The sequence below is a fragment of the Mycobacterium kiyosense genome (genome assembly GCA_021654635.1).
In the GTDB taxonomy this organism is placed as follows: domain Bacteria; phylum Actinomycetota; class Actinomycetes; order Mycobacteriales; family Mycobacteriaceae; genus Mycobacterium; species Mycobacterium kiyosense.
The window spans coordinates 1-115,343 of record AP025179.1; the positions used below are offsets into that span (position 1 = coordinate 1).

The 115,343-nt window shown below is 66.0% G+C and carries 96 protein-coding genes, 3 tRNA genes and 16 pseudogenes (1 of these 115 running past the window's edge); 62 read left to right on the top strand and 53 right to left on the bottom strand.

The genetic code is table 11. The features are described 5' to 3' along the window. Window positions 1–100 precede the first annotated feature (100 nt). The 9 genes and pseudogenes from dnaA to L6444_RS00045 all read left to right on the top strand — a co-directional run bounded on the left by dnaA (window position 101) and on the right by L6444_RS00045 (window position 11,827). On the top strand, window positions 101–1,582 hold the full coding sequence (gene dnaA, locus L6444_RS00005; RefSeq protein WP_236979282.1) for a chromosomal replication initiator protein DnaA: 1,482 nt from the start codon (window positions 101–103) through the stop codon (window positions 1,580–1,582). A 561-nt stretch (window positions 1,583–2,143) separates the two neighbouring features. After that, window positions 2,144–3,340, top strand: a complete 1,197-nt coding sequence (dnaN, locus tag L6444_RS00010; protein WP_236979291.1) for a DNA polymerase III subunit beta — start codon at window positions 2,144–2,146, stop codon at window positions 3,338–3,340. A 16-nt stretch (window positions 3,341–3,356) separates the two neighbouring features. Beyond that, window positions 3,357–4,516 (top strand): annotated as a pseudogene (gene recF / locus L6444_RS00015) (DNA replication/repair protein RecF). Further along, the gene (locus L6444_RS00020; RefSeq protein ID WP_236979293.1) at window positions 4,513–5,061 is read left to right on the top strand and encodes a DUF721 family protein; all 549 of its coding nucleotides are present in this window, start codon (window positions 4,513–4,515) and stop codon (window positions 5,059–5,061) included. Before recF ends, L6444_RS00020 begins: the two are co-directional and overlap by 4 nt. Before the next feature lie 245 nt (window positions 5,062–5,306). After that, window positions 5,307–7,340 (top strand): DNA topoisomerase (ATP-hydrolyzing) subunit B, encoded by a 2,034-nt coding sequence (gyrB, locus tag L6444_RS00025; RefSeq protein WP_236984528.1) that lies wholly within the window; start codon window positions 5,307–5,309, stop codon window positions 7,338–7,340. A 34-nt stretch (window positions 7,341–7,374) separates the two neighbouring features. Beyond that, window positions 7,375–10,479, top strand: a complete 3,105-nt coding sequence (gene gyrA, locus L6444_RS00030; protein ID WP_236979295.1) for an intein-containing DNA gyrase subunit A — start codon at window positions 7,375–7,377, stop codon at window positions 10,477–10,479. A 71-nt stretch (window positions 10,480–10,550) separates the two neighbouring features. Continuing rightward, window positions 10,551–11,400, top strand: a pseudogene (locus L6444_RS00035) (DUF3566 domain-containing protein). A gap of 132 nt (window positions 11,401–11,532) precedes the next feature. After that, window positions 11,533–11,606: transfer RNA gene (locus L6444_RS00040), tRNA-Ile, on the top strand. 148 nt (window positions 11,607–11,754) lie between these two features. Further along, window positions 11,755–11,827 (top strand) — tRNA-Ala (locus tag L6444_RS00045). Window positions 11,828–12,561: 734 nt separating this feature from the next. On the opposite strand, the gene L6444_RS30330 is transcribed toward L6444_RS00045, so the two are convergent. From L6444_RS30330 to cwsA, 5 genes and pseudogenes are all read right to left on the bottom strand, one after another. Continuing rightward, window positions 12,562–12,690 (bottom strand): hypothetical protein, encoded by a 129-nt coding sequence (locus tag L6444_RS30330; protein WP_264916110.1) that lies wholly within the window; start codon window positions 12,688–12,690, stop codon window positions 12,562–12,564. Window positions 12,691–12,702: 12 nt separating this feature from the next. Next, a pseudogene (locus L6444_RS30955) lies at window positions 12,703–14,046 on the bottom strand (PE domain-containing protein); the annotation flags it as partial. A gap of 507 nt (window positions 14,047–14,553) precedes the next feature. Then, window positions 14,554–15,390, bottom strand: coding sequence for an SDR family oxidoreductase (locus L6444_RS00060; RefSeq protein ID WP_236984530.1), 837 nt, complete (start codon window positions 15,388–15,390; stop codon window positions 14,554–14,556). Between the two features lie 94 nt (window positions 15,391–15,484). Next, the gene (locus L6444_RS00065) at window positions 15,485–15,835 is read right to left on the bottom strand and encodes a VOC family protein (RefSeq protein WP_236979297.1); all 351 of its coding nucleotides are present in this window, start codon (window positions 15,833–15,835) and stop codon (window positions 15,485–15,487) included. 239 nt (window positions 15,836–16,074) lie between these two features. Then, on the bottom strand, window positions 16,075–16,500 hold the full coding sequence (cwsA, locus tag L6444_RS00070) for a cell wall synthesis protein CwsA (RefSeq protein WP_236979299.1): 426 nt from the start codon (window positions 16,498–16,500) through the stop codon (window positions 16,075–16,077). A 137-nt stretch (window positions 16,501–16,637) separates the two neighbouring features. On the opposite strand from cwsA, the gene L6444_RS00075 reads away from it, so the two are divergent. Continuing rightward, a complete protein-coding gene (locus tag L6444_RS00075) occupies window positions 16,638–17,186 on the top strand; it encodes a peptidylprolyl isomerase (protein WP_236984532.1) in 549 nt (182 codons plus the stop codon). Window positions 17,187–17,196: 10 nt separating this feature from the next. On the opposite strand, the gene L6444_RS00080 is transcribed toward L6444_RS00075, so the two are convergent. After that, window positions 17,197–17,616 (bottom strand): PH domain-containing protein, encoded by a 420-nt coding sequence (locus tag L6444_RS00080; protein ID WP_236979301.1) that lies wholly within the window; start codon window positions 17,614–17,616, stop codon window positions 17,197–17,199. A 167-nt stretch (window positions 17,617–17,783) separates the two neighbouring features. After that, the gene (crgA, locus tag L6444_RS00085) at window positions 17,784–18,065 is read right to left on the bottom strand and encodes a cell division protein CrgA (RefSeq protein ID WP_236979303.1); all 282 of its coding nucleotides are present in this window, start codon (window positions 18,063–18,065) and stop codon (window positions 17,784–17,786) included. Window positions 18,066–18,209: 144 nt separating this feature from the next. Here crgA and L6444_RS00090 point away from each other — a divergent pair, with 144 nt between their 5' ends. Together L6444_RS00090 and L6444_RS00095 are read left to right on the top strand one after the other, a co-directional pair. Beyond that, window positions 18,210–18,977, top strand: a complete 768-nt coding sequence (locus L6444_RS00090) for a DUF881 domain-containing protein (protein WP_236979305.1) — start codon at window positions 18,210–18,212, stop codon at window positions 18,975–18,977. A gap of 36 nt (window positions 18,978–19,013) precedes the next feature. After that, entirely contained in the window at window positions 19,014–19,712 is a 699-nt protein-coding gene (locus tag L6444_RS00095) for an aminodeoxychorismate/anthranilate synthase component II (protein ID WP_236979307.1), read from the top strand. Here the strand turns inward: L6444_RS00095 and pknB are convergent. The 8 genes from pknB to L6444_RS00135 form a co-directional block, all read right to left on the bottom strand. Further along, entirely contained in the window at window positions 19,690–21,567 is a 1,878-nt protein-coding gene (gene pknB / locus L6444_RS00100; protein WP_236979309.1) for a Stk1 family PASTA domain-containing Ser/Thr kinase, read from the bottom strand. The two genes, L6444_RS00095 and pknB, sit on opposite strands and share 23 nt — an antisense overlap. Continuing rightward, complete coding sequence (locus L6444_RS00105) at window positions 21,564–22,817, bottom strand: serine/threonine-protein kinase (RefSeq protein WP_236979311.1); 1,254 nt, start codon at window positions 22,815–22,817, stop codon at window positions 21,564–21,566. Before L6444_RS00105 ends, pknB begins: the two co-directional genes overlap by 4 nt. Before the next feature lie 58 nt (window positions 22,818–22,875). Further along, window positions 22,876–24,354: a D,D-transpeptidase PbpA gene (gene pbpA, locus L6444_RS00110; protein WP_236979313.1), complete on the bottom strand. Its 1,479-nt coding sequence runs from the start codon at window positions 24,352–24,354 to the stop codon at window positions 22,876–22,878. Further along, the gene (locus L6444_RS00115; protein ID WP_236979315.1) at window positions 24,351–25,766 is read right to left on the bottom strand and encodes an FtsW/RodA/SpoVE family cell cycle protein; all 1,416 of its coding nucleotides are present in this window, start codon (window positions 25,764–25,766) and stop codon (window positions 24,351–24,353) included. Before L6444_RS00115 ends, pbpA begins: the two co-directional genes overlap by 4 nt. Further along, window positions 25,763–27,280, bottom strand: coding sequence for a PP2C family protein-serine/threonine phosphatase (locus tag L6444_RS00120; RefSeq protein WP_236979321.1), 1,518 nt, complete (start codon window positions 27,278–27,280; stop codon window positions 25,763–25,765). Before L6444_RS00120 ends, L6444_RS00115 begins: the two co-directional genes overlap by 4 nt. Beyond that, window positions 27,277–27,414, bottom strand: coding sequence for a hypothetical protein (locus L6444_RS00125; protein ID WP_236979323.1), 138 nt, complete (start codon window positions 27,412–27,414; stop codon window positions 27,277–27,279). Before L6444_RS00125 ends, L6444_RS00120 begins: the two co-directional genes overlap by 4 nt. Further along, complete coding sequence (locus L6444_RS00130; protein WP_236979325.1) at window positions 27,411–27,878, bottom strand: FHA domain-containing protein FhaB/FipA; 468 nt, start codon at window positions 27,876–27,878, stop codon at window positions 27,411–27,413. Before L6444_RS00130 ends, L6444_RS00125 begins: the two co-directional genes overlap by 4 nt. 96 nt (window positions 27,879–27,974) lie before the next feature. Next, window positions 27,975–29,609 carry a DUF3662 and FHA domain-containing protein gene (locus L6444_RS00135; protein ID WP_236979327.1) on the bottom strand — a complete coding sequence of 545 codons (1,635 nt, stop codon included), beginning with the start codon at window positions 29,607–29,609 and terminating at the stop codon, window positions 27,975–27,977. Between the two features lie 248 nt (window positions 29,610–29,857). Between L6444_RS00135 and L6444_RS00140 the strand changes: the two genes are divergently transcribed. From L6444_RS00140 to L6444_RS30340, 4 genes and pseudogenes are all read left to right on the top strand, one after another. Continuing rightward, window positions 29,858–29,940, top strand: a tRNA-Leu gene (locus tag L6444_RS00140). A 394-nt stretch (window positions 29,941–30,334) separates the two neighbouring features. Then, entirely contained in the window at window positions 30,335–31,645 is a 1,311-nt protein-coding gene (locus L6444_RS00145; protein ID WP_370653054.1) for an ammonium transporter, read from the top strand. 25 nt (window positions 31,646–31,670) lie between these two features. Continuing rightward, a complete protein-coding gene (locus L6444_RS00150) occupies window positions 31,671–31,937 on the top strand; it encodes a YdeI/OmpD-associated family protein (protein ID WP_236979329.1) in 267 nt (88 codons plus the stop codon). Between the two features lie 192 nt (window positions 31,938–32,129). Next, window positions 32,130–33,633 (top strand): annotated as a pseudogene (locus tag L6444_RS30340) (PPE domain-containing protein). A 9-nt stretch (window positions 33,634–33,642) separates the two neighbouring features. Here the strand turns inward: L6444_RS30340 and L6444_RS00165 are convergent. The 4 genes from L6444_RS00165 to L6444_RS00180 form a co-directional block, all read right to left on the bottom strand. Beyond that, entirely contained in the window at window positions 33,643–33,984 is a 342-nt protein-coding gene (locus tag L6444_RS00165; protein WP_236979333.1) for a GNAT family N-acetyltransferase, read from the bottom strand. Further along, complete coding sequence (locus L6444_RS00170; RefSeq protein WP_236979342.1) at window positions 33,981–34,967, bottom strand: pirin family protein; 987 nt, start codon at window positions 34,965–34,967, stop codon at window positions 33,981–33,983. The genes L6444_RS00165 and L6444_RS00170 overlap by 4 nt, the downstream gene beginning before the upstream one ends. A 26-nt stretch (window positions 34,968–34,993) precedes the next feature. After that, complete coding sequence (locus L6444_RS00175; RefSeq protein ID WP_236979344.1) at window positions 34,994–36,376, bottom strand: acyl-CoA dehydrogenase family protein; 1,383 nt, start codon at window positions 36,374–36,376, stop codon at window positions 34,994–34,996. A gap of 94 nt (window positions 36,377–36,470) precedes the next feature. Next, window positions 36,471–36,887: a WhiB family transcriptional regulator gene (locus tag L6444_RS00180; RefSeq protein WP_236979346.1), complete on the bottom strand. Its 417-nt coding sequence runs from the start codon at window positions 36,885–36,887 to the stop codon at window positions 36,471–36,473. 142 nt (window positions 36,888–37,029) lie between these two features. Between L6444_RS00180 and L6444_RS00185 the strand changes: the two genes are divergently transcribed. From L6444_RS00185 to L6444_RS00210, 6 genes are read left to right on the top strand one after another with little or no spacing between them, the layout of a single operon-like run. Next, window positions 37,030–37,803 (top strand): helix-turn-helix domain-containing protein, encoded by a 774-nt coding sequence (locus tag L6444_RS00185; protein WP_236979348.1) that lies wholly within the window; start codon window positions 37,030–37,032, stop codon window positions 37,801–37,803. Further along, entirely contained in the window at window positions 37,800–38,606 is an 807-nt protein-coding gene (locus L6444_RS00190; protein WP_236979350.1) for a C40 family peptidase, read from the top strand. The genes L6444_RS00185 and L6444_RS00190 overlap by 4 nt, the downstream gene beginning before the upstream one ends. A 48-nt stretch (window positions 38,607–38,654) precedes the next feature. Then, complete coding sequence (locus L6444_RS00195; RefSeq protein WP_236979352.1) at window positions 38,655–39,017, top strand: DUF4226 domain-containing protein; 363 nt, start codon at window positions 38,655–38,657, stop codon at window positions 39,015–39,017. 38 nt (window positions 39,018–39,055) lie between these two features. Continuing rightward, window positions 39,056–40,543, top strand: coding sequence for a DUF4226 domain-containing protein (locus tag L6444_RS00200; protein ID WP_236979354.1), 1,488 nt, complete (start codon window positions 39,056–39,058; stop codon window positions 40,541–40,543). A 60-nt stretch (window positions 40,544–40,603) separates the two neighbouring features. Continuing rightward, window positions 40,604–40,921, top strand: coding sequence for an ESX-1 secretion-associated protein (locus tag L6444_RS00205; protein WP_236979356.1), 318 nt, complete (start codon window positions 40,604–40,606; stop codon window positions 40,919–40,921). 10 nt (window positions 40,922–40,931) lie between these two features. After that, window positions 40,932–41,243, top strand: a complete 312-nt coding sequence (locus tag L6444_RS00210) for a DUF2694 family protein (protein ID WP_236979358.1) — start codon at window positions 40,932–40,934, stop codon at window positions 41,241–41,243. On the opposite strand, the gene L6444_RS00215 is transcribed toward L6444_RS00210, so the two are convergent. Further along, the gene (locus L6444_RS00215) at window positions 41,240–41,383 is read right to left on the bottom strand and encodes a hypothetical protein (protein ID WP_236979360.1); all 144 of its coding nucleotides are present in this window, start codon (window positions 41,381–41,383) and stop codon (window positions 41,240–41,242) included. The two genes, L6444_RS00210 and L6444_RS00215, sit on opposite strands and share 4 nt — an antisense overlap. Before the next feature lie 91 nt (window positions 41,384–41,474). Between L6444_RS00215 and L6444_RS00220 the strand changes: the two genes are divergently transcribed. The 7 genes and pseudogenes from L6444_RS00220 (at window position 41,475) to L6444_RS00250 (ending at window position 50,242) form a co-directional block, all read left to right on the top strand. Further along, complete coding sequence (locus tag L6444_RS00220) at window positions 41,475–42,659, top strand: DUF5631 domain-containing protein (RefSeq protein WP_236979368.1); 1,185 nt, start codon at window positions 41,475–41,477, stop codon at window positions 42,657–42,659. Between the two features lie 46 nt (window positions 42,660–42,705). After that, window positions 42,706–43,044 (top strand): DUF2710 family protein, encoded by a 339-nt coding sequence (locus L6444_RS00225; protein WP_236984536.1) that lies wholly within the window; start codon window positions 42,706–42,708, stop codon window positions 43,042–43,044. 21 nt (window positions 43,045–43,065) lie between these two features. Then, window positions 43,066–44,556 (top strand): annotated as a pseudogene (gene eccB, locus L6444_RS00230) (type VII secretion protein EccB); the annotation flags it as partial. 127 nt (window positions 44,557–44,683) lie between these two features. Further along, a complete protein-coding gene (gene eccCa, locus L6444_RS00235) occupies window positions 44,684–48,646 on the top strand; it encodes a type VII secretion protein EccCa (RefSeq protein ID WP_459561266.1) in 3,963 nt (1,320 codons plus the stop codon). A 92-nt stretch (window positions 48,647–48,738) separates the two neighbouring features. Then, window positions 48,739–49,044, top strand: coding sequence for a PE family protein (locus L6444_RS00240; RefSeq protein ID WP_236979370.1), 306 nt, complete (start codon window positions 48,739–48,741; stop codon window positions 49,042–49,044). Between the two features lie 8 nt (window positions 49,045–49,052). Next, on the top strand, window positions 49,053–50,006 hold the full coding sequence (locus L6444_RS00245) for a PPE domain-containing protein (RefSeq protein WP_236979372.1): 954 nt from the start codon (window positions 49,053–49,055) through the stop codon (window positions 50,004–50,006). Between the two features lie 86 nt (window positions 50,007–50,092). Further along, a complete protein-coding gene (locus L6444_RS00250) occupies window positions 50,093–50,242 on the top strand; it encodes a hypothetical protein (protein ID WP_236979374.1) in 150 nt (49 codons plus the stop codon). A 70-nt stretch (window positions 50,243–50,312) separates the two neighbouring features. On the opposite strand, the gene L6444_RS00255 is transcribed toward L6444_RS00250, so the two are convergent. Continuing rightward, window positions 50,313–51,089 (bottom strand): TIGR03084 family metal-binding protein, encoded by a 777-nt coding sequence (locus L6444_RS00255; protein WP_236979376.1) that lies wholly within the window; start codon window positions 51,087–51,089, stop codon window positions 50,313–50,315. Window positions 51,090–51,099: 10 nt separating this feature from the next. Continuing rightward, on the bottom strand, window positions 51,100–52,425 hold the full coding sequence (locus L6444_RS00260) for an MFS transporter (protein ID WP_236984537.1): 1,326 nt from the start codon (window positions 52,423–52,425) through the stop codon (window positions 51,100–51,102). A gap of 100 nt (window positions 52,426–52,525) precedes the next feature. Between L6444_RS00260 and L6444_RS00265 the strand changes: the two genes are divergently transcribed. Then, entirely contained in the window at window positions 52,526–53,134 is a 609-nt protein-coding gene (locus L6444_RS00265; RefSeq protein ID WP_236984538.1) for a YqgE/AlgH family protein, read from the top strand. A 35-nt stretch (window positions 53,135–53,169) separates the two neighbouring features. On the opposite strand, the gene L6444_RS00270 is transcribed toward L6444_RS00265, so the two are convergent. Both L6444_RS00270 and L6444_RS00275 read right to left on the bottom strand, forming a co-directional pair. Further along, window positions 53,170–53,520 (bottom strand): hypothetical protein, encoded by a 351-nt coding sequence (locus tag L6444_RS00270; RefSeq protein ID WP_236984539.1) that lies wholly within the window; start codon window positions 53,518–53,520, stop codon window positions 53,170–53,172. A 243-nt stretch (window positions 53,521–53,763) separates the two neighbouring features. Beyond that, a pseudogene (locus L6444_RS00275) lies at window positions 53,764–54,672 on the bottom strand (LpqN/LpqT family lipoprotein); the annotation flags it as partial. Window positions 54,673–54,859: 187 nt separating this feature from the next. Between L6444_RS00275 and leuS the strand changes: the two are divergent. After that, on the top strand, window positions 54,860–57,739 hold the full coding sequence (gene leuS / locus L6444_RS00280; protein ID WP_370653133.1) for a leucine--tRNA ligase: 2,880 nt from the start codon (window positions 54,860–54,862) through the stop codon (window positions 57,737–57,739). Window positions 57,740–58,035: 296 nt separating this feature from the next. Here leuS and L6444_RS00285 read toward each other — a convergent pair whose 3' ends face one another. The 10 genes and pseudogenes from L6444_RS00285 to L6444_RS00330 all read right to left on the bottom strand — a co-directional run bounded on the left by L6444_RS00285 (window position 58,036) and on the right by L6444_RS00330 (window position 67,241). Beyond that, window positions 58,036–58,701 (bottom strand): SDR family oxidoreductase, encoded by a 666-nt coding sequence (locus L6444_RS00285; RefSeq protein WP_236979386.1) that lies wholly within the window; start codon window positions 58,699–58,701, stop codon window positions 58,036–58,038. A gap of 40 nt (window positions 58,702–58,741) precedes the next feature. Continuing rightward, complete coding sequence (locus L6444_RS00290; RefSeq protein WP_236979388.1) at window positions 58,742–59,257, bottom strand: MarR family winged helix-turn-helix transcriptional regulator; 516 nt, start codon at window positions 59,255–59,257, stop codon at window positions 58,742–58,744. A gap of 67 nt (window positions 59,258–59,324) precedes the next feature. After that, the gene (locus tag L6444_RS00295; protein ID WP_236979390.1) at window positions 59,325–60,074 is read right to left on the bottom strand and encodes an amino acid ABC transporter ATP-binding protein; all 750 of its coding nucleotides are present in this window, start codon (window positions 60,072–60,074) and stop codon (window positions 59,325–59,327) included. Further along, window positions 60,071–61,882 carry an ABC transporter substrate-binding protein/permease gene (locus L6444_RS00300; protein ID WP_236979392.1) on the bottom strand — a complete coding sequence of 604 codons (1,812 nt, stop codon included), beginning with the start codon at window positions 61,880–61,882 and terminating at the stop codon, window positions 60,071–60,073. Before L6444_RS00300 ends, L6444_RS00295 begins: the two co-directional genes overlap by 4 nt. Before the next feature lie 33 nt (window positions 61,883–61,915). Continuing rightward, window positions 61,916–62,641 carry a GntR family transcriptional regulator gene (locus tag L6444_RS00305; protein WP_236979393.1) on the bottom strand — a complete coding sequence of 242 codons (726 nt, stop codon included), beginning with the start codon at window positions 62,639–62,641 and terminating at the stop codon, window positions 61,916–61,918. Between the two features lie 98 nt (window positions 62,642–62,739). Continuing rightward, window positions 62,740–63,540 (bottom strand): LLM class F420-dependent oxidoreductase, encoded by an 801-nt coding sequence (locus L6444_RS00310; protein WP_236979395.1) that lies wholly within the window; start codon window positions 63,538–63,540, stop codon window positions 62,740–62,742. A gap of 17 nt (window positions 63,541–63,557) precedes the next feature. After that, window positions 63,558–64,462: pseudogene (locus L6444_RS00315) on the bottom strand (alpha/beta fold hydrolase). 42 nt (window positions 64,463–64,504) lie between these two features. After that, window positions 64,505–65,611: an inositol-3-phosphate synthase gene (locus tag L6444_RS00320; RefSeq protein WP_236979397.1), complete on the bottom strand. Its 1,107-nt coding sequence runs from the start codon at window positions 65,609–65,611 to the stop codon at window positions 64,505–64,507. A 76-nt stretch (window positions 65,612–65,687) separates the two neighbouring features. Then, window positions 65,688–66,230 (bottom strand): PadR family transcriptional regulator, encoded by a 543-nt coding sequence (locus L6444_RS00325; RefSeq protein WP_236979399.1) that lies wholly within the window; start codon window positions 66,228–66,230, stop codon window positions 65,688–65,690. Window positions 66,231–66,392: 162 nt separating this feature from the next. Beyond that, window positions 66,393–67,241 carry a DUF1707 SHOCT-like domain-containing protein gene (locus tag L6444_RS00330; RefSeq protein ID WP_236979401.1) on the bottom strand — a complete coding sequence of 283 codons (849 nt, stop codon included), beginning with the start codon at window positions 67,239–67,241 and terminating at the stop codon, window positions 66,393–66,395. Between the two features lie 99 nt (window positions 67,242–67,340). On the opposite strand from L6444_RS00330, the gene L6444_RS00335 reads away from it, so the two are divergent. The 9 genes and pseudogenes from L6444_RS00335 to dnaB all read left to right on the top strand — a co-directional run. After that, window positions 67,341–67,745, top strand: coding sequence for a DUF5318 family protein (locus L6444_RS00335; protein ID WP_236979403.1), 405 nt, complete (start codon window positions 67,341–67,343; stop codon window positions 67,743–67,745). Next, window positions 67,738–70,303: pseudogene (locus tag L6444_RS00340) on the top strand (transglycosylase domain-containing protein). The gene L6444_RS00335 and the pseudogene L6444_RS00340 overlap by 8 nt, the downstream one beginning before the upstream one ends. Further along, a pseudogene (locus L6444_RS00345) lies at window positions 70,300–71,933 on the top strand (glycosyltransferase family 87 protein). Before L6444_RS00340 ends, L6444_RS00345 begins: the two co-directional pseudogenes overlap by 4 nt. Next, window positions 71,933–72,572 (top strand): annotated as a pseudogene (locus tag L6444_RS00350) (DJ-1/PfpI family protein). Before L6444_RS00345 ends, L6444_RS00350 begins: the two co-directional pseudogenes overlap by 1 nt. A gap of 111 nt (window positions 72,573–72,683) precedes the next feature. Next, the gene (gene rpsF / locus L6444_RS00355; RefSeq protein WP_236979405.1) at window positions 72,684–72,974 is read left to right on the top strand and encodes a 30S ribosomal protein S6; all 291 of its coding nucleotides are present in this window, start codon (window positions 72,684–72,686) and stop codon (window positions 72,972–72,974) included. Window positions 72,975–73,043: 69 nt separating this feature from the next. Next, a complete protein-coding gene (locus tag L6444_RS00360) occupies window positions 73,044–73,700 on the top strand; it encodes a single-stranded DNA-binding protein (protein WP_459561267.1) in 657 nt (218 codons plus the stop codon). Further along, the gene (gene rpsR / locus L6444_RS00365; RefSeq protein ID WP_236979407.1) at window positions 73,603–73,857 is read left to right on the top strand and encodes a 30S ribosomal protein S18; all 255 of its coding nucleotides are present in this window, start codon (window positions 73,603–73,605) and stop codon (window positions 73,855–73,857) included. The genes L6444_RS00360 and rpsR overlap by 98 nt, the downstream gene beginning before the upstream one ends. A 29-nt stretch (window positions 73,858–73,886) precedes the next feature. After that, window positions 73,887–74,345 carry a 50S ribosomal protein L9 gene (rplI, locus tag L6444_RS00370; protein WP_236979409.1) on the top strand — a complete coding sequence of 153 codons (459 nt, stop codon included), beginning with the start codon at window positions 73,887–73,889 and terminating at the stop codon, window positions 74,343–74,345. Window positions 74,346–74,876: 531 nt separating this feature from the next. Continuing rightward, window positions 74,877–76,209, top strand: a pseudogene (gene dnaB / locus L6444_RS00375) (replicative DNA helicase); the annotation flags it as partial. Between the two features lie 362 nt (window positions 76,210–76,571). Here the strand turns inward: dnaB and L6444_RS00380 are convergent. After that, complete coding sequence (locus L6444_RS00380; RefSeq protein WP_236979410.1) at window positions 76,572–76,829, bottom strand: hypothetical protein; 258 nt, start codon at window positions 76,827–76,829, stop codon at window positions 76,572–76,574. Between the two features lie 632 nt (window positions 76,830–77,461). Between L6444_RS00380 and L6444_RS00385 the strand changes: the two are divergent. Continuing rightward, a pseudogene (locus L6444_RS00385) lies at window positions 77,462–77,629 on the top strand (haloalkane dehalogenase); the annotation flags it as partial. A 37-nt stretch (window positions 77,630–77,666) separates the two neighbouring features. On the opposite strand, the gene L6444_RS00390 reads toward L6444_RS00385, so the two are convergent. Beyond that, a complete protein-coding gene (locus L6444_RS00390; protein WP_236979412.1) occupies window positions 77,667–78,395 on the bottom strand; it encodes a hypothetical protein in 729 nt (242 codons plus the stop codon). 338 nt (window positions 78,396–78,733) lie between these two features. Between L6444_RS00390 and L6444_RS00395 the strand changes: the two genes are divergently transcribed. The 9 genes and pseudogenes from L6444_RS00395 to L6444_RS00435 all read left to right on the top strand — a co-directional run bounded on the left by L6444_RS00395 (window position 78,734) and on the right by L6444_RS00435 (window position 84,887). Beyond that, window positions 78,734–79,561: a hypothetical protein gene (locus L6444_RS00395; protein ID WP_236979414.1), complete on the top strand. Its 828-nt coding sequence runs from the start codon at window positions 78,734–78,736 to the stop codon at window positions 79,559–79,561. 58 nt (window positions 79,562–79,619) lie between these two features. After that, window positions 79,620–80,054: a cytochrome c oxidase subunit 3 family protein gene (locus L6444_RS00400; protein ID WP_236979416.1), complete on the top strand. Its 435-nt coding sequence runs from the start codon at window positions 79,620–79,622 to the stop codon at window positions 80,052–80,054. Then, window positions 79,997–80,236: a cytochrome c oxidase subunit 3 gene (locus tag L6444_RS00405; RefSeq protein WP_236979418.1), complete on the top strand. Its 240-nt coding sequence runs from the start codon at window positions 79,997–79,999 to the stop codon at window positions 80,234–80,236. Before L6444_RS00400 ends, L6444_RS00405 begins: the two co-directional genes overlap by 58 nt. Before the next feature lie 86 nt (window positions 80,237–80,322). Beyond that, a complete protein-coding gene (locus L6444_RS00410) occupies window positions 80,323–80,550 on the top strand; it encodes a cytochrome C oxidase subunit IV family protein (RefSeq protein WP_255731130.1) in 228 nt (75 codons plus the stop codon). 171 nt (window positions 80,551–80,721) lie between these two features. Then, window positions 80,722–81,345 carry a TetR/AcrR family transcriptional regulator gene (locus L6444_RS00415; RefSeq protein WP_236979428.1) on the top strand — a complete coding sequence of 208 codons (624 nt, stop codon included), beginning with the start codon at window positions 80,722–80,724 and terminating at the stop codon, window positions 81,343–81,345. Window positions 81,346–81,485: 140 nt separating this feature from the next. Next, complete coding sequence (locus tag L6444_RS00420) at window positions 81,486–81,734, top strand: hypothetical protein (RefSeq protein WP_236979430.1); 249 nt, start codon at window positions 81,486–81,488, stop codon at window positions 81,732–81,734. A 60-nt stretch (window positions 81,735–81,794) separates the two neighbouring features. Beyond that, a pseudogene (istA, locus tag L6444_RS00425) lies at window positions 81,795–83,455 on the top strand (IS21 family transposase); the annotation flags it as partial. Window positions 83,456–83,465: 10 nt separating this feature from the next. After that, entirely contained in the window at window positions 83,466–84,356 is an 891-nt protein-coding gene (gene istB, locus L6444_RS00430) for an IS21-like element helper ATPase IstB (protein WP_082275278.1), read from the top strand. A 39-nt stretch (window positions 84,357–84,395) separates the two neighbouring features. After that, on the top strand, window positions 84,396–84,887 hold the full coding sequence (locus L6444_RS00435; RefSeq protein ID WP_236979432.1) for a hypothetical protein: 492 nt from the start codon (window positions 84,396–84,398) through the stop codon (window positions 84,885–84,887). 33 nt (window positions 84,888–84,920) lie between these two features. Here the strand turns inward: L6444_RS00435 and L6444_RS00440 are convergent, their stop codons facing one another. The 5 genes from L6444_RS00440 to L6444_RS00460 form a co-directional block, all read right to left on the bottom strand. Next, window positions 84,921–86,375 carry an aldehyde dehydrogenase family protein gene (locus L6444_RS00440; protein ID WP_236979434.1) on the bottom strand — a complete coding sequence of 485 codons (1,455 nt, stop codon included), beginning with the start codon at window positions 86,373–86,375 and terminating at the stop codon, window positions 84,921–84,923. After that, on the bottom strand, window positions 86,363–88,075 hold the full coding sequence (locus L6444_RS00445) for an AMP-dependent synthetase/ligase (RefSeq protein WP_236979436.1): 1,713 nt from the start codon (window positions 88,073–88,075) through the stop codon (window positions 86,363–86,365). Before L6444_RS00445 ends, L6444_RS00440 begins: the two co-directional genes overlap by 13 nt. Before the next feature lie 11 nt (window positions 88,076–88,086). Next, window positions 88,087–89,382, bottom strand: a complete 1,296-nt coding sequence (locus L6444_RS00450; RefSeq protein WP_236979438.1) for a cytochrome P450 — start codon at window positions 89,380–89,382, stop codon at window positions 88,087–88,089. Further along, window positions 89,379–89,993: a PadR family transcriptional regulator gene (locus L6444_RS00455; RefSeq protein WP_236979439.1), complete on the bottom strand. Its 615-nt coding sequence runs from the start codon at window positions 89,991–89,993 to the stop codon at window positions 89,379–89,381. The genes L6444_RS00450 and L6444_RS00455 overlap by 4 nt, the downstream gene beginning before the upstream one ends. A gap of 157 nt (window positions 89,994–90,150) precedes the next feature. Further along, window positions 90,151–91,815: a PEP-utilizing enzyme gene (locus L6444_RS00460; RefSeq protein WP_236979441.1), complete on the bottom strand. Its 1,665-nt coding sequence runs from the start codon at window positions 91,813–91,815 to the stop codon at window positions 90,151–90,153. A gap of 279 nt (window positions 91,816–92,094) precedes the next feature. Between L6444_RS00460 and L6444_RS00465 the strand changes: the two genes are divergently transcribed. Together L6444_RS00465 and L6444_RS00470 are read left to right on the top strand one after the other, a co-directional pair. After that, the gene (locus tag L6444_RS00465) at window positions 92,095–93,072 is read left to right on the top strand and encodes a hypothetical protein (RefSeq protein ID WP_236979443.1); all 978 of its coding nucleotides are present in this window, start codon (window positions 92,095–92,097) and stop codon (window positions 93,070–93,072) included. Window positions 93,073–93,324: 252 nt separating this feature from the next. Next, window positions 93,325–94,302, top strand: coding sequence for a DUF7065 domain-containing protein (locus L6444_RS00470; RefSeq protein WP_236979444.1), 978 nt, complete (start codon window positions 93,325–93,327; stop codon window positions 94,300–94,302). On the opposite strand, the gene L6444_RS00475 is transcribed toward L6444_RS00470, so the two are convergent. Beyond that, a complete protein-coding gene (locus L6444_RS00475) occupies window positions 94,299–95,312 on the bottom strand; it encodes a DUF7064 domain-containing protein (protein WP_236979446.1) in 1,014 nt (337 codons plus the stop codon). The two genes, L6444_RS00470 and L6444_RS00475, sit on opposite strands and share 4 nt — an antisense overlap. Continuing rightward, a complete protein-coding gene (locus tag L6444_RS00480) occupies window positions 95,309–98,062 on the bottom strand; it encodes a PEP/pyruvate-binding domain-containing protein (protein ID WP_236979448.1) in 2,754 nt (917 codons plus the stop codon). Before L6444_RS00480 ends, L6444_RS00475 begins: the two co-directional genes overlap by 4 nt. A 124-nt stretch (window positions 98,063–98,186) precedes the next feature. Between L6444_RS00480 and L6444_RS00485 the strand changes: the two genes are divergently transcribed. The 3 genes from L6444_RS00485 to L6444_RS00495 all read left to right on the top strand — a co-directional run bounded on the left by L6444_RS00485 (window position 98,187) and on the right by L6444_RS00495 (window position 100,323). Further along, window positions 98,187–99,170, top strand: coding sequence for a protoporphyrinogen/coproporphyrinogen oxidase (locus tag L6444_RS00485; RefSeq protein WP_236979450.1), 984 nt, complete (start codon window positions 98,187–98,189; stop codon window positions 99,168–99,170). 49 nt (window positions 99,171–99,219) lie between these two features. Continuing rightward, on the top strand, window positions 99,220–99,492 hold the full coding sequence (locus L6444_RS00490) for a hypothetical protein (protein ID WP_236979452.1): 273 nt from the start codon (window positions 99,220–99,222) through the stop codon (window positions 99,490–99,492). A gap of 144 nt (window positions 99,493–99,636) precedes the next feature. Next, entirely contained in the window at window positions 99,637–100,323 is a 687-nt protein-coding gene (locus L6444_RS00495) for a TetR/AcrR family transcriptional regulator (protein WP_236979454.1), read from the top strand. A gap of 268 nt (window positions 100,324–100,591) precedes the next feature. Here the strand turns inward: L6444_RS00495 and L6444_RS00500 are convergent, their stop codons facing one another. Continuing rightward, window positions 100,592–100,774, bottom strand: a complete 183-nt coding sequence (locus L6444_RS00500; RefSeq protein ID WP_236979456.1) for a hypothetical protein — start codon at window positions 100,772–100,774, stop codon at window positions 100,592–100,594. A 352-nt stretch (window positions 100,775–101,126) separates the two neighbouring features. Next, window positions 101,127–101,738, bottom strand: coding sequence for a hypothetical protein (locus L6444_RS00505; protein WP_236979458.1), 612 nt, complete (start codon window positions 101,736–101,738; stop codon window positions 101,127–101,129). A 176-nt stretch (window positions 101,739–101,914) separates the two neighbouring features. Between L6444_RS00505 and L6444_RS00510 the strand changes: the two genes are divergently transcribed. Next, window positions 101,915–103,078, top strand: a complete 1,164-nt coding sequence (locus L6444_RS00510; protein WP_236979460.1) for an LLM class flavin-dependent oxidoreductase — start codon at window positions 101,915–101,917, stop codon at window positions 103,076–103,078. Window positions 103,079–103,134: 56 nt separating this feature from the next. After that, complete coding sequence (locus tag L6444_RS00515) at window positions 103,135–104,301, top strand: LLM class flavin-dependent oxidoreductase (RefSeq protein ID WP_236979461.1); 1,167 nt, start codon at window positions 103,135–103,137, stop codon at window positions 104,299–104,301. A 183-nt stretch (window positions 104,302–104,484) separates the two neighbouring features. On the opposite strand, the gene L6444_RS00520 is transcribed toward L6444_RS00515, so the two are convergent. Continuing rightward, window positions 104,485–105,543 (bottom strand): DUF7064 domain-containing protein, encoded by a 1,059-nt coding sequence (locus L6444_RS00520; protein WP_236979463.1) that lies wholly within the window; start codon window positions 105,541–105,543, stop codon window positions 104,485–104,487. Between the two features lie 74 nt (window positions 105,544–105,617). Here L6444_RS00520 and L6444_RS00525 point away from each other — a divergent pair, with 74 nt between their 5' ends. Then, window positions 105,618–107,270 (top strand): PEP-utilizing enzyme, encoded by a 1,653-nt coding sequence (locus tag L6444_RS00525; RefSeq protein WP_236979464.1) that lies wholly within the window; start codon window positions 105,618–105,620, stop codon window positions 107,268–107,270. Window positions 107,271–107,315: 45 nt separating this feature from the next. On the opposite strand, the gene L6444_RS00530 is transcribed toward L6444_RS00525, so the two are convergent. Beyond that, window positions 107,316–108,929 (bottom strand): phytoene desaturase family protein, encoded by a 1,614-nt coding sequence (locus L6444_RS00530; protein WP_236979467.1) that lies wholly within the window; start codon window positions 108,927–108,929, stop codon window positions 107,316–107,318. Between the two features lie 192 nt (window positions 108,930–109,121). Here L6444_RS00530 and L6444_RS00535 point away from each other — a divergent pair, with 192 nt between their 5' ends. Continuing rightward, window positions 109,122–109,910 (top strand): TetR/AcrR family transcriptional regulator, encoded by a 789-nt coding sequence (locus L6444_RS00535; protein ID WP_236979469.1) that lies wholly within the window; start codon window positions 109,122–109,124, stop codon window positions 109,908–109,910. A gap of 80 nt (window positions 109,911–109,990) precedes the next feature. After that, window positions 109,991–110,977 carry an amidohydrolase family protein gene (locus tag L6444_RS00540; RefSeq protein WP_236979471.1) on the top strand — a complete coding sequence of 329 codons (987 nt, stop codon included), beginning with the start codon at window positions 109,991–109,993 and terminating at the stop codon, window positions 110,975–110,977. Window positions 110,978–111,008: 31 nt separating this feature from the next. Here the strand turns inward: L6444_RS00540 and L6444_RS00545 are convergent, their stop codons facing one another. Next, window positions 111,009–111,635: a nitroreductase family protein gene (locus L6444_RS00545; RefSeq protein ID WP_236979484.1), complete on the bottom strand. Its 627-nt coding sequence runs from the start codon at window positions 111,633–111,635 to the stop codon at window positions 111,009–111,011. Between the two features lie 337 nt (window positions 111,636–111,972). Here L6444_RS00545 and L6444_RS30345 point away from each other — a divergent pair. After that, window positions 111,973–112,757 (top strand): annotated as a pseudogene (locus L6444_RS30345) (TetR/AcrR family transcriptional regulator). A 49-nt stretch (window positions 112,758–112,806) separates the two neighbouring features. On the opposite strand, the gene L6444_RS00560 reads toward L6444_RS30345, so the two are convergent. The 4 genes and pseudogenes from L6444_RS00560 to rnhA form a co-directional block, all read right to left on the bottom strand. Next, window positions 112,807–113,505, bottom strand: a complete 699-nt coding sequence (locus L6444_RS00560) for an HXXEE domain-containing protein (RefSeq protein WP_236979485.1) — start codon at window positions 113,503–113,505, stop codon at window positions 112,807–112,809. 177 nt (window positions 113,506–113,682) lie between these two features. Continuing rightward, complete coding sequence (locus L6444_RS30350; RefSeq protein WP_370653056.1) at window positions 113,683–114,099, bottom strand: PIN domain-containing protein; 417 nt, start codon at window positions 114,097–114,099, stop codon at window positions 113,683–113,685. Window positions 114,100–114,164: 65 nt separating this feature from the next. Further along, window positions 114,165–114,317 (bottom strand): annotated as a pseudogene (locus L6444_RS00570) (type II toxin-antitoxin system VapB family antitoxin); the annotation flags it as partial. Window positions 114,318–114,430: 113 nt separating this feature from the next. After that, the gene (gene rnhA, locus L6444_RS00575) at window positions 114,431–114,892 is read right to left on the bottom strand and encodes a ribonuclease HI (RefSeq protein ID WP_236979492.1); all 462 of its coding nucleotides are present in this window, start codon (window positions 114,890–114,892) and stop codon (window positions 114,431–114,433) included. 153 nt (window positions 114,893–115,045) lie between these two features. Here rnhA and L6444_RS00580 point away from each other — a divergent pair. Continuing rightward, window positions 115,046–115,270 (top strand): annotated as a pseudogene (locus L6444_RS00580) (cytochrome P450); the annotation flags it as partial. Here L6444_RS00580 and L6444_RS00585 read toward each other — a convergent pair. Next, window positions 115,251–115,343 carry the final stretch of a fatty acyl-AMP ligase gene (locus L6444_RS00585; RefSeq protein WP_236979499.1) on the bottom strand. The gene runs 1,752 nt beyond the window's last position, so the window shows 93 of its 1,845 coding nt (coding positions 1,753–1,845); its start codon lies beyond the right edge, outside the window; it ends in the stop codon at window positions 115,251–115,253. The pseudogene L6444_RS00580 and the gene L6444_RS00585 sit on opposite strands and share 20 nt — an antisense overlap.

Below are 115,343 nucleotides of genomic sequence, written 5' to 3' on the forward strand. Positions count from 1 at the left end.
ATGTTATCGACCGTCCTTCCACATCTGTGGATAACCATGTGGACAGGTGTTACTCACCACCTCAAGATGTACCTCGACCGTCGAACCAGGAGATGCGTCGTTGACTGATGACCCCGGTTCCGGATTCGCCACGGTGTGGAATGCGGTCGTCACCGAACTCAACGGTGACTCCGGCAACGGGTCCACTCCGGCCACTCCCCTGACACCTCAGCAAAAGGCTTGGCTCAAGCTGGTTCAGCCCCTGACCATCGTCGAGGGGTTTGCGCTGCTGTCGGTGCCCAGCGTGTTCGTCCAGAACGAGATCGAGCGCCACCTGCGCAACCCGATCACCGAAGCGCTCAGTCGGCGGCTGCAACAGCAGATTCAACTCGGCGTTCGGATCGCCCCGCCGCCGGCCGACGACGAGGTGCCCGCCCAGCCTGATGCCGCGGCGGCCGAGGACGATCCGGAACCGACCGACGACGACCCGAACGGTACCGCCGAGGGCACCCAAACCTGGCCGACGTACTTCACCGACCGCCCGCACACCACCGACAACTCGGCGTCCGGCGGCACCAGCCTCAACCGGCGCTACACGTTCGACACCTTTGTCATCGGCTCCTCCAACCGGTTCGCGCACGCAGCGACCCTGGCCATCGCCGAGGCACCCGCCCGTGCCTACAACCCGCTGTTCATCTGGGGCGAGTCGGGTTTGGGGAAAACCCATCTGCTGCATGCGGCCGGAAACTACGCGCAACGACTGTTCCCCGGCATGCGGGTCAAGTACGTCTCCACCGAGGAATTCACCAACGACTTCATCAACTCGCTGCGCGACGACCGCAAGGTGTCGTTCAAACGCAGCTACCGGGATGTCGACGTGCTGCTGGTCGACGACATCCAGTTCATCGAGGGCAAGGACGGCATCCAGGAAGAGTTCTTCCACACCTTCAACACACTGCACAACGCCAACAAGCAGATCGTCATCTCGTCCGACCGTCCCCCCAAGCAGCTGGCCACCCTCGAAGACCGGCTGCGGACGCGATTCGAGTGGGGCCTGATCACCGATGTGCAGCCACCGGACCTGGAGACCCGGATCGCGATCCTGCGCAAGAAAGCACAAGTCGAACGGTTGGCCGTGCCCGACGATGTGCTCGAGCTGATTGCAAGCAGCATCGAACGCAATATCCGTGAACTCGAAGGCGCCCTGATCCGGGTCACCGCGTTCGCCTCGTTGAACAAGACACCGATCGACAAGGCCCTGGCCGAAATCGTGCTGCGCGACCTGATCGCCGATGCCAGCGGCATGCAAATCAGTGCGGCGACCATCATGGCGGCCACCGCCGAGTACTTCGACACCACGGTCGAGGAACTGCGCGGCCCCGGCAAAGCCCGGCCCTTGGCGCAGTCCCGGCAGATCGCGATGTACCTGTGCCGTGAGCTCACCGACTTGTCGCTGCCCAAGATCGGCCAGGCCTTCGGCCGCGACCACACCACGGTGATGTACGCGGAGAAGAAGATTCGCGGCGAAATGGCTCAACGCCGTGAGATCTTCGACAACGTCAAGGAACTCACCACTCGGATCCGGCAGCGTTCCAAGCGCTGAATCGGGCTCGACCGCGGGCCAGCGGCCGTGCAGGCAGCGGTTCCCGCGCAATTTTTTCCCAAAAACTTCTCTACCTCGAGTCACACCAGCAACACCGACGTGGTGTGGGTAGACCTGTGCACAACCTACTCAAACTGCGGTGCACTACTGCGCTGCCGGTGCACACCGGTGATTCATCCCCACTGCTCCACCGCGGATTACACAACTCCGGTCGCCGTCATCCACACCCGCCCCGGCCCGCTAGCTGCGGTTAGACGCGGCTGTCCCCAGATTGCACATCCCCTATTACTGATATTGAAATATCTTCCTCGATTCTCTTTTGAAGTAGTGGCTTGGGGACATCCCGTCGCGGTGGCCTCGCCGACCCCTCTGCGGGCGGGTCTGTCGGGGTTGTCGATTAGCTTTCAAGTTGGCTCGAGAAGCTCTACGGTTGTTCTTCGACTGCTGTTGCGGCCGTCGCGGCGGATGGGTCCGCCGGCGGCGCTCGCCACGGCGAGTCCCCACCGCCGGCGGGGGAGCCGGCCCTGAATTTCGAGTTTCACTGTTAGGTGAAGGGACGCAATGGACGCGGCTACAACACGGGCGGTCACCGATCTGAGGTTTCGTCTGGTTCGGGAGTCCTTTGCCGAGGCGGTGTCGTGGGTGGCCAAGAGCCTGCCGTCGCGACCCACCGTGCCGGTGCTTTCCGGGGTTCTGCTGACCGGCTCCGACGACGGGCTGACGATCTCCGGATTCGACTACGAGGTGTCCTCCGAGGTTCAGGTTCCGGCTGAGATAGCTTCTCCGGGAAGCGTTTTGGTGTCAGGGAAATTGTTGTCCGACATCACCCGGGCGTTGCCGAACAAGCCGGTGGACTTTTACGTCGACGGTAACCGGGTGGCGCTGACCTGCGGTAGTGCCCGATTCTCACTGCCGACGATGGCGGTGGAGGATTACCCGACGCTGCCGGCGCTGCCCGACGAGACCGGGACGCTGCCCGCCGAACTGTTCGCCGAGGCGATCGGCCAGGTCGCAATCGCCGCCGGGCGTGACGACACACTGCCCATGCTGACCGGCATTCGCGTCGAGATCTCCGGGGAGACGGTGGTTTTGGCCGCCACCGACCGGTTTCGGCTGGCGGTGCGGGAGCTGACCTGGACGGCGCTGTCCCCCGACATCGAAGCCTCGGTTCTGGTGCCGGCCAAGACGCTGGCCGAGGCGGCCAAAGCCGGTACGGACGGCTCGGACGTGCGGCTGTCGCTGGGGTCGGGATCGGGCGTCGGCAAAGACGGCCTGCTGGGCATCAGCGGCAACGGCAAGCGCAGCACTACCCGGTTGCTGGATGCCGAATTCCCGAAGTTCCGCCAGCTGCTGCCGGCCGAACACACGGCGGTGGCCACCATCAACGTGGCCGAACTAACCGAGGCGATCAAACTGGTCGCGCTGGTGGCCGATCGTGGCGCGCAGATCCGGATGGAATTCTCCGACGGCATGCTGCGGCTGTCGGCCGGCGCCGACGACGTCGGCCGCGCCGAGGAGGACCTGGCCGTCGACTATGCCGGCGAGCCGTTGACGATCGCATTCAACCCGAACTATCTGACCGACGGTCTGGGGTCACTGCATTCCGAGCGGGTGTCGTTCGGGTTCACCACGCCGGGCAAGCCGGCACTGTTGCGCCCGGCTTCGGCCGATGACGAGGTGCCCACCGGCAACGGGCCGTTCCCCGCCGTCGCCACGGATTACGTGTACCTGTTGATGCCGGTGCGGCTGCCCGGCTGATCGCTGCAACGCGCACGTGTACGTCCGGCATCTGGGCTTGCGTGATTTCCGGTCGTGGCAGCAGGTGGACCTCGACCTGAGCCCGGGCCGCACCGTCTTCGTCGGGCGCAATGGGTACGGCAAGACGAATCTGCTTGAAGCGCTGTGGTATTCGACCACCTTGTCGTCACATCGGGTCGGCACCGACGCGCCCTTGATCAGGGTCGGCGCCGACCGTGCCGTGGTGTCGACCATCGTGGTGAACGAGGGCAGGGGAATGTGCCGTCGACCTTGAGATCGCTGCCGGCCGGGCCAACAAGGCCAGACTCAACCGGTCGCCGGTACGCAGCACCCGCGAGATCGTCGGGGTGCTGCGGGCAGTGTTGTTCGCCCCGGAGGACCTGTCGCTGGTGCGCGGCGACCCCGCCGACCGGCGCCGGTATCTGGACGAATTGGCCACGGTGCGGCGTCCGTTGCTGGCCGGTGTGCGCGCCGACTACGACAAAGTGTTACGGCAGCGCACCGCGTTGCTGAAGTCGTTGTCGGGGGGCCCGATTTCGCGGTGACCGCGGTGCGCTGGACACGCTGGAGGTGTGGGACAGCAGACTGGCCGAGCATGGCGCGCAGTTGATGTCGGCACGGATCGCGCTGGCCGACGAGCTGGCCCCGCAGGTGCAGAAGGCCTACGAGCTGCTGGCTCCCGAATCACGTTCTGCTGCAATCACTTACCGTGCGAGCATCGATTCGGTGGTGCCTGATGCCGCGGGGGTGGCAGATCCGCAGACTCTGGAAGTGGCGTTGTTGACGGCGCTGGCTGCACGTCGGGACGCCGAGTTGGAGCGCGGGGTGTGTCTGGTCGGACCGCACCGCGACGATCTGGAGTTGCGGCTGGGCGATCAACCCGCCAAGGGGTTCGCCAGTCACGGCGAATCATGGTCGTTCGCGGTGGCGCTGCGGCTGGCGGCCTACGAGTTGTTGCGGGCCGAGGGCAGCGACCCGGTGCTGTTGCTCGACGACGTGTTCGCCGAGCTCGACGTCAAACGCCGGTCGGCGCTGGCGGCGGTCGCCGAATCCGCCGAGCAGGTGTTGGTGACCGCGGCGGTGCCCGAAGACATTCCCGACGGCTGGGACGCCAAGCAGATGTACGTCGAATTGCGCGACGGCGAGACCGGTTCGGTGTCGGAGGTGGTGTGGTGAGTGCAGAGCCGGACGAGCAAGACGCGGTAAACCAGCGCGGCATCGACCTGGTGCGGCGAACTCTCGAGGAAGCGCGGGCCGCGGCCCGTGAACGCGGCCAGGACGCGGGACTGGGACGTGCGTCGCCGTTGGCGCCGCGGCGCCGGGTCGCCGGATCGCGGCGGCGATGGTCGGGGCCGGGTCCGGACGCTCGCGACCCGCAGCCATTGGGGCGGTTGGCTCGGGATCTGGCCAAGCAGCGCGGGTGGACATCGCAGGTCGCCGAGGGCGCGGTGTTCGGTCAGTGGAATACGGTGGTCGGTCACCAGATCGCCGATCATGCGACCCCGACCGCTTTGAACGACGGGGTGCTCAGTGTGACGGCGGAGTCGACGGCCTGGGCCACCCAGTTGCGGCTGATGCAGAGTCAGCTGTTGGCCAAGATCGCGGCGGCGGTCGGCAACGGGGTGGTGACGTCGCTGAAAATCACCGGCCCGGCCCGGCCGTCGTGGCGTAAAGGACAGAAGTATTCCGGGGGTCGGGGGCCGCGCGACACCTATGGATAGCGGGCGCCCAACCGGCGTGACGAGGGCACTCCTGACGCCGCCTCAGAGCCGCCAGAAATTCACAGACCCGCATCTGGAACGTCGGGACGCATCCCCAGCGAAGAAATTGAGCGCACGGCGCAATCAGATGGGTGGAAACGCACCCACAAAATCGGTCCTGACGGTGGTTCACGGTAGACTGACATGATGCGACCGCTGCGGTGACGGAACCGCTCGCATGCAACCCCAAGGAGAGCATTCCGACCGTGGCTGCCCAGAAGAAGAAGGCGCAAGACGAATACGGCGCGTCGGCGATCACCGTTCTCGAAGGCCTCGAGGCCGTCCGCAAACGCCCAGGCATGTACATCGGGTCCACCGGCGAGCGAGGTCTGCACCACCTCGTGTGGGAAGTGGTGGACAACTCGGTGGACGAGGCGATGGCCGGTTACGCCACCCAGGTGGACGTGAAACTGCGCGACGATGGCAGCGTCGAGGTCGCCGACAACGGCCGCGGTATCCCGGTGGCCATGCACGCTACCGGAGCGCCCACCGTCGACGTCGTCATGACCCAGCTACACGCCGGCGGCAAGTTCGGCGGCGAGAACAGCGGCTACAACGTCAGCGGTGGTCTGCACGGCGTCGGTGTGTCGGTGGTCAACGCGCTGTCCACCCGCCTGGAAGTCGACATCAAACGCGACGGCTACGAATGGTCGCAGCACTACGACCGCGCCGTGCCGGGCACCCTCAAACAGGGTGAGGCCACCCGTAAGACCGGCACCACGATCCGGTTCTGGGCTGACCCCGACATCTTCGAGACCACCGAGTACGACTTCGAGACCGTTGCGCGCCGGCTGCAGGAGATGGCCTTCCTGAATAAGGGCCTGACCATCAACCTCACCGACGAACGCGTCACCCAGGAAGAGGTGGTCGACGAGGTCGTCAGCGACACCGCCGAAGCACCCAAGTCGGCCGAAGAGAAGAAAGCGGAATCGGCTGGGCCACAAAAGGTCAAGCACCGCACCTTCCACTACCCCGGCGGCCTGATCGACTTCGTCAAACACATCAACCGGACCAAGAGCCCGATCCAGCAGAGCGTCATCGCTTTCGAGGGCAAAGGTGAGGGCCACGAAGTCGAGATCGCGATGCAGTGGAACAGCGGCTACTCCGAATCGGTGCACACCTTCGCCAACACCATCAACACCCATGAGGGCGGCACCCACGAAGAGGGCTTCCGCAGCGCGCTGACCTCGGTGGTGAACAAATACGCCAAAGACAAGAAGCTGCTCAAAGACAAGGACCCCAACCTCACCGGCGACGACATCCGCGAAGGCCTGGCCGCGGTCATCTCGGTGAAGGTGGCCGAGCCGCAGTTCGAGGGCCAGACCAAGACCAAGCTGGGCAACACCGAGGTCAAATCGTTCGTCCAGAAGGTCTGCAACGAACAGTTGACACACTGGTTCGAGGCCAACCCGTCGGAAGCGAAAACCGTTGTCAACAAGGCGGTTTCGTCTGCACAGGCCCGGATCGCGGCGCGCAAGGCCCGAGAACTGGTGCGCCGCAAGAGCGCAACCGATCTGGGTGGTCTGCCCGGCAAGCTCGCCGACTGCCGCTCGACGGATCCGCGCAAGTCCGAACTGTATGTGGTGGAGGGCGACTCGGCCGGCGGCTCGGCCAAGAGCGGCCGCGACTCGATGTTCCAGGCGATCCTGCCGCTGCGCGGCAAGATCATCAACGTCGAGAAGGCCCGCATCGACCGGGTGCTGAAGAACACCGAAGTTCAGGCCATCATCACCGCGTTGGGCACCGGCATCCACGACGAGTTCGATCTGACCAAGCTGCGCTACCACAAGATCGTGCTGATGGCCGACGCCGACGTTGACGGCCAACACATTTCGACGCTGCTGCTGACCTTGCTGTTCCGGTTCATGCGCCCGCTGATCGAGAACGGGCACGTGTTCCTGGCCCAGCCGCCGCTGTACAAGTTGAAGTGGCAGCGCAGCGACCCCGAATTCGCCTACTCCGACCGCGAGCGTGACGGTCTGCTGGAGGCCGGGCTGAAGTCCGGCAAGAAGATCAACAAAGAAGATGGGATTCAGCGCTACAAGGGTCTGGGCGAGATGGACGCCAAGGAGCTGTGGGAAACCACCATGGACCCCAGCGTGCGGGTGTTGCGCCAGGTCACCCTCGACGACGCCGCGGCGGCCGACGAACTGTTCTCCATCCTGATGGGCGAGGACGTGGATGCGCGTCGCAGCTTCATCACCCGCAATGCCAAGGACGTCCGTTTCCTGGACGTCTAAAACCGGTTGGCGTTCAACGACAAACGAGGACCACATGACAGACACCACGCTGCCGCCGGGTGGCGAAGCCGGCGACCGCATCGAACCGGTCGACATTCAGCAGGAGATGCAGCGCAGCTACATCGACTACGCGATGAGCGTGATCGTAGGCCGCGCCCTGCCGGAGGTGCGCGACGGCCTCAAACCGGTGCACCGCCGGGTGCTGTATGCGATGTACGACTCGGGATTCCGCCCGGACCGCAGCCACGCCAAGTCGGCGCGTTCGGTGGCCGAGACGATGGGCAACTACCACCCGCACGGTGACGCGTCGATCTACGACACCCTGGTGCGCATGGCGCAGCCGTGGTCGCTGCGCTACCCACTGGTCGACGGGCAGGGCAACTTCGGTTCGCCGGGCAATGATCCGCCGGCGGCGATGAGGTACTGCGTCACCGGAGATACGATGGTCTGGCTGCCCGAGGGCCGCGCTATCCGAATCTGCGATGTAGTCCCGGGCGCTAAACCCAATAGTGACAACGTCATCGAGTTGAAGGTGCTCGATCGGCACGGAAACCCCGTGATTGCAGATCGGTTGTTTCACTCGGGTCAACATCCGACATTCCGGGTGCGCACGCAGGGCGGGCACGAAGTCACCGGAACCGCGAATCACCCGCTGCTATGCCTGGTCGATCTTCGCGGTGTGCCGACACTGCTGTGGAAGCTGATCGAGGAGATTCGACCCGGCGACTACGTGGTGCTGAGCTCCGAGCGTGGGGGCCATGCACGTTTCGCTCGGGCGAAAACCCGCGTAGTCCCCACTGTCGAGGAGGTGCCTGGCCTCGCCGAATTCCTCCGGAACTACGCGGACGATCCCGATGCGTCCGCTATCGCAACCGATCTCACCGACGGTCGCTTCTACTACACCAAAGTCGCCTCTGTCACCGAAGCCGGCTCCCAACCGGTGTACAGCCTCCGCGTCGACACGCAGGACCACGCTTTCATCACCAACGGATTCGTCAGCCATAACACCGAGGCCAGGCTCACCCCGCTGGCCATGGAGATGCTGCGTGAAATCGACGAGGAGACAGTCGATTTCATCCCCAACTACGACGGCCGGGTGCAAGAGCCGACCGTGCTGCCCAGCCGGTTCCCCAACCTGCTCGCCAACGGATCCGGCGGCATCGCGGTCGGCATGGCCACCAACATCCCGCCGCACAACCTGCGCGAGCTGGCCGAGGCGGTGTTCTGGTGCCTGGACAACCACGACGCCGACGAAGAGGCGACGCTGGAAGCGGTCATGGAACGGGTCAAGGGCCCCGACTTCCCCACCTCCGGTCTGATCGTCGGATCCCAGGGCATCTCCGATGCCTACAAGACCGGCCGCGGTTCCATCCGGATGCGCGGAGTCGTTGAGGTAGAAGAAGATTCGCGCGGCCGCACCTCGCTGGTGATCACCGAGCTGCCGTATCAGGTCAACCACGACAACTTCATCACCTCGATCGCCGAACAGGTCCGCGACGGCCGGTTGGCCGGCATCTCCAACATCGAGGACCAGTCCAGCGACCGGGTCGGTCTGCGCATCGTCGTCGAACTCAAGCGCGACGCGGTGGCCAAGGTGGTGCTGAACAACCTGTACAAGCACACCCAGCTGCAGACCAGCTTCGGTGCCAACATGCTGTCCATCGTCGACGGGGTGCCACGCACGCTGCGGCTGGACCAGATGATCCGCTACTACGTCGAACACCAACTCGACGTGATCATCCGGCGCACCACCTATCGGTTGCGAAAAGCCAACGAGCGGGCCCACATTCTGCGCGGCCTGGTCAAAGCGCTCGACGCGCTCGACGAGGTGATCGCGCTGATCCGCGCCTCGCAGACCGTCGACATCGCCCGCCAAGGCCTGATCGAATTGCTCGACATCGACGAGATCCAGGCACAGGCGATCCTGGACATGCAGCTGCGCCGCCTGGCAGCCCTGGAGCGGCAGCGCATCGTCGACGACCTGGCCAAGATCGAAGCCGAAATCGCTGACCTGGAAGACATTCTCGCCAAACCCGAGCGACAGCGCGGCATCGTTCGCGACGAACTCGGCGAGATCGTCGAAAAGCACGGCGACGACCGTCGCACCCGGATCATCGCCGCCGACGGCGACGTCAGCGACGAAGACCTGATCGCCCGCGAGGACGTCGTGGTCACCATCACCGAGACCGGCTACGCCAAACGCACCAAGACCGACCTGTACCGCAGCCAAAAGCGCGGCGGCAAAGGCGTGCAGGGCGCCGGGCTCAAACAGGACGACATCGTGCGGCACTTCTTCGTCTGCTCGACCCACGACTGGATCCTGTTCTTCACCACCCAAGGCCGGGTGTACCGGGCCAAGGCCTACGAACTGCCCGAGGCCTCCCGCACCGCGCGCGGCCAGCATGTGGCGAACCTGCTGGCGTTCCAGCCCGAGGAGCGCATCGCGCAGGTGATCCAGATCAAGAGTTACGAGGACGCGCCGTATCTGGTGCTGGCCACCCAGAACGGGCTGGTGAAGAAATCCAAGCTGACCGATTTCGACTCCAACCGCTCGGGCGGAATTGTCGCCATCAATCTGCGCGGCGAAGACGAACTGGTGGGTGCCGTGCTGTGCTCGGCCGAGGAAGACCTGCTGCTGGTGTCGGCTAACGGCCAGTCCATCAGGTTCTCGGCCACCGACGAGGCGCTGCGGCCGATGGGCCGCGCCACTTCCGGGGTGCAGGGCATGCGGTTCAACGCCGACGACCGGCTGCTGTCGCTGAACGTGGTGCGGGAAGGCACCTATCTGTTGGTGGCCACCTCCGGTGGATATGCCAAGCGCACCGGGATCGAGGAGTATCCGGTACAGGGCCGCGGCGGCAAGGGTGTGCTCACCGTCATGTACGACCGCCGGCGCGGCCGGCTGGTCGGCGCGTTGATCGTCGACGACGACAGTGAGCTCTACGCGATCACCTCCGGTGGTGGGGTGATCCGGACCGCGGCGCGTCAGGTTCGCAAAGCGGGTCGGCAGACCAAGGGTGTTCGCCTGATGAACCTCGGCGAAGGCGACACCTTGCTGGCGATCGCCCGCAACGCCGAGGAAAGCGCCACCGACGACGTGGACGTGACCGGTGAAGACGGCGAGGAATCGAGTAGCTAGCGGGCGGGGGTCGGCTTACGGCGAACCCGGCATAGACTCAGCTACTTGAGCAGAACATGTGAGGAGTCGGGGTGAGTTCACCGAACGAGCCGGGCGCGCCCAGTCCGGGTGACAACCCGAACGGCGACGGGGCAGCAGAACGCGCCGGCGCACACCGGGCCGCGACCGGGCGGGCGCCGGATGCCGCGGACTCGCCGCCCTGGCAGCGCGGGGCCGCCAGGACCACCTCGCAGTCCGGGCCGCGACCGGCGGCTGATCCACCCACCGACGTCCGCACCCCACCAGCTCGGAGGCTCGTCTGAACCGCTTCATCTCGGGTGGTTCGACGCCCACCCCACCCCGGCAAACCCGTCGAAGGAGCCGCCGGCGGCGCGCGCCGACAATACGCCCGCGGAGGCGTACGCCAGCGAGCTGCCCGACCTGTCCGGGCCGATTCCGCGGCCGACGCAGCGTAAGTCCACCCCCGAACGCAGCGCGGACACCGCGACTTCGTCGGGCCGCACGGCCGGGGAGGCGCGGGAATCCCGCGCGGTGGCTGTCGGGTCCCGGCGGGGCCGGGGGCCGGTGCGCGCCAGCATGCAGATCCGGCGCATCGATCCGTGGAGCACCCTGAAGGTGTCGCTGCTGCTGTCGGTGGCGCTGTTCTTCGTCTGGATGATCGCGGTGGCCTTCCTCTACCTGGTACTCGGCGGCATGGGAGTGTGGTCCAAGCTGAACAGCAACGTCGGGGACCTGCTGAACAACACCAGCGGTAGCAGCGGCGAACTGGTGTCCAGCGGCACCATCTTCGGCGGGGCGGTGCTGATCGGGTTGGTCAACATCGTGTTGATGACGGCGATGGCCACCATCGCCGCGTTCGTCTACAACCTCACGACAGATCTGATCGGCGGTATTGAGGTGACGTTGGCGGATCGGGACTAAAGAGCCGAGCGGGACGGGTTCGATGGTGGCGACCCGCTGCGCCCGGCCGAGACGCGCTTGCGATCACCACGGCGTTTTGGGAGTCGGGCGGCCGGTGGGGTAATCTCGTCGCTCGTCCGTATGCGCAGTTACGGGCCTATAGCTCAGGCGGTTAGAGCGCTTCGCTGATAACGAAGAGGTCGGAGGTTCGAGTCCTCCTAGGCCCACGATCATGTTCTCGACACGACGTCATTTGAAATGGGTATTGCCGCTGGCGGCGGCCCTGGGCGCGGCGGCCGTAGTGCGGTCGCGGCGCGACGTCGAGGTCTGGCACGTGGCGCCCGATCCATCCTCTGGTCAGGCCTCTGACCCCCAGGGGCCTTAGCTCAGTTGGTAGAGCACCGCCTTTGCAAGGCGGGTGTCAGGGGTTCGATTCCCCTAGGCTCCACTTTGTGATGAGTCGGGTCATGGGTTACACATGAGTCGCGTCATCGGTTACAGATTCCCCGGCCATCGGCCGGGGTTTTTGTTTTGGTTGCGCCAGTAGTTTTTGGTGGCTTCGATGTGGTGGCTGCTGAGGACGTGGTGGCCGGTTTTGCTGATCACGGTGACGGTGTTGGTGGTGACGAGGATCAGTACCGGGGTGCCGGCGTGGGGGCGGCCGACGCCGAGGTGGTGTAGGCGGCTGCCGTGGCGCAGGGTGAGTTTGCCGAATTGGTCGATGGTGTCGTGGCGAATGCGTAAGTGGGTGTGGGGGTTGTGTTTGTACCTCGCGTGGGCTCAGCTGTGGTGCGCCGTACTGGATGCGGCGCAGTCCAGGCTTGGTTGAGCATCCCCGATGTCATCGACTGCCTCGCCGCCCCGTGGCCAGCGAGACAGGTAGCCAGCCTGAAGCGGCGAGTCTCTCTGGCGCGTCCGCAGCCGTGCGACGGCGTACGGCGAGGTCCGTTTCCGGATCTACCAAGCAGACTACGACGCCGCGATTGCCGTGTTACGTAATGCCATGGGCGAGAAGAACTTTAGGAGCGTGACACCATCGTCCTTTGCGAGATCAGCGGTCTGGCGATCGCGCTAGATTGATCGTCTGCGACGACGCCTTACCGTGCGGTTCACGCCGAGATTTGCGGGCGCAGTCCCAAGTCTGAACCTAGATCGCAATCGCCTGGTTCCACTCAGCCACTGTCAGAGCGTCCCGGCAAATCCGGATAGTCCGAACAGCGCCCCGGCGGCGCCGGGAGCGCCTGGGACGCCCAAAATCTCGCCGTTGGGGAGCCCGGGGTTGCCGCCGTTGCCACCCGCCCCGATCAGCACGGCGTCGCCCCCGTCCCCGCCACGTCCGCCGACGGACGAGATGATGTACCCGTCGCCTCCTTGCCCACCGTTGCCGCCGTCACCGATCAGCGCGGCGTGCCCCCGTGCCCACCGGCCCCACCGGGAGCGCCCAAGCCGACACCAGCGTTTCCGCCGCCGCGCCTCCGGTGCCGCCGGTGCCGCCCGAGCCTAATAACCCGCGAGCATTGCCACCTGCTCCGCCGGTGCCTCCGGCGTTACTGGCGCTACCTCCGGCCGAGCCGCCGGAGCCGCCGGAGCCGCCGGACCCGATCACCATGGCGGAGTCGCCGCCAGCCCCGCCGGCCCCGCCGGTTTTGCCGTCCCCGCCCGTGCCGCCCGTGCCGCCCGTGCCGAAAAACCCATTGCCGTTTCCGCCGTCCCCGCCTTGACCGCCGAAATTGACGCCATGGCCGCCGGTGCCACCACTGCCACCATTGCCGGACAGCAAGCCACCGGCTCCGCCGTGACCGCCGCTTCCGCCTACCAGCGCCCCGCCGGCACCGCCTGCACCACCCGCACCGCCGGCGCCCAATAGCAAAGCCTGGCCGCCCGCGCCGCCGGCGCCGCCCGCACCGGTCCCTGGTACGCCACCGACGCCGAAGCCGCCGGCGCCGCCGATCCCGCCCGTCCCAAACAGCACGCCGCCGCTGCCGCCGGCGCCGCCGGCGCCGCCGTTCAAGTAGCTGGTCCCACCGTGGCCGCCAGCTCCGCCGGCGCCGAACAGCCCGGCTGCGCCGCCAATCCCGCCCGTCCCCCGACGCCGGCGTCTGTGGCCCCACCCGCACCCCCAGCGCCCGGGTGTCCCCACAACAGTCCGGCGGCCCCGCCGTTACCGCCGGTACCACCGTTCGGGTTGGGATGCGCGCCGCCGCCTGTTGTCCCGGAGCCGCCGTCGCCGCCGTTGCCGAACAACCACCCACCGGCCCCGCCGTCCTGTCCGGTACCCGGCGCACCGTTAACGCCGTTGCCGATCAGCGGGCGTCCGGTGACCGTCAAAAATGGCGAATTGACCGCGCCCAGCACGCCCTGCTCGATAATTTGCAGGGGTGAGGCACTGGCGGCCTCGGCCTGCGAATACGCGGTGGCCGCCCCGCTCAACGCCACGACGAAGCGGTCGTGGAGGGCCGCCGCGAGCGCAGCTAATCTCTGATAAGCCAGGGCGTAGTCGGAGAACAGCGCCGCGACCGCGGCCGACACCTCATCAGCCGCCGCGACTGCCACCACGCCGGTCGGGGCGGCCGCGGCGGCGTTCGCAGCGCTTAATGCGGACCCAACACCTGCCAGATCGGAGGCCGCCCAAGCGCACACGTCCGGAGTCGCCATTACATACGACATCAATGCCCCCTGATGCTTTACATCCGTCGCTGCATCGGTTTCCGCAAATTAACAGACCGCGAAGGAATGCATAGGCGATTGACGCGAATATTTGTCTGGCTTCCCGCACTTGTTATCCAGTTGGAGCGGAAGGCGGTTGGGCACGCTGTGCACGCGCGAGAGCGCGTTCGATGAGCGGCGGCCGGCAGGCCGACGCGCTCGACTGACTCAGCCGCACATCACCGCCGAACAGGGCCGGTATCGCGACGAAGCACGCAGGTACGCAGCGGAACTCGACGAGGCCGGCACACCGATCGAATACTTACGAAGTCCCGGTGTCGACCACGGCAACAACTGCATCAGCGATGCCATGGACGCGACCCGGCACACCTACGCTCGAACAGCTCGGTCACGTTTCGCACGGCCACCCGGCAGTGTGGTTTTCCAGCCGCAGGTCAGACCATTTCCTTTCAGATGTGCGTAGGGCTCGAGTCTGGACCCACCGGCTCCACAGCGTAAAAGCGCAGTTCAGTACACGTAGTTCTCGCCGCTGGCTCGCACGGTGACGTCGCTGATGTTGATTCCCCACGGCTGGTCGATGACGTGGATCACGGCGTCCGTCAGATCATCCGGGTTGATCAGCCAGTACTCGATCGAGTCCACATCGGTCTGTTCGGGACGAAGCCCCTCCCCCTGCAGTTTGGCGAGGTTGTCGAAGAACTGGCCGCCGCGTTGGGCGGTGATGCCGCTGATCGCGGTGGGGTTGACGATCCAGCTGGCCAAGTTGGTGCCCAGCACGCCGGTTGGCTTGATCGTGGAGACCTTGATCTTGCCCTGCGCCTCGACCCGCAGCGAATCCGAGAGCGCATCCACCGCCGCCTTGGTCGCGCTGTAGACGCCGGCGCCTTCGATGCCGGCGTTGCCGTAGATGGACGAGATGTTGACCACCTGGCCGCGGCCTTGCGCGATCATCGTGTCGTAGACGGCCAGGATGCCGTTGAGCACACCCTTGATGTTGATGTCGATCGCCAGGTGCCACTTCTCCCAGGCACGTTCGTGGTCGGCGAAGAAAGCCAGCGGCATCACGCCCGCGTTGTTCACGATCACGTCGATGGCGCCGTAGGTGTCGACAGCGTGCTCGGCGACCGCCTTGACCTGGGTCAGGTCGGTGACGTCGGCGACCCGTTCGGAGCCCTCGAAGCCGGCGGCCCGGATGCCGTCGAAAACCTCGCCCAAGCTCTCCGGATTGACGTCCATGCCAACAACTTTCGCCCCGCCGGCGGCGCACTTCTCGGCGATCAACCTGCCGAAGCCGCTGGCAGCGCCGGTGACGATGACGACCTTGTCCGTCAAGTACTGCGACATGTCTTGCCCACCCGTCCCGTCGGCCGATAGTGCGTTCCGCACGACTTACATGTCACACGATGTCCGGAACGACGAAACGAGCAGGCCCGAAAAATCAGCTCCCCAGCGGGCGGTAGAACACCAAACCGTTGCCCTTGTTGTCGTAGACCACGGCGCGCCGTTCGTGTGCGTCGTCGTAGGGGGCCTTCACGATGCCGCCGCCACTGGCCTCGGCGGCCTTCGCGGCGGCGTCGACGTCGGCGGTCTTGATCCCGACGACCACCTGCCCGGGGATGGGATGGTCCACCGCGGTCGCCAGCGCCAAGGTGACCGATCCGGCGTCGAGTGCCGCGAAGTGGACGCCGTCGCGGAATTTCACTGTCATGCCCAGGGTTTCGTAGAACCGGATCGACTCCTCCAAGTCGTCGGTCGACAAGATGATCATTCGTACGTCGTGTTCGCTCATTAATGCCTCCTTGGAGACCCATGCTGTATTGGTCCGCAAGGTCGGACTAGGGCCGAGTGTCACTTCGTCAGCCGGGCGACGAAACAAGCGCAGATGTGAAACCGCCGCTTATCGTTGCGACGGCCGAACACCGAACTCGTCGAGCGACCCAATTGACTTGGCGCACAGGGAGTTACATTCGGACACGGTGCGCGAACCGCCGGTGCGGACGTCGAGGAGAGCAGGCCCAACTGCCTCGATCAGGGCCGCGGCTGCACGTCGACGCTCGGCGGACGGGGCGAGGGCTCGGGGCGCGACGAACGGCGCACGATGCTGAACGCGACGGCGCCGCCTGCCAGCACCACCACGGTCGCGCCGGCGATCACCCACGGCTTCTTGCTGCGCCGCTGGTTACGGCGGGCATCCTGCAACAGCTGCGGCAAGCTGGCGACCACTTCCTGCGCCGCGGCCAACTCCTGGCCGATGGTCTCCTGTGCGGCGGCGATCTCCTTGGCCAACTGGCCTTCCCGATACCGCCGGCGGACCTCGGTCGCGGCCGAGTGCGCCGATTGGACGCCGAGTCCGACAACGCCGCGGGTGACGTCCACTGGCCCCACTGCCGAGTAGGTTAGGCCCCGCGTCAGTCGCTCGCGTGGGGTCAACCGGTCTTCCGCGGTTCGGCTCATCTGCTGCCGCCCTTTCTGTGTACTGCTCAAAGTCCTACGCAGTCCTATCAGTTAGCGAGCGTTCGAGCTAGTACCTGCGCGACCGATGCCCGAAAGGGATGCCGCGGGTGCACCGGCTGCGGGTCGAATGCGGGGTGATGGCAGACTGTGATCCCGTGACCAACAGCCCGATTCAGACCGCCACCGCAACGCTGCACACCAACCGGGGAGACGTCAAGGTCGCCTTGTTCGGCAACCACGCGCCCAAGACCGTCGCCAACTTCGTCGGACTGGCGCAGGGCACCAAGGAGTACTCGACGCAGAACGCCTCGGGCGGTCCGTCGGGACCGTTTTACGACGGCGCGGTCTTCCACCGGGTGATCGGCGGCTTCATGATCCAGGGCGGTGACCCGACCGGCACCGGCCGCGGCGGCCCGGGCTACAAGTTCGCCGACGAGTTCCACCCCGAGCTGCAGTTCGACCGTCCTTACCTGCTGGCGATGGCGAATGCCGGGCCCGGCACCAACGGCTCGCAGTTCTTCATCACCGTCGGTCCGACCCCGCACCTGAACCGGCGCCACACCATCTTCGGTGAGGTCATCGACCCCGATTCGCAGCGTGTGGTCGACACCATCGCCACCACGGCCACCGACGGCAACGACCGTCCGCTCGAGCCGGTTGTCATCGAGTCGATCACCATCTCCTGACTCGCGGAAACTAACGCCGGCCGGCGTAGCCGGCGTCTGTGAGGGCGTCAAGCACCTCCAACGGATCTGTTCCCAGGTCCCAGCGGGACAACACGATCAACCCGCCGCCCACCGTTTCGATCTCGAGCAGGCGGACCCGGCGGCCGTGCCGGCGGAATTCGGAGATCCGGATTATCGCGATCGAATCGCGGCGCAATAGCTGGGTGCGGAACCAGCCGCGCAGCGCCAGCCCCTCGTCGGTGATTGCCAGCTTCGGCCGGGCACGCCACGACGCCCCGGCAAACAAGATCAGCCCCGCCGCCGCGATCCCGGCGATCACCCGCCCCGGCGGGTCTGTGACCAGCGTCACAGCAGCGATAGCCATCATCACGCCGCCGAGTCCACAACCAGCGATTCCAGCCGTGCGCGGCGCCCACTCAGTTTGCTGCATGTTCTACCTGGGCCCTCTCACCACCATGGATACGGTTATCCACAGCAGCTATCAACAGTGGGGATGAATCACACGCTTGTGATTGGGTGACCGAAAGGTTGCTGCCGGGCTAACAAAACGCCCCGAAATGAATACACACCGTCGCGTGGATCCCCGGCGGGAGCTCCTCAGTGCCACCGCATCGTGAGCAACAACCCGGTGATCATGAAAGCAAACGCGATCGCGTAGTTCAGCGGACCGAGTTCGGTCATCCAGTGCAGGGCCGCCGGGGCCTGCTGACTCATCGCGCCAAGCTGGAACACCATCAGCCAGATCAGGCCGATCAGCATCAGGCCGATGAACAGCGCGACGAACCACGCGCTCGACGGCCCGACCTTCACCTTCACCGGCGTGCGGCTCACGGCGCTGACGGTGAAGTCGTTCTTCTTGCGGACCTTGGACTTCGGCATTTACGACCTCTGGGTATCAAGCGGGTGGTATCGAAACGAGCGGTACATGCAACGATTACCGTTACGGCTGCGGGCACAACTTGGCTACGAGACTAGCCCACCCAGCGCAGACGTCGAGAAACCCGCCGGGAAACAGGAGACGGCTTGTCCGATCAGACGGACCCCCAGACGACCGGGCCGCGGCGTTCGCCGTGGCGCTTCGGGGTGCCGGTGGTGTGTCTGCTCGCCGGGTTGCTGTTGGCGGCGACCCACGGGGTCTCCGGTGGGGCCGAGATCCGCCGCAGCGACGCACCGCGACTGGTCGACCTGGTGCGCGAGACGCGGTCTTCGGTGAGCCGGCTGGACGCCGAGCGCGCGGCGCTGAGCCACAAGATCGACACCGCACACGGCAGGTCGTCATCCGCGGCGTTGCAGGCCATGCTCAAACGGGCGGCCGAGCTGGCTGGTGAAGCCGACATGAACCCGGTGCACGGCCCGGGCCTGGTGGTCGTCCTCAACGACGCCCAGCGCGACGCCAACGGCCGTTTCCCCCGCGACGCCACCCCCGACGACCTGGTGGTGCACCAGCAGGACATCGACGGTGTCCTCAACGCGCTGTGGAGTGCCGGCGCCGAAGCGATCCAGATGCAGGACCAGCGCATCATCGCCACCTCGGTGGTCCGCTGCGTCGGCAACACGCTGCTGCTGAACGGGCGCACCTACAGCCCGCCGTACACCATCACCGCCATCGGAAACGCGACCGCCATGCAGAGCGCGCTCACCGCGGCGCCGCTGGTGACCTTGTACAAGCAGTACGTGATCCGCTTCGGGCTCGGCTACCGGGAAGAAGTCAAATCCGACGTCGCGGTCGTCGGGCACGCCGAACCGGTGCGACTGCATTACGCGCAGCCGATGGGACCGATCGGTTACTGACCGCAACCACGGCGGCCCGGACGGTACCCTGTCACGATGCGGATCCTGGTCGTCGACAACTACGACAGCTTCGTGTTCAACCTGGTCCAGTACCTGGGCCAGCTGGGCGTCGAGGCCACCGTCTGGCGCAATGACGACTCCCGCCTCTCCGACGCCGAGGAGGTCGCCGCCCAGTTCGACGGTGTCCTGCTCAGCCCGGGCCCGGGCACGCCGGAACGTGCCGGGGCTTCGATCAGCCTGGTGCGCGCGTGCGCCGCGAGCGGCACCCCGCTGCTCGGTGTATGCCTGGGGCACCAGGCCATCGGTGTGGCGTTCGGCGCCACCGTGGACCGCGCTCCGGAGTTGCTGCACGGCAAGACCAGCAGCGTGTATCACACCAATGTTGGTGTGCTGCAAGGCCTTCCGGATCCCTTCACGGCCACCAGATACCACTCGCTGACCATTCTGCCGGAGTCGCTGCCGGCCCAGCTCGACGCCATCGCGCACACCCGCAGCGGCGTGATCATGGCCGTACGGCACACCGAGTTGCCCATCCACGGCGTCCAATTCCACCCGGAGTCGATCCTGACCGAGGGCGGCCACCGGATGCTGGCCAACTGGCTCAGCTACTGCGGCTGGGCGCGCGACGACACCCTGGTGCGCCGACTGGAGAACGAAGTCCTCACCGCTATACGCCCGCACTTTCCCGGCGAGACGGGTGACGCGGCGGGGACTACTGACCGAACTTCAGCGTGATCACGCCGTCCCGGTTCACGCCGTTGCCGGCCGCCGGGCTCTGAAAGACGATCTTGTTGTGCTGGGCGCCCCCGGCATCCACGTCGGGCCCCTTGTCCAGAACCCCGGTCCAGCCCAGTGCGCGCAACCGCGGTTCGGCGTCCGTCCAGAACATGCCCGACAGGTCGGGCATCACGAACTGGTTGCCCTTGGACACCTGCAATTCGATCACCGAATCGACCGGAACGGTGGTCCCCGCGGGCGGGTTGGTGGCGATCACGTCGCCGGCGGTGCGTGTGCTGTCCACCGACGCCTGGCTGAATCGCGAAAAGCCGTACACGGTCAGGTTTTTCTGCGCCATGTCCACCGTCTGGCCCGCGACGTCCGGAATCTGCTTGGTCTCCGGCCCCGACCCCACGATGATCGTGATCACGTTGGTGATCGCCGACGTCTGGTTGGCCGGCGGGTTCGTCCCGGTCACCTTGCCCGCCATCTCCGGGCTGGACGGCGCGCTGGACTGCTTGAACTTGGTGAACCCGGCGGCGCTGAGTTTCTTGACCGCCTCGGCGTAGGTCAGTGACGAAACGTCGGGCAGCTCGCGCTGCTCGGGCCCGGTGGACACGTTGATGGTGATCTCGTCACCGGCCGGGACCGACGCACTGGCCGTCGGGTCGGTGCCGATGACGTGATCGGGCTGGATGCCGGAGTCCGGCTTCTGCTGGGTGCGCGTCTTGAAGCCCTTGTTCTGCAGCGAGGCGATCGCGTCGGCGGCCGTCTGGCCGCGCACGTCGGGAACCTGCACCTTGCGGGTGTTGCCGCCGAACGTGTTGATCGCGATCGTCACGATCACCGTCAGCACCGCCAGCACCGCGACCACAGCCACCCAGCGGCCGACTGAGGCGGCCCCCCGATTGTCGGAGTCGTCGAAACGCTGCCTGGGCAGCGGGTCGGTGCGGGGACCACCGTGGCCCGGGCCGCCGGACGACAGCATCGACCTGCGCTCGGCGCCGGTCAGCACCTTGGGCGCCTCCGGCGTCTCGCCGTTGTGGACCCGCACCAGGTCGGCGCGCATCTCCGCGGCGGTCTGATACCGGTTCTCCGGATTCTTGGCCAGCGCCTTGAGTACCACGGCATCGAGGTCCGGGGAGATCCCCTCGTGCCGTTCGGACGGCGGAACGGGGTCTTCCCGGACATGCTGGTAGGCGACCGACACCGGCGTGTCACCGGTGAAAGGCGGCTCCCCGGTGAGCATCTCGTACAACACGCAGCCCAGCGAATACACGTCGGAGCGGGCATCCACGGAGTCGCCGCGAGCCTGCTCGGGCGAAAGGTATTGCGCGGTGCCGATCACTGCCGCGGTCTGGGTGACGCTGTTGCCGCTGTCGGCGATCGCGCGGGCGATGCCGAAGTCCATCACCTTGACCGCGTTGGTCGAGCTGATCATGATGTTCGCCGGCTTGACGTCGCGGTGGATGATCCCGTTCTGGTGGCTGAAGTTCAGCGCCTGGCAGGCGTCGGCGATCACCTCGATGGCGCGCTTGGGTGTCATCGGGCCGTCGGTGTGCACGATGTCGCGCAACGTGACGCCGTCGACGTACTCCATCACGATGTAGGGCAGCGGTCCGGCGGGGGTCTCGGCCTCGCCGGTGTCGTAGACCGCGACGATCGCGGGGTGGTTGAGCGCCGCCGCGTTCTGCGCTTCCCGACGGAACCGCAGGTAGAAGCTGGGGTCGCGGGCCAGGTCGGCGCGCAGCACCTTGACCGCGACGTCGCGGTGCAGCCGGGTGTCGCGGGCGAGGTGAACTTCGGACATGCCCCCGAAGCCGAGGATGTCGCCCAGTTCATAACGGTCGGACAGATGCCGAGGGGTGGTCATCGTGTTGTCTCGTATCGGGCCAGCACCCCAGGAGTACCCGTTTCACCGCGATCCGTCCAATTGACCCGCAGGCCGGGTGCAGCACCGGAGTCGTCGATGCTGACCTGTCCGCTTCCGGTGTTCGGGACGGTCCGCGGCGTCTCCTGACTGTTGCCGTTGCCCGACTTCATCACGATGAGCACCGCGATGATGATCGCCAGTGCCCCGAGCACGCCGGCAGCCCACAACAACGCCCGCTGACCCGAGGAGAACGTGCGCCGGGCCGGTGGGGGGCGGCGACTCGAAGTCTGGGCTGAGCGGCGGGGCGCGGTGGTCCGGGCGACCGGGGTCGGTGCAATCCGCGCCGGGGTGGCCGACGGGATCGCCGCGGGCGCGGCCCGGCCGGCCGGCGGTGACTGGCTGGGTCGCGGCGGTCGGCGGCCGGCCCGCACCGCGGCCACCGCGTCGGCGAACGGTCCCCCGCTGCGATAGCGCTGGCTGGGATTCTTCACCAGCGTGATCTCGATGAGCTCGCGGACGTTGGGCGGCAGGTCGGCGGGCAGCGGGGGCGGCGGCTCCTTGATGTGCTTCATTGCCACCGTCAGGGCGCCGTCCCCGGTGAACGGCCGCTTGCCCGACACCACCTCGTAGCCGACCACGCCCAGGGCGTAGACGTCGCTGGCCGGCGTCGCGTCGTGGCCCAGGGCCTGCTCGGGTGCGATGTACTGGGCCGTGCCCATCACCATCCCGGTCTGGGTCACCGGTGCCGCGTCGACGGCCTTGGCGATACCGAAGTCGGTGATCTTGACCTGACCGGTGGGGGTGATCAGGATGTTGCCCGGTTTGACGTCGCGGTGCACCAGGCCGGCGGCGTGCGCAACCTGCAGTGCGCGGCCGGTCTGCTCGAGCATGTCCAGCGCGTGCCGCAGCGACAGCCGACCGGTGCGTTTGAGCACCGAGTTCAGCGGTTCCCCGTTGACCAGCTCCATCACCAGATACGCGGTGCGGCCTTCGCCGTCCAGTGCGCTTTCGCCGTAGTCGTGCACTTGGGCGATGCCGGGGTGGTTGAGCATGGCGGTGGTGCGGGCTTCGGCCCGGAACCGCTCGATGAACTCGGGGTCCTGGGAGAACTCCTGCTTGAGCACTTTGACGGCGACGCGCCGGCCCAGGCGGTTGTCCACCGCCTCCCAGACCTGGCCCATCCCACCGGTGGCGATGAGCCGCTGCAGCCGGTAGCGGCCGGACAGCGTCACCCCGACGCGGGGACTCATGCTGTGCCTCCCGCTCGCTCCGGTCGCGCGTTGCTCACGCGCACTTGCCTGCGGCGACTCATGGTCCCCCTTGCAACGCAGCTTCGATCACTGCCCGCCCGATCGGCGCCGCCAGCGCGCCACCGGTCGCGGACAGGCGATCGGCCCCGTTCTCCACCAGCACCGCCACGGCGATCTTGGGGCCCTGCGCGGGGGCGAAGGCGATGTACCACGCGTGTGGTGGCGTGTGCCGCGGATCGGTGCCATGCTCCGCGGTACCTGTCTTGGATGCGATCTGCACGCCGGGGATGGCCCCTTTCTGCTGCGCGTTCTTTTCGGCGCCGACCATTAGCTCTGTTAGCTTAGCGGCGACCTGCGGCGACACCACGCGGCGCTGCTGATAGGGGGCGGTGGAACTGATATTGGCCAGGTCGGGCCCCTTGAGACTTTCCACCAGGTAGGGGCGCATCAGCACGCCGCCGTTGGCGATCGTCGCGGCCACCTCGGCGTTCTGCAGCGGGGTCAGTGCGACGTCCTTCTGGCCGATACTGGTCATCCCGAGCGCGGCGGCGTCGGAGATCGGTCCGACGGTGGATTCGGCGACCTGAAGCGGAAGCGGGTCGGGTGTGTCGTCCAGGCCGAAGGCGCGCGCCATGTTGCGCAGCGCGTCGGTGCCGGTGAGCAGACCAAGCTGGACGAACGCGGTATTGCACGACTTGGCGAACGCTTCACTCAGCGGCACGGTGGGTTCGGGGCCGCACGGGGTATCGCCGAAGTTCTCCAGCATGGCCGTGCTGTTGGGCAGCGGAATCCTGGCGGCCGAGGTCAGCTGCTGGTTCTCGTTGGCGCCGGCGGCCAGTGCGGCGGCGGTGGTGATGACCTTGAAGGTGGAGCCGGGTGGATACGTCTCGGAGATCGCCCGGTTGATCAGCGGCGAGTCGGGGCTGTCCCGCAGCGTTTGCCAGGCCTGGGCCTGCACGTCGGGATTGTGCGAGGCCAGCAGGTTGGGGTCATACGACGGCGACGAGACCAGCGCCAGGATCTTGCCTGTCGACGGTTCCAGCGCCACGACGGCGCCTCGGCAGGGCGAAGCGCCGCAGCCTTCCTGCATCGCGTCCCACGCGGCCTGCTGGATGCGCGGGTTGATGGTGGTGTCCACGTTTCCGCCGCGCGGGTCCCGCCCGGTGAAGAAGTCGGCCAACCGCCGGCCGAACAGGCGCTCATCGGAGCCGTTGAGCAGCAGGTCCTCGGCCCGCTCCAGCCCGGTACTGGAATAGCGCAGCGAGTAGAACCCGGTCACCGGGGCGTAGACGGCGGGGTTCGGGTACACCCGCAGGAACCGGAACCGGCTGTCGGTGGCCACCGAATAGGCCAGCAGTTGGCCGCCGGCGATGATCTGACCGCGCTGGCGTGAGTACTCGTCGAGCAGCACCCGCTGGTTGCGCGGGTCGGCGCGCAGTCCGTCGGCGGTGAAGACCTGCGTCATGGTGGCGTTGAGCAGGAGCAGCACGATCAACGCCATCACGGTCATCGAGATCCGGCGCAGCGAGGTGTTCATACGCGCTCGATCACCTCGGTGCTGGCCGCGGCTATCGGCGACTTCTTCTTGCGGGGACGGGGGCGCAGCGGACGCCGGGCGCCGTCGGAGATTCGGGCCAGGATAGCCAGCAGCACATAGTTGGCCAGCAGCGATGACCCGCCATAGGAGAGCCACGGCGTGGTCAGGCCGGTCAGCGGGATCAGCTTGGTCACCCCGCCGACGACGATGAACAGCTGAATGGCCAGCGTCGAGGCCAAGCCCGCGGCCAGCAGCTTGCCGAAGCTGTCGCGAGTGGCGATCGCCGTGCGCATCCCGCGGATGATGACGATGGTGTACAGCATCAGGATGCTGGCCAGGCCCACCAGCCCCAGTTCCTCGCCGAACGCGGCGGTGATGAAGTCGGTCGACGCCGCGGGCACGGTGTCGGGCTGGCCGTTACCCAGTCCGGTCCCGAAGATGCCGCCGGTGGCGAAGCTGAATAGCGCCTGCACCATCTGGTAGCCGTTGCCGTCGGGGTCGGCGAACGGGTCCAGCCATGTCTGCACCCGGACGCGAACGTGCTCGAATGAGTAGTAGGCGGCCACACTGCCCATCGCGAACAGCACCATCCCCAGCACCACCCAGCTGAACCGCTGGGTGGCCAGGTACACCACCACCAGAAACGACGAGTACAGCAGCAGCGAAGTGCCGAGGTCCTTCTCGAAGACCATCACCGCCACCGAGATCACCCACGCCGCCAGCAGCGGCGCGAGGTCCCGAGGGCGCGGCAGCGTCATGCCCATCAGATGCTTGCCGGCACTGGTGAACAGATTGCGTTTGGCCACCAATACAGCCGAGAAGAAGATCAGCAACAGAATCTTGGAGAATTCCGCCGGCTGAATGGAGAAGCCGTGCAGGCGAATCCAGATTTTCGCGCCGTTCTGCTCGGACAGCGACCTGGGTAGCAACGCGGGGATGACCAGCAGCACCAGACCCGTCAACCCACAGATGTAGCCGTAGCGCGCGAGTTGACGATGATCCTTGAGCAGGGAGACCACGAACGCGAACGACACCACACCGAGCAGGGTCCACAGCATCTGCTGATTGGCGCTGGGGTGGCCGCGGCGGCCGATCTCCTTGTCCACCAAATCCAGGCGGTGAATCATCACCAGGCCCAGGCCGTTGAGCAATGCGACCACCGGCAGCAGCAGCGGATCGGCGTAGGGCGCGAAGCGCCGCAACGCCAGGTGGGCGAGGATGAACAGCGTCAGGAAACCCAGCCCGTAGGTGGCCAGGTCCCAGTGCAGGCCCCGCTCTTGGTTGGCCTCCACGATCATCAGCGCGGCGACGGTGATGAAGGCGGCGAAAACGAGCAGCAACAACTCGGCGTTGCGCCGGGTCGGTAGCGGAGGAGTCACCGCAACCGGTGCGGGCAGTTCCGTCGTTGTCATGCCGCTGTCCGGCAGTCCACGCCTGGTTTTTGTGCGGGTTGGATGGTCTCGGTCGCTACGGGCGGGGCAGAGGTTGTGGTCGGGCTGTTGCTGGAAGACGCGGAGGCGGTCGTGGTTGGGGTGGTCGCTGTACCGGGCGTGGTCGCGGTCGTCGACGGGGTGCTGGTTGCGGTCGGCGCCGGGGTGTTGCTGTCGGGGATGCCGGTGCTGTTCGTGGACGGCGCCGATGGTTCGGTCGGCGAGGTGGTGCCCGACTGGCAGATCGGCAACAGGCCCGAAGCGGCCAACTTGTGCAGCTGGCTACGCGCGTCGTCCAGCGTGCCGGACGGCAGCCCGGACTGCACCGCGGCCCGCTCGGATTGGCGGAGATCCTGCAGTTTCAGCGGCCGGCAACCGGGGCTGCCGGGCGCGGCCTCGGTCACCTGGTTCTGTGTGTTGACGCAGCCCACCAGGTGCACCTCGTGCATGGAGACGCCCAGCAGCGAGCCCTGCACACCGCGCATGATCGCGACCGAGCCGTTGTCGGCGGCGACGTAGTAGTTGTCTCGGATGATCATCTGGCCGACGAACAGGCCCGCCAGCACCAGCAGCGCCACCAGGGTGGCGACCAGGAACAGCCGGCGCCGCGGCCACCGCGGCTTCTTGGGTGGCTCCTCTTGGGGCGCAACACGTTTGGCGACCTCTTTGCGTGGCCTGATCGCCGACGCGCGGCCGGCCGCGGTGTTGGGCAGCGTCAGCTGGTCGTCGTCGTTGTCACCGGACACCGCGCCGGCCAGTATCGGCTGGGTTTGCCCGATCTCGTCGTCGACGACGTCGGCGACCACGACGGTGACGTTGTCCGGGCCGCCACCGCGCAGCGCCAGCTCGATCAGCCGGTAGGCGCTTTCCGCGACGTCGGGGATCTGCAGTGCCTCGGCGATGGTCTCGTTGCTGACGGGGTCGGAAAGTCCGTCGGAACACAGCAGGTAGCGGTCGCCGGCGCGCGCCTCCCGCATCGTCAGCGTCGGCTCCACCTCATGGCCGGTCAGCGCGCGCATGATCAACGAGCGCTGCGGGTGGCTGTGCGCCTCCTCGGCGGTGATGCGGCCTTCGTCGACCAGCGTCTGGACGAACGTGTCGTCCTTGGTGATCTGCGTGAGCTCGCCGTCGCGGAACAGGTAGCCTCGCGAGTCCCCGATATGCGCCAGGCCGATGCGGTCGCCGGCGAACAGGATCGCGGTCAGGGTGGTCCCCATGCCCTCGAGGTCGGGTTCCATCTCCACCTGTGCGGCGATCGCGGAGTTGCCTTCGCGCACCGCCGCGTCCAGCTTGGCCAGCAGGTCGCCGCCGGGTTCGTCGTAGTCCAGCGGAGCCAACGCCCCGACCACCAACTGCGAGGCCACCTCGCCGGCGGCGTGGCCGCCCATGCCGTCGGCCAGGGCCAACAGTCGCGCTCCGGCATAGACCGAGTCTTCGTTGTTGGAGCGCACCAGGCCGCGATCGCTGCGGGCGGCGTAGCGCAGGACTAATGTCACGGGCGCCACTCCTCGACCCCGCCCCGCAAGCTCACCGAGCCGGCGTCTTCGTCGTCTGCGCGGGTCGCGGGCGCAACTCCGACCCCGCCCCGCAAGCTCACCGAGCCGGCGTCTTCGTCGTCTGCGCGGGTCACGGGCGCAACTCGATTGCCGTCTTGCCGATCCGAACCGGCGTACCTATGGGAACTCGTACCGCAGTCGTCACCTTCGCCCTGTCAAGGTAAGTGCCGTTCGTCGAACCTAGGTCTTCCACATACCATTCCGAACCACGTTGAGACAGCCTGGCATGCCGAGTCGATGCGTAATCGTCAGTCAACACCAGGGTCGAGTCGTCCGCCCGGCCGATCAGTACCGGTTGGCCGCTGAGCGTGATCCGGGCGCCCGCCAGCGCCCCCTCGGTCACCACCAGGTAGCGCACCGAGTCACGGCGTTGCCGCGACGGCAGCAGATTGCCACGCAACGCCAACCCGCGCCGCACCATGACCGCACCCGTCGGCGCGTAGATGTCGGTGCGCAGGATCCGCAGCACTGACCAGATGAACAACCACAACAGCATCAGGAACCCGGCACGCGTCAGTTGCAGAACCAAACCCTGCATCTGGCGGTCCTTTCCGTCCCGGCGTTACCTACCCCGTGCCCGCGCTACCGAGCACCTCGGCAAAGTCACAATACTGGGACGACGGCCCGGGTGGGGTCAGTGGATGCGAACGATGATCTCGGAGTGACCCAGCCGGATCACGTCGCCGTCGGCCAGCTGCCATTCCTGGACCGGCGCATTGTTGACCGTGGTGCCGTTCGTCGAGTTCAAGTCCGAGAGCAGCGCCACCTGACCGTCCCAGCGAATCTCCAGATGCCGGCGCGACACGCCCGTGTCGGGCAGCCGGAACTGGGCGTCCTGGCCACGCCCGACAATGTTGGAGCCGTCGCGCAACTGGTAGGTACGCCCGCTGCCGTCGTCGAGCTGCAGGGTGACCTGCGCTCCGGCCTGCCCGTAGCCGCCCTGACCATAGCCGCCGTAGCCACCACCCTGCCCGTAGTCCGGGGCGGGCTGACCGTAGTCGGGTGCCGGCGGCTGTCCGTAGTCGTAGTCCGAGCGCGCGGCGGGCTCGCCGTAGCCACCCGGCGCCGGCGCGTAGCCACCGCCCTGCGGGGCTTCGGCGTATTGGGTGTATTCGTTGGCGCCGTACTCCTGGCGGCTGTAGCCGCCCTGGCCGTACCCGCCCTGGTCCTGGCCGTAGCCGCCCTGCTCGGGGTATGACGGCCGCTGCGGTTCCGCCGGGGCCGGTGGGGCACCGTAGCCGCCCGCGTCCTGGCGTGCGGGCTCACGCCCGTAGTCGCCGTAGCCGCCGGGTGCAGCCGGCGGCTGGCCCTGACCGTAACCGCCCTGCTGGTAGCCCTGCTCCTGGCCGTATCCGCCCGGAGCGCCGTACCCGCCGCCGGGCGGACCCGGAGGTGCTGCGGGCGGAGCGTCGTGAGTCGGCGCGTAGCCACCCGGGGCCTCGCCGTAACCACCCTGGCCGTACCCGCCCTGTTCGCCGTAGCCGCCTTGGCCATAACCACCCTGCGGCTGGTCGTAACCGCCCTGGTGTTGGCCGTAACCGCCCTGCTCCGGGTAGCCGCCCTGGCCGTAGCCGCCTTGCCCGTACCCGCCCTGTTCGCCGTAGCCGGCCTGGCCGTAGCCACCTTGCGGTTGGTCGTAGCCGCCCTGGCCGTAGCCGCCCTGCGGCGGCGGGTAACCCTGCTGGGGCGGGTAGCCGCCCTGCTCCGGCGGGTAACCGCCGCGCGGGTCCTCCTGGCGTCCGTAGCGGTCGTCGTAGTACTCGTCGGGCCGCCCCTGACCGCGGTAATTCGGATTGTCAGTCATCGGTCGTACTCCTGGTTCTGCGCCAAACGCATGATTCGATTGTGGCCGGGCGGCATCGGAAGCCGTCGGGCGGGGCTCGACGTCGGGGTTGACAGCACCGCGGGCGCGGAACTGGCCGGTATGCAGGTTCGAGGATTCCTCGAACCGTACGACCACTTCACCATACGTTTGCCACCCCTGTTCCTGGATATAGTCCGCCAAGTACCGAGCAAAAGCGCTCGACGTCAGGTCCGGATCGGCGCCCAACTTCTCCGAGTCGTGCACACTGAGGGTAATGATGTATTCGTTGGGTGCCAAAAGGCGATTGCCCTGCAAGGACTGCACGCCGTCGTCGGCTTCACGCCGCAGCATCGCTTCGACTTCCTCCGGCAGGATCGATCCGCCGAAGACCCGGGCAAACGCGTCACCGACCGTCGCCTCGAGTTTGCGCTCGATGCGCTGAACCAGCCCACGTCGGCTACCCATCTGTGCGCGCTCGCCTCACTACTGTGCTGGGAAATTCTCGGCGGAGGGTAATCGACTCGGCCGTTGGTCGGATTGCTGAGTAATCGTATCGGGACACACCGATTCGCCGGCACCGTGAGAATGCTGAGAATCGCATCGATACTGATCAGAGACCTCGGCGTGGCTGGTGTGATGCGCCTGGACGGCGCGGCCCGGGTGCGCGGTTGGGGTTGGCGGCGACTACAGTGATATGGTCCTGCGGTTGTTTCGGGCGAGTGGCGGAATGGCAGACGCGCTGGCTTCAGGTGCCAGTGTCCTTCGGGACGTGGGGGTTCAAGTCCCCCTTCGCCCACATTGAGGAGTTCTACGAACTCCAGGCGCTAAGGTCACGAACCAGAAATGGTTCGTGACCTTTGTGTTTGGTGGGTGCGATCCAGCGTGGCGGGATGTCGTCGCGAGTGGGGACCGGCGTTCGCAGTTCCCCGTTGAATGATCGCCTCAAGGACGGCAACGCGGGGGCGTGTCCGGGGACGGCGTGCTCCTGGCGCGTCTCTGCGCCGTCAACCGCTGTGCGGAGGAGTTGAGGGCCGAGTACAAGGGTGAAGACGCCCGGCCCGGCGCTCACCGCGCCCGCGGAACTCGAAATGTGGAGATCCTGGCCCGGAAGCGACTTCTTCGTACTCCATGGAGGTAGGCGTCGGGACTGCCATACATTCCTACCGACGACTACCGAGGGAGCCACCGCGTTGAATATCGATCCCGCCGCCACCGCTTGGCTGCTGGCCAGCACCGCACTCGTGCTGCTGATGACGCCCGGGCTGGCGATCTTCTACGGCGGCATGATGCGCACCACCGGCGTGCTCAACATGATCATGATGAGCTTCATCTCCATTCCGCTGGTCACGGTGGCGTGGCTGCTGGTGGGCTACAGCCTGGCGTTCTCCGGCGGCGGTCTCGGCGGGTTTCTGGGCGGCCTGTCGCATGCGGGGATGGCCGGGATCGGCCCGTCGACCCTGCACGGGCAGGTGCCCGAACTGCTCTACGCCACGTTCCAGTTGACCTTCGCGATCATCACCGCCGCCCTGGTCAGCGGCGCCATCGCCGACCGCGCCAAGTTCGCGGCCTGGCTGTTGTTCGTGCCGGTGTGGACGATCGTGGTGTATTCCGTTGTCGCGCACTGGGTTTGGGCACCGACGGGCTGGCTGGCCAAGATGGGCGTGCTGGACTACGCCGGTGGCCTGGTGGTCGAGATCGTCTCGGGTTCCTCGGCGCTGGCGCTGGCGCTGGTGCTGGGCCCGCGTATCGGGTTCAAGGTGGAGGCGATGCGGCCGCACAATCTGCCTCTCGTGCTGCTCGGGGTGGGCCTGCTGTGGTTCGGCTGGTTCGGGTTCAACGCCGGTTCGGCGCTGGCCGCCGACGGGCTGGCCGCGGCGATCTTCCTCAACACGTTGGTCGCCGGCTGTCTGGGCATGTTGGGCTGGCTGGCGGTGGAACAGTTCCGGGACGGTAAGCCGACCACTTTCGGTGCCGCGTCGGGCGTGGTCGCCGGCCTGGTGGCGATCACGCCGTCGTGCGGCACGGTGAATACCCTGGGTGCCGCCGTCGTCGGGCTGGTGGCCGGAGTCGTGTGCTCGTACGCGATCCTGGTGAAGTTCAAGCTCAACTACGACGACTCGCTGGACGTGGTGGGCGTGCACTTCGTCGGCGGCGTGGTCGGGGTTTCCCTGATCGGGCTGTTGGCCACCGCGGTGATGACCGGCGGCCCGCGTGGCCTCCTGTACGGCGGCGGCCTGGGCCAGCTCAGCAAGCAGTCCCTGGCGATGGTGGTGGTCGCCCTCTATGCCTTCGGGGTGAGTTTCGTGCTGGCCAAGCTGATCGACCGGTTCGTGGGGTTCCGGCTCAGTGCCGCCGACGAGAAGAACGGCATCGATCTGACCCAGCACGCCGAGACCGCTTACCCGGAGGGTGTTTACGGGCATCAGGCGCCGCGCCATTCCGCTTCGTTCGGGGATCGGGACGAGTCCCGGCCGCGGTCCATCGACGACGAGGACGAGTGAGCGCGGCCGTCGGTAATCTGGCGACGTGACCAGCCAGAAAGTAGCCGGCGGCGTCGTCCACGAACTCCCCTCCGACCTGCGGCAGGCGCTGATCGGCAACAGCGCCGCGCTGGAGCTCTGGAACGACATCACCCCGCTGGCGCGCAACGAGTTCATCTGCTGGGTCGAGGACGCCAAGCAAGCCAAGACCCGGGAGCGCCGCATCCGCCGCACCCAGGAGGAGCTCGAGGAGGGCAAGCGCCGGCCCTGCTGCTGGCCGGGGTGTAAGCACCGCGAGCGCAACGGCAGGTAGCGCGGCGCCGAGGACGCCGCATTGCTGCTATCGCCGAACGCCCGCTACTGTGCAGGTTAGGCGAACCTAATTCGGCAGCCACCCCTGCTCGCCGATCCGGGTATCCGCCTATTGCGTCGATCGCTGCGGCGGTGACGTACGGGGAGGAATGGGTTCCGATGACGCTAGGTGTCTCAAGGGGGGACTGACGGGATGACGGCTCCGATCTGGATGGCCTCGCCGCCCGAGGTGCACTCCGCGTTGCTGTCCGCCGGCCCGGGTCCGGGTGCGCTGCTGGCCGCGGCGGGCGCGTGGCAGGCGCTCGCCGCCGAATACGAGTCGGCGGCGGCCGAGTTGATCGGCGTACTGGGTGCGGTTCAGTCCGGGTCCTGGCAGGGGCCGTCCGCCGCCGAGTACGTCGCCGCGCACGCCCCCTACCTGGGCTGGTTGACCGGCGCGCAGGCTAAGAGCCTGGCCGCGGCCGCCCAGCAGGAGACCGCCGCGGCGGCCTACACGACGGCGCTGGCGATGATGCCGACGCTGCCGGAGTTGGCCGCCAACCACATCGTGCACGGGGTGCTGGTCGGCACGAATTTCTTCGGCATCAACACCATTCCGATCGCCCTGAACGAGGCCGACTACGTCCGGATGTGGATCCAGGCGGCCACCACCATGGGTACCTATCAAGCCGTGACGACGACGGCGGCGGCAGCGGTGCCGACCACCGCACCGGCCCCCACCGTGGTCAAGGCCGACATGGCAAGCCTCGCCGCGGAGCCCAGCCAGCTGGCCGCGGCCGCGCCGGCCGCCGACTCGGGCAGCCAGCTCAACCTGGCCGACCTCATCACCCAGCTGCTGCAGGGTTACCTGAATTATGTGCAGCAGCTGTTCGCGCCGATCACGAACTTCCTGCAGAACCCGGTCGGCAACACCATCCAGCTGATCACCGACTTCCTGACGAACCCGTCGCAGGCTCTGGTGACCTGGGGGCCGTTCCTGTTCGCCGTCGCCTACCAGGCCTTCTCCTGGGTCGGGGCATCGCTGACCTACCCCCCAGCTGCTGCTGGATCCGCTGCTGGCGATCACCTTGGGCGTGGTGATCGGCGTCGGGTACCAGTACCTGCAGCAGCTGCCGGCCGACGTACCCGTCGGCGATGAGCCGGCGGTCTCAGCGGCACCGGCGGCCACCTCGCACTCCTCGAACTATCCGCTGGCCACCCTCGCGCCCACTGTCGCCGGCCCGGCCGGCGCCCCGGTCACCACCGCCGCCGGCAGTGCCGGCGCCGCGCCCGCGTCGGCCGCTCCGGCCGCCACCGTGCCCGCTATCCCCTACGCCGTCGCCGGCATCGGACCCGACGAGGGGTTCTCCCCCACCTTCCGGGACCGCACCGGCGTGAAGGCCCCGGCAGAGGGAATCCCGGCGGCCGCAGCGGGGGTGTCAGCGCGGGAGAAGCGACGCTCCCGACGTCGGCGCGCCGCCACCATGCCCGAGCACCAGTACGCCGACGAGTACCTGGACTACGACCCCGGCGCCGATACCCCGCCGGAGGAACCGGTGATCGCCGCGTCGACTCGCGGCGCGGGCGCGATGGGATTCGGCGGCACCGTCGCCACCGACGCCGCCGACGCCGCCGGCCTGATCACGTTGGACGGCGACGAATACGGCAGCGGGCCCGCCATGCCGATGCTGCCGACCAGCTGCGATGAGCGCGGGTAGACCCGGCGGTCAGTGGCTGCCGTGGGTTTTCGCCCAGCCGGTGACTTCGGCCGTGGCGGGGTCGGTGATGTCGTTGTACTCGGGATGCTTCTTGAGCACGGTGACCACCATGGAACACACCGGCACGATGCGCTTGCCGTCGGCGCGGGTGGCCTGCAGCGCTTCCTCCACCAGGATGGTCGCCAGCCCGCGTCCGCCGAAATCCGGGTCGATCTCGGTGTGGTGGAAGATGCGTTGCTCGCCGCGGTCGGCGAACTCCGCGAAGCCCACGGTCTGGCCGGCGACGGCGATGCTGTACCTGTCGTTCTGTGCGGTGACGGTGGTGACCGCGCCCGTCTTGTCGGTTGTCATCTTCGCTCCTCTGATTGGGCAGCCGGTCGGGGCAGCAGCCGCGTGGTGGGCAGGGGCGGTCCCGGCAGGCGGGTGACCGCACCCCGGTAACCCGTGACGGCACCGAAGCGGTCCCAGCCGGGCCCGTCGTTGCCGTCCTGCCACAACTGACGATAGGTGACGATGTCGTCGTGGTTGCGACCGACGAAGTTCCACCACATCACCAGCTGTTCGCCGAACGGGACGCCGCCCAGCAGCAGCACTCGCGCCGGCCCGTCCCCCGCGTTGCGCACGTGTAGCGTGCGATGGCCCGGCCCCTGGTATCCCAGCTCGGCGACCGCCAGCGCGACCCCGCACAGTTCTACCGGACCCGCGTCGCACAGCACCCCGTGCTCGAAGGCCGGGTCGACGTCGAGTTCTATCGCGGCCCGTGGCTCGAGGTCAAGCTGTGCGCCCAGCAGCGGCGTGAAAGTCGTTACCGGCGAACGGCTTCCGGCCAGCTCACCGAGGAACACCCGGAGCTGCGCGTGTGGCCGCGAAACCGTTTCGGGCCGGTGGTGCGCGAAGTCGCGTCCGGTGTCGCGCGCCGAATCGGGCAGTGCCACCCACAGCTGGGCGCCGTGCAGCACCCGGCCCGGGGTGGACACCTCGGAATGGCAGATGCCCGCACCCGCGGTCATCAGGTTCAGCTCGCCGGGGTGCACCATCGCGTGGACGCCGGCGCTGTCGCGATGCTCGACTTCGCCGTCGAACAGCCAACTCACCGTTTGCAGTCCGGTGTGCGGGTGCGGCGGGACGTCCATCTGCGTGGTGGCGGGGCCGTAGTGGTCGATGAAGCACCACGCCCCGATCAGGGACCGCTGCCGCTGTGGCAGGGTGCGCTGTACCCGGATGGCCCGCGGACCACCCAGCGGGACTTCCCGCGGGTGCAGCACCTCGGTGGTGGAGGTCGTCGGCGAAGCGCCGCAAGCGACTTCGGGCGGCGCAGCCTCCAGGTTGCTCACCTTCGCGACCTTACTCGCGGGCGGTGTCAGCGCCCCGGTGGGCGCAGCGCCTTCATCGCGACCCGCATGAACGGCTCGGGCACCCGATCCTTCAGCGATAGCGCGGCATCGGCGGCGCGCGATCGCAGCGGCGTTCCGCGGCCGAACACCCGATTCAGCGGCCCCCCGCTCGGTTCGAGCGAGACGTGCAGCGGCGGAGTGTCGACGTTCGACCCCAGCGCGTTGGCTATCACCATCCGCTGGATCTCGCTGGTACCTTCAAAGATGGTGTACAGCTTGGCATCCCGATACCATTTCTCCACCGGATGATCGGTGATGTAGCCCCAGCCGCCCATCGTCTGGATGGCGCGTTCGGTGGCGCGGACCGCGACCTCGCTGGCGGCCATCTTCGACATCGACCCCTCACCCCGTTCGAAGGGGACCCCGTTGGCCGCCATCCAGGATGCCCGCCATGTCAGCAGCCGAGCGGCGTCGATCTGAGTTGCCAACTCCGCCAAGGGAAATGCGATGCCCTGGTTGTCGATGATGGGACCGCCGAACGCTTCCCGTTCGGTGGCGTAGGCGGTCGCGTATTCCAGTGCGGCGCGGGCGATTCCGATCGCCTGCGCGGCGACCATCGGCCGGGTCTGTTCAAACGTGCCGAGTGTGGCCGAACCGGACTTCTTGCCGCCCGCGACCACTTCCCGCGCCTTGGCCAGCTTGTGCTCCAGCTTGTCCTGGCCGCCGAGCAGGTTGGCGCCGGGAACGCGCACCCCGTTGAACTTCAGTTCGGCGGTGTGCGACGCGCGGCAGCCCAGCTTGTCGAGCTTGCGCACCAACTCCAGCCCCGGGGTGCCGCCGGGCACCACGAACAGCGCCTGACCGCGGTGGCCGAGTTCCTGGTCGACGACCGCGTTGACGACGTGGACGTTGGCGATGCCCCCGTTACCGATCCACATTTTGTGGCCGTCGATGATCCAGTCGTCGCCGTCGCGGCGTGCCGTGGTGCGCAGGTTGCGAACGTCGCTGCCGCCTTCGGGTTCAGAAATCGCCAGCGCGGCGAGCTTGATATCGCCTGGCGTTCCGAAACATTCAGGTGCCCACTCCAGCATCTGCTCGGGGGAGGCGGCCTGACCGATCGCCGACAGCGCCAACGCCGGCATGACGATCGCCAGGCCGATTCCCGCGCAACCCCAGAACAGCTCCTCCATGAACATCGGCAGCGAGATGCCGGTCGGGTCCCCGATCAGATCCCGGTAGAACAACGGACTGTAGAAGCCGCGCTGTGCGGCCTCCTCTAGCACCGGCCAGGGGAACTCCTGGCGCTGGTCGTACTCGAGCGCGACGGGCCGGATCACTTCTTCGGCGAACTCGTGGGTGCGCCGGGCCAAGTCGTGCTGGGCTGCTGTAGGAGTCAGGTCGAAGGTCATGGGTATGCCTTTGCGTTCGCTGCCTCGGCCCGAGCGGGGGCCACCAACGACCCCCGTATACCCGGCGTGCGGTCGCGCAATCCGCGGTCGGCGCTCAGGCGGCGGTGCGGGGACCCAGCCGGGCGGCGGGCAGGTGCAGCACCACCGCATTGACGGCCACGGTGTTGCTTTCGTGGCGGGCCAGCAGCGCGGCGTTCTCGGGCAGTTGCCGGGCATTGATCTCGCCGGCGGCGATGCGCCGCAATTCCTCGTGGGCCTGCGCGAGCTGTTCGCGTTTGCGGTACTGGCCGCCGGGTAGCTTCACGCCGGCCCAGACCCCGTACTCCTCGCGATGTGTGATTGCCCGCTGCGCGCACAGTCGCTGCTGAGCCAGTGGGCACCGACGCAGGCATTGAATCCGCGCCTCGGTGGCCGACCGCTCGTAGGCGCGCGCCTTAGCCGCGCCGTCGCCGCCGTCGTCGTCGGGATAGCCGAACCAGAGTTCTGGGTTGGATGCGCAGGGGTTTGCCATGTGTGGAGCTCCTTTCCAACGAAACGTATGCGGAATCGTATACACACCAGGCTGCTTCCGACAAGAGAAACGAGATAAAAACGTATATAACAAGAGTGGTCGGGCGGGCTGTGTAATATCCGCCGTATGGCCGGAGCCAGCCGTGAGCCGTGAGTCGGCCGGCGCGGCCATGCGCGCGTTGCGCGAGTCGCGGGACTGGTCGCTCGCGGACCTCGCGGCAGCCACCGGGGTGAGCATCATGGGGCTCAGCTACCTCGAGCGGGGCGCCCGCAAGCCCCACAAAAGCACAGTTCAAAAAGTCGAAAACGGCTTGGGCCTGCCTCCGGGCACCTACTCGCGCCTGTTGGTCGCCGCCGATCCCGACGCGGAGCTGGCGCGCCTGCTCGCAGCGCAGCCGCCCGAAACCGGTGTCGCGCGGCGGGCCGGACCGGTCGTCGTGGACCGCCACGACGACACCGATGTGCTGGAGGGATACGCCGAAGCGCAGCTGGAGACGCTCAGGTCCGTCATCGATCGTCTGCCGGCGAAGACATCAAACGAATATGAGACGTATATTCTGTCTGTGATCGCTCAATGTGTGAAGGCGGAGATGCTGGCCGCCAGCTCGTGGCGGGTCGCGGTGAACGCCGGCGCCGACTCGGCCGGTCGCCTGATGGAGCACCTGCAAGCGCTTGAAGCGACGCGCAGCGCGCTGCTGGAGCGCATGCCGGGGAGTCTGAGTGCGCGCTTCGACCGGGCCTGTGCGCGGTCTTCGCTGCCGGACGCTGTTATCGCGGCCCTGCTCGGTGTCGGTGGTGACGAGGTGTGGGACATCCGCAACCGGGGTGTCATCCCGCCGGGAGCGATGCCGCGGGTGCGCGCCTTCACCGAGGCGATGGAAGGCGAGCCCGTGGGTGACGCAGAGGACGACCGGTGAGTTACCTCGAACTGCAGGCACTGACCCGCGCCCACGAACTGTTCGGCGGCTCCGGCCCGGCAGCCGGCCTGGATGCGAATACCGCGCAGTTCCACGACGCGTCGAATCCCGCTGTGGCACAACATCATTATGAACGTGCGGCGACTCGCGCCCAGGCCGCCCTGACGTCGTCGGCGCAAACGGATGCGGCGGCGACCGCGGTGCTCGCCGGTGCCCATCGAGATCGGGCCGCCGCGCGCGAACTCACCGGCGCCGTGCTCGGTGAAGCTCGGGCCGATGCCGCGACGACACCTCTGACGCCGCTGGCCCAACGTGAAGCGATGCGTCGCCGGGTGGCGCGGTTGCGCGCGCAACGCGCGCACGTCGCCGCCGCGCGGAGCCGGTCGCGGCGACACGCCGCCGCCCTGCGCGCGCTGCGCTATCGGATGACGCACCACGGCGGCGGTCGTCGACTGCCCTTGCCGAGTGGGCGCGCCGGGCTCGCGGTGCGTGCCGCCCTGTCCCGGCTGGGCCGCCCGTATGTCTGGGGTGCCACCGGGCCGGATCAGTTCGACTGCTCCGGGCTGGTCCAGTGGGCTTACGCGCAGGCCGGCGTGCACCTCGACCGCACTACATACCAGCAGATCAACGATGGCGTCCCGGTGCCGCGGTCGCAGGTGCGTCCCGGCGACCTGGTGTTTCCGCATGCCGGTCACGTGCAGTTGGCGATCGGCAACAACCTGGTGGTCGAGGCGCCTTATTCAGGTGCCTCGGTGCGGATCAGCCCGCTGGGCGGCAACGTGCAGATTCGGCGGCCACTGTGAGACGCCGCCGGCGCCCAGTCGGCTGGGCAGGATGAGAAGGTTGAAGCCATGTCGGACCAAGCCGGGTCTTCGGTAGCGGCCATCCAGCAGCGCCAGGCGGTGCTGGCCCGAAAGCACAGCGTGATCGCCGACGCCGACCGGAAGTTGGCTGAGGTCCTGGCCGGCGCCCACGAGACGATGCGCGACAGCGTCCGTCGGCTCGAGACAATCGCCGCCGAAATCGAGCACGCGGTTTCACAGCAGGACGAATCGGCGCTCGACACACCGATGGGTGCGCGCGAATTCCAGCGGTTCCTGGTCGCAAAGCAACGTGAGATCGCCGCAGTGGTGGCCGGGGCACGTGCGGTCAGCCGCGCGAATAGCGTTGTGCTGCAAAGCTTGCAGGATCAGTACTCGGTTCGAACCGGGTGAATTGCCCGGCTGGGTGCGCCTAGGTACTGTTCGGCGGCATGGCGACCGACCAGGACGTCTTCGCTGCGATGCAGCTCATCGCGGCCCGCACCGGCGACCCCAAGGCGTGGCAGGCCGGGCTCACCGCGCAGGAGGTGATCGACTTCCTCAGCCCCGCGACGCCCGGGCAGGTACGCGACGCACTTCTGGACCGGATCCGCCGGCAGCATCCGGACGTGTTCGACCCGGCAGGCGCGCCGCTACCGGACCGGGTGCCCGCACCGCCACGGTCCCCGGCCCCGCCGGACCACGCGGACGGCGACGCCGCCAAAGCCATCGCCGAGGCGGAAGCCGCGCTGGCGCACCAGAATTCGATGACGTCCCAACTGGACCTGCAAGTCGTCACGGCCATTCTCAACGCGCACCTGACGAACGCCGAAGGCAACGACACGCTGGCATCGCTGCAGCGGGAGATCGAGACCGCCGTAGCCACCCGCTCGGACCTGGACACCCCGGCCGGCGCGCGCGATTTCCAGCGGTTCCTGATCGGCAAACTCAGGGACATCCGCGCCGTGGTCGCGACCGCGGGCCTCGACGACACCTCGAAATCAGCCCTGATGGCAGCTTGGACGTCGCTATACAACGCATCGAAGGACGAACCCCCGCGCGACCGGGTGGCCGCGGCGCCCGCGCCCGCGGGTAGCGGTGGCGCCAGCGGCGGAGGCCAACAGCCGGCGCCGGCCCCCTCCGGCTCCGGATCAGACCCGCTGCTGGACTCGCTGCTGCTGGACGACCCGGGCCTGGCGGGAGCGCCGATGCAGGAACCTGCCGCGATGCCGGCGGCAAGTTCCGGCGCCGGCTCCCCTCCGTCCAGTGCGGCGGCGCCCGGCGCCGGAGCGGGCCTGCCCAGCTCGGGCTCGCCCAGCGGCTTGTCCCTGCCCGGACTGTCGGGAGCAGGGACCGGACGCGATGGCGGTGCGCTCGGCGACGGGCTTTTCGACGAGGAATCCGACCGGCATGAGCGCAAACCGACCGACGCGGGCTCGAAGAAAGACGACACCGACCACGATGCCGACCACGAGGCGGATCACCAAGACGATCCCCAGCACCAGCCTGAGGCCGAACAGCCCGAAACGCCGCCGGCTGGCCCGACGACGGTGACGCTGCCCAACGGTGAGACGGTGACCGCCGCCAGCCCGCAGCTCGCCGCGGCCATCAAGGCCGCCGCGGGGGGAACGCCGATCCCCGACGCCTTTCAGCAGCAGGGAATCAGCATCCCGCAGCCGGGTACTGCGGTCGCCCACCCCGTCGACCCGGCCCAGCTCACACCGGGTGACATCGGCATCTTCACCGACCGGCACGCCCTTGCCCTGGGCCGCAGCAAGGCGCTGCTGGACGGCCAGATTCAGCAGGTTTCCACCGTGACCGGACCCAGCTTCCTAGGCTGGGAGCATCCGCCGGCGCCGGAGGCGCACGCAGCAGGTGCCCCGCCGCCCGCCGGCGATGTCCCGACGCCCACCCGGCCGTCGGCGATGCTGACCGGCTAGCCACCAACGAAGAGGAAAGCCCGCCGCCCGCCGGGCCGGCGACCAGCAGAGGAGGAGCCGATGGCCGAACGGATTCATGTGGTGCCCGCGCACTTGCGGGAAGCCGCGGCCCGTCACCAACAGACCTCCGATCATCTGCGGACCATCCCGTCCTCACACGCCGCCATCCAACAGAGCCTGGACTCGCTCGGCCCGATCTTCTCCGAGCTCCGGGAGGCGGGACGCGAACTGCTCGAGCAGCGACGCCGCTGCTACGAACAGCAGGCCGACGACCACGCCGACATCGCCCAGCACCTCGAGATCTCGGCCGCGACGTGGGAGCGGCACGAACAAGACGCGGCGGGCATGCTCGGCGGCATCGTCGACGGTGACCGATGACGGGTCCTGCATGACCGACGCCAATCCCGCTTTCGACACAGTGCACCCCAGCGGGCACATCCTGGTTCGGTCCTGCCGCGGCGGATACCTGCACAGCGTCGCGTTGAGCGAGGCGGCCATGGAGACCGACGCCGAGACGCTGGCCGAAGGAATCCTGCTGACCGCCGACGTGTCATGCCTGAAGGCGTTGCTGGAAGTGCGCGACGAGATCATCGCGGCCGGGCACACGCCGTCGGCGGAAGTTCCCTCCGCCGCCGAACTCGACGCCGCAATCGAGAAGCTGCTGGCGCACCAGCTGCACCGCCGATCGACGACGAGCTAGAGCAACCAGGTTCGTGCGCTCTCGGGATCCGGCGCGATATCGAGCGGGGGCTCAATCGGGTTGTCGCCGAACAACTCTCGTGCCCGGCCGAGCAGCGCGCGCACCTCGTCGAGTTGCTGCTGCAACCCAGAATCGGCCATGAAGATACGGTACTTCGACCACCCCGCCGGCACAATTCACCGTGTGCATCCGCGGCAACGAAGACTCTGCAGCTACCGCTACGCTTAGCCGGTGGGGATCTTCGGTCGGGTGACGGCGCGCCAGCGCCTGCGCCGGGCAACCGCGGAATCGCTCACGGTGCCCACGTTCAGCGGCCCGCCGGACTGCACCCCCTGGGTCATCGGCGAGTTGTGGCCGCCGGAGTTGTCGCACGCTACGCGCGAAACCGCGCCGCTCGCAACGTATCTCAAGGCGGACCTACAACGGATAGCTGACAACGCAAACGCCGACCTCAGATCCATCGGGCGGGTGGGAATGACCTTCGTGGAGCGCCGCGAGGCGGAAGCCCGAGTGATCGACGAAGCCCGTGCCCTGGCGCAGCGACGAGTCGAGTCGACCTTGCGTCAGCTACGCGACGCGACGGGGCGCGCGACCACCGACGGCTCGTTTTCCCTAGCGGCCGGCGACACCGATATCGACAAGACCGGGGTCATCCCGGCGGTCCGCGACGAGCCGGCCGTCGACACCGACAGCAGCCGGGTTCCGCCACCCATGCAGGACCGGCCCGCAGCCGCGGCGCCGGCGCACCCTGAGGCGCCGCCCCGGGCCCCCGCGTCCGCTGACGCGAAGCAGCCGACCGAGCACACGCTGCGGGGTGTGCTGGCCTTCGTAGCCCGTCAGGAGCCCCGGCTGGGCTGGGCGGTCGGCGAGCGTGCGGACGGGACGACAGTCCTGGTCACCGACCTCGCGCACGGCTGGATCCCGCCGGGGATCGCCGTCCCCGAAGGAGTACGACTGCTCGACCCGGACCGTCGCCGCGGACGCGCTGTGGAATTGCTGGGCGCCACGACGCGGGCGCTGGCCTACGCACCGGGCGATGCGTCCACATTGTCCTCCGACGTGCCCGCCACCCCGCCGTCGCTGCAGCCATTCCAGTTGCCGCCGGTCGATGACCTGGGCTGGGAGCTCGGCGCCGCCACGCACTGGCGGGACGGCCTGCCACGGCTGGTGAATACGCTGGCCAAGGCAGCCGCCGCCGGTGCCGATCTGGTCGATCAAGAAGTCGATTTGCTGCGCGTGCACCTGGACACCGTCCGCTACCAGCTGCTGGGCCAGTATCCCGAGCCCGATCCGGCCCAGCTGCTCAACTGCATGTTGTTGGCCGCCACCGAACGAAGCGTCGCCGGGGACGCCATTTCGGCGAACTATCACTTCGCCTGGTTCCGGAAATTGACCGGGCCGAAGACCGGTGAATAGGCCCAATCGTTGAATTGACGCTGGTCGGGGCCATCGACATACTGGCCTGGTGTCGGGGTCGGGTCGTCGCGGCGAGCTCAGCAACCGCAGTGCCGCAGACGACCAGGCCCTCGTCGAATCGGTTCTTCGTGAACTGAGCGAAGCGGCCGACAGGTGGGAGGCACTTGTCGCGCAGGCCGAGACCGTCACGTACAGCGTGGACTTGGGGGACGTCTTCGCTGTCGCGAATGCCGACGGTCGATTGCTCGAGTTGACGTTGCATCCGGACGTGATGGACGGCTACGCCCACAGCGAGCTGGCCGACCGACTCAACCTCGCGATCGCAGCGTTGCGCGAAGAGGCCGAAGCCGACAACCAGGCACGGTACGGCGGCCGGCTGCAGTGAAGCCCCGAAGGAGAAAGACCAGTGCCACTCAACCTGTCCAACCGGGACCAGAATTCGGGGCATCTGTTCTACAACAGACGATTACGTGCCGCGATCACCCGGTTCTCGGTGCGCATGAAGCACGACGACCGCAAACAGCAAGCCGCAGTTGCGTTGTCGATGGTGCTCGTGCTGCTCGGGGTGGGCTGGATGGCGCTGCTGCACATCATGAAACCGGCCGGCTTGGTCGCGCAGTCCGCGGTGGTCGGAAACCGTGACACCGGAGCGGTTTACGCCCGTATCAACGGCCGCCTCTACCCCGCCCTGAACCTGACTTCGGCTCGTCTGGCCGTCGGCAACGCCGCGTCGCCCACCTGGGTGACCGCCGCGGAGATCGCCAAGTACCCGACCGGTCCCATGGTCGGCATCCCAGGCGTGCCGGACAGCCTGCCGGTGACCGCCGGCACGGTGTCGGCGTGGGCGGTCTGCGACACGGTGCCCGGCGGGCGCAGCAGCGCAATGTCTCCGGTGGTGACCGCCATCGCGGGCCCGCTCGCACCGCAGGGCAGGGCCGCCGCGATGGGGCCGATGCAGGCCGTCCTGGCGACCCATAAGGGCGCCACCTACGTGATCTGGGGAGGGCAGCGGTCCCGCATCGACCCGACCGACCGGTCGGTGACGTTCAACCTTGGTCTGGACGCCGGGGTGACGTATCCGGTCGAGATGTCCAACGCGCTCTTCGATGCCCTGCCGTCGACCGAACCCATTGTGCTGCCCGAGATTCCAGAGTCCGGATCGCCTTCGCGCTGGCTGGACGGCAACAAGGTGGGCACCGTGCTGGAATCCCGTGACGCCGGTGGGGCGGTCAACGGCTTCTACGTGCTGCTGCCGGGCGGGGTGCAGAAGATCAGTGCCTTCGTGGCCGACCTGTTGCGCACCGGGGATTCGCACGGTTCGGCCACACCCACCCTGGTCGCCCCGGACAAGCTGGTCCACATCCCGGTGGTCGACGTCCTCAACGTCGACTACTACCCGCCCGGCAAACTGAACTTCGTTGACAAGACGGCGAATCCGACGACCTGCGTCGGATGGGAGAAGCAGTCCACCGACCCGCAGGCCCGGATCACCGTCTACACCGGCAGGGGATTGCCGGTTCCGATCGGCATGGACTCCCGCCTGGTGCGCCTGGTCCGCGACGACCGCAGTCCCGAATCGGCGGAGGCGAACCAGACGTTGACGATGCCGGGTGCGGCGAACTTCGTCGCCACGACGAGCGGGGTGGCCACGGCCGGCAGCCGGGAGAGCCTGTACTGGCTTTCACCCCAAGGTGTTCGGTTCGGCATCGAATCCGATCCGCGGACCTTGCAGGCACTGGGTCTGGATCCGCGGCTGGCGCTGCAGGCGCCGTGGCCACTGCTGCGGACCTTTGCGCCCGGGCCGGCGATCAGTCGGGACGCGGCGCTGGTTGCGCGCGACGCCGTAGCGGGCGGTGGTGCGGTCGCCGCAATTCCCGATTCCGGGGAGACCGGGGGGTTAGTCATGTCGAAACGAGGCTTCGTGCGCGGAAAGCGCACCCCACCAACCGAATGTCCCGCCGGTACGGGTCGCGGTTGCCGCGCCGCTGGCACTGCCCGAACGCGAGCCGCGCAACATCCTGCTGATGATCGCGCTGCCCGCCCTGCTGATCGGGATCGTCGGCACCCTGGTGGTGATGTACGCGTCCGGGGTGCGGTCGCTGCAGTCGGGGTTCTTCCCGATGATCGGCCTGGTCGGCTTCGGTGCGCTGATGTTCGGCGGCCGGTTCGGTCGCGGCCGCCGAATCAGTTGGGGCGAACAGGAAAAGCTGCGCCGCAGCTACCTGCGTCAGCTCGATGAGGACCGCGAGGAAGTGCAACGCGCGGCGGGCGAACAACGTCGCAGTCAGCTATTCGTGCACGCCGATCCGCAGCACCTCGACACCGTGATCGGCGGCCCGCGGATGTGGGAACGGCGCCCCAGCGATTCGGACTTCCTCGACGTGCGGCTCGGTATCGGGGTGCAGCAGGCCAGCGAATCCGCGGTTTCGTTGCAGTGGCCCGACGTGCCGGTCGGTGAGGAGCTCGAGCCGGTAACCGGCGGAGCACTAAGGGATTTCATCCTGGAACAGAGCAAGATCCGCGGTATCGGCAAGGTACTGAACCTACGGTCCAAGCCGGGGTTCAGCTTCATCGCCGACGATCCGGCCGAACTGCATGGTCTGGTGCGGGCGGTATTGTGCTCGCTGGCCGTCTACCACAGCCCGCACGATGTCAAGCTGATGGTGGTCACCCGTCATCCCGAACTGTGGCAATGGCTGGTGTGGTTGCCGCACAACCAACATGACGAGATGTTCGATGCGTGCGGTCTGCGCCGCCTGGTGTTCGCATCCCCCACCGAACTCGAAGAGGCGCTCGACGCCGAGCTGCACCGCAAGGGCCGTGGACCCTGGATGCCGCCGGTGGGAAGCAGCCCGACGTCCATGCCGTCACCGATCGAGTCGGCTTCCGGCGCAGCGCTGGGTCCGCACTGGGTCATCGTGGACGACAACGTGGGTACCCCCGAGCAGTGGGAGGGGGTCACCGGTCAGAAGGGCATGGCCGGCATCACCGTGCTGCGGCTGGCCACTCGAGTCGGTGTGGGTGTCGGATTCACCGATCCGGCGCAACGGTTTTCGTTGCGCGAAGGCAGGCTCGTACATCGAGACACCTTCTATGCGGTGGCCGATATGCTCGCCGACACCACCGCGAACCGCTATGCGCGGGCGCTGGCCCGATGGTCGCCGATGAGCCCGGGCGAGCTGTCCGAGACGGATAGCCAGGGTGGGGAATTGTTGCGCGCACTGGGCATCAACGACCCACGCGAACTCGACGTCGACAAACTGTGGGCCGAAAGCCGGGGACGGGGCGACCCGAACTGGGCGATGGTGCCCGTCGGCGTCAAGCAGAGCGGTGAACTGCAACATGTGATCCTGCGAGCGAAAGACTTCGGCGGCTACGGTTTTCACTCGGTGGTGATCGGCACGTCCGGGTCCGGCAAGTCCGAATACTTCTTGTCGCTGTGCAGCGGGATCGCGCTGACGCACGCACCGGACACGTTCATCGTCATCTTCGTGGACATGAAGTTCGAATCGGCCGCCCAAGACCTGCAAGGGTTTCCGCACGTAGCCGGGTCACTGTCGAATCTAGGCAAGGATGACCGGCACCTGGCCGAACGAATGCGCAAGGCGATCAACGGCGAGATCGCCCGTCGTTACCGGCTTTTCAAGAATGCCGGTGCACGCGACGCCAACGAGTACGAGGAGATGCGGCTGGCCGGGCGTGACCTGGAACCCGTCCCGATCCTGCTGGTGATCATCGACGAGTACCTCGAACTGTTCATCCACCACCCGGAGTGGATCGACCTGGTGATCCACATCGGGCAGGAAGGCCGCGGCTGTAACGTTTTCTTCACCCTCGGCGGGCAGCGGCTGGATCTGTCGTCGTTGAGTAAAGTGAAGAGCAACATCGCTTTTCGGGTGGCACTGCGCGCCGAGACGGCTGAGGACTCCCGCGATGTGATCGGCAGCGATGCGGCTCTGCACCTGCCGTCCCAGGAGAACGGCTACGGTCTGCTGAAAGTAGGGCCGCGCGATCTCGAGCAGTTCCGCTGCTTTTATGTGTCGGCCCCGTTCGTGGTGCCGAAGCGGTCGGTCAACGTGGATACGACGGTGGCCATGAGCTTTTCCCAACCGCGCGCATACACCTCGGCGTTTCAGCCGTTGAGCGAGTCCGACAGCGCCGCCCTGGCGGTGGCCGACCAGCCGGAGGAACCCGACGAGTTCTTGTTCCACTCCGACGGGTTCCGTAAGAAAAAGCTGGTCGACGTGATCCGGGAGTCGCTGGTCTCGTTGCCCGCGCGGCCACCACACCAAATCTGGCTGCCTCCATTGGAAGTCAGCGAGACGGTGGATGCGCTGGTGGCGCGGTGGCGTGGCCGGCGGTGGGATGACGGTTACGGTCAGAACCCCGGTCTGGTGTTCCCGATAGGCATCGTGGACATTCCCGAGGAGCACGATCAACGGGTGCACGCGATCAACGCCGAGATGGACAACGTGATGGTGGTGGCGACGGCCCAGCGCGGCAAGTCCACGACGTTGATGACGCTGATGGCGTCAGCGGCACTGATGTACCGTCCGGAACGGGTGACGTTCTTCTGCATCGGTGCGTCGCTGTTCCCGGTCGAAGATCTGCCGCATGTGGCCTCGGTCGTCAGTCCGACTGATCGAGAAGGGGTTTCGCGCACCATCGCCTCCATCGAGGGGTTGGTGATGGCCCGCGAGGCATCGTTCAAGAGGTACCAGATTGACATCTCCGAATTCCGGGAGCGGCGGTTCGGCAGCGACCCCGCGGGTGGTACCGATCCGGACGACAAGTTCGGGGATGTGTTCCTGGTCATCGACAACTTCAGCGATCTCTACGACAAGGACGCCGCGATGGGCGAGCGGGCCATCGCGATCGCGCGCCAGGGCTTGTCCTACGGGGTACACGTGATGACCACCGCGACCGCGTGGCTGGTGGGCCAGAAGCAGCAGCTGGTCAACGTCTCCAACGCACGGATCCAGCTGCGGCTGAGCAACCCGGACGAAACCCAGATGGGTGAGGGGTTCGAGCGGAAGAAGGCCGCGCGCAACACGTTGGACCGACCCGGCTTCGGTTTGACCAGGGACGGGCACGAACTGCTGGTCGGGGTGCCGGAGGTGATCGGGGCCGACGGCCGGCGGGTGGCAACGCGTGACATCGGCGCGCTCATCGCGCAACTGACCGGCGCCGGCCGGGTGGAGAGCCTGGCCCGGCTGCCGGCACGGATCCCGCTGGCCGAGGTGGCTGCGGCCTTCGCGGGCACCCCGGGCCACGCCGATCCGCTCAACATCCCCTTCGCGATCGGGGAGACCGCCCTGCAGCCCGCCGCGTTGCCCACCCGCGTGCTGCCGCACATGCTGGTGGTTGGACGCCAATCATGCGGAAAGACAACTACATTGGCGACTTTCGGGCAGATGATCGTGGCTCGTTGCACGCCCGAAGAGGCGCAGATCACGATCATCGATCCCAAGACGTCACTGATCGGCAAGATCCAGGGCGAGCACGTGCGGGCCTACGCCTACACCGCCGACGACATCGACACCGTGCTCGCCGAGTTGACGCAGGCGCTGCGCGACCGGCTGCCCCCGTCCGGGCTCAGCCAGGAGGAGCTGCTGCGCCGCCGCAGCTGGGACGGTCCGCACCACTTCGTCCTGATCGACGACGAACAGGAGCTGCGGCCGCACGGTGTGGTCGGCAAGGCCGCCGCCACTGCGCCGCTGTGGGCGCTGATCGAACGCGGCCGGGAGATCGGCCTGCATGTCATAGCGTCGCGGCTGCCCGGGAACTGGGCAGGTGTCTCGGTTACCAGCCCGTTCCTGCAGAAGATGACGGGCTCGCGGGCACCCGTGCTGTTCATGGATAACGATCCCGCAGCGGTGAAGGTGTTCGGCAGGACAAGTGCCCAGCAGCTGCCGCCCGGGCGCGGCCTGCTGGTCACCAGCGACGGCGTGATGGAAGGTGTGCTGGTCGCCGACCCCCAGACGTGAATCGACAGGTGGCGCAGGTCACCTTAGACTCAGCGCAACTCCGCGCCGGCCCACAGTTCGGGCCTGGTGCGCGACCGATTTGGGAGGTACGCATGGGTGGGTTGTTCGACATGGTTCCGGGGGCTGTCGACTTGTCGGCGGCAGCGGAAGCGGGCATCAGCGAGGAGATGGCGGCTACGACGGCGGCCGGCGCGGCCGCGCTGACCGGGGTGCTGCCGATGGCGATGGACGCCGATTCGATCGAGTTCGCGACCGCGTTGAACGCCGCCGGCGCCGCCTACCTGGCGACGGCCGCCGAGCACGTCGGGCAGCGGGCCGGGTTCTCCGGGGCGCAGGGTCTGGCGTCGGCCACTGCCGTCGCCGCGGAGGGCTGCAACGCGGGCGCCGTCGGACTCTAGGCGAGCGAATGGCCGACCCCAGGTGGACTGGCCCACCCGAAGTCGTCGCGGCGATCTTCGAGGCGGGATCGCCCGCGTCCGTCGTTGCCAACAATGTGGTCTGGGTGACCGAGACAGCGAACAACGAGCTGTCGGCCGGACTCTCGCAGATCAACACGCTGATCACCGCGGGGCAATGGCAGGGCGTGAGTTCGTTGGCGTCGACGGTCGCGGCGACCGGCCTCAACGCCGGACTGCAGACGCTGGTGGGCTGGACCGCCGAAAAGATCAACGTCACCCAGGCCGCCGTCGACGCCTTCATGATCGCGCGCTCCACGGTGATCCCGTCGGTGGTCTGCCAGACCAACCGCGACGAGTGGAGCGTGCTGAACGCCACCAACTTCTTCGGCCAGAACACCCCGGGGATCGTCGAGCGCGATCTGGAGTACTTCGGTGAACACTGGCCGCACAACTCGCGGGCCGGCTGGACCTACAGCGGAGCGCTGACCGCTCTGATCGCGCTGCTGACCGTGCCGCCGCCGGTCGCGCCGATGGGCGCCTCCCCGGCCGCGCCCGCCGCGGCGGCCGAGGCGGTCGCGCAGGCCGCTGCTCAAACCGGCATGCGCGACGCGGTCCAAGCGTCGACGCAGGTCGCGCAGACCGCCGGACAGAGCGCCTCCTCCCCCGCCGAGGCGACCGGCCAGCTCAGCTCGCTCATGCAGGAGCCGATGCAGATGGTGTCCGGTGTCACCGGGCCGCTTAAGGAGATGGCGCAGGCGCCGATGCAGGCGATGCAAGGTTTGTCGAGCATGCCGCAGAGCCTGATGCAGTCTCTGGGCGGCATGTTCCCGTCCACCGGCGCGCCGAACGCAGCCGTGGCCGCCGCCGAGCCCGTAGTGGCCGCGGGAGGAGTCGCTGGTGGCGTCGGGGCGGCGGGGCGTCGCTGGGCGGTGGCGCCGGCGGGTTTCCGGGTGCCGGGCTGACCAGTTACACGAGGCCCACGAGCAGCTTCGAAACCGAAGGTGGTCGGCCGGCCAGTCTGCGCGCCGGCCTGCTCAACGCCGCCGAAGTGCGCGGGCCGACGACCTCGACCGGCGGAGCTCCGATGCCGATGACGCCGGCGGGAATGCTGGCCCGCGGAGCAACCGGCGGAGAGGCCGAGAAGGACGTGGCGCGCGCCCGCGTCGTCGTCGCAGGGAATCCGGCCGAGCCGCGCTGACTGGGTCCGCTGGGTAACCGGGCTGCGACGTCGAACGCCGCAATCTCAGCCAGTGGCCCTCGCGGGTTACTTAAGAGCGCCCAACCCCGGGTGGACCCGCGAACGCCTGCGCGATTCCCAGCCAGCGTTGCGCGTCCTCCCCCACCGCGGTCACGTCCAAAGCGCTCAGCGGCCGCCGCTGGGTGACCAGGAAGCAGAAGTCCTCCGCCGAACCGGTCACGCGCTGCGCGGCGTCCTCTGGCCCCCAGGTCCAGGTGTCGCCGCCCGGCCCCCGCAGCTCGACGTAGAACGGCTCGCTCGGCGGCGTCAGGTCGTTGACGGCGTAGGCGTAGTCGCGGGCCCGCACCCCGATGTGGGCGATCGACCGCAACCGGTCGGTGGGTTTCCGGGTGACCCCCAGCGCATCCGCGACGTCGAGACCGTGCGCCCAGGTCTCCATCAGCCGCGCGGTGGCCATCGAGGTCGCGCTCATCGGCGGCCCGAACCAGGGCAGCTTGCGCCCGTCGGGAACCTGCAGCAGCTCGGCGTGTAATCGGCCGCGGGTGTCGCGCCAGTCGGCGAGCAACTCCGGCGGCGGCACAGCCGCGAGCTCCTCGGCGCCCGCGTCCACGAAACCGAGCGGATCGGCGGCGGCCCCGGCCAGCACCTCGGCGAAGCCGCTTTCGTCGGTGATCGAGAGCAGCGAAACCCGGTCGGTCCACAGCAGGTGGCCGATCTGGTGTGCGATGGTCCAGCCCGGCGCGGGCGTCGGCTCGGCCCAGCGCTGCGCCGCCAGCGGTGCCACCAGGGCGTCGAGCTCGTCGCTCTCGGCGCGCAAGTCGGCGACGAACGGTCCGGGACCTGCCATCAGAACCTCCTCAAACCACTGCCGCGCGCCGGCGTCGCCGGCCGACGACGCTGTGCACCAGCAAACCGATCAGATAAATCACCGAGCCGAACAACACGAACATCGGGGCGCGCCCGTCGGCGGGGATGAACGCCGCGGCCACCGTGACGGCGGCGATGAACGACACCCAGAACAAGGCGTCCTGCACCGCGAACACGTGCCCGCGCAGCGCGTCGTCGACGTCGATCTGCATCGCCGAGTCCGCGCACAACTTGACCACCTGCCCCGCCGCCCCTAATAGAAATCCGCAGGCCACCATGACCGGCAGCAGCAGCGTCGCCCCGCCTGTCTGGATGACCGCGGCGGCCACCAACGCGCCATTGGCGGTGGTGTAGCGCCCCCATCGCCGGACCAGGACCGGTGTCAGCACATTGGACAGGAAGGCTCCCAGTCCGGTGGCAGCGAAGAACAGCAGCGCGGTGCCCAAGCCCTCGACGTCGGCGTCCTTCATGTGGTGGACCAACAGCAGGATCACCAGCGAGTTGATGCCGACGACCATGCGGTGCGAGGCCAGGCCGGACAGCGCGGCGGCCACCGTGGGGCGCTGCGCGACCGTCCGCACGCCGTGCAACCAGCCGGTGACCACGGCGTAGACGGCCGAGCCGTGGATCGCGCGCTTGGTGTGGTCGGGGCCCAGTACTTGCGGGGCAAACCGCAGCGACAGCAGCAACGCCAACGACACCGGAATCAGCGCGGTGAAAATGACGACCGCGGCGCCCTGATCACCGCCGCCGCCGAGCCAGCGGGGCAGCAACATGAAATTGGCACCCAAAAATGCAGCGAAGGCGCCCGATGCGGTCGCCACCGAGTTCATCGTGACCACACTGTCGCGCGGCACCACATGCGGCAGCGACGCCGACATGCAGGCTGCCACAAACCGCGCTAAACCGTTGGCCAACAGGGCAACGCACAACAGGACGATGTCTCCGGCACCGACCGCCAGGATGGTGCCGATCGCGACGATGAAGCACAGCCGCGCGACATTCGCGCCGACCAGCACCAGCCGCCGATCCCACCGGTCCATCAGCGCACCGGCAAACGGACCCAGCAGGGAGTAGGGCAGGAACAGCACCGCGAACGCGCGCGCGATCGCCATCGGGTCGGCGGCTCGGTCGGGGTTGAACAGCAACGCGCCCGCCAGGCCGGCCTGGAAGAGTCCGTCGCCGAACTGGCTGGCCATGCGCAGTTGCAGCAGTCGCCAGAAATCGGGCAGCGCGTGCACCGACCGCCACAGTTCGACGGGTGCACTTGCCTGCATCCGGGTGCGAATCACTGAACCCACTTCCACCATCGGCACAGGCAAGGCTGGAGGGGGTCTGCGCCGTCTCAATACAGTACAAATCTTCGCCGACGGCGGTTGTTTGCATGGGGGATCTGGCGGCGGGTGCGATGATGTTCTGGTGGCGCAGCACGAAGATCCTGAGGACTATGCCGCTCCGGCCGCCCATCGGGTGCGGGCGGGCACCCTACTGCTGGCCAATACCGACCTGCTGGAGCCGACGTTCCGGCGCAGCGTGATCTACATCGTGGAGCACAACGAGGGCGGCACGCTGGGCGTGGTGCTCAACCGGTCCAGCGAGACCGCGGTCTACAACGTGCTGCCGCAGTGGGCCAAGCTCGCGGCCAAGCCCAAGACGATGTTCATCGGCGGACCGGTCAAACGTGACGCCGCGTTGTGCCTGGCCGTGCTGCGGGTCGGCGCCGAGCCCGACGGGGTGCCGGGCCTGCGGCATGTGGCCGGTCGGATGGTGATGGTCGACCTGGACGCCGACCCCGACCTGATCGCGCCGGTGGTCGAAGGGGTGCGGATCTTCGCCGGCTACTCCGGCTGGACCATCGGCCAGCTCGAAGGCGAGATCGAGCGCGACGACTGGATTGTGTTGTCGGCGTTGCCCTCTGATGTCCTGACGCCGCCGCGCTCCGACCTGTGGGGACAGGTGTTGCGCCGCCAGCCGCTGCCGCTGTCGCTGTTGGCGACGCATCCGATCGACCTCAGCCGCAACTAGTCGCCGTCGCCGTCGTCGGCAAAGGCGAAGTCAGCCTAGTGACACGACAGCGTGCAGCCGGCGCAGCTGCCTCCGCAAGCCTCGGCGCCGACGTTGGCGGCCTCACGGCGTAGCGCGAACCGCGCGCTCTGCAGCGACCCGGTGGCCAAGGTGCCCACTGCGCCCGCGATGCAGACGATCACCACCACCAGTGCGGTGTGCGGGGACGCCGCCAGCGCCACCACTCCCCCGGCGGCCAGCATCACCGCAGCCGCCAGCTGAGTCGGCGCCATGGCCCGCAACGCCAGGCGGGTGGGGTCGGCGGCGGGAGCATGAGCCAGAGACCGGATCCCGAACGCGGCGACGGCTATCGCCGCACACACGCACAGCACGCCCGCGATAAGCATGCGCTCACAATACGAGCCCGGCATCGATCGCGCGCGCGCCGGGCTCCACCGGCTGTGGATCAGCGCGACGGAGCCACTGGCACCAACGGCGGCAGGCTGGGCGGGGCTGGTATTCGGCGCCGCCGCACGCCCCTGGCCCGCCAGGGCCCGGGGTGCCGGTTGCAACGCCTGGACGGGAGCCGGTGCCGGCGGCTGGGCCGGCGCTTGCGGCGCGGTGACGGCGGGCGCCTGCGGCACGGCCGCAGGCGCTGGTGATGCGGCGGCAGGGGCCTGGGGCGCTGCCGCGGGTCCCCGCGCCGGGGCCTGAGCGGCCGGTGGGGCCTGAGGAGCCGGAGCCTGCGCAGCACCGGGAGCGCTCACCCGGAACCCACTGATGATCGCGTCGGTGGCGGGCCCGTCGGCGACGGCCTGCGACGCGGCGGTGGTCACCGCGAACGAAACCAGGTACTTATCGGATCCGGAGGTGGCGATGACGTGGCGGCGTGAGGTGTTCAGCGTCATGTCGTTCTCGCGGTAGGTGCCCTCGATGACCGACGACGGGAAGGTCCCCATCGGGGACTGCGACGCGTTGGTGGTCTGCCAGGCCAGTAGCCGCTGACTGTCGACGAAGCCGTGCGTGATCGCCTCCGCCGGGTCGAAGTCGCCGACCAGCTTATATACCACTACCTGCGCATTCGACGTGTAGACGCTGTTGCCGCCGACTCGGTCGGCGATCACCACGAACGCATCGGGGACATTCGGGTCGGGCACCTGGGTCCAGCGCGGCGGCATCGGCACCGTGATGTCGAGCGCCTTGAAGCCCAGCGGGCGCTGCGCCTCGAGCTTGACACCCTTGCCTTCCAGGTACTCGCGCAGCGTGCCGGTGACGGCGGGGACGCCCACCGGCGCCACCGGCGCCGCTGCCGGGATCGGGGAGGCGACCGGCGCCGGAACTGCAGCGGGCGCCGGGGCGAGTCTGTTGCTGCTGACGCCGCCGGGGAACACCGCCGCATTCTGTCCGGGCGGGGCCGTTTGCTGCATCGGGCTCGGAATCGCCGGCTGGGGTGCCATCGGCTCGGCCGATGCCGTCCCGCCGGCCACCATCACGACTCCGACGACGCCGGCGGCCACCCCACCGGCGAATGTTCGCCAGCTTCGCGCAATCTGAATCATCCTCGGTTTCCCTCCGGAGTAGCCCGGGCGACACCGCCCGCCCTAGTGGCTGTATGTAACCACTGCTCAGACACCCCGACCACGCCTGAAACACAGCTCGGATGAACCTCTGATCGGTGTGCAATGCAACCGAGACCAACCCGTGGCCGGCCGATCCGGGCAGGTCGCCGCGGGCGGCCCTTATACCCTGTTGGGCGTGACCGAATCGTCTCCCGCCAAAGACACCGACGCGCCGCGGTACCGCTACACCGCCGAGCTCGCGGCCGGGCTGGAACGCACCTGGCAGGAGAACTGGGCCAGGTCCGGGACCTTCAACGTGCCCAACCCGGTCGGCTCACTCGCCCCAGCGGACGGCTCGGCCGTTCCGCAGGACAAGCTCTTCGTGCAGGACATGTTCCCCTACCCGTCGGGCGAGGGGCTGCACGTCGGTCACCCGCTGGGCTACATCGCCACCGACGTCTACGCCCGCTACTACCGGATGCTTGGACGTAACGTGTTGCACGCGTTGGGTTTCGACGCGTTCGGGTTACCCGCCGAGCAGTTCGCGGTGCAGACCGGCACCCACCCGCGCACCCGCACCGAGGCCAACGTCGTCAATTTCAGGCGCCAGTTGGGCCGGTTGGGGCTGGGCCATGACAGCCGGCGCAGCTTCTCCACCACCGACGTCGACTTCTACAAGTGGACGCAGTGGATCTTCCTGCAGATCTACAACGCCTGGTTCGACAAGGCCGCCAACAAGGCCCGTCCGATCGCCGAGTTGATAGCCGAATTCGACTCCGGAACACGAGGTCTGGACGACGGACGCGACTGGTCGGAGTTGTCGGCGGGGGAGCGGGCCGACGTGGTCGACGCCCACCGGTTGGTCTACCGGGCCGACTCGATGGTCAACTGGTGTCCCGGTCTGGGCACGGTGCTGGCCAACGAAGAGGTGACCGCCGACGGCCGCAGCGACCGCGGGAACTTCCCGGTGTTCCGAAAGCGGTTGCGGCAGTGGATGATGCGAATCACCGCCTATTCCGACCGGCTGTTGGACGACCTGGATGTGCTGGACTGGCCGGAGAAGGTCAAGACCATGCAGCGCAACTGGATCGGCCGTTCGACCGGCGCGGCTGCACTGTTTTCGGCCACTGCCGCCGACGGGACGGCGCGGGAGATCGAAGTCTTCACCACCCGGCCCGACACTCTGTTCGGGGCCACCTACCTGGTGCTGGCCCCCGAACATGACCTGGTCGACGAGTTGGTGGCCGCGTCGTGGCCGGATTCGGTGGACCCGACCTGGACGTACGGCGCCGGTACGCCGGCAGAGGCCGTCGCCGCCTACCGGCGCGCCATCGCGGCCAAGTCCGATTTGGAGCGACAGGAGAACAAGGAGAAGACCGGCGTCTTCCTGGGCAGCTACGCCGTGAACCCGGCCAACGGCAAGCCGGTCCCGATCTTCATCGCCGACTACGTGCTGGTCGGTTACGGAACCGGGGCAATCATGGCGGTCCCGGGTCACGATCAGCGGGACTGGGACTTCGCCACGGCATTTGGTCTGCCGATCGTCGAAGTCATTGCCGGCGGCGATATTTCGCAGTCGGCGCATTCCGGCGACGGCGTGCTGGTCAACTCCGGCTACCTCGACGGCATGAACGTGGCCGACGCCAAGCAGGCCATCACGGTCCGGTTGGAGGCCGAGGGCAGCGGCCGGGCCCGCGTCGAATTCAAGTTGCGGGACTGGCTTTTCGCGCGCCAACGGTATTGGGGCGAGCCGTTCCCGATCGTCTACGACAGCGACGGGCGTCCGCACCCTCTGGACGAGGCTGCGCTGCCGGTCGAACTGCCGGACGTGCCGGACTATTCGCCGGTGTTGTTCGACCCCGACGATGCCGACAGCGAGCCCTCGCCACCGCTGAACAAGGCGACCGACTGGGTGCACGTCGAGCTGGATCTCGGTGACGGGCTGCAGTCCTACACTCGCGACACCAACGTGATGCCGCAGTGGGCGGGCAGCTCCTGGTACGAGCTGCGCTACACCGACCCGCAAAATTCGGAACGGTTCTGCGCCAAGGAAAATGAGGCTTACTGGATGGGTCCGCGGCCGGCCGAGCACGGCCCGGACGATCCCGGCGGGGTGGACCTTTACGTCGGCGGTGCCGAGCACGCGGTGCTGCACCTGTTGTATTGCCGGTTCTGGCACAAGGTTCTCTACGATCTGGGTCACGTCAGCTCACGCGAGCCCTACCGACGGCTGGTCAACCAGGGCTACATCCAGGCTTTCGCCTACACCGATGCGCGGGGGTCCTACGTGCCGGCCGCCGAGGTGGTCGAACGCGACGGCGCATTCTTCTATCCCGGGCCCCAGGGTGAAATTGAGGTCTTTCAGGAATTCGGGAAGATAGGTAAAAGCCTGAAGAATTCGGTGTCGCCCGACGAGATCTGCGACGCGTACGGCGCCGACACCCTGCGGGTCTACGAAATGTCGATGGGCCCGCTGGACGCCTCCCGGCCATGGGCCACCAAGGACGTCGTCGGCGCGTACCGGTTCCTGCAGCGGGTGTGGCGGCTGGTGATCGACGAGGACACCGGTGAGTTGCGGGTGGTGGACGGCGAGCCGGATCCCGAGACACTGCGCGCGTTGCACCGCACGATTGCGGGTGTCTCCGAAGACTATGCGGCACTGCGCAATAACACCGCCGGCGCCAAGCTGATCGAGTACACCAATCACCTGACCAAGCAGCACCGCGACGGCGTTCCCCGGGCGGCGGTGGAGCCCCTGGTGTTGATGCTGGCCCCGCTGGCCCCGCACCTGGCCGAGGAGTTGTGGGCGCGGATGGGGCACTCGAAGTCGCTGGCGCACGGGCCGTTCCCGGTGGCCGATCCGGCTTATCTGGTCGAAGACACGGTCGAGTACCCGGTTCAGGTGAACGGCAAGGTCCGCGGGCGGGTGGTGGTGGCGGCCGACGCGGACAACGACGCCGTGCAGGCTGCCGCGCTGGCCGACGAGAAGGTGCTCGCCTTCCTGGCCGGCGCCGCGCCGCGCAAGGTGATCGTGGTGCCCGGCCGGATGGTTAACCTGGTTGTCTGACCCCGGTCGGTGCGGGACGCAGGGCTTTCCCGCGTCGACGGTGCGGGCAACGGCGTTGGCAGTGAAAGCGGGGCGTTGGAAGTGAAGCCAGGGCGGGAAAAGAGCCCAAAACCCGCCATAGCCTCACACGCAAAGCCGTAGCCTCACACGCAAAGCCGTAGCCTCACAAGCAAAGCCGTAGCTTCACGCCCAAAGCCGTAGCCTCACACGCAAAGCCGTAGCTTCACGCCCAAATCCGTAGCCGCACACCCCAACCCAAAGTGGACCGCACCAGACTTAGTGCTCACCGGCCATTGTCAGCGCGGCCGGATGACCACCTCGTGCACCTGAGCGTCCGGGGGAGTGGCCACCACATCGGCCACCACCTGCGCGACCGTTTCCGGGCGGAGGAACTTCGCCGCGTCGTACTCGCCGCCCTCGTACGCGACCAGTTCGCGCTGCATCTCGGTGTCCACCCGCCCCGGGTGGATCGAGGTCACCGACAGGGCCGGTTCGTCGGCACGCAGCGAGTCGGCGAAGGCGCGCAGCGCGAATTTGCTCGCCGAGTAGGACGCCATGCCGGGGGAGACGTTGCGGCCGGACCCGGAGTTGATGAACACCACGTGGCCCCGAACCTGGCGCAGCGCCGGCAATAATGTCAACGTAAGCGCAACCGCGCCAAAGACATTCACGCTGAACGTGGCACGCCACTCGTCGACGTGGGACTCGGCCACCCGGCCCGGGATGGCGACACCGGCGTTGTGCACCAGCACGTCGAGTTCGTCGATCACCTCGCAACTGGCTTCGATCGAGTCGGTGTCGACCAGGTCCAACGGAAAGGTGGTGGCGCCCAGTCGTTCGGCGACCGCATCGAGCCGGGAGGACGGTCGACCGGCCAACAACAGGGTGTGGGTGGGCGCCAGCGCGGCGGCAATGGCCGAGCCGATACCGCCGCCGGCGCCGGTGATCAAAGCGGTGGGCATGATTTCAGGCGTTACCGGTTCTGTTGCCAAGCAAACGCTTTCACGCCTGCGGCACCGCGGCATTAGCGGGGGGACTGGCGGTCGCGCTACCGGCGGACTCGCCCGCGCCCAGCCGGTCCAGCGGTGCCAGCGCCTGCGTCAGGACTTCGAGGTCCGCATCGGAGAGCTGGCTGAGCATTGCGGCCAGCGAGGCGTGCCGATTCGCCAGTGACTCGGCGTGCACGGCCCGTCCCTGCGGGGTGATGTCGACCAGCACCGCCCGCAGGTCCGAGGGATCCCGCGAACGCTTCACCAGCCCGATCTTCTCCAGGCGGCGGATCGCCACCGTGGTGGTGGGGGTGCGCACCCGCTCGTGGGCGGCCAGGTCCGTCATCCGGATCGGACCGCGGTCGAGCAGGGTGACCAGGATCGACAGCTGCGCCAGCGTCAGTTCACCGGTCACCGCGCCCCCGGCGGGGTCGCCGCGGCGCAGGATGGTGAACAGCTTGGACAGCGAGCGATGCAACCCCTCCGCGAGCTCCGTGAGCGCCGCGGGGTTGGGTTCGCTGTCCGACATAAATCGGGAGTCTAACCCGACTCGCGTGCGGTTGATCACACTGTGTGATCCGGGCGAGCCAGCCCTTTCACAGCACCTGGGAGAGGAATCGCTGCAGCCGTTCGGTCTGGGCGGCTTCGAAGATCTGACCGGGTGGCCCGAACTCCACCACTTTGCCGTGATCCATGAACACCACGGAATCCGATGCCGAACGCGCGAAGCCCATTTCGTGGGTGACCACCACCATCGTCATGCCGTCGGCGCCGAGTTCGGCGATCAGTGCCAGGATTCCTTTGACCAGCTCAGGGTCCAGAGCCGAGGTCGCCTCGTCGAAGAACATCACCTGCGGGGCCATGGCCAGCGCCCGGGCGATCGCCACACGTTGCTGCTGACCCCCGGACAACGCGCTGGGCCGGGTCCCGGCCTTGGCTTTGAGGCCGACCCGGTCCAGGTGGTGCAGCGCCAGCTCCCGGGCCGCTTCGGCGGACAACCGGCGCAGCCTGCGCGGCGCCAGCGCGACGTTGTCCAGCACGGTGCGGTGCGGGAAGAGGTTGAAGTGCTGGAACACCATGCCGATGCGCTGGCGTAGCTGGTCGGGGTCGTCACCGAGCACCGATCTGCCGTCCAGCAGGATGTCGCCGCTGTCGGGCTCGTGCAGCCGGTTCAACGTGCGCAGCAGTGTCGATTTGCCCGATCCGGAAGGTCCGATGATCGCGGCCGTGGTCCCGGCCGGCACCTCGAGGGTGACTCCGCGCAGCACCGCGTTGCCGGCCAGGGTCTGGTGAATGTCCTTGGCCGCCAGCGAAACCGGTGCGGAACTGCCGTCGGGAACGGTCACGTCATCTCCGGCCCGATGGTCGAGGTGACCACTTCGGCGGGGTCCTCCGGCTCAAGCTTGGCGCGGCCACGCCTGAGCCGGGCGTCGATGAAGTTCACCAGATGCGTCAACGGGACGGTCAGGATCAGGTAGAAGATCCCCGCGGCCACCAGCGGGGACAGGTTTCCGGTCTGTGCGTTGAGGTCGCGGCCCACCTGGAACAGCTCGCGCTGGTTGGCGATCAGGCCCAGGAAGTACACCAGGGCGGAGGCCTTCAACAGCGCGATGAACTGATTGACCAACGCCGGCAGCACCCGTCGTATCCCTTGCGGCACCACCACCAGCCGCATCGCGGCCGAGTAACTGAAACCCAGTGCACGAGCGGCCTCGAGCTGTCCGGGATCCACGCTTTGGATCCCGGACCGCAGGATCTCCCCGACGTAGGCCCCGGTCATCAACCCCAGCGCGGCGATTCCCAGCGGATAGGGATTGTTGTTGGTCAACCCGCCCACCACCGGTCCCACACCGAGCCCGATGATCAGGATGATCACCACCTCGGGCAGGCCGCGGAAGATGTCGGTGTACACCCGGGCCGGCCAGCGCAGCCAGCGGCGCCGCGAGATGCCCGCGATCGCCAGCACCATGCCGATCACCAGTCCGATCACGGCGGCGCTGCCGGTCAGAATCAGCGTGTTGGGCAACCCGGTGCGCACCAGGGTCGGGATCACTTGCCGGTAGATGTCCCAGTCCAGGAAGGATTCGCCCAACTGCGCCAGTGTGGACTTGGGGGCGGCCGGGTGCACCGGTTTGCGGTGATGCTGGGCAGCGATTGCGGCGAAGTCGGGCAGCTTTGGCGCCGCGGCGGCTTTCGACCCCGGTTTCCACCCCGGCGGCAGCGTGCGCGGCACCCACTTGCTGTACAGATCGGCCCAGGTGCCGTCGGCGATGACGGCGTCCAGGCCCGAGTTCAGTGCGTCGACCAGCGGCTGGTTGTCCCGTGCGACGGCATATGCCACGAAATCGTCGGTGCCGAAGGTGTTCGCGACGATCACCGCCGGGTCGGTGGAGTGGATGGCGCTGGACGCCTGATTCGCCGGCGCCACCCAGGCGTCGAGCTGGTGGGTTTTCAAGCTGGCGTAGACGGTGGCGAAGTCGGGATATTTCACCGGCTGCAGGTGCAGGGTTTCGACGACGTAGTACTCCTCGACGGTGCCCTGGACGACGCCGATCCGCTGGCCCGCGGCCAGGTCGCCGAAGTCCTTGATGGGCGAACCGGGTGGCACCACCAACGAATAGAAACCGAAGTCGTAGCCGTTGGTGAAGGCGACCGTGTGCCGACGGGCGTCGGTGGCCTTGACCGACGAGGAGCCGACATCGAAGCGGCGCGAGGCCACCTGGGCGAGCAGCCCGGAGAAGTCCGTTCCGACGAATTGCACGTGCAGACCCAGCTTGGCGGCGATGGCGCGCAGCAACTCGTTGTCGAACCCGGTGAACCGGCCGGTGGCGTTGATGCAGGTGCTGGGCGGCGCGTCAGAGAGGGTGCCCACCACCAGCGTGCCGGGAGTGCCGAGGCCGAGTTCGGCGGTGTTGATCGCACGCAGCGGCACCACGCCGGGGGTGGTCTGGGTGTCCGGGTCGGCGTCGTCACCGCCGCGGGATGCGAGGTCGTCGGGCAGGACGGTGGCGCTTTCCACGCCGGGCGGGGCGCATTGATTACGGTCCGCGGCGGCGGGGGCGGCGCCGGCCAGGCCGGCCACGATCAGGATGGTCGCGACTATCCCGAACAGCTTCGCGCCGCGGTAGGCGGGAGCATCGACGCGAGAACTCATCACCGCCACCGTATCGAGTGGCGGCAACTCCGGTCAGGGCACCAGCGAAGTCCGTTCGGCGACCAGGGTTTCCGGCACGATCGTTTCGTCGGCGATGACGACCCGCAGTGGACCGAACACGCCGCGCCGGCGCAGTTCGGCGATCATCGTCTCGGCCATCAGCGCCGACCGGCCCAGGCATGCGGCCCGCGCCGCTTCCGGGTCGCGGCGCTGGATCGCGGCGTTCTCGTCCTCGTAGAACGGCAGGATGTCCTCGCGGGTGTCCTGGTAGGTCATGAAGAAGACCCGGGGGATGAGGTTCTGCGAGGCGCGGATGGTGGCGTGCAGGCGGGGCCCGGCGTACTCGTCGTTGACCATTCTGCGGTACTCCCAGGCGACCTCGGCGAAGTTCCGCGGGTCTCTGGCGGCGCGCAGCGAGCGCATCAGCATGTCGAGTTCGGTCAGGATGCGTGCGGTCGGGTTGGCTGCCGCCCGCGCGGACGCGATGCCGTTGAGCAGGCCGTCGAGTTCGTGGTGTTCCAGGACGGTGGCCTCGTCGAACCGCTCGACGAACGCGCCCCGGTGGTAGCGGGTGGAGACGATGCCGTCGTGTTCGAGTTGTACCAGCGCCTCTTGGATGGGGACCCGGCTGACGCCCAGGCCGTGCGCGATTTCGTTGCGGTCGACGCGGTCGCCGCCGCGCAATTTGCCGGTCAGCACCAGGTTGAGGACGTGGGTGACAACCTGGTCCTTCTCCTTGATCCCATATTTCTTAGGCATCAGTTCTGACGTCACTTTCGCCCCCCGAAAGGCTACTGGCGCCGACAGTTAACCATGACTTCGCGCGTCGGATGCAATGTTTTGCCGAGGAAACGCATCTAGCGTGCGTTATCGCGCCATCGGCAGAGGGTTTGGGCATCCGTCAGGTCATAGTCGGGGCCATCGCAGCCCACCGTCAGCAACGTGACGCCCAAGGCGGTCAGGGCTTCGGCGTTGGCGATCAGGTCGGCTCCGTGGCCGGCCGACGCCGAACGTTCGATTGTCGCGGGGTCCCGCCCGACGGCTTCGCAGTGGCCGCTCAGCACTTGGGCTTTGGCGGGGAACTCGTCGGCGGAGGCGAAGCTGTGCCAAATGTCGGCGTGCTCGGCGACCAGCCGCAGGGTCTTGCGTTCGCCGCCGCCGCCGATCAGCACGGGGATGTCGCGGGTCGGCGCCGGGTTCAGCTTGGCCAGCCGCGACTTGATCCGCGGCATCGCCTCGGCCAGGTCGTCGAGTCGGCTGCCGGCGGTCCCGAACTCGTAGCCGTACTCGTCGTAGTCCTTCTGCTTCCATCCCGAGCCGATGCCCAGGATGAGTCGCCCATCGGAGATGTGGTCGACGGTGCGGGCCATGTCGGCGAGCAGCTCGGGGTTGCGGTAGGAGTTGCAGGTCACCAGGGCGCCGATCTGGATGCGCGAAGTCTGCTCGGCCCAGGCGCCAAGCATGGTCCAGCATTCGAAGTGGGCGCCGTCGGGGTCGCCGTAGAGCGGGAAGAAGTGGTCCCAGTTGAAGGCGACGTCGACGCCGATGTCCTCGCAGCGCCGCACGGCGTCGCGGATCTGGCTGTATTGCGGGGCGTGCTGGGGTTGCAGCTGTACGCCGACGCGGATCGGAAAATCGGGGAGCACGGGGGAGGTCATAGTGACCACCGTAGGCGCTAGCCTCCGTCGATCACCTTCCGCACGAGGTCGATCAGGGCGCGCGGCTGGTCGCTCTGCACCGAGTGGCCCGAGTTTTCGACGACGTGGGAGCCGCGGAATTTCGTTGCGCGCCTGGCTAATTCGCTGACGTCGTCGTCGTTGACGAAGCCGGAGGTGCCGCCGCGCACCAGGGTCACCGGGGCTGACAGGGCATCGACGTCGTCCCACAGGCTGTCGAAGTCGGGGAACTTGCGGATGGTGTCGTAGCGCCAGGTCCAGTTGCCGTTGTCCAGCCGGCGCGAGTTGTGGAACACGCCGCGACGCAACGCCTTGACCTCGCGGTGCGGGGCGGCGGCGACGGTCAGGTCCAGCATCGCCTGGAAGCTGGGGAACTCCCGCTCACCGGCCATCAGTTCCACCGTGCCGCGCTGTTCCTTGGTCATCTCGGAGTGCCGTGCCAGCGCCGAGGGGGTGACGTCGACGAGCACCAACTCGTCCACCAGTTCGGGCGCCAACGCGCCGAGCCGAATGGCGGTCAGGCCGCCCAGCGACATCCCGACCACCAACTGCGCGGTCGGTGCCAGCTCCCGCAGCACCGGCACCAGGGCGTCGGCATTGTGCTGCGGCGAGTAGTCGCCGTCCTCGCGCCACGCCGAATGCCCGTGCCCGGGCAGATCGACGGCCAGCGCCGGTACACCCAGCCCGACGATCACGGTGTCCCACGTGTGCGCGTTCTGTCCGCCACCGTGCAGGAAGATCACCCGCGGATCGGAGCCACCCCAGCGCAGCGCGCTGATGCCGCCCGAATTCACCCGCTCGACGGCCGGTAGGGGGGACCCGAAACGCCGGCTTGCTCGGCGTTTTCGGAGAGCAGGTCGAACTCGGAGAGCCCGGTCAATCCATCATCAGGGTGATCGCTCACCCCTGCGACATTACGATGCCCGCTCAGGCGGGCCAGGGCCGGTCAGCCCCCGATGATGAACTCTTCGAGCTGAGTGCGCGCGACGTCGTCGGGCAGCTGCTCGGGCGGGCTCTTCATCAGGTACGCCGACGCCGGCAGCACCGGGCCGCCGATGCCGCGGTCCTTGGCGATCTTGGCCGCCCGCACCGCGTCGATGATGATGCCGGCGGAGTTCGGCGAGTCCCACACCTCGAGCTTGTACTCCAGGTTCAGCGGCACGTCGCCGAAGGCGCGGCCTTCCAGGCGCACGTATGCCCATTTGCGGTCGTCGAGCCAGGCGACGTGGTCGGACGGGCCGATGTGGACGTTCTTGTCCTCGACCTTGCCGGCGAGCGATCCGGTGAGGTTGGACGTCACGGCCTGGGTCTTGGAGACCTTCTTGGATTCCAGCCGCTCCCGCTCCAGCATGTTCTTGAAGTCCATGTTGCCGCCGACGTTGAGCTGGTAGGTGCGGTCCAGCGTGACGCCGCGGTCCTCGAACAGCTTGGCCATCACCCGGTGGGTGATGGTGGCCCCGACCTGGCTCTTGATGTCGTCGCCGATGATCGGGACGCCGGCATCCTTGAACTTCTTGGCCCACACCGGGTCGGAGGCGATGAACACCGGCAGCGCGTTGACGAACGCCACGCCGGCGTCGATGGCGCACTGGGCGTAGAACTTGTCGGCCTCCTCGGAGCCCACCGGTAGGTAGGACACCAGCACGTCGACCTTGTTGTCCTTGAGCACCTTGACCACGTCGACCGGCTCGTCGTCGGAGAGTTCGATGGTGTCGGCGTAGTACTTGCCGATGCCGTCGAGGGTCGGGCCGCGCTGCACCACCACGTTGGTGGGGGGCACGTCGGCGATCTTGATGGTGTTGTTCTCCGAGGCGTAGATCGCGTCGGACAGGTCGAAGCCCACCTTCTTGGCGTCCACGTCGAAGGCGGCCACGAACTTGACGTCGCGGACGTGGTACGGGCCGAACCGGACGTGCATCAGGCCGGGGACCGAGGCGGTGTCGTCGGCGTTGTAGTAGTACTCGACGCCCTGAACCAGCGAGGACGCGCAGTTTCCGACGCCGACGATGGCGACTCGTACCTCAGACGCCTGGGGCGCGTTCTGCTCACTCATTTGGGCGTTCTCCTAACCTTTCGAACTCTTCGTTCTTGAATGTGCGTTGTCGTGCGCGGTTGGTCGTGCGGGGTGGTTACGTCTGTTCGACGGGATTGGGTGCCGCCCGTTCGGCGGCGATGAGCTCGTTGAGCCACTTGACCTCGCGCTCGCTGGACTCGAGCCCGAGTTGATGCAGTTGACGGGTGTAGCGATCGAACGAGCTACTGGCCCGTGCCACCGCTTCGCGCAGACCTTCGCGGCGTTCCTCGACCTGGCGGCGGCGGCCTTCCAGGATGCGCATCCGCGCTTCGGCCGGCGTGCGATTGAAAAATGCCAGGTGCACGCCGAAGCCGTCGTCGGTGTAGTTGTGCGGGCCGGTGTCGGCGACCAGCTCGCTGAAGCGACGGCGGCCCTCGTCGGTCAGTTGGTAGACCCGGCGGGCCCGGCGTACCGGCATCCCGGCCGGTGCGGCGTTCTCGGCGATCAGGCCGTCGGCCTGCATGCGCCGCAGCGCTGGGTACAACGAACCGTAGGAGAATGCGCGGAAGGCGCCGAGGAGGCCGGTCAGCCGCTTGCGCAGCTCGTAGCCATGCATCGGCGACTCGATCAGCAGGCCCAGAATCGCGAGTTCCAGCAACGAGTCACCTCCTTCTGCGTGGCTTGACCGTTCGGCCGATACTTCGGGCGTTACGAAGCTTCGACGCCTCGCGTCATAGTATCGCCCCGATATATTAGCGACAACTCAACCGTCTGTTAGTGCTCTGTTCGTCACACGGAAGCTTTGCTGCGGCCGACCCGTTCAGCTGACGTAGTTGACCTGTTTGACGGTGCCGTCGCCGGCCAACGCGATGTAGCCGCTGCCGTAATCGCTGGACACGTAGATGGTCAGCGTCAGGCCACCGGGCGCGGTTGGGTCTTTGCCCGGTTCCACGATCAGGTAGCTGCTCTTGACGTCGGATTGCTTGATGCCGACGGTCTCCGGGGCCCCGCGCATGACGCCGACCACCGCCTTGACGTCGAATTTGCCCAGGTCGACCAGCTCGGTGTCGGTGCTGCTCTTGGCCGAGGTGCTGGGGTCGCCCCAGCCGCCGCGGTAGGTGTAGTTGAGCACCCGACGGTCGTCGGCGGGGTCTTTGCGTTCGAACGAGGCGTAGGTCGGGTAGATCACCAAGCGGTAGCCCAGGGTGTCGCCGAAGCGCTTGCGCGTCTGCTCCATCAGTCCGGTGAGACCACCAAGGGAGTGCAGTTGTCTGGGTGGGGTGAGCACCACCGGCGCGACGCCGTCGGACTTGGCGCCGGGATCGGAGGTGAAGTCCAGCGGTGAGGTGGTGTTGCCGTAGAGACCCCAGCCGATGCCGATGCCCAGCAGCACCGTCACCCCGAGTGCGGCCGCGGCCAAGCCCAGTCCCGGCCGCGGGCTGCGTAGCTTGGTCGCCGGCGTCTTGACCAGCGTGCTGTGGAATTGCAGATCGGTCACCAGGCGCTGTAACTCGCCCAGCGTCACGGCCTGGGTTGCCGAACTGACGCGCTCTCGGTGTTCCTCCGCGGAGATCTCACCGTCGGCCAGGGCGTTGTCGAGAATCTGGCACGTCTCTTGCCGGTCAGTGTCTTTTGCTCGGGTCGAAGTCGAACCGGACCATATCGCCACGGACTGATCGTAGGAGTCCGGTACCCGACTCGCCGCAAGCGCACGACAACAGACTGTGTTGCATATCGGCGCCGGGGAGGGGGACGTACTCTGGTCAGCGTGCGACTGCAGCGACAGGTGGTGGATTACGCGCTTCGGCGGCGCTCGCTGCTGGCCGAGGTGTACTCCGGGCGTACCGGAGTGTCCGAGGTCTGCGACGCCAACCCGTATTTGCTGCGCGCGGCCAAGTTTCACGGGAAACAAAGCCAGGTCATGTGCCCGATCTGCCGCAAGGAGCAGCTGACGCTGGTGTCCTGGGTTTTCGGCGAGCATCTGGGTGCGGTGTCAGGGTCGGCGCGCACCGCCGAAGAGCTGGTCTTGCTGGCCACTCGCTTCTCCGAGTTTGCTGTACATGTGGTGGAGGTGTGCCGCACGTGCAGCTGGAATCACCTGGTCAAGTCCTACGTGCTCGGTGCGCCACGCCCCGCGCAACCGCCGAGGAAATCCCGCACTGCCAGTGAGTAACGACGGACGCCATCACCAGTCGTCCAGCGACACCCCGGACGAGCCGACGACTGAAGGCGGCAAGCATTCCGGCGGCGACGGTCCGGGGGCAGCGGGAGTAACGGGGGCGACGGGTGCCCGCTCGGTACCGCGCCGCGCGGTACCGCCCGACGACCGGTTGACGACGATCATTCCGGCCGTGCCCGACGAGCGGACGTCCCGGCACGCGGACCCCATCGAGGAGGTCAAGGCCGCGCTGGACAACCCGCCCCAGCCCGACCATCTCGACCAGGTCAAGGCCGCGCTGGAGTCGCCGTCGTCCCGCGCCGGGCGACGATATGGCGCCGCCGACCGGCGCCCACCGGGCGGGCCTCCACCGTCGGGTCCGACGGGGCCCGCGGGCGGACCGGCGGGTCGGCCGCGGCCGAGGTGGAGCGAGCAGATCAACTGGCGGTGGGTCCGCCGATCGCTGTACCTCAGCGCGGCAGTGCTGATCCTGCTGCCGATCGTCACTTTCACCATGGCGTACTTCATCGTCGAGGTGCCCCGGCCCGGGGACATCCGCACCAACCAGGTGTCCACCATCCTGGCCAGCGACGGTAGCGAGATCGCCAAAATCGTTCCGCCCGAAGGTAATCGGGTCGACGTGAACCTCAGCCAGGTGCCGGTGCACGTGCGTCAGGCGGTGATCGCCGCCGAGGACCGCGGCTTCTATTCCAATCCCGGCTTCTCGTTCAGCGGCTTCGCCCGGGCGGCGCGCAACAACCTGTTCGGCGGTGACCTGCAGGGCGGCTCGACGATCACCCAGCAGTACGTCAAGAACGCCTTGGTCGGCTCGGCGCAACACGGGCTGAGCGGAATGATGCGCAAGGCCAAAGAGCTCGTGATCGCCACCAAGATGGCGGGGGAGTGGTCCAAAGACGATGTGCTGCAGGCTTATCTGAACATCATCTATTTCGGGCGCGGCGCCTACGGCATCTCGGCGGCGTCCAAGGCCTACTTCGACAAACCCGTGGAACAGCTCACCGTGTCCGAAGGCGCGCTGCTGGCCGCCCTGATCCGGCGACCGTCCACGCTGGACCCGGCCGTGGATCCCGACGGCGCACTGGCCCGCTGGAACTGGGTGCTCGACGGCATGGTGGAGACCAAGGCGCTGTCCGCCGGCGACCGCGCCAAACAGGTGTTCCCCCCCACCGTGTCGCCGGACCAGGCACGTGCCGCCAATCAGCCGACCGGACCGAACGGGTTGATCGAACGTCAGGTCACCAAGGAACTGATGGATCTGTTCAACATCGATGAACAGACGCTGAACACCCAGGGACTGCAGGTCACCACCACTATCGATCCGCAGGCGCAGCAGGCCGCGGAGAAGGCCGTCGCCAAATACCTCGAGGGCGAGGATCCTCAGATGCGGGCGGCGGTGGTGTCGATCGACCCGCACACCGGCGCGGTGAAGGCCTACTACGGCGGGTCCAACGCTCAGGGCTTCGACTTCGCGCAGGCGGGGTTGCAGACCGGGTCGTCGTTCAAGGTGTTCGCCTTGGTCGCCGCGCTGGAGCAGGGCATCGGGCTGGGCTACCAGGTGGACAGCTCGCCGTTGACCGTCGACGGCATCAAGATCACCAACGTCGAGGGTGAAAGCTGCGGGACCTGCAATCTGGCCCAGGCGCTGAAGATGTCGCTGAACACGTCGTACTACCGGTTGATGCTCAAGCTCAAAGGCGGCCCGCAGGCGGTGGCCGACGCCGCGCACCAGGCCGGTATCGCCCAGAGCTTCCCCCGGCGTGTCGCACACGCTGTCCGAAGACGGTAACGGCGGCCCGCCCAACAACGGAATCGTGTTGGGGCAGTACCAGACCCGGGTGATCGACATGGCCAGCGCCTACGCCACGCTGGCCGCGTCGGGCGTCTACCACCGGCCGCACTTCGTGCAGAAGGTGGTCAATGCCGAGGGCCAGGTCCTCTTCGACGCCGGCACCGCCGCCAACGGCGGTGAGGAACGCATCCCGAAGGCGGTGGCCGACAACGTGACTGCCGCGATGCAGCCGATCGCCGGGTACTCCCGCGGCCACAACCTGGCCGGGGGGGCGGCCGTCGGCGGCCAAGACCGGGACCACGCAGTTGGGGGACACCACTTCGAACAAGGACGCGTGGATGGTCGGGTACACGCCGTCGCTGGCGACGGCGGTGTGGGTGGGCACCGTCAAGGGTGACCAGCCGCTGGTGACCGCGTCGGGCGGAGCCGTCTACGGCTCGGGTCTGCCGTCGGACATCTGGAAGGCGACGATGGACGGCGCGCTGAAAGGCACCCAGAACGAGACCTTCCCCAAGCCCACCGAGATCGGCGGATATGCGGGGTGCCCGCACCGCCGCCGCCCCCGCCGGCCCCACCCTCGGAGACCGTGATCCAACCCACCGTGGAGGTGGCACCGGGGATCACCGTCCCGGTCGGCCCGCCCACCACGATCACGCTGGCGCCGCCGGCCCCCGGTGGCCCGCCTGCGCCAGGGGTTCCAGCGCCGGGTGCGCCGGGTGCGCCGGGCGGTGGGCCGCCCGCCGACGTGCCCAACCCGCCGTGACCCGTCCTGAGGTCACGGCGTCGACGCAGCGCGCCGAGATTTCGCCACAACCGCTGGCCGCCGACCGGCGTAGCGCCGACAGCCGCGATTGCCCGAGCCGCAACGACGTGCTGGGTGCCGCGCTGGCCGGCCTGATCGGCGGTCCGGTGGGCCGGCACGCGATGATCGGCCGCACCCGGTTCATGACGCCGCTGCGGGTGATGATCGCCATCGCCCTGGTGTTTCTGGCACTGGGTTGGTCGACGAAGGCGGCGTGCCTGCAGAGCACCGGTAAGGGATCCGGGGATCAGCGGGTGGCCAACTGGGACAACCAACGTGCCTATTACGAGTTGTGCTATTCCGACACGGTTCCGCTGTACGGAGCGGAGCTGCTGAGTCAGGGCAAGTTTCCCTATAAATCCAGCTGGACCGAGACCGACAGCAACGGTGCCCCGCAGATCCGCTACGACGGCAAGGTCGCGGTGCGCTACATGGAATATCCGGTGGTGACCGGGGTGTACCAGTATCTTTCGATGGCGCTGGCCAAGACCTACACGGCGGTGAGCAAGGTTGCACCGCTGCCGGTGGTCGCCGAAGTGGTGATGTTTTTCAACTTCTCCGCACTCGGCTTGGCGCTGGCCTGGCTGGCCACCGTGTGGGCGACCTCAGGGCTGGCCGGACGCCGGATCTGGGACGCGGCCCTGGTCTCCGCCTCACCCCCTGGTGATCTTTCAGATCTTCACCAATTTCGACGCGCTGGCAACGGCTTTCGCGATGGGCGGGTTGCTGGCCTGGGCGCGCCGAAAACCCTGGCTCGCCGGCGTGTTGATCGGGCTGGGCGCCGCGGCCAAGCTTTATCCGTTGCTGTTTCTGGGCCCACTGCTGGTGCTGGGGATCAGGTCCGGGCGCCTCGGCGGCGTGGCGCGCACCGCGGGGCGCCGCTGCGGCGACCTGGCTGGCGGTGAATCTGCCCGTGCTGGTGCTCTATCCGCGCGGCTGGTCAGAGTTCTTCCGGCTCAACACCCGTCGCGGTGACGACATGGACTCGCTGTTCAACGTCGTCAAGTCGTTCACCGGTTGGCGCGGTTTCGACTCGTCGCTAGGTTTCTGGGAGCCGCCCACCGTACTGAATGCCGTAGTCACGGTGCTTTTCGCGTTGGCATGTGCGGCAATCGCCTACATCGCCTGCACGGCGCCGCAACGGCCGCGGGTGGCGCAACTGGTCTTCTTGGTGGTGGCGGCATTCCTGCTCACCAACAAGGTGTGGAGCCCGCAGTTCTCGCTGTGGCTGGTGCCGTTGGCCGTCCTGGCGTTGCCGCACCGCCGAGTTCTGTTGGCGTGGATGACGATCGACGCGCTCGTCTGGGTGCCGCGGATGTACTACTTGTACGGCAACGCCAGCCGGTCGCTGCCGGAGCAATGGTTCACCGCCACGGTGCTGCTTCGTGACATCGCGGTAATGACCTTGTGCGCCTTGGTTATTCGGCAGATTTATCGACCTGACGAAGACCTGGTGCGCTGGCACGGCCGGGTCGACGACCCCGCCGGGGGGATTTACGACCGGGCACCCGATGCGATGCCCGAGTGGCTGCGCCGCCGGCCGCAGCCCGACGCGGCGACACCGCTTGCAGCTGCCGGGACAGGTAGCTGATGCGGGTCGCCATTCCGGTGTTCCCGCGGTTCACGGCGCTGGATGCGATCGGGCCATACGAAGTGCTGCAACGCATCCCGTCGGTCGACGTGGTGTTCGTCGGGCACGAGCGCGGTGAGGTCCGCACCGAGAACAACATGCTCGGTGTCAGACTGCGACGCCACCTTCGACGAGGTCGCCACGCCCGACGTGGTGGTGGTTCCCGGGGGCATCGGGACCCGCGCACTCATCGGCGATGAAACCCTATGTGGCTGGCTGCAATCCGTGCATCCGGGAACCCGGTTCACCACCTCGGTGTGCACCGGCGCGCTGCTGCTGGCGAGTGCCGGGCTGCTGGACGGGCTCACCGCAACCACGCATTGGCGGGCGGTCGAGGAACTCAACGCGCTGGGGGCGCGGTACGTGCCGGAGCGGGTTGTCGAGCATCCGGCGCACCGCGTCATCACCGCGGCGGGTGTATCCAGCGGTATCGACATGGCGCTGCGGCTGGTCGAGCTGCTGGTCGACCGGGAGGCCGCCCAAGCCGCCCAGCTGCTGATCGAGTACGACCCGCAGCCGCCGTTCGATACCGGCGCGTGGGCCAAAGCCGACCCGGCGACGCAGGCCCGGGCCGCGGAGTTCGCTCGCGCCCGGAAGTGAATTTCCAGCTCAGCCCGGCGTCCGGTACCCTAGGGCGGTTGCCGACGCAGGCGACCCTCCTGCCACGGAACGTCCGTGGCCGCCCAGACCAGAGGAGGTGATGAGGTCCCTATGCGTCCATACGAAATCATGGTCATCCTCGACCCCACGCTCGACGAGCGCACCGTTGCCCCGTCGCTGGAGACGTTCCTGAACGTCGTCCGCAAAGACGGTGGAACGGTGGACAAAGTCGACATCTGGGGCCGGCGGCGGCTGGCTTACGAGATCGCCAAGCACGCCGAAGGCATCTATGTGGTGATCGACTTGAAGGCCGCGCCCGCGACGGTCTCCGAACTCGACCGCCAGCTGAGCCTGAACGAGTCGGTGTTGCGCACCAAGGTGATGCGCACCGACAAGCACTAGCCGGCCTGTCGGGGCTGTTGCCTACGCTCGTTCCCAAACCCACCCACCAGGCGGACCCAGGAGGCAATCATGGCTGGTGACACGACCATTACCGTCGTCGGAAACCTCACCGCCGACCCCGAATTGCGGTTCACCCCATCGGGTGCGGCCGTGGCGAACTTCACGGTCGCGTCCACGCCGCGCATCTACGACCGGCAGAGCGGGGAGTGGAAGGACGGCGAGGCGCTGTTCCTGCGGTGCAACATCTGGCGGGAGGCCGCCGAGAACGTGGCCGAGAGCCTGACCCGCGGGGCGCGCGTGATCGTCACCGGACGGCTCAAGCAACGGTCTTTCGAAACCCGCGAAGGTGAGAAGCGCACCGTGGTCGAGGTCGAGGTCGACGAGATCGGCCCGTCGCTGAAGTACGCGACCGCCAAGGTCAACAAGGCCAGCCGCAGCGGCGGCGGTGGCGGCGGCTTCGGCGGGGAGGCGGCGGCGGATCCCGGCAGTCGGCACCGGCACAGTCCGGCGGATCCGGCGACGACCCGTGGGGCAGCGCCCCGGCATCGGGTTCGTTCGGCGGCGGCGACGACGAACCACCTTTCTGACTTAGAGAACTTCAGAGCACGAGAACGGAAGAAACACACTCATGGCCAAGTCCACCAAGCGGCGCCCGGCTCCGGAGAAGCCGGTCAAGGCACGCAAATGCGTCTTCTGCGCCAAGAAGGACCAGAACATCGACTATAAGGACACCGCGCTGCTGCGGACCTACATCAGTGAGCGCGGCAAGATCCGGGCCCGCCGGGTCACCGGCAACTGCGTGCAGCACCAGCGGGACATCGCAGTCGCGGTGAAGAACGCCCGCGAGGTCGCGCTGCTGCCCTTCACCTCCTCGACGCGGTAACCACCGCGCACAACGAAAGAACGCAAACGATGAAGCTGATTCTGACGGCTGACGTCGACCATCTCGGTTCCGTCGGCGACACGGTCGAAGTCAAGGACGGGTATGGCCGTAACTTCCTGTTGCCGCGTGGTCTGGCGATCGTCGCCTCCCGCGGCGCGCAGCGCCAGGCCGACGACATTCGCCGGGCACGCGAGACCAAGACGGTCCGCGACCGCGAACACGCCAACGAGATCAAGACGGCTATCGAGGCGCTCGGTCCGGTGTCGTTGCCGGTGAAGACGGCAGCCGACAGCGGCAAGCTGTTCGGCTCGGTCACCGCCGGCGACATCGTCACCGCCATCAAGAAGGCGGGCGGCCCCAACCTGGACAAGCGGATCGTGCGGCTGCCCAAGGCGCACATCAAGTCGGTTGGCACCCACCCGGTGGTCGTGCACCTGCACCCGGAGATCGACGTCGAGGTCTCCGTCGACGTGGTGGCGCAGGCCTAACCCGGCCAACCTTCGCACCTGCCCGGCGTGACCGAATGGGACGCGCCGGGCTTCGTGCTGCCGTGGGTTATCTGCGGAACCTGCGGGAGCGGGCTTCGCGCTGGCGGGACCCTGGCGAACAAATCCAGCGGTGTTTGCGCGGCCGCGGCGTAACCCGCGCTTTACCCGTCGAAAATGTCGGTGAAAACCAACACGCCCGGCGCGATAACCTGGCCCGACACGCCGATGAGATTGTTGTCCACACGGTAGAACTGGCGTGATATGGCTGGTAGCAGCACTGATACCGGCATAACCCGCAATACTCCACAGGTTCTCCACAGTCCGCTCAACACTGTCGTCGTCGGCTATGCACACCCGGTCCACAGCCTCATCAACAGGCCCCCTTTGCCGGGCCGCCAGCAACGTTTACCTTCATGCAGGCGCATTGGCGATGAGCATTACCGGGGGTTGGGTGTCGGTGCTTTGACCTACGCTCTGAATGCAGTTTATCGAATGTATGTTCGGTGCTTGAGTCGGAGGAGGTGAAGGCCCATGGCTGTCGTTGACGATCTGCCGCATCCGGGGATGGATTCTCCGCCGCCCAGCGAGGACTACGGTCGTCAGCCTCCGCAGGATCTCGCCGCGGAGCAGTCCGTGCTGGGCGGGATGCTGCTGAGCAAGGACGCCGTCGCCGACGTCCTGGAGCGGTTGCGGCCCGGCGACTTCTACCGTCCGGCACATCAGAACGTCTACGACGCGATCCTGGACCTGTACGGGCGGGGAGAGCCCGCCGACCCGGTGACCGTGGCCGCCGAACTCGACCGGCGCGGCCTGCTGCGCCGTATCGGCGGGGCGCCCTATCTGCACACCCTGATCTCGACGGTGCCGACGGCGGCCAACGCCGGGTACTACGCCGGCATCGTCGCCGAGAAGGCGCTGTTGCGCCGGCTGGTCGAGGCCGGAACCCGGGTGGTGCAGTACGGCTACGCCGGCGCCGACGGCGCGGACGTGGCCGAGATCGTCGACCGCGCCCAGGCCGAGATCTACGAGGTCGCCGATCGACGGACCTCCGAAGATTTTGTGGCTCTTGAGGATCTACTGCAGCCGACGATGGACGAGATCGACGCCATCGCGTCCAACGGCGGTATTTCGCGCGGCGTGCCGACCGGCTTCACCGAACTCGACGAGGTGACCAACGGGCTGCACCCGGGGCAGATGATCATCGTCGCCGCGCGTCCGGGGGGTGGGGAAGTCCACCCTGGGACTGGACTTCATGCGGTCGTGCTCGATCAAGCACCGGATGGCCAGCGTCATCTTCTCGCTGGAGATGAGCAAGTCCGAGATCGTGATGCGGCTGCTGTCGGCGGAGGCGAAGATCAAACTTGCCGACATGCGTTCGGGCCGGATGAGCGACGACGACTGGACCCGACTGGCGCGGCGGATGAGCGAGATCAGCGAGGCCCCGCTGTATATCGACGATTCGCCGAATCTGACCATGATGGAGATCCGCGCCAAGGCCCGCCGGTTGCGGCAGAAGGCGAACTTGAAACTGGTGGTCGTCGACTACCTGCAGTTGATGACCTCGGGCAAGAAACACGAGTCGCGCCAGGTCGAGGTGTCCGAGTTCTCAAGGCATCTCAAGCTTTTGGCGAAAGAACTCGAAGTTCCGGTGGTTGCGATTAGTCAGTTGAATCGCGGTCCCGAACAGAGGACGGACAAAAAACCAATGTTGTCCGATCTTCGCGAATCGGGTTCGCTGGAACAAGATGCCGATATGGTAATTCTGCTAAATCGACCTGATGCATTTGATCGCGACGATCCACGCGGCGGGGAAGCGGATTTCATTCTCGCCAAACACCGTAACGGCCCGACCAAGACGGTGACGGTTGCGCACCAGCTGCACCTGTCGCGGTTCTCCAACATGGCGAGGTAGTTCTGGGCCGCGCCGGCCGGGTGCAGCTTCCGCTTTTGGTGGCTCAAGGATGCCGGACCCGCCGGAAAGTCTTTAGCTCAGCCAGTCTTTCGTTGACGGTGCCGACCGGAAGTGCACGCTGAAGGGCTGCGGTGGGTTCTTTCACCGCGCGCAGCAAGCGATGAAGAGTCCCGTGCACTGAGGGGCACGTGACGTGAAAGGTCGGCCGGTGGCTACCTGATTTGGAGCTTCCGAGCGCCATGGCTATTCCGAAGCCACCCGGACCCCATCGGAGCAATGAGCAGGTCCAGGCGGCGTCCCTGCGGCGGGCACGACTACGCCTGACCCAAACTCGGCCGGTAATCAGCCGCCTCGGCCTCGGCAGCAAGCAATGCGCCCAGCTCACCCTCCTGCTGGGCAACAAACACACCGATCACCTGCCGGCATACCTCCGGAACGCTCACCCCACGCATATCCGCAATACGTTTCAGCCTGACCAGCATTGACGTGGACAGGTGAAACTGCACAGTGAACTGACCGCACGAACCATCCTCAGGCGGCAACCCCGGACCCACCACCACAGGTTCATCCACCCGGTATTCGCCTACCTCAGCACCCCGAGCTCGCTCAACAACCCCACCACTAGCGCCGCCACCAACGCCGTCAGCCGGGTCCCGGAACTCCTCATGACTGAACAAACCCATTCTGCCCACGCTAGACCTCAAAGAATTCCCAGGCCGCCAACTAATCGACCTCGTTCGACAAGCGGCGCTGAATTCGTAGAGAGGTTGCGGTCGGGGCTCAGTCCGGCTGGGAGGGGGGCCTTGACCCAGCCGGCGACGACGGCGAGGCGGCTGAGCCGGTGCACGGCGATGAAGCATGGGACGAACGGTCGGAGACTATACGAACGTAGACTTTGGTGGCGGCGAGACGGCATCGTGGAGGCTATCCGCTGCCTGCGTGTAGCTCGAAGATCGGCTATCAAGGCAAAGACTCAGTGCATCAACGAGATTCGCGGACAGCTGATTACCGTTCCCCCTGGATTTGCGTGAACAGATGAAACGAGCCGCCACCTGGCTCTCAAATGTGACCGTCGTCGGCTGCTCACTCGCGAGCTGCCTGGCCCTGCGCGCCGCCGCCTTCGATCAGCGGATCGCTCGGGTCATCTGCTATGACATCCTGCCCAGTGTGTTCGAGTCTGTCCTGCACGCTGCACCCCGAAGGCGCCGATCCCGGAGTCATCCACAGCAAACAACGCGTTGTGGACATCGTGCGCAGCTGGCCCGACCAAACCGAAATCGCCGTTCCGGGAACGCATTTCCTCCAGGAGGACAGCGCAGACGAGATCGGCACGGCCATCGCTTCTTTCGTGCGGAAGATCCGGCCGGGTTGACGGCCGGCAGCCCGGCAGCGCCGCAAGTATCGCCGCGCTACTTCGCCAGGAGGGGTGTCTTTGCCTCAGGTTCGACCGCCTCTTGTCGGGAGATGGCTTTGAACAACAGCACCGCCATCGCGACGATCCACACGAAGAACGTGACTACCGGAGACCAGAACGCCAGCAGACCATTCCACGAGAACGGGCCGGAGCGGAACAGGAAGGCCAGGGCTCCGGGCTCGAACATGAGCGCCGTCCAGGCGGTGTAGTAGCCGAACCAGCGCGGGAATGGTGAGTAGAGCACCCGGTTGGGGATCAGACAGACCACTGCGATCGCCACCCACATGTAGATGTAGTACTGGTCGGTCGTGACGAAGGTCAGCATGGCCAGTTCGTGCATGAGTGCGGTGATATCGGGCGCTCGGTCGGGGGTGAAGGCCGCGACTCCCCAAAAGATCGGCGGGAGCACCAGCGGAATCGACATCAAACATCCGCCCGCGATTGCCAGGGTGGACCAGATCGGTCGGCCGGCCTCGTGGCGGGCAATCTGGATGCCCACGACGATGGAGATCGGCACCATGAAGCCGCTGGTCCAGCTGGCGACCGTGGCGCCTACCTTGATCGTCGTGCTGTGTTCGCGATAAAACTGGGCGATCTGCTCCGGCGGCCATTTCGCCGAGGGCGGCGGCATCATGTGGAACAGGCGCCACCATGCCAGCCCGTAGATCAGGGTGAAGGTCAGTCCCCACCACAGCAAAATCCGTTGTGCGCGTTCGGATACCACCGCGTCGGCTCCCGTTCAGCTCGCCGGCATCGTTGAAGAACCTGAAGTAACCTGATGCGTCTCGCAACCATCGGGCCACACCAGAGCGCACCTCGGCCTCATCCGCCCGACGATCCCCTGACCGCAACTACCCATCCAAGGAGTCCTTCCACCGGTGCATCTGGTGAAGGACACACTACAAGAATCTGGGACGCTGTGTCACTATAGCGAGTGTGTCTATTGCATCGGCACATCATTCGAGTGGACGTCTCTGCAGCGGGCTGCATGGCCGTTGGACGGCCACCAAGGGGGCTGTATAGCGAGCGGCGCGAAGTGGTCATTGACCGGGAAGGGCTCAGATGAATTACGTCAACAACAAGGTGTGTGCGGTGGCCGGGCCGCTGTGTGCGATCGGCTGGATCGTGGGCCTGCTGGTGTTCGCCAAGTTCCTTCCGCCACCGAGCGGCAACACGGGCCCCGTGGAGATTGCGCAGTTCTACGCCCACAACGTCACGGGCATCCGCACCGGCATGATTCTGGTGCTGTTCTCGGGTATTTGCTACCAGCCGTGGGTGTGCGCGATCTCGGTTCAGATGAAGCGGATGGAGGGTGCCACGGCGCCGATGACCCTCGTCCAGTTCGGTCTCGGTACCCTCTTCGTGCTGCTGTTTCAGCTGGCAGCCATCTTCTGGCAGGTCGCTGCCTACCGCCCGTTGGAGAACCCCGAAATCACCCAGCGCTTCAACGATCTGGGCTGGATGATGTTCCTCATCTCCGTTCCGGTGGTGACAATCCAGGGCGTCGCGATCAGCCTGGCGATCTTCGGCGACAAACGCGAGGAACCGATTCTCCCGCGCTGGTTCGCCTGGATGAACCTGTGGGCTCAGTTGGTCTTCCTGCCGGGAACGGTCATCCCGTACTTCAAAGACGGCCCGCTCGCCTGGAACGGTGTCATCTCCTTCTGGGTACCGGCCGTCATCTACACAATCTGGATGCTCACGCTAACCAAGTTGCTGCTGAACGCGGTCAACAGGCAACGAGCCGAGGAACTCGCCGATCAGCAATGCGCCACCGCCGTCACCGATCACGCAGCCCAGATCGATCAACTGCGGCAAGAGATCTCCGCGCTGCGCGCCGAGCACGACCTTCTCGCCGGACGAGCGCAACTCAGCCGCACGTCCGTCTAGGCCCGTCGTTCCATCGACGGAGCCTGCCGTCAGTAGACCTACGCAGAAGGAAACATCCATGGTGAGCAACACCGAGGCTCGCACGGCCGACGCCGTACCGCCAGCACCGAACAAGAGTTGGCGGACCCCTGCAGAAGGCGGCGTCTGGATCTTCATATTCGGCGACATGTCGGTATTCGCAGTATTTTTCGTGCTTTACCTGCTGGTGCGCTTCGACAACCCGGCGCAGGCCGCTCTTGATCAGGCCGCGCTGAACAAAAACTTTGGCGCGATCAACACCGTGTTACTACTGGTCAGTTCGCTGTTCGTCGTCCTCGCCGCGCGCGCGCGGTGCGATCCGGAACCCAAAGTCGTCACGCCCCGAAATTCATTGTCGGAGCGTCTATTTGCGGCGCCGGATTTCTGGTCATCAAAATTGTGGAATACACGGAGAAGGTGCAACATGGCATCACGCCGTACACCAGCAACTTCTTCATGTACTACTACGTGCTGACCGGTCTACATGCCTTTCATCTCCTGATCGGCCTGGCCGTCTTGACCGGTTTGTTCAAACTCACACGCCAGCCCGACATGGGTGCGAAAAACTATTCGTTGTTCGAGAGCGGCGCTTGCTTCTGGCACATGGTCGATCTTCTCTGGATTGTCCTATTTCCGTTGATCTTCTTGGTGAGGTGACCCGATGACCTACATCCCCCACGACGTCGAGGCCCGGACGCCGGCAGACCTGCTGAAATCGTCGGCGACAGTCGTTTGGTGCTTTTTTGATTTTCGCAACCCTGGTCTCGTGGGCCATGGGAACCCAGCACGGGTTCATCGACAGTAACAAGATCAACAGCGTCGTTATCTTGATGATCGCGTTCGTCAAAGTCCGTTTTATCGGCCTGTACTTCATGGAGCTCAATAATGCGCCGCCGAGACTTCGAATCATTCTGGAAGCGTGGTGTGCAATTGTCTGTGCCGCCACGATCGGCTGCTACCTCGCGGCCTGACTCAGCTAGTTCTGCGCCAGAAAGTCCGACCACCCAGCGCATTGCGCCCCTCCGAAAATCTGTTGAGGGTGCCTCCACCGAAGTGTTCAGCAAAAGCACTGCGGCACAAGCACCAGCGGATAAGTTGATACGGCGTGCCATTACCGGCGTTGGGTCTAGTCTGGCAAGACGATGACCGACTTGCGAGCCCGCAAAAAGGCAGCCCTGAGCGCCACGATCGTGCGGCGGGCTGTTGAGCTTATCGTCGACCGGGGTTACGACGCCGTAGGCGCCGAAGAGATCGCGGCGGCGTCGATGTGCTCCCGAAGCACGCTCAACCGGTACTTCGGCACCAAAGAAGACATCCTGTTCGGCGCGGCTCCAGAGGTGATCGCCGGTCTACGTGAGGCCCTCGACGCCGCTCCTGCGATCGGCGACCGATGGCAGGTGGCCCGCGCCGCGGTCATCTTCCAACTGGAGCGGTTCTTCGAAACCTTCGAGCCGGACCTGCGCGTGACCTGTATGCGCCTCTGGTTCACCGAACCCGCGCTGCGGCGCCGCTACCTGGAGATCGCCCACGAATTCGAAGATGCCCTCAAGCGGTACTTCGCCCAGGGGCTACCTGACGATCCGATAGCCCACCTGCGCGTCCAGGTCCAGGCATCGTGCATGGTATCCGCGCTGCGAGCGGTGCTGCATGCCACGATCGAGTCGGGTGAGTCCATCGGGACGCTTGCGGATATCGCATTCAGCATGGTCGAAACCGGCCCAACCGGTTTCGAGGACATTGTGCCGCCCGCCGCAGCACGCGGGTAGGCACCGCCGGACGGGCTGCTGCGGGGATCGACAGGGGTATCGCGGTCACGAACGCTTTCGACGTCAAACGCAAACCTCCAAGGAAGGCAGGTCTCATGGACAGAACAACCGAGCGTTGGTGTGTCTACTCCGGTCCGCTGTTGATGATCATTTTCGGCATCGGGTTCTGGGCAGTGGGCGGGCTGGTACCGCCCCCGTCGCCGAACCAGACCGCACAACAACTCGCTGCCTTCTATGCCGACAACGCATTTCGGATCAGGCTCGGCCTGATCATCTCGATGCTGGCGGCCGGACTGACGTTCCCTGGCTATGACAGTTTGATTCAGGACCGGTGTGACGGCCTGATTCAGGACCACCTTCTTTCAGACCGGTGTGTTGTGACGGTTTGATTCAGGACCACCCTCGACGGTTGGCGTGTCGATTATTGGCTCGCTGTCGGAGGGTTCCGGATGGGAAGTCGTGTGGAGCTGTTCGCCCAGATACGTAGGGACGCCCGGGTCGAGGGTTTGGGTATTCGGGCGCTTGCTCGTAAGTACAAGGTTGGCCGGGATACGGTCCGGCACGCGTTGGCGAATCCGGAGCCGCCGAGGCGGAAGACACCGGTGCGGGAGTCGCCGAAACTGGGCCCGCTCAAACCTGCGATTGATGCGATGCTGCGGACCGATCTGGATGCGCCCCGCAAGCAACGCCACACTGCGACAAGGATTTGCAATCGTCTGGCCGATGAACACGGCGTTGAGGATGTGTCGTATTCGTCGGTGCGTGACTATGTCCGGGTCCGTCGTGCGGAGATCATCGCCGAGTCCGGTAAGCAGGCGCAGGAAGCGTTCGTGCCGCAGGAACACCCGCCCGGCGCTGAAGCTGAGGTTGATTTCGGCGAGGTTCACGTCATCCTCGCTGGTGTCAGAACCCGCTGCTACATGTTCGTTTTCCGAATGTCGATGTCCGGCAAGGCAGTCCATCGGGTGTATGCGACTCAGTCGCAGGAGGCGTTCCTCGAAGGCCACATCGAAGCATTCGACGTGATCGGCGGCATCCCGGTGCGCCATATCCGCTACGACAACTTGAAGTCTGCGGTCACCTCGGTGGTGTTCGGCCGCGGTCGGGGCAGGGTCGAGAACGACCGGTGGGTGCTGTTCAGATCGTTCTACGGGTTCGACCCGTTCTACTGCCAGCCGGGAGTGAAAGGCGCCCACGAGAAAGGCGGAGTCGAGGGCGAGATCGGACGTTTCCGCCGCACCTGGCTCACGCCCATGCCGGAAGTGGACTCGCTGTCAGAGCTCAACGACTACATCCGCCGCTGCGAAGCACGTGAGGATCATCGGCGGGTCACCGGCCGGCTGCACACCGTGGGCCAGGACTTCCAGACCGAACGAGAACATCTCGCCGCTCTGCCTGCCGAGCGGTTCGACCCGGGCTGGTGCTGCATCCACGGGTGGACCGGTCGGCGCTGATCACGGCGCGGTCGGCGAAGTACTCGGTTCCCGCCCGGTTGATCGGACGCAAAGTCAGGGTGTCGCTGCGGGCCTCGGAGTTGGTCGTCTTCGACGGCCGCACTATCGCCGCACGCCATGAACGCGTCACGACCCGCAACGGGCAATCGATCAACCTCGACCACTATCTGGAGGTGTTGCACTGCAAACCCGGCGCGTTGCCCGGCTCCACCGCGCTTGCTCAGGCCCGCGCCGCCGGCACTTTCACCGCAGCGCACGAGGCGTTCTGGCAGCAGGCCCGCCGCGTCGACGGCGATGCTGGCGGGACTCGCTCGCTAATCGACGTGCTGCTGCTGCACCGCAGCATGCGCGCTACCGATGTGATCGCCGGGATCCACGCCGCCCTGTCGGTCGGTGCCGTTTCAGCGGATGTGGTCGCGGTCGAAGCACGCCTGCATGCCGCCGGTGGTGGTCTCGAATCAGACCGTCACGCCGGTAACCATGCCAATACCGTCGATTACCGGGTCGTCAGTCTGACCCAGCGCCGCCTGGCTGATCCAGCGACCGTGATCGCCGGCCTGCCACCCGACACCCGGCCGCTGCCTGACGTCGCGGCCTACGACGAGCTGCTCCAACGCAGACCCCAACACCGCCACCCGGTGACGGAATGGAAGGAACGACTGGATCATGAGCACGGCCACGAAAGTCACCAACACCCTGCGCCGCCAACGCGGGATGACCCCACAAGCGGCCCAAGCCGCCGTCGATTCCGCATGCCGACGCCTGCGGTTGCCGACCGTGCGTGCGGTGATCGACGAAGCAGTGAAAGTCGCCGAGCGTGAACAGCTCACCTACCACGGCTTCCTCGCCGAACTGCTCCTGGCCGAATGCGATGACCGGGACCGCCGATCCACCTTGCGGCGAGTCGCAGCGGCCGGGTTTCCACGTCAGAAATGGTTGGGCGACTTCGATTTCGACGCCAACCCAAACATCAACGCCGCCACCGTACATACCGTCGCCCAAGGCGATTGGATACGCCGAGGCGACCCGCTCTGCCTGATCGGCGACTCGGGCACCGGCAAGTCCCACCTGCTCATTGGTGTGGGCACCGCCGCCGCCGAGCAAGGCTTCCGCGTCCGCTACACACTGGCGACCAAACTGGTCAACGAACTCGTCGAGGCCGCCGATGAAAAGCAACTCGCCCGCACGATCGCCCGCTACGGCCGCGTCGATCTTTTATGTATCGACGAACTCGGCTACATGGAACTCGACCGCCGGGGCGCGGAGTTGCTGTTCCAAGTACTCACTGAACGCGAGGAAAAGGCGTCAGTAGCCATCGCATCCAACGAGAGTTTCTCCGGCTGGACCAAAACCTTCACCGACCCCCGACTCTGCGCCGCGATCGTCGACCGACTCACCTTCCACGGCACCATCATCGAAACCGGCACCACCTCATACCGGCTCAGCCATACCCGCGGTAGCAGCTCGCGATCACAGCCTACGAAGACGCCTGAGCCACCACCTCCTCGCCGAGGTGGTCCCGAATCAAGCCGTCACAGTGGTCCTGAGTCAGGTTGACATAGAGAGTTCCCGTTCACCGTCGCGATCTTCATGCAGATGAAGCGCATCGAGGGCGGTATCGGTCCGCTGGGATGCACGCAGCTGGTGACCGGCCTGCTCAACGGGCCGCTGTTCATTCTGCCGATGATCACCTTGTCGGCGGCCACTTTTCGGGCCGGTGCCACGGACCCGTCAGCGACGCAGAGCCTCAGTGACCTGGGCTGGCTGGCCTTCGTCGGCATCCCAGCCCCCGCCATTGTGCAGCTGACTTCGATTGCGATCGCCGCGTTCCGCGATCACAGCGAGCGACCGATCTTCGCGCGGTGGGTCGCCTACTTCAACATCTGGTGCGCACTGTCTTTCCTCTTCGGGGTTCTGGTAATCGTCTTCAAGACCGGGCCGTTCGCGTGGAACGGCATCATCGCTTTCTGGATCCCGCTGACGATCTTCGGCACCTGGTTCTTCGTGATGGCCTGGGTGATGCTGCACGAGCTCAGGCAACAACACAGTGGAGACGGCCGGGCAACCCTGGACGAGATCAGCACCTAACCGATCCGCATCGCTATCGCGGGGCGAGTTCGCTCATTGCGGCGCCCCGAGTGCGCCGTCCACCAGCGCTGTCGCCAAGGCGCCGTATGGCGGCAGGAACGCCTCCATTACTCCGCCTTCCCCGCGCACGACAACGCCACGGGCATTGGAGAATTCGCGGAAACCGTCGATTCCGTGGTGGCGTCCCATCCCGCTGCTGCCGACCCCGCCGAACCCAAGTGGCGCAAGCGCTCCCTGGAGTCCGCACGCGTTGACGCAGGCGCCGCCTGATACCGTGCGAACCAACACGTCTTGCGTGGCCGCCTCGTCGTGACCGAACACGTACAGCCCGAGCGGCCGTTCCCCTCTGTTGATGTAATCGATCGCCTCTGCGATGTCGTCGTAGGGTTTGACGGGCAGGATCGGCCCGAAGATCTCTTCCCGCATCAGGCCTAACGACTCAGCGGGATCAACCACGATGACCATGGGCATCCTGCGGGTCCGCGGATCGAGGCGGTCCTCCCCGAGCGGCACGACTTCGCAACCGCTGCGCCGCGCTTCGTCAAGCAGGTTCTGCAACCGCTCCAGATGGCCTTGGGTGATGATCCCGGTGCAGTCGTCGCTGCCGGCATAGTCGGGGGTGTGGGTTCGGTAGTGTTGCTTGGCCAGCGAGATGAACTCGCTCAGTCGATCACGCGGCACCAGGCAGTAGTCGGGCGCGATACACATCTGGCCGTTCTTCATCATCTTGGTGCCGACGATGTTGGCCACGGCTGGCGCGTCGACACCGTCGTCAAGCAGGACCGCGGGACTTTTGGCCCCGAGTTCGAGGGTTACCGGAGTCAGGTTTTCCGCGGCTGCGCAAGCGACCGCGCGCCCGACCGACGTACTTCCCGTGTAGAGCAAGTGGTTCCAAGGCAACGTCGGGAAGACCTTGGCCAGCTCGAGGTTACCGGTGACGACGCTGAGCAGATCGGCGTCGAAGGTCGATGACACCATTTCATGAAGCAACTCCGAGCAATTCGGGGTGAGCTCAGATGGTTTGATAATTGCCCGATTTCCGGCCGCCAGCATATCGACCACTGGGCCCAGCGAGAGGTCGAAAGGGAAGTTCCACGGCGAGATGATGCCGATAACGCCCTTCGGCTGGTAGTGAATGCCCGCCCAACTAGTGCCGTGCAGTTCGGGGTCGGTCTCGCGTAGGGATGGCTGCATCCAGGCCTCGAGATTCTCGATAGCGAACTGCGCACGGCCCGCCGTTGAGAGCACCTCGGCGAGGTCCGCCAGCGCTGCGGGGTGCACCGCGAAATCAGCTTGCAGCGCTTGCCGAATCCTGTTGCGATTGGCGATCACCATTCCTGCCAGCGCCTGCAGGCGTTCGATCCGGCTGTCAACGCTCGGAAAGCTGTCGGTCCGGAATGCCGCCCGTTGGGCGGCGAAGTCCTTCCGCAATGCTGCGATCGCCGCCGCGTCGTCCGTGGCGTTCTTTGGGGTCGCTATTGTCGCCATTTCTCCTCCTCGTCGAAGTTTCGGCGGTCACCCACGGCACCGGTTGCCGCGTATAGCGCCTCGATGGTGGCGGCGTGCTTTTCGGCGATCCGCCGCCGTCGCAGTTTCATGGTCGGAGTGAGCTCATCGCCACCCGGAACCCACGGAGAATCCATGATGGCGAAGCGCTTGATCTGCTCGACCCTCGACAGCCGCGCATTGCCGCGCGCAATTGCCGACTGCACTTCGTCGTTGAGGGTCGCCCTGGACCGTTCACCGATTTCCTCAGGGTCCAGACAGATCAGCGCGATGTTGTAGGGCCTGCCGTCTCCGATGGCGACGACCTGTGCGATCAGCGGACATCCGGACTTGATTGCCGATTCGATGTTGGCGGGGGACATGTTCTTGCCCGCGGCGTTGATGATGAGATCCTTCTTGCGGTCCACAATGCGAAGCTCGCCGTCGACCAACTGGCCGATATCACCGCTCCTGAAGAATCCGTCCCGTGTGTAGCAGGCCGCAGTCGCCTCAGGCTGATTACGGTATCCGCTCATCAAGAGGCGGCCGCGGACGAGGATCTCGCCGTCATCAGCGATCTTGATCTCGACACCTTGCAGCGCAGGACCCGCGCTACCAATCGTGATTCTGCGCCGTGGATCGGGCGCCGAACAGACGATCCCTTCGGAGAACCCGTATATCTCGGCGAGCGGAACACCGAGTGCGTGGAAAAACGCGACGACGTCGGCGGCGATGGGTGCTGCGCCGACCTGAGCGCAGCGCACGCGATCGAGTCCGACCGCGCGACGGACCGGTGCGAGGACCGCATCGGCATCGGCGACCGTGTGGGCAGGTTTTTCGGGCACCGTTTCGTCGTTCAACATGTGGCGGGCCCTCGCGAAGGCGACCACTAAAGCCTCGTTGACCGAGTCACGCTCGCTACCGTCCAACGATGCGATGAAATTCTGAACACTGGCCTGAAGCTTCTCCCATACTCTCGGCACTCCGAAGAACCATGTCGGGTGAACGGCTGCGACGACCTCGTTGATCCGGCGCGGGTCCGCGCATATCGTGACTTCATCGCCGAAAACGATGGCTCCGTAGTAGGTGGCGCACCGCGCCGCGATATGGGCCATCGGTAGCCAGCAGATGGTGTGGCCCCGATCGCCGAGTCCGGTTCGTTCGGCCATCGCAGCCACCGCTGCGAGCACCGAACGATGAGTTAGCTCAACCCCTTTGGGTGGACCTGTGGTTCCCGAGGTGTAGATGATGGTCGCGATCTCATCCGGGCTTCCCGGATGTACGTCCTGAAGCGGTGTGGTCTCCGACATCCGCTGAAACGCTGCGTCTTCGATGACGACGGTGGGACCCGCGAAATTCTTTGCCGTCTCGACGAGTGCACGTTCGGTGACGAGCACCTTGGCGTCGGCGTCGGCGAGCAGGTAGTCGATCTGTTCAGGTGCCGATGTCGGGTAGACCGAAACGGGTACGGCTCCCAACATCAGTGCCGCGAGATCTGCCAGGTAAAACTCGGACCGGTTGAACAAGAGCAGTGCCACGGTGTCGCCCCTACCGACCCCGAGGTCGCGAAACCCGGCAGCGAGTCGCCGCGCGCGATTGTCGCAGTCGGCCCATGTGAGGTCCCCGCGATCACCAAATATTCTCAGCGCCAAGTCATCTCGGTGCCGTGAGACCGTCGCGCCGAACGCATCAAGCAGGGTCATGTGCACGCTCGTCACGCCGGGCTTCGAACCTCCCAAGTGACAGGAAGCACGTCATAGCCGCGGGTCGCGATGCTCGGATGGCGTATCGCCGCTTTGCGTTCGACGTGCACCCGGCCCAGTGTTTCCAGAAAGGTCTGCAGCATGATCGGCAGCTGCAGCTGCGCAAGGTGCACGCCCAGGCAGCGGTGGCGCCCAGCGCCGAAGGACATGAAAGCGTTCATGTCGTTGGTCGGCCCGCGGTCGAAACGGATCGCGTCGGGATCGGAGAACTTCCCGGCATCGCGATTCGACCCGCCGTTGCAGATCATCACGGTCTCGCCCGCGCGAATCAGTTGTCCGCCCAGCTCAACGTCCTCGCGAGCTGTTCGGCCCATGAACTGTGACGTGGAGTCATAGCGGTACAACTCGCGCGCCAATATTCCAACGCGCCCCGGAATATCTTGCAGCACATACTCATAGGCCTCTGGATTCGCATCGAGTGCGGCGACCATATTGGTGAACTGGTACTTCTGGGTGTCCTGTCCTGCGAAGTAGAGCAAGCTGAGGTTGTTGACGAGTTGCGATTCGCTCATCGGCTCGGGGTCCGCATCATTGGCCTGGATGACCGCGCTGATGAAATCCTCACCGGGGCTCTCGCGGCGATGTGCAACCAGGTCGGTGAAGTACGACTCCAGTCCTACGATCGCGTCATTCGAGCGGGACAATTGCTCATCGGTCATCGGCGACACTTCGAGCACCGGCGCGAAGTCGTACACCCACTGCGCCACTTGGGCGTAGTCATCGCGCGGCACGTTGAGAAGCGCCCCGATGGTGGCCAGCGGGATCTCACGGGAGAAATCGGCGACGACGTCGGCTCTTCTACTCGGGTACAGCGCATCGAGTCGATCCCGGCACAATTGCTCGATCATCGGTGCAAGACCCTGGATCCGGGCCGATGTGAACGGCGCGCGAAACACGCGACGCAGCCTGGTGTGCAAGGGCGCGTCGTTGCACACCAGCATGCTCATCGCGATCTTGAAATACGGCTCCTCGACGACAGCGGGGCCCTGACGATTGATCTGATACTGGGCGAACGACACGGCCAGCCGGTCGTCGGAAAACGCCGTCTTGACATCGTCGAATCTCGTTACGAGCCAAGCATTCATCTCCTTGACGAAGAGCACGGGTTCCAACTCGCGCAGCCGAGCGTATGTCGGATAGGGATCGACGATGTGCTCCCAGGTGAGCAACTTTGCCGCGATCGCAACAGCCTCAGGGTGCGGCGGTCGGTTGTCCACCGCGCGAGCCGAAAGGGATGCGTTGCTCATCGGAGTTCCTCTCGGGCATCGTCTGATGTGGGTCGGGAAGTTCTGAGATCGTTTGCGTTCGTGGCGAGTTCGCGCCAGAACGCGATAAAGGCCCGCTCGAAGGCTTGGCCGGCCTTGAGTGTTGCCAATGCGTGCCCATGTTCGGGCCAGTTGCGGTAGCGGTTCTCGAGGTCGCTGAAAAAGGCCAGCCTGCTCTTGCGGACCAGCAGCTGCTCTTCGGCCATCCGTTGCACACTCGCGCCGTCGACGAGGCTGCCGAAGTGCAGCTTCAGCAGTGCTTCATCGCGCAATTCGGGCGCCTGACTGGCGGGTTCCTCGATCCAACTCCGCAACGCAGCAGTCCCGTCTTCGGTGATCTCGAAGAATTGCCTTCTGCGCCCGTCAGTTTCGGTATGTGAGGTCAGCAAGCCCAGCGCTTCGAGTCGCTTGGGTTCGCGATAGAGGACGGCGTGGGGGAGCGGCCAGAAATACCCGATGGAGCCTGATACGTAACTCTTGAGTTGGTATGACGTTGTCGGCCCGCGGACCGCAACGATGCCGAGGACGATGTAAGACGCGTGTGAAATCCTCGGGTCGGACCCCTCGTTAGCGTCAGCGCCAAGAATATGCACCGTATCAATGATACGGTGTCGAACATCATATTCCTAGGGGTGTTATTGCACCGAAGGACCTGATCACCGGCACGCTCGACGCCATAGACGTCGCGATCCATATCGTCGCTGGGCGTGTAAGTACTCCGTGTGGCAAACCGCAGCGCCTCCCGGCTGCTCAACCGGGCAGGTTTGCCGCCGTTGGCCTTCCGCGTTCCAGGATCACGACCACGCCGGTGGAGCCGTCGACACGCACCAAGTCGCCGTCCCGGAGGTCCCGTGTGCCCGAGCTGGTGCCGATCACGCAGGGCACACCGAGTTCGCGCGCGACGATCGCGCCGTGGGAGACGGCGGCGCCGATGTCGATCACGACTGCCGCGGCGACAGTCATCAACGAGACCCAGCTGGGATCGGTGGTCGGGCAGACCAAGATGTCGCCGTTGTCGATGTCGACATCGTCGGCGGAATCCAGCACCACGCGAACCCGGCCTTCGACGATGCCCGGGCTCGCACCGAGCCCGGTTACCTCGCTGACGTCCCTGAGTTCGAGGGCGCCCAGGGGAATTTCGGCCGGCGTGCCCAGCCAGGTTTCTGGAAGTGCGACCTGCAGCAGTTGGGTCCGTAGTGCCCGCCGCCGTGCTACCAGATCGGTTGTCTCGCCGGGATCGCGCCGGCGGACCTCGGTGAGTTCGTCTGAGAAGAAGTAGAAGGCATCGTCGGGATCGGTGAGCGTTCCCGCTGTGACCAGCTCGCTGCCCAGGGCACGAGCGGCGGCGCGGCCACAGTCGATCGCCAACAGTGTGGATGCCTTGTTGCCCTGGATGGCCCGCGAGGCCGCCGGCGCCAGCCGGATCGCCAGCCGTGCGGCGGGGCGCCGGTGCGCTGGCAGATCTCTCAGGATGCTGGCCACCGTACGGTCACGCTCGGCGACCGCGCGGGCGCGACGCTGTGCGGGTGGTTCGGACTGCGCGATGGCGCCCAACAGTCGCTCCAGCGGGCGCCGGTCCTCCCGCCACACTCGGGCCGCCGGATCTCCGGAATTCGGACCCTGATACCCGTGGTCGACCAGAAACCGATCAAGCGACATTCGTTCCGTAGCAACGAGATAAAGATCGTCGGCGATGCGGGCCTCATCGGTGCCCGCAGCTCCGGCCAGCAGCGTGCTCATAGCGTTCTGCTGGCCCGTGAGCTCGCAGATCGAGGTCAGCTGAGCCGAGACTGCCTGGATCAACATCCGCATCCACATTTGCAGTTCCATCGCGAAGGTGAACCGTGCCAGCGATTCGGCGAGCACTTCTTCGGGTTGCAGCCCGACCCGCGGCTGGTCTCCGTCGACGACGGTGCGCCACCAATTCTCGATCGAGCTTCGGGTTTGGCCGGGGATGCCGCGGCCGGTCATCAGGATCCTGGGCACGCGCGCCAATACCGACGGAATCCGGCTCAGGTCGTTGACGTCAACGAAGTCCTTCCGTGCTGAACCCAGCAGGTCACGCTCGACGTCCTCACCCTTGACGCCGGGAAGCGCCGCGAAGGTCCGGCGTGCGACGTCGACGTTGGCGGCGAGCCGCCCCCGAAACGATCCTATGAGGCGCTCGCTGGCCGAGACGGGAAGGACAGCCCCCCGCGCCGACACCATCCCCAGGTCGTACAGTCCGCGCCGCAGGCCCACCTCGGTCGCATACGTGTAGTAGCTGGCCGACAAGGGCCGCATCACGCCGGGCATCACTTCAGACGCATTGACGGTGGTCCAGAGCACCTCGGGCGCCGAAACGCACGTCAAGCCCTCGTCCACATTGCCGCTTCTCGCCTGCGCCTCGGTCGGCCCGATGATCTTGTCGTTCATGCCCGCTCCTTCGCGCCGCTACGGTCGATTCGTACGATAGTGATAACGATCGGTCACGTCGATGGGGTAACTGTGGGGATTTTCCTCAGCAACAAGCGGCTCTGTTCAGGCTGCACCCAGATCGGCTAATGTCAACGAACGTTCATCATGCAACTGGTTCTCAGGGGACTTCCGTGATCCCGGCTCGCTGGGGTCACACGCTAAGGGCCTGCTCGCTAAGTCGAGCAAGCGCATTCGCAACCTGCATCGACTTGGGAATCAGGGAGGAGTAGCACAGCCGTGGATCTGAACACCGTGCCGCGAACCGGAGTGCCGGGGTGGAGCGAAACCCGTTGGAACGGCAGCTGGAATCCCGCCGAAGGAGTCGGCATCTATCTGCATGTCGGCCGGTACCGGCACGATCTGGATTACTGGTGGGCACAGATCGTCACCTATCTTCCGGACGGCCGGCTGACCGTCGACCGGCGCTGGGGCCGCAACACCAATGAGGCTGGGCTCACCCTGCAAGATTTCGACTTGACGATGACCGAGACGGGCTGGACCTGTTCCTATGACAGCGTTGCGCAAGTCACCACCACCGCAAGGCTTGCGACGGGTGTGCGAGGCAGTTCGGCGCCAGTTGTGCGGGTGTGCTTCGATGTCGAGGCGGTCGGACGCCACCGCGAATGGGATATGTATGCGGGTCGCGATGCGATCGGAGAGATCGCCGGTGATATGCACATCCAGCAGAGCTTTTCCACCACCGGAACGCTTCGGGCCGGCGACGAGCATTACCGGTTGGACGGTATCGGCTTCAAAGATCACTCGGCCGGATCCAGAATTATCGACGGTTGGTATCGCCACCACTACCTGATGCTGGTGGCCGACTCCTGGACGGCTCACATGCTCACGATGATGCCGGGACCAGGAGCGAAATCCTCGTTGGGAGTGCTGATGCGGGATGGCATCGACACCGCCATAACCGGATTCGATATGCCCGAGTTGGCAGATTCCGCGGGCGGACCTGTTCACGGGCCCGTGGTGTTCGAGCTGGCCACTGGCGAGCGCCACGAGTTCGATTCCGAGCTCATCCATGCGATGCCGGTGACGATCACGGAGGACAACGACAACCTCAATGGGATCGACTGGGAGAACAGTGGCGATCCCATTGTGCTCATCGAGGGCAAAGGCCGGCTGACTGGCTCGGACGGCTCAGTGGTTTACGGCTTCCACGAACGGTCGGCGCGGCGCAGCCTGGTGGCGCGACCCCATCCGTAAAGCGTTTTGCTGTAAGGCTTTTGCAACCAATGAATCCAGTTCTCCGAGATGTCTTTAGCGTGCACACCATGCCTACGGGAGCTCCGTCACGACGCAGCGCGCCCGTATTCGTCGCGGGCGCAAAGTGTTCCAGCCCCGAGGCCGCCTGTTGCCTCGCAGGTGTAAGCCTCGTGGTGTGGAGGCGCGCGACCACGTCGGAGCCCAACCGGTTCCACTCATTGCTCAGCAATTACCACGGCCCATGGAGATGTCATGCCATCGACGATCGTCGACCCAGTACACGACTGCATTCAGCAAGATCCCGGCGCGCCCGGGTGGAGCGAAAATCTTGTCATCCAAGCTCATGACACGTGCTCGGACGTCTCGGTCTGGGCGCACTGGAGCCGGATCCCGGGGTCGTCCCACATCTGGGAGGGGGTCCTTGCGGTCTATTTGGAAAAGAGCCAGTTGCTGGTGAGCCGGACCTTCGGACCCTCAGCGTACGAACAAACGGCGTCCAGCGGCCCGCTGTCGTTCGAATGCGTTACGCCGGCCGAAGCGTGGCGGATGCGGTTCGACGGCATGGCCCGTCGGACCTGCAGTCAGAGCGTGTCAGCCGCAGCGCTGTCAGACGACGTTTTCGAACGGCTGTCCGTGGACCTCGACTTCGTTGGTGTGCACCCTATCTGGAGCGCCCACGGAAGCATGGAAGAACAGAGCTGGGCAACCGCCCACCTCGAACAAGGGGGACGCATCCGCGGTCAAGTGACCGTTGCCGGCCATCAAGTCGAGATCAACACGACGGGATTCCGCGACCACTCATACGGCCCACGGAACTACCGTGGCATGGCCGGAAACACCTGGTGCACAGCCATCTTCCCGAGCGGACGGGCTATTCTGGGCCTCAACGTGTGGCAGACCGCGGGTCCGGGGCTGGCTGTGGGGTTCGTCTGGGACGGTACTCAGATGCACGACGCCACTGAGGTGAGATTGCCCCAACTCCGCAGCACCGACGGCGAACCCGCCGCATTTGTCGCTGAGATCGCTACATCCTCTGGAACCGAACGTATTGCGGTTAAACAAACCCACCGCATGACCTGGACACTGAACGAGCCCGTCGGCATGACGGCGGGAGCCCTCAACGACACTGACGCAATCCGTGTCGTCGAGAGTCCGGCCACCATCACCTGGGGAGACGAGACCGCAGGTGGCTGGATTGAAAAAACTCTGCGGCCAAGCCAATTCGGCTAGAACCGACTTTGCGGCCGGCGTGTCAAGCGGCCGGCTCGATTCGTGCGTTCAATCCATCCCGTGCCGCGCTCGCCGTTCCATTGCACGACGGTCGGGCCTTCGACGTTGATGGTGTTGCGGTCGTCGGTCCAGCTGGTGCCCAAGGGCATTTCGAGTGGGTGCGCAAGATGGAACGACATCGCGTGCTGCATCGTGACATCGATGGACATGGGACCGAGTTCGCTGTCGAGTTCCACGGTGAACGACCGGGGCGATCCTGCCGGGTCGTCGAGACCCGGTGTTCTTGTCGGTGAAGCGGGAAGCATCTTGCCGTCTTCGACGACGAAGCCGAATCGTGCATGCTCGGGGCCGTGGTCGCTGTCGTGCCAGGCCTCGAGCACCAGAAATACCCTGCCGCTGGGGAAAAACCCGTAGCACCAGGCGTGCCGGTCCAGAGTCAGGTAGTTGCGCCGCCCCCAGGTGTGGTCCCGGAACGCAAGGCAGTCAACGTGAATGGCCTCGGCCGCGTCGATCACGATATCTCCGGTGACGCGCCCACCCTGCTCCAGGTGGCCGTCGCCCCAGTCCTGGTTGTCCATCGCGGCGCCCGCACTGAAGGTGCCGAATACTCCTTCGAAGACCAGATCGGCTTCGAGCGACACGGTCGGGCCATCCGGGACTAGCGCGCTCGCCGCGATGTCGGTGGTGGTCTTGGTGGCATGTCCGCTGAACCTGGCGTGCCAGCGCTGCAAGGGTTGCTCGACGGTGAAGGAGCAGTTGCCCGAGCTCGCGACGTCGTGGTTGTTGCCGTGGGCGCCGAACTCCCTGCGGCACAATATCTCTCCGCCGGGTCGGTAGATCACCACCAGTCCCTCCCAGCGATTGGGATCGGTGTGCATGCGGCTCCAGTGCCAGTAGAACGCGTGGTCACTGGCCTGGTCGTATCCCATCATGATGAGGTTTTCGCTGTACTCGGCGGTCAGCGGGTCCGGGAGATGGAGCTGATCACGCTGAACGTCGGTCTCGATCATCGGGCGACCTCTGCCATTTCTTTGGAATCGAGTTGTCCGTCCTGGATTTCGAGGTGGACTCGTCCCGTATCGCCGTCGACGGTGATCAATGCTCCGTCGGGGATCAGTTCGGTCGCGCCGGCGATCTGCACTGCGGGAAAACCGTATTCGCGAGCCAGCAGCGATCCGTGCGCGAGCATTCCACCCGTCTCCAGCACGATGCCGGAGATAACGAGAAATACCGGAGTCCAGCCGGGATCGGTGTGGTTGGTGACCAAGATGTCGCCCTTCTGGACCCGGCCGATCTCCTCTACGCCGTGCAGGACGCGGGCCCGGCCCGTGATGGTGCCGTGGCTGGTGCCGATACCCGTCAGATCGTCATCGGCGTTGTCGCCGCTCATCGTCACCGGCTTGCCCGCTTGCAGGTAGGTGGGCAGCTTGGCCTCCCGCGCGACGAAGCGGTCGAAGTCACGCATCCGCCCGGCGATTTTCGCCTTGGTCAACGGCGTCGCCTCGTTGCGCCGCAACACCTCGTAAAGTTCGCTGCGGCTGAGGAATTGGAAGTCGCGATCGGTGGTGAAGATGCCGCGCTCGGAAAGCCTGCGCCCGATCTCGAGGAATGCGCGCTTGGCCGAGTACGTCGAGCGGTCGATGTAGTATCTCTCGTCGTCACGCACGATCAGGAATTTCAGCAGCCAGTCGTGGATGAGCTTGAACAGTTCGGCCCGGAGAAACCCGAACGGGCGTTTCTTGATGTTGTCGACGACTTCGTCGAGCACCGCATCGCGGCGGGCGTTGACACGTTGTTCGTTGCCTTCGGGATCGAGCGCCTCCGGGCTGGACAGCATCGTCTGCCACGCCCGGTAATCCATCGCTGGATCTTCGAGTCGGCGCGGATAGTAGATGTCGCGTTCGGCATGCCCGCGGTGTGCGTTAGCTTGCGCGAACACTCGGTATCGCTGCAGAAAGTCCCGCCCCGCCGCGGAGTTCTCTAATGCGACGAAGAAATCGTTTCCCGGGTTGTCGTCGAAAAGTGCTCGCAGGTCAGTTGATTCACGGATCTCCTCGGCGAAGGCGAGGAGATCGATGTTCTCCTGCAGCGTCGCCGTCCGGCGGGCGGCACCGGAGAGCAGTTCGCCGAACGCCAGGGGGTTGTCTCCGGTGTACCAGTGCGCGAGCATCCAGCCGAGAAAAGAGAATGCGTCTCTGGCATAGAGGTAGTAGCCGGCCCAAAGCTGTTCGGCGAAAGAGAATTCCAGCTCGAGGAGCTCTTCGACATGGCGCTCGAGCGCGCGATCGGACAGCCTGCGCAGTTGTTCGTCGGGCAACCCCGACGCTTCCTCGACGCGGTTGTAAAACCAATCGTCGAAGGTCTTGAGGAACGCATACGGTGTGTTGGCCGGGTCGCCCGCAGCGGTGATCCGGGCGTGCATCTTCAGATACCGGGCGATGCTGAACGGCGAGGACAGGATCTCTCCGTGCCAGGTGGGTGGCACGTGGTTGAGCACGTTGGGTCCGGGCCGGAAAGCCGGGAACACTGTGTGTTCGATGATGGCTCGTTCGAGACCGCTGTTGAAGTAGGCCTCGGCCTTGTGGAATTTGAACATTCGGCCCTGTTTCATCTCTGGTATGCCCCAGAGGTCGGCGCAGCGGGAGTAGGCACGGGTGAACATCTCGGCGCGCCATGAATAGAACAGCGGTGTCACCGCGCCGGTCCACTGTTCGTCGGCCCAGGTACGGGTCCAGATTGCGTCGGGGCGGTCGGGCAGCTTCTGCCAGTCGTCGACGTGGCTGTCCCATGAAAGGTCAACCCCGGTGACCGGCCGCGACTGGAGGAGGTAGAACCGGCCTCCCGCCATCGCCCACTCGATGTCCTGAGGTATTGCGTGGTAAGCGGTCTCGACGCGCCTACCGAGCGCCCCGAGTTCAGCGAGCTCATGGTCGGTCAGGGTGAACCGGTTACGGTCCTCGGCGGCGGTCTCGCGACTGACGGTGCCGTGCGCGGCGTCGGGATCGCGCACGATCGTGACTTCCTTGTCGCCGAGGGTGCGTTCTACTGGTTCCAGTGTTTCGCTGTCGAGTACCCAGCAATCCGGGGTGACGATGCCGGCCACCACGCTCTCACCCAGTCCCCAGTTGGCGTTGATCACCATCTGTTCGGTATCCGCTGTCAGGGGATTGGCGGTGAACAGCACACCGGCGACCTCGGATTCGACCATCTCCTGGATCACGACGGCGATTCTGGCGCTGCCATGATCGATGCCCGCGCGGTGACGGTAGTGGGTCGCGCGGGCGGTCCACATCGATGCCCAGCACCGTTTGACGGCGTCGATCACCGCCTCGGCGCCACGGATGTCCAGATAGGTGTCGTGCAGTCCGGCGAAAGACGTGCCGGCCAGGTCCTCGGCGGTCCCCGACGACCGAACCGCCACATAGCTGTCCACCGGCAGCTGCCCGTAGCAGTCGGCGATCTCGGCAGCCAGCTCGGCGGGCATCGAAGCCTCGATGATGGCGCCGCGGATGTGTGCGGTGGTCTGCTCGAAGGCCGCCGCGTCGTCGTAGTCGGCTTCGGCCAGCACGGTGGCGATGCGGTGCTGCAGCCCGGACTGCTCGATAAACGTGCTGTAGGCGTTCGTGGTGACGACGAGGCCCTCGGGCACGGGGAAGCCCGCCCGGCTCAGGGCGGCGAGGTTGGCCCCCTTGCCGCCGGTGTGTTCCGCGCGTTGGGCGCGGGAGTCATTGAGCGCCAGCACATTGCTCACGGCAGTCATCCATTCCGCTCGGCGTTGAGACATGGTCCGGCGTTTAACTTACATTATGGCCTTACATACTGTCTCGAGTTCAGGACAGTATGTAAGGTCGAGACGTCAGACGCCGGTTGACAGGGAGGTTGCAATGGCGGAAACCAGTGGTTCAGGACCGGTGTTCGTCGTCGGCGCCGGCCCGTCGGGGCTGGCCGCCGCACACCGGCTCACCGCCAAGGGCCACCCGGTCGTGGTGCTCGAGCGACGCGATCGGGTGGGCGGACAGCTGCTCACCGTCAAGCAGGACGGCTTCCTGATGGAGACCGGCGCCACCGTGCTTCCCGAGGCGTACTTGGCGGTGATGCGGTTGGTCGACGAGATCGGCATGCGGGGCGAGCTGATCCCGTCAAACTCGCTGATGGGCTTTGTTCGCGACCGGACGCTGCACTTGCTGCGGGCCGACAACCTGGCGCTGGACGCCGCCCGTACCAAGCTCTTGTCCACCCGCGCCAAGCTCCAGGTCGGCAAGCTGGCGATCGATGCGCTGCGGATCGGTAAACTGCTTAGCTACGAGGATCTTTCGATTGCCAGCGCCTACGATCGCGAGACGCCTGCAGCCTACGCCGCCCGTCGCGGGATCAGCGGCGAACTGTACGACTACTTGATCGAACCGACGGTGCGAGCGGGCGCCGGCGTGCCCGGCGACGTCATCTCGGTCGTCGAATTTTTCTTTCTCTGGCAGAAGGTGCTCGGGACCAAGCTCTTTGCCTTTCGCGACGGGTACACGTCGTTCATGCAGCGGCTGGCCGCGCCGTTGGACGTCCGCCTCGGGGTCACCGTCGAGGAAATCGTCGAGCGCCCCGAGGACGTCGAGATCACCTGGAGCGGCCCCGACGGACAGCACACCGAGACCGGGGCGGGCGCGATCGTCAGTTCGATGGGCAACGAAGTCCCCGACTTGCTTCCCCAGCTTGAGTCCGATCGGGCTGCGTTCCTCAAGAACCTGCGCTACACGTCGTGCATCAACATCAACGTCGGGCTGTCGCGGCCGCCCGCCGGCATGCCGGCATCCTTCGTGGTTTTCCCCCCGACCGTCTTCGGATGCACTGTTCGCGATCATCGCCGAGCACAATAAGGCGCCGGGTCGTACACGGCCTGGCAAGGGCCTGATCGGACTGTATTCGATGAACGAATGGGCCGTCGAACATGCCGACGACGATGACGACGCCGTCCTCGCGGGGCTGTTGCGGGATGCTGAACCGCTGATGCCCGGCGTCACCAACGACATCGAATTCGTCCGGGTCAACCGGTGGTACCCGGTTCTGGTCTATAGCCACCCGGGCCTCTACCGCGAGCTCGGCCACTTCTATGCCACGCGGCGCCGGGGGAAGCCGGATCCATCTTGCCGGCTCCTACAACTCGTCGGGCAACGTCAACACCGCCGTCGCCGCCGGTGAGCGCGCCGCCAGGGAACTTGCCGACGCACTCGCGACGGCGTCGCACCGCGCGACCGCGCCGTCGCGCCGCCGCGTGGCCGGCTGCTGATGAGCGCACCGGCGCAACCGGTATCAGAGCCGAGCGGCTTGCATACTATGTGGACGATGCCCCGAGACCAGCACGCCAGCACCACCCGGCAGCAACGGCCCGGGCAGCGCCGGCGGGATGAGCGCCGTCGTGCGATCGTCGCCAGGCTCTCCCCGGCGTTGGAGGATCTCCTCGCGGAGGGCGCGGTGTATTCCGACCTCAGCGTCGCTGCGTTGAGTCGCGCGGCGGATATGTCGCGGTCGCGGTTCTATGTCTACTTCGAAGACACCGGAGATCTGCTGCGCGCGTTGACCGAGGACGCTGTCGTCGAACTTTTCGAAGCCACGCTCGCGTGGTGGACGCTGCACCCGGACGGGACATGGGATCAGCTGCGCACGGTCACCGAGCGCATCTTCGCCACCTACCAGCGCCACCGGCATCTGCTACGGGCCATCGAACAGGTGGCCACCCACGATTCCGGTGTCCGCCAACACTTTTCGGCACTATTCACAAACGCGCTCGAAGGGTACGCGGCAGAACTTGCTGCAGGGCAGACGCGGGGAAGTCTCGACCCGACGCTCGAGTCCCGCCGAACCGCAGGCCTTCTGGCGTCGATGACTCAGAGCGGGCTTTACGAACTCACCGCGACCGGGCAGTTGGACAATCCGGACAGGTGGGTCGACAGCCTCACGACCATTGTCTGGAACACCCTGTACGCACCCACCCACGAGCCCGCGCGATGTGATGTCCCCGACCACGCGTAGCAGACAGAGCGACCGCGAGGCGCGGCGCGGCGCGACCCGCGACAAGATGCGGCGGGCCTTTGTGGGATTGCACGACGCCGGAATGCATTACACCGAGGTCAGCGTCGACAAGCTGAGCGCTGCAGCTGATCTCACCCGGACCACCTTCTACGTCTATTTCGACGACAAGGTCGATCTGCTGTTGGCCTGGCTTGAGGACGCTCGTGCGGCGGCGGGTTCGGCGCCGGTCGGGTGGACGGTGCGCGAACGAGCCCCCACCCGGGCCGAGCTACGCCAGGATGTTGCCGCCGCCCTGGCGCGGTACCGTCCGCACGCGGCCGTGTTGGCCGCGGCGCGCGACACCGCGTTGTTCGAGCCGCGGGCCGACGCCGCCTATCGGGCATTCGTCCGCAACAGCATCGACGACCTCGCCGATCACATCGAGCGCGGACAGCGCGGCGGCTGGGTCCACCCGGATTTGCCGGCGACCGAGATCGCGACGTGGCTGGCCAGCATGGTGCACCGAACCCTTTCTGCCACTCCGCCTCTCGACGATGACGCATACACGGAACGTCTCGATGACTATACCGATATCTTTTTGGAACACCCTCTATCGCGGTGTTGCGGGCGCTCACGCGGCGGATGGCTCGCCGTGAGCGCATCGCCTATGCCGAGGTCGTATTCAAGCGCTGACGGTATTCGAGCCTGCCGGGACCTCGCGACTGAGATTGCGAAATCCGTAGCAGGTGACGATGACCATCCAGGCGAAGAAGCTCGCCAGCGGAATGTAGAGGGCCAGGGGACCGTTCCACGCGATCGGACCACTATGGAAGAACACCATAAAGCCTGCCGGCAGGTAGGAGATCGCATTCCACAGGCTGAAATAGCCTACCCAGCGGGGGGAATACGGGATCCCTGCCCGAGTCGAGCAGTACCGCCAGGCCCACCGCCAGCACCCAAATGGTGAACGGGAAATACGGCCATACGATCAGGAAATACGCGATGTCGTTGAGTGCACGCACGATGTCCGGTGGCACGTCCCCGGGCCGGAATGCCGGGATAGCCCAAAACATGCACATGAACACGATGATCGTGGTGGAGATCGCGGCACAGGCAATCTGCAGGTAGCACAGAGTCTGCGATCGACCGCCGAACCGGCGCGTCTGGACGGCTACCGCGATCCCCCATGGCGTCAACATCGACAGGCTGATCATCGCGATCATCGCACCCCAGCGAATCCGTGTCGCATGCTCGGCGTACTGCGCGGCGACTTGCATGGCAGTGTCGCCGGGAGTGATGAAGGGCGGAACGAAGTGCCCAATGGGAATAGCTCCAATCGCGAAGCCGATCAAAGTCGCCGGCCCGGCAATCAGGAACAGTCGCTGGGCAATCGTCTCAACCCGGGACTCCCGCTCGGTAGGCATCGTTAACACCATCGCTATCACCTTTTCCCTCGAAGTCCTGAATATATCAGCGAAATGCCTGTTTTCACCCGGCTAAGACAGCGGTAACATGTCAGCTTAGTTCATGAACCATCGTTTACATTTGGTGATTGTTCAAACCCGCGCCAACCCCTATCGGGATGCGAAGCCGTGACCGACAAAGAAAGCCGATGGCCATGTCAGCGATTGAGACAAGCATCCCCATAACGGTCGACCGCCATCTTTCTCCTGTCGCGTTCGGTCAGATGGCACAGGCGATCGCGGCAAGCGGCAGCGTCGACTATTTCCAGGTGTGGGACCAATTGACATCCTGGTATCCGCAGGGGCTGTGGACGCCGGAGAACACGCCGCTGGCAGCGATCATGCCGGATTGCGACAGCTTTCCGGACATGTGGACGATGGCCGGCTACGCCTCGGCGCTGGCCCCGGAGCTAGGGATCGTGCTGTCGACCGATTCGATTCGGCGCGGACCGGCCGAACTGGCCCAGTCGATGCTCACCCTGGCAGACCTCACCGGCGGCCGCACGATCGTGCAGATTGGAGCCGGAGAAGTCAAGCAAACCAAACCATTTGGCTGGAAACGCGCGCAAGGCATCGATCGGCTCGAAGATATCTACCGCATCTTCGACGCGCTGATGACCACTGACGGCCCGGTTACCTTCCAAGGACACCACACCACCCTTACCGATGCCTGGATTGGAACCGCCAAGGCCAACCGTCCTCAGATCTGGGGTCTGGGCGGGGGACCTCGCATCATCGACCTGGCAACCAGCTACGGCGACGGTTTCTGCACGATGTGCCCGTTCGTATGGAGTTCTCCGGAGAAGTTCGCCGAGGAGCGCGACACGATGCGGACACAGCTGGAGCGAAAGGGCCGGGACCCCGACACCTTCAGATTCGGTGTGTGGGCGACCATGCTGCTGCACGAGGACCCCAACGTCGTCGATCGCGCGCTGGACAACAAACTGACCCGCTGGCTCACTGCCATCGCAGGCCGCGTCAATCAATCCGATTGGGAAAAAGAGGGGATCGAGCCGCCGATGCCGCGAGACTGGCATTATGCGATGAAAATGCTGCCCCTGTCGATGGGCAGAGCCGAGGTCGAGGAATGGGCGGGCCGCGCGACCCGCGAGATGACCGAAAAGTCGTACTTCTACGGCTCGCCGGCCGAGGCCGCCGCTCAGTTCCGCCCGTTCATCGACGCTGGAGTCGACTTCGTGGGAATCCTGGATATGGCCGCGTTCGTGCTGGAACCTGACGAACTCCCCGCGGCGCTGGGCCGCAGTATCGCGGTGAGCAGCTATCTCAAGGGCTTCCGGCACGCGCAGCCATAGCCAGAATCTCCGCCGCGTCGTCGGTGATCGACCAAACAGCAACCGGGAGAGAGCAAATGAGTAAGGCTCTGCACGTCAACCTCCCGATCGTCTACAGTCGTCACCTGCCGATCGCGGCGGCAATTGACACCGCTCGAGCCATCCAAGCCAGCGGAGTCATCGACTCTCTCACGGTGTGGGACCAGATGACCTTCTTCGCCCCGCCCGCATTGTGGCGACCCGACAACTCACCACTGTCAGCAGTGATGCCGGATATCGACTCCTTCCCCGACCCCTACGTTGTCTTGGCGCAACTCGCCACCGCGGTACCAGGATTCGGTTTGGTCACCACGAGCGACGCAGTACGACGTGGCCCCGCGGAATTCACTCAGACTCTGATGACCCTGGCCGATGTGAGCGCCGGCCCCACCATGGTGCAGATGGGCGCAGGTGAATTGAAGCAATGTAAGCCATTCGGCCACAGGCGCTCTCAAGGCGCTAAGCGTCTCGAAGACGTGTTCCGGATCTTTCGAAAGTTCATGGACGACGTCGATCCGATCGATCACGAGGGCAACCACTGGAACCTGCAACAGGCATGGCTCGGTCGCGCTCGACCCGCTATTCGGCCCCAGCTGTGGGCGCTCGGCGGTGGTCCGCGTCTGATTGACACCGCGACGCGCTACGGCGACGGATTCTGTACCGCGGCGCCATTCGTGTGGGCCAATCCCGACCAGGCCGCCGAACAGATCGCGGCGATGAAGCGGACGCTGACAACACTGGGGCGCGATCCCGAGACGTTTGGTTTCGGCCTGTGGTGGATCTGCCTGATGAACGAGGATTCGACGGCAATCGACACCGCGATGCGCAACGACTACATCCGCTGGATCTCGGCGACCATGGGCCGATTCCACGCCGGGGCCTGGCACGCCGAAGGCCTCGATCCGCCGCTGGGTGAGACATGGCACTATGCGACCGACATGCTGCCGCTGACTTACTCGAAGTCCGAAACCGACACCGTCCTGGCGACCGCCACCCCCGAGATTGTGCGCAAATCCTGGCACCACGGCAGTTCGCAGGAGATGGCCGACGTCATCGCGCCCTACATCGACGCCGGTGTCAACTTCGTCCAGATCGTCGACTTCTTCCCGCTTACCCGACCGGCAGACGAAGCACCCGAAGGGCTGCGGCGCGCATTCGAACTCGCGGCACTGATCAAGGGGGCGACCTCGGCGTCACAAATGTGAGACGTGTTCGCTGAAAATTCTTAGTCTTGTCAGCGCACGGATGACGCGTGCGGGAACCCTTTGTGTTTCCTCGGTTTCCGGGGCATCGCACGGGCATTCTCTCGACCACCGTCACCCAGGACGTTGGACGAGCCCGCCGCCGAGATCGACCTGCCTCGTCGCGAACGGTGAGGCCGTCTCTCGCTACGGCTGACGCCGCATGAAGTGCCGGATATAGTCGGCGCCTTGCACTTCCTGGAAATCGCCGTAGGACACGCGACCGTCAAGTTCCCAGCGCGCCAGGCAGTACGCCGCGTCGAAGTTCTGCCAGGTACGCCAATTTCCACCCGCAAGGATCTCTGCGGTGAGGTGGTAATCGCGTCCGCGTGCGTCCACGAATGCGAGCTCGGCGGAAGTCGGAAGCAACGAATCAGCATCGCGACGTGTCCGCTTTCGTGTCACTGATGCGATCGCGACGAGTTCATCGTCTCGCCAAACCCAGCCATTGATAAGGCTGCCTTCGACCGGGCGCGACAAGGTGCCCTCCCATTCGGGGTTGGTGTCAGGTGTGTCCAATGCCGTGCACGCAAAGACAAGGTCTTCGCCGAAGACGCAGTTCATCCACGGGAACGGGGCAAAGGGCTGGACATTCTCGGGTCGCACGGCACCCCACGACCGATCGCGGACATTGAAGCATTCGACGGGGTGTTCTTCACCCGCCAGGGTCACCGTCCCCGTGGCGCGCATCCCTTGTTCGAAGTGCAGCCCGCCCTTGGTGAGTGCGGGCGGCATCAGCGCTTCGAATTCGATGTCGATGTGGTTGCCGCGTCGGTCATCGGTGTAGCGAACCCGGTGCCGTTTAAGGGGTTCGATGACACTGGTGCGGTAGCCGTTGCTGAGGTGGACGTCGTGCAAGTCCCGGGTAAGGCAACGATCGTTCTCGTAGGTGACGAAGTCGAAGATCTCCGACTGAAAACTGTGGCGCACAAACCCTTGAACCACCCACGCTCCACCAAGAACCACACCGAGATGGGGATGGTGCCAGAGGTAGAGCAGGCCATAGATCCGTTTCTCCGGGATATTGAAGCCGAAATACTGCGTTTCCGAGACCGAGTCACCTTCGACCAGTGCGTTGGCCTCGGGATGGAGAAAGTCGTCGGCAGCCGTGGGCTTGAAGAAGATCGAGTCGTGAGTCTCCCACCACGGCGTCTGCTGGTTATCTACTGTCATGCAGCATCCCTCCTGCTGGTGATCTCGCTCCATCGACGGCCCAAAAACGTTAACGAGCGTTTCTGCCAAAAGAAATATACGCGGTCGAAATGCGGTAAGACATAGTTGTGGACTGCTATAACGATCCCGCCGACGATCTGACGTGGACGACGTCGAACTTCGCGGAAGTCATTCCGGGCGTGCAGACTCCCCTCAGCGCATCGATGTGGAGCCAGACTGTTGACCGTTCCACCCGCGAGACCATGTTCCGGATCGGGGTCATCACCGCCGCCGAGCGTGACGGCGCCCTGCCGCCCCCACTGCAGTCACCAGTACTGCGAAAGTTCTACGGCCGAGTCGCAGTGCAGGTGGGCATTTTTACCGTGATCGGCGACCGCCTTCCCGGGGCCACCGGTGAGGGAGCCGTTGCCGCCATCTTGGGCCGGACGCCGGAAGGGATGGTGTATCACCCGACTCGGTCGCGGTACCCGATGGTGGCAGTCCGGGTACCGTACCTGGCGGCCACCATGGCCGGGCGCATTCGACGAGTCAACAAGACCACCAAGCAGTGGTATCTGGGCGAGTGCGCGCGAATTCCTGAGCTCCCATTGCGGGACGCATTCGCGGCGTTCCGGTTGGCTTGGAAGCGATTTGACCAGGCCGTGGCTTTACAGGCGATGGCGACGCTGGCCGTTGTCCAACCGCTGTATGAAGCCGTCGAGGCGATGATCGAACGCACGGGAGTCGGTGACATCGGAACCTTCAGCGGATCAGGGGCTCCGGAGGTTGCCGGCCTTATCGGCAGTATATGGAAGGCCTCACGCGGCGACGTCGATGTCAAGGAAGTGCAACGGGACTATGGTTATCACGGCCCCGCCGAGGGCGAACTCCAAAGCCGCACATGGCGTGAGGATCCTAGTCCGCTCTTCGCGCTCGTCGAGCGGTACGCTCTACTCGATGCCGACTCAGACCCAGAGGTCGCGGACGCGGTCCATCGTGGGCGTCGAGCCACGCTGACCCGTGAGCTTGTCCGGAAGTATCCGCTACTGAAACAACCCGCCATAGCAGCGATCCTGTGGTTGGCGGCGCGACGTATTCCGTTGCGGGGCGCAGCAAAAGAGAGCCTTCTGATGTCGTTCGACGTGGCGCGAGCCGCCGCGCGCCGTATCGGTGCATGCCTCGCTGAGCGCGGCGACATCAAGAGTCCCGACGACGTCTTCTTCCTCACCACCGATGAGCTTCTCGGTCGCATCCCGTCGAACGCCAGGCACCTTGTCGCCGAACGCCGCGCCCAAAGGGCGCTGTACCAGACGTATCCCGCACCACCGTCGCATTGGACGGGATCTCCGCCGGAAGTCGAAAACGCCGAGCCGCCTCAAGAGAGCTCGAGCGTCCAGGGGATTGGCGTGAGTCCCGGTGTAGTGGTCGGCAGCGCCCGTCTTCTGACCAGTCCGGATTTTGACGACGTCGAGCCGGGAGAAATTCTGGTCGCGACGTTCACCGATCCCGGCTGGGCATCGGTGATGTTCATATCGGCCGCACTGGTCGTCGACATCGGTGGAGCGCTCAGTCACGCCGCAGTTGTGGCACGGGAACTAGGCCTGCCGTGCGTAGTCAATACGCAAAACGGTACGACCCATATCCGGACCGGGGACGAGATCAGGGTCGACGGTGGCAGGGGGGACAGTAGAGATCCTGCGCCGAGCTGGCGTGTGACGCGCCCAAGGCTACTAACGATAAAGCCTTGTGGGGGAAACGGGTTCCGAGGCTTCGACCGATAGAGTGGGCCCGACATGAGGGTAGTCTTGCTCGATATTACGGGCGGGTCATCGAGCCTGCCGATGGTGGTCGCGCAGCAGTTCTGCCGCCGATAACCGGCCAGGCAAGCCGGTCATGCCGAATCCCGGATGCGACCCGGACCCGCCCAAGTAGAGTCGTTCAACCGGGGTGCGGTAGCCGCCGAGTCCGCGTGCCGGGCGCAGTGGGCCCAAGCGATGCGGTAAGTAGTCGACATGCATCACCGTGGAGCCCAGCGAAGCGTTGACCCGACGGGCCATCTCGGGAGGAGATTGCATGCAGCGGCCGATCTCAAGGTCCTCGATTCCGTCGAAGAACTCTGCGGCCTTGGCGACGATCCGATCAGAGGCCTTCAACTCCAACGTTTCCCACCCAGACACCGGGTTCACCGGAGTGATCGGTGCATAGAGGTAAAGGGTGTCCTGGCCCTCGGGTGCCAGCGACGGGTCCGCTTGGCTGGCGATGCAGGTGAACATGTGGATGTCGTCATCGGGGAACTGCCCAAGCCGGCAAATTTCGGCCGACCGCGCCACCGACTCCAGGCTGTCAGCGATCAGCTGCGCAGGCAGCCGCACATCGAAATCATCACGACCACTTCGTTTTCGGGTCTTCTGGTGGCGGTCGAGGCGCAAGCGCCCACGCAGCGCGATGTCGACCTTCGACGCGCTCGCGCCGTCGGCAGAGGTGGGGATGTGGTCCACCCGGGCTTGGGTGACCCGGTCGAGTGCACCGGCCGGCAGCAACCGCCCGAGCGTCTGCACCGGGTCACAACTGGCGATCACCCCAACCCTAGCCCCGAACTGGCGGCCATCGGCTAACCGCACCCCGGTGGCGCGCCCGCCGGAGATAATGATCTCGCGCACAGGGGAATTAGTGGCCGCGGTACCGCCCGCGTCGCGCAGGTTGTTCAGCAGGGCCGCGATGAGCGTGTACGTGCCGCCGACCGGCCTGCGCGTGCCGAAGCGGTGGGGGAAGCCGGGGGCCATCAACGCGATCGCGCTGCCGTTGGTGTTGATCGGACCGACACAGGTCGCCGAGAGCTGAGCCAGCGCGCTGCGCACGATCGGGTGCGAGAACCGCTCAGCCAATGCTTGGGCGGCCGAATCGACAGCGAACCAAGCTGTTTGGGGCAGTCGTCGGGCACCTTTAGCGGCCTTTCCCGCCACGGCCAGGAGCGTCTTGAACCCCGGCCGGTGTGGGTTGGAGCGCATGATCGGAAGTGCGATGTCCAGGAGTGCGTCGACGGTGCGGATCAGCTCGAGGTAGGCATCGGCGTCGGCGGGCGAGAACACCCGGATCTCCTCGGCCGTGCGGCGGGCGTCCTTCCAGAACGCGAGAGTGGCGCCGTCGGGATGCAGATAGACGTAGGACGGATCGATATAGACGTCGCGGTAGCCGAATCGGCGCAGCTCCAGCTCGTCCACCAGCCCGCCTGCGGTGAGAAAGATGTCGTCGACGGCGTAGGGGCTGATGCGGTGATTCGGAGCGGACTCAACCAGACGGAGCGTCGTCGACTGGCCGCCGAAGGTGGCGCCGGCTTCCACGACATGCACGTCGAGTCCCGCGCGCGCGAGCTTGCATGCCGCGGTCAACCCATTGTGCCCCGCGCCGATCACTATCACGTCGTGGAAATCGGACACCATACCTCCGGTGCTCGAGACCGATGAGCTGTCGTCCCGATTGACAGTGGCTACTTTCAATGAGAATGACAGTGCGTACTTCGGGCGTCAAGGCGCAGGTGTCAAGGGGTCGCATACTGAGGTATGCCCGCACCACCCCCAACGGCAACGCAAGGTCCCGGCCGACCCACCAGTGCACAACTGCGGCAGGCGATCTTGGCCGCTGCGCAGGAGTTGTTCGCCCTCCAGGGCTATGAGGCCACCAGCACCCGGCAGATCGCTGAGCGTGCCGGAACCACCTCCACCACTTTGTTTCGCCACTTTGGCAGTAAGGCGACGCTGTATGGACGCGTGGTCCGGGGCGATCAACCCGAGGCCGCGGCGCCGGCGCGTCGAGGGCGCCGCAGCGAAAGTGAGACACGCGCGTTGCTCGTCGCAGCTGCGACGGAGCTTTTCTCCACCCAGGGTTACGCCCGGACCAGCACCAGCCAGATCGCCGAGCGCGCCGGGGTTGCGGAGATCATGCTTTTCCGTCACTTCGAAACCAAGGCGAACTTGTTCCGTGTGGCTATCTTCGACCCGTTAGGCGCGTTGGTCCGCCGCTACGCGGAGCAGTGGAATACCGAGGATTTGCCGGGGCTGTCGCACCTGGTCAGTGACGAGTTCGTCGACGAGTTCTACCGGTCGATGATCGAGCATCGAGGCGCTCTGATGACGCTCTTCACCACCCGAATACACGACGATTCGGACATGACTTCAGGCACCGATCAGCAGGCAGCCATGACCGAGATACTCGGCCCGCTGGAACGCGCGATCCGTCGCGAGGTTGATCCCTCGCGCCACCCGAACGTTGACGTAACGATCGCAACTCGGCTCACCATCGCCATGATCGGCGGGACGGTCTTCTTTAAGGACTGGCTGTTTCCCAACAACTTGAACCTGAGCGACGCCCAGATCATCGGGGAGATGAAGGGCTACATTCGCGCGGCCATCGCTCGCGACTGAAGGGATCCGCTTCACAAAAGGCACGTCCGGCAGCAGGCTGGCAGCAGAGCAGCCGCGCTTGCGCGAGGAAGGGAGTTTGCATGCGCTACATCGCCTTGGAGGAAGCCTTCTACATCCCCGAACTCGGCGAGCGCCAACCGATGCCGGATGGCGGAGTCCCCCAGCTGCCCTGCCGATGGAACTCCGATGCCGCCACGCGGTTCGCCGCCCGATTGCCCGACTTCACGGAGTACCGGTTGCCGGAGATGGACGAGGCGGGCATCGACGTCCAGGTCCTGTCGCTGACGGTTCCGGGCCTGCAGGTCGACATCGAGCCCGAACTAGCCTGTAGCAACGCACGATTCGTCAACGAGTACACCGCGCAAGTCGTCGCGAAGAACCCGGACCGGTTCCAGGGTTTCGCCGTGCTGCCGCTGCAAGACCCGGCAGCCGCGGCCGCGGAACTCGAACGCGCGGTGCATGAGCTCGGTCTATGCGGAGCGCTGGTCAACGACTGCATCTACGGCCCGGGCGGGCGCTATCTCGACGCGCCGGAATACGACGAGGTGTGGTCGGCGCTGGAATCGCTGCAGGTTCCGATTTACTTGCACCCGGGAGCACCGCCGGCCGACCGGTGGCAGGTGCTGCAGGGGCGACCGGAATTGTATGGGGCGACGTGGAGTTGGGCCGCCGAGGTGAGCGGCCACGCGCTACGCCTCGTCTTCGGTGGCGTGTTCGACCGGCATCCGCGGGCAATGCTGATCCTGGGGCACATGGGCGAATTCTTGCCGTTTCAGCGGAGCAGGCTCGATTCGCGCTACCACACGTTGAACCCGCCGGAGAAGATCAAGCGCCCGCCGTCGGCCTACCTGGGCACCAACGTGGTGTTCACCAACAGCGGCGTGTTCTCGCCGGCGACCCTGCTGGGCGCGGTGCTGGAGGTCGGGGCGGATGCGGTCATGTTCTCCGTGGACTATCCGTACGAATCGTCGTATGAGGCCGTCGCGGGGTTCGAGCGCACCACCCTGCCCGACGTGGACCGGGAAAAGGTCGCCCACGGAAACGCCGAACGCCTGCTGCGGATTTGACTTTGGGGAGCCACGAACCCGAGCGGGGATCTCAGGGAGCCGAGGGGTAGCCGACGGATTGCGCGAACAGGACCCGTTGCTCTGCTTTCAGTCGCAGGCTGCGGGTCAGGCTTTCCCTGTCACAGTTGTGAAACCAGGCCGCGAGGCCGTGGGCGGCGGCGAACAGGTACACATTGCCGGCGATGAGTCCGGTGTCGACGTAGTAGTACGACTTCTGGACATCCGGATCGTGTAGCCCCGGCTCATCGAATCCGGAGGTGTGCTCCAACCGGTCAAGGTCGACGACGTAGATCAATTGAACGGGGGCGATGGGAATGTCCATGAGCTCTCGCTGCACGGGCAATATCGCGCTGCCGCGCAGATCGCCGTCATTGACGAGTATCAGGCGACAGTTCGGGGCGTCATACAGATAGGTTCCGCCTGGCAGCGCGACGTAGAGATCGATTTCCTGGGAGTTGCTGGCCGAGCCTGCCGTTCGACCTGACGTCGTTCCGAACGGGCCGGCATCGCGATTCACCCCGAACGCCGACCACAGCAAGTCGGAGAGCATCTGTGTAGACAGCTGCGCTGTCGGATCGATGTCCCGGATCGTCTGTCGTTGCTGGAACATGGCGACAATCCGATCGTCGGGGTCACGTGCCGGCGCGGGCAGGTGCACATCCCGATCCCTGGGCGCGTCATCAGTCATTTGTGGTCCCCCAGTTCGTGGGTGCAAAGGTGAACACCGAAGAGTCGTCGCGTTCGAATTGAGTTGCTGACAAACATGTTTCGCAAATCGATCATGCGACAGGCGGGTAATGTCCGCGCGCCGATAGGCGATCGTGACACCATATTAGAGTACCCGTACATAGACATATCCCGCCGCTGGGGTGGCACGATTCACGAATGGGCCGACCAACTCCGCGCCACGTCTCCTGGCTGGAGCGCTGATGAGTCCTCGGAAGCCGACTGGCACTGCCCATGAGGTATCCCCGCCGGTCGGTGAACTTGCCGATTTGGATGCGGTGGTGGACGCAGCCCTGGAAGCCGCCGCTGAGCTCGGCAGAGATGTCGCCGACGTCCCCATCATGGTGATCGCCCGTCACGCAGGTGTTTCACGTAGCACCCTGTTGAGAAGGCTGGGCGGGTCCCGGGCTGCCCTCGATGACGCGGTGCGCGCGCGAGGGTGTGGACCCGGGAGGCGCCCCGCCGGTGCGGGTCAGAGCGCTCGATGCGGCCGCCGCTTTGATTGCGGAAAATGGACTGGGCGCAGCCACGTTCGAAGCCATTGCCGAACGTGCGGAATGCTCAATCCCAAGCCTCTACGTCAATTTCGGCACGCGTGACGGTCTGTTACGCGCCATCTTCGAGCGGCACAGTCCCCTGGGAGAGATCGAGGATTTCCCTTGCCGAGGGCACCGAGGATCTGCGGGCCACTGTTCGACGTCTCTACGGATTGATGGCACAGGTGTTCAGCCGCCAGCCCCAGGTGGCGCCGGCAATGTTCGCCGATGCCTTCGTGAGGCCGAACAGCCCGGTGGCGCGTTCACTGGTCACCTATACGGCACCGCGCGTGGCGGGCGTCTTAGGCCAGTGGCTGTCGAACGAGGTTGGCAGGGGACGAATTAGAGATATTCCCGTGCCGCTGTTGATTCAACAACTGTTGGCGCCCATCACGATTCATATGTTTCTGCGCCCGACCGGACACCCGGTTCCCGCTGCTGAACTCCCCGATATCGATGCCGTCTGTGACGTCTTCACGGATATCTTTCTGCGAGGGGTCGCCCCGACCGTTAAGTAGCGTCAGAACTTCGGGGTCGGCGAACCGAGTACTTCTGGGCCTGCCGGAATCAGCTGGCCGATCCGGGCGAACTGCCATCGCCCAGCTCCGGGGAGGAGGCCGGCACCGGCTGGGCGCCGTAGCGGCCCATCTGGTGTGCGGTGAATTTGTATGGGCTGTTCTTGTCCGCGTTGGAGATGTTGGGGAACGCGACGCCGGCGCCGAAGAAGAACACCAGGACGCCCGCCGTCTTGCGCCAGTCGCTCCGGGAGATGGGGCCTTGCTTGCGCAGAGCGGACAGATAGGTGATGCCGATCGGCAGGTGCAGCAGCGCCGCGGTCAGCGCACCGGGACTGTACTTGGTGCCGATCATCCGCGGCATTACAACGGCATGACCGAAGGCCTGGGCGATGCCGAGTAACACGGGCGGCAATCCCAGCCACTTGACTTTCGGGAACAGCATCGCCGGGACATAGAGGGCGCGGAACGCGATGTTGGCGCACATCGCCGAATGCGGGTTGAACGGGTAGTTGTCGGGTTGATCACTCTTGAAGATGGCGACGTTGACCATGCCCGGAAACCAGCCCGGGTCGACGTACTCCTCGTATTGGTGGGCGCACATCGTCATCGCGTTCATCACCGACAGCGCGCGCAGGTTCGTCTGCGTCCGGCGCCCGATGAGCAGACTGGCCCCGCCCAGGGCCATCGCCTGGACAGCCGCGACCCGAGGCCATTCTCGGCGGTAACGGTCGATAAGTTTTGTACTCACCCATCGGCTCCACTTCTGTTGTGGCGTGAGACCGTTGCTCAGCCGCCCCCAATCCGGCACGAATATATAGCTACCATCTAAGAACGTATCATTCGCGGCGGTCGAGGGCCAGGATTTGCGTCGCGAGGTACCGGCCCGGCAAAGCGCCGGAGCCCCAGGGTGTTCGATGACGCGCCGCTACGGCGCACCTTTGATCACGCGCTGTGCAGCCACATTCGGCAGGTGACGTACGGCGAGCTCGTAATCGGCGTCGTCATGCAGAACGACTAAACCTCGCTCCGCGGCTGTCGCGCAGACAAGTAGGTCGGCGACCGATAGTGCTCGCACCACCCCGGCGCTGGCGAGCCGGTACTGAGCCGACTCGATCCATCGCCATACCGACTTCGGCACCGGTACGTCTGGGCACAGGTCGCGGAACGCCTGGTTCATTTGGTCGAATTCGTCGACATTTCGAGCGGATCGGCGGAACTCAGCGCGCTGCGGTTCGCACGATCCGATGGCTCCGCTCAGCAGGGCCGCGGTCCAAGCCTCGGTCAACTCGGGTTGTCGTTGAATCCGCCAGATGGCCGACGAATCGGCGAGGAAGCGGATCAACCACCCACGGCCTTTTCGTCGGTGCGCGCGGCACGCCAGCCGTCATAATCCCAGTCCTCGGCATGTTTGCGGGATCGGGCAAGTGCCTCGATGCGCCGGAAGCGGTCGACGTAATCACGTAGCGCGAGGTTGACCGCGTCTTTCTTGGTCCGCACACCCGCAAGGCGCATGACCTCCTCGAGAGCCTCGTCATCGAGGTCAATTTGCGTGACTGTCACGAGGACCCCTTCGGATGTGGCTTATGTACACCGATGGCATACATTACCAACATTACGCTCAGCGTCCCCGCGAGCCGTTGAAGCTCTGCGTGGGCGTCCGCGCTTTGAGGAGGCTACGTCAGGCTCGAAGCCGCGACCGCGTCGTGCAAACCGCGGGTCGCCAACGCATCAGCCAACTCGTTGTCGGCGACGCCCGAATGTCCCCTCACCCAGAACCACTCGACTTGGTGTCTCGCACAGGCGATTTGGAGCCGCTGCCAGAGGTCGACGTTCTTCACCGGCTGCTTCGCCGCGGTCTGCCAGCCGTTGCGCTGCCACCCGAGCACCCACTTGGTGATGCCGTTGCGGACGTAGGTGCTATCCGTGTACAGGTGCACGACGACGGGTCGGGTGAGCGCTTCGAGCGCCATGATCGGCGCGGTCAGCTCCATCCGATTGTTGCTCGTCGGACCCGGCTCGCCACCGCACATCTCTCGAACGTGCTCCCGCTGACGCAACACCGCTCCCCAGCCGCCGGGCCCGGGATTGGGACGACAACCACCGTCGGTGTGGATGACTACGGGGTCGATGGTCACTGGCTCAGTCTGCACCGTGGTCGTCGGAACACGCGAAGGTCGTCGGAGTGTCGTGAGTTTGAGGTCAACGGCGATGTCTAAAGCCCGATGAATCTTTCTGGGCTGGTGCGTGACTGGCCGGCACCCGAAGCCAGTCGGAGCTTCTCGGCTGCGCCGATGCGCTTCGACGTCGCACGCGACCCGAACAAACATGTGTCCTTCGGCCACGGTGTGCACTTCTGTCTGGGCGCGTCGTTGGCCCGGATGGAAATCAACAGCTTCTTCAGCGAACTGATCCCGCGGATCGAGTCCATCGAACTGGCGGGGGAACCCGAACTCGTCGCTAGCACCTTCGTGGGTGGAGTCAAGCACCTTCCGATCAGGTGCAAGCTGAGATGACCGGGCCGAATTCCCCTGCCAAATAGGCGGATCGGCACGCCTTCCGGGCAATCTTCCCACTGGTGGTGCGGGG

Bases quoted from the DNA above. Each gene is read 5' to 3' on its own strand.
- dnaN (WP_236979291.1), top strand. From the start codon at position 2,144: ATGGACGCGGCTACAACACGGGCGGTCACCGATCTGAGGTTTCGTCTG.
- gyrA (WP_236979295.1), top strand. From the start codon at position 7,375: ATGACAGACACCACGCTGCCGCCGGGTGGCGAAGCCGGCGACCGCATC.
- L6444_RS00060 (WP_236984530.1), bottom strand. From the start codon at position 15,390: ATGTCGCAGTACTTGACGGACAAGGTCGTCATCGTCACCGGCGCTGCC.
- L6444_RS00065 (WP_236979297.1), bottom strand. From the start codon at position 15,835: ATGAGCGAACACGACGTACGAATGATCATCTTGTCGACCGACGACTTG.
- cwsA (WP_236979299.1), bottom strand. From the start codon at position 16,500: ATGAGCCGAACCGCGGAAGACCGGTTGACCCCACGCGAGCGACTGACG.
- L6444_RS00075 (WP_236984532.1), top strand. From the start codon at position 16,638: ATGGCAGACTGTGATCCCGTGACCAACAGCCCGATTCAGACCGCCACC.
- L6444_RS00080 (WP_236979301.1), bottom strand. From the start codon at position 17,616: ATGCAGCAAACTGAGTGGGCGCCGCGCACGGCTGGAATCGCTGGTTGT.
- crgA (WP_236979303.1), bottom strand. From the start codon at position 18,065: ATGCCGAAGTCCAAGGTCCGCAAGAAGAACGACTTCACCGTCAGCGCC.
- L6444_RS00095 (WP_236979307.1), top strand. From the start codon at position 19,014: ATGCGGATCCTGGTCGTCGACAACTACGACAGCTTCGTGTTCAACCTG.
- pknB (WP_236979309.1), bottom strand. From the start codon at position 21,567: ATGACCACCCCTCGGCATCTGTCCGACCGTTATGAACTGGGCGACATC.
- L6444_RS00105 (WP_236979311.1), bottom strand. From the start codon at position 22,817: ATGAGTCCCCGCGTCGGGGTGACGCTGTCCGGCCGCTACCGGCTGCAG.
- pbpA (WP_236979313.1), bottom strand. From the start codon at position 24,354: ATGAACACCTCGCTGCGCCGGATCTCGATGACCGTGATGGCGTTGATC.
- L6444_RS00115 (WP_236979315.1), bottom strand. From the start codon at position 25,766: ATGACAACGACGGAACTGCCCGCACCGGTTGCGGTGACTCCTCCGCTA.
- L6444_RS00130 (WP_236979325.1), bottom strand. From the start codon at position 27,878: ATGCAGGGTTTGGTTCTGCAACTGACGCGTGCCGGGTTCCTGATGCTG.
- L6444_RS00135 (WP_236979327.1), bottom strand. From the start codon at position 29,609: ATGGGTAGCCGACGTGGGCTGGTTCAGCGCATCGAGCGCAAACTCGAG.
- L6444_RS00165 (WP_236979333.1), bottom strand. From the start codon at position 33,984: ATGACAACCGACAAGACGGGCGCGGTCACCACCGTCACCGCACAGAAC.
- L6444_RS00175 (WP_236979344.1), bottom strand. From the start codon at position 36,376: ATGACCTTCGACCTGACTCCTACAGCAGCCCAGCACGACTTGGCCCGG.
- L6444_RS00180 (WP_236979346.1), bottom strand. From the start codon at position 36,887: ATGGCAAACCCCTGCGCATCCAACCCAGAACTCTGGTTCGGCTATCCC.
- L6444_RS00195 (WP_236979352.1), top strand. From the start codon at position 38,655: ATGTCGGACCAAGCCGGGTCTTCGGTAGCGGCCATCCAGCAGCGCCAG.
- L6444_RS00200 (WP_236979354.1), top strand. From the start codon at position 39,056: ATGGCGACCGACCAGGACGTCTTCGCTGCGATGCAGCTCATCGCGGCC.
- L6444_RS00205 (WP_236979356.1), top strand. From the start codon at position 40,604: ATGGCCGAACGGATTCATGTGGTGCCCGCGCACTTGCGGGAAGCCGCG.
- L6444_RS00210 (WP_236979358.1), top strand. From the start codon at position 40,932: ATGACCGACGCCAATCCCGCTTTCGACACAGTGCACCCCAGCGGGCAC.
- L6444_RS00215 (WP_236979360.1), bottom strand. From the start codon at position 41,383: ATGGCCGATTCTGGGTTGCAGCAGCAACTCGACGAGGTGCGCGCGCTG.
- eccCa (WP_459561266.1), top strand. From the start codon at position 44,684: ATGATCGCGCTGCCCGCCCTGCTGATCGGGATCGTCGGCACCCTGGTG.
- L6444_RS00240 (WP_236979370.1), top strand. From the start codon at position 48,739: ATGGGTGGGTTGTTCGACATGGTTCCGGGGGCTGTCGACTTGTCGGCG.
- L6444_RS00245 (WP_236979372.1), top strand. From the start codon at position 49,053: ATGGCCGACCCCAGGTGGACTGGCCCACCCGAAGTCGTCGCGGCGATC.
- L6444_RS00255 (WP_236979376.1), bottom strand. From the start codon at position 51,089: ATGGCAGGTCCCGGACCGTTCGTCGCCGACTTGCGCGCCGAGAGCGAC.
- L6444_RS00270 (WP_236984539.1), bottom strand. From the start codon at position 53,520: ATGCTTATCGCGGGCGTGCTGTGCGTGTGTGCGGCGATAGCCGTCGCC.
- L6444_RS00285 (WP_236979386.1), bottom strand. From the start codon at position 58,701: ATGCCCACCGCTTTGATCACCGGCGCCGGCGGCGGTATCGGCTCGGCC.
- L6444_RS00290 (WP_236979388.1), bottom strand. From the start codon at position 59,257: ATGTCGGACAGCGAACCCAACCCCGCGGCGCTCACGGAGCTCGCGGAG.
- L6444_RS00300 (WP_236979392.1), bottom strand. From the start codon at position 61,882: ATGAGTTCTCGCGTCGATGCTCCCGCCTACCGCGGCGCGAAGCTGTTC.
- L6444_RS00305 (WP_236979393.1), bottom strand. From the start codon at position 62,641: ATGCCTAAGAAATATGGGATCAAGGAGAAGGACCAGGTTGTCACCCAC.
- L6444_RS00310 (WP_236979395.1), bottom strand. From the start codon at position 63,540: ATGACCTCCCCCGTGCTCCCCGATTTTCCGATCCGCGTCGGCGTACAG.
- L6444_RS00320 (WP_236979397.1), bottom strand. From the start codon at position 65,611: ATGAGTGAGCAGAACGCGCCCCAGGCGTCTGAGGTACGAGTCGCCATC.
- rpsF (WP_236979405.1), top strand. From the start codon at position 72,684: ATGCGTCCATACGAAATCATGGTCATCCTCGACCCCACGCTCGACGAG.
- L6444_RS00360 (WP_459561267.1), top strand. From the start codon at position 73,044: ATGGCTGGTGACACGACCATTACCGTCGTCGGAAACCTCACCGCCGAC.
- rpsR (WP_236979407.1), top strand. From the start codon at position 73,603: ATGGCCAAGTCCACCAAGCGGCGCCCGGCTCCGGAGAAGCCGGTCAAG.
- rplI (WP_236979409.1), top strand. From the start codon at position 73,887: ATGAAGCTGATTCTGACGGCTGACGTCGACCATCTCGGTTCCGTCGGC.
- L6444_RS00395 (WP_236979414.1), top strand. From the start codon at position 78,734: ATGAATTACGTCAACAACAAGGTGTGTGCGGTGGCCGGGCCGCTGTGT.
- L6444_RS00400 (WP_236979416.1), top strand. From the start codon at position 79,620: ATGGTGAGCAACACCGAGGCTCGCACGGCCGACGCCGTACCGCCAGCA.
- L6444_RS00415 (WP_236979428.1), top strand. From the start codon at position 80,722: ATGACCGACTTGCGAGCCCGCAAAAAGGCAGCCCTGAGCGCCACGATC.
- istB (WP_082275278.1), top strand. From the start codon at position 83,466: ATGAGCACGGCCACGAAAGTCACCAACACCCTGCGCCGCCAACGCGGG.
- L6444_RS00435 (WP_236979432.1), top strand. From the start codon at position 84,396: ATGAAGCGCATCGAGGGCGGTATCGGTCCGCTGGGATGCACGCAGCTG.
- L6444_RS00440 (WP_236979434.1), bottom strand. From the start codon at position 86,375: ATGGCGACAATAGCGACCCCAAAGAACGCCACGGACGACGCGGCGGCG.
- L6444_RS00445 (WP_236979436.1), bottom strand. From the start codon at position 88,075: ATGACCCTGCTTGATGCGTTCGGCGCGACGGTCTCACGGCACCGAGAT.
- L6444_RS00450 (WP_236979438.1), bottom strand. From the start codon at position 89,382: ATGAGCAACGCATCCCTTTCGGCTCGCGCGGTGGACAACCGACCGCCG.
- L6444_RS00460 (WP_236979441.1), bottom strand. From the start codon at position 91,815: ATGAACGACAAGATCATCGGGCCGACCGAGGCGCAGGCGAGAAGCGGC.
- L6444_RS00470 (WP_236979444.1), top strand. From the start codon at position 93,325: ATGCCATCGACGATCGTCGACCCAGTACACGACTGCATTCAGCAAGAT.
- L6444_RS00475 (WP_236979446.1), bottom strand. From the start codon at position 95,312: ATGATCGAGACCGACGTTCAGCGTGATCAGCTCCATCTCCCGGACCCG.
- L6444_RS00480 (WP_236979448.1), bottom strand. From the start codon at position 98,062: ATGACTGCCGTGAGCAATGTGCTGGCGCTCAATGACTCCCGCGCCCAA.
- L6444_RS00485 (WP_236979450.1), top strand. From the start codon at position 98,187: ATGGCGGAAACCAGTGGTTCAGGACCGGTGTTCGTCGTCGGCGCCGGC.
- L6444_RS00490 (WP_236979452.1), top strand. From the start codon at position 99,220: ATGAACGAATGGGCCGTCGAACATGCCGACGACGATGACGACGCCGTC.
- L6444_RS00495 (WP_236979454.1), top strand. From the start codon at position 99,637: ATGCCCCGAGACCAGCACGCCAGCACCACCCGGCAGCAACGGCCCGGG.
- L6444_RS00505 (WP_236979458.1), bottom strand. From the start codon at position 101,738: ATGGTGTTAACGATGCCTACCGAGCGGGAGTCCCGGGTTGAGACGATT.
- L6444_RS00510 (WP_236979460.1), top strand. From the start codon at position 101,915: ATGGCCATGTCAGCGATTGAGACAAGCATCCCCATAACGGTCGACCGC.
- L6444_RS00515 (WP_236979461.1), top strand. From the start codon at position 103,135: ATGAGTAAGGCTCTGCACGTCAACCTCCCGATCGTCTACAGTCGTCAC.
- L6444_RS00520 (WP_236979463.1), bottom strand. From the start codon at position 105,543: ATGGAGCGAGATCACCAGCAGGAGGGATGCTGCATGACAGTAGATAAC.
- L6444_RS00530 (WP_236979467.1), bottom strand. From the start codon at position 108,929: ATGGTGTCCGATTTCCACGACGTGATAGTGATCGGCGCGGGGCACAAT.
- L6444_RS00540 (WP_236979471.1), top strand. From the start codon at position 109,991: ATGCGCTACATCGCCTTGGAGGAAGCCTTCTACATCCCCGAACTCGGC.